Raw genomic sequence first — 88,038 nt, 5'->3', positions numbered from 1 at the left:
AAAATGGGATGATAAATTCCCAACTATTAGTCAAATGTGGCGCAGACATTGGGAAAACCTAATCACTTTATTTGATTACCCTGATGATATTAGGAAGGCTATTTACACGACCAACGCCATTGAATCACTCAATAGCGTGGTACGCAAAGCAATCAAAAATCGTAAGGTGTTCCCAACTGATAATTCAGCCATGAAGGTCGTGTATCTAGCCATTGAATCAGCATCCAAAAAATGGACTATGCCAATTCATCACTGGAAAGCTGCGCTTAATAGGTTCATGATTGAGTTTCCAGATAGGATGCCTGAGAAGTTTTAGGTAATGAATTTACACAGAAGGATTTACAGGGTCGAGGATATCCCTATCACCAAACCCTTTTAATTGCATAAGCATCCATCGCCGCATCACAGCCTAAAATAGTTAGGTTTTCCAATTGGCTTTGAGCCATGATTAAACGGTCAAATGGGTCTCGGTGATGCCAAGGTAATGTGCTTACGGCTAAAGCATGTGCAGCTTCGATATTGATAAGCTGTACGCCATTGGTTTGCACTTGTTCATTAATAATCTGCACAATAGGCTGTTGTAAAATAAGTTTGCCAAGGCTTGCTTTGATAGACATTTCCCAAATGCTGGCAACGCTTAGAAATAATTCATTATCCGTATCTAAAATGAGTGACTTGGCTTTTTCGCTAAGTTTATCATCAATCGATGCCATCCAAATCAGTGCATGTGTATCCAATAATAAACGCATGATTACATATATGCCGAGAAATCATCCAAAGGCGCATCAAAATCATCGGTCATGGTTATTTTTCCTTTTGCCAAACCAAGCTGACGCGTCACTTTTTGTTGCTGTAACGGTACAAGTTTGACCACAGGCTTATTGCCTTTGGCGATAATCACTTCTTCACCATTTAAGGCTTCTTGAATCAGCTTGGATAAATTGGTTTTCGCTTCATGGATATTGATTTGATGCATAAGAAACTCCTACGGTAAAGGAAATTTAGTCCACTTAGTTAGCTAAGTCAATATATGTGTATAATGATAAGATTCTATTTTTGTAAGTTGTCTTCGTATAAGATTGCTCAAAATATGAAATTTTCCAACACCCTATTTCCTCCGCAATGGTCACAAAACACATGAATAATAACGATAACAATATGAGCAGAAAGATTGAATTATTAGCCCCTGGTGGTGGTGTTGAAGCCATTAAAGCTGCTGTGATTGCGGGCGCAAATGCGGTTTACTGCGGCTTGGATAATTTCAACGCTCGCAACCGCGCTGCCAACCTTTCCTATGATGACTTAACGGGCGTGATTCGCTTAGCGCATAAATACGATTGCGATGTGTTTTTAACCGTAAATGTGGTGATTCTGGAACAAGAGCTGCCTAGTCTTATCAAACTATTGAATAAATTGATGAACTCAGGCGTGGACGGCATCATTGTGCAGGATGTTGGTATTTTTAATCTGGTGAAGAAATACTTCCCTACTTTGGATATTCACGCATCCACCCAGCTCACCACGCATAATGAAGGGCAAATCAAATTCTTGGGCAAGCTTGGTGCATCACGCCTGAATTTGTCGCGTGAATTGAATATCCATGAAATTAAAACATTAACTGCCGTTGCACATGACTATGATGTGCTTACCGAAGTGTTTGTGCATGGTGCATTGTGCATCGCGTTCTCGGGGCAATGTTATTCAAGCTCGGTTAGCGTGGGCAACTCGGGCAATAGGGGCAGTTGCAGCCAAGCGTGCCGTGATGAATATGAAATCACCGATGCAGGCAACCGCTTCCCACTAAATTTAAAAGATAACTCCGCATATTTTGACCTACCCCAATTGGTAGATGCACAAGTGGATTCATTAAAAATTGAAGGCCGAATCAAAAATGCTCATTATGTGTATACCGTGACCGACACTTGGCGCAAATCCATTGATAGCTTTGTGGCATCAGGTCAGCTAGCGCCTGATGACTCCAACTTACACCGCGTGTTTAACCGTGATTTCACCAACTCCTTCCTGAAAGGCAACCTCGCCAAAGATATGTTTATCGACAATCCTCGCGACCACAGCATTGAACATGCAGTGAAAAAAAGCAGCGCTAAAACTGTGATACAAATTCAAGAAGTGAAAGATGGCTTGTTTGCCAAAAAGAATGAACTGGGCGAAGAATTGAATGAAAAAATTCAATACCTCAGCATTGCCAAACAACCCTTACAGCTCACTTTCTCTGGGCAATTAGGCCAACCCTTGCGCCTAACCTTAACCATTGGTGATACTGTGGATGGGATTGATACACATAAAACCCACACCTTGCAGACCGAATCAACACTGCGCACGACTAAGGAACTACCCATCACCCAAGCTGTGATTGAAAAGCGATTTAAAAAATTTGCCAGCCAAGATTATAATATCACAGGTTTTAACTGCACAGACCTTAGCGAGGGTTTAAGTATTCCCTTTAAAGAACTCACCCAGCTTAAAAACCAAGCTGCATATATATTAAATCATGAGATTGAACTTGTGCCATTTGTAGATATTCCGCCTCTGCAAAATCATACTAAACAAGATGCAAAACACAGTATGTCTATTCTTATCGCTGATGAAAAAGATGTGAGTTTATGTGATATCACGGATGCAGATGTGTATTTCAAACTGCCTGAAAGCTGGAAAAAAGGCTGCGATAAATACATTGATATTTTTAAGCGCCACCCTCAGCTTATTCCGTGGTTTCCTGCGGTATTGATTGGTAAAGATTATGATGAATCGGTGCGTTTATTAGAAGAAATTCAACCTGCCCGCATTGTCAGCAATAACACAGGCGTGGCATATAAAGCCTATGAAATGGGTATTGAATGGATTGCAGGGCCTTTCTTAAATACCACCAATTCTTATGCGTTACTCACGCTGCAAGAAGAATTAAACTGCGCGGGCGCATTTATTTCAAACGAAATCAATCGCATGCAAATCAGAAAGATTTCACGTCCAGAGAATTTCAAATTGGTGTACAGTATTTACCATCCCATCTTATTGATGACCAGCCGCCAGTGTTTCTTCCAGCAAACTGTAGGCTGTAATAAACCTACAATTGAAGATGGGTGTATGCTCAAATGTGAAAAGGCGACCACGATTACCAATGTGAAAGGTGTATCATTTGCCGTGGATAAACAACGCGGCGGTTATCCAAGCATTTATAATCATGAGCAATTTTTAAACACAGATATTGTCACTGATTTGGGCGAATTGTTTGATGAATTCTTTATCGATCTCACCAATATCGGTTCAGGCTCTAAACAAGAACATAATAAAGCCGAGCTTCTCAAACACTTTGAAAACCTTATCCATCAAGCCAGTGAAGATGGTAAACAACAAGCCGCCAAACATCTAAGCCAAATGGTTACCCTCTCGACAAGTGCGCAATATATTCAGGGCTTATAAACTCGCCCATGTCATCGACACCTATGCTTGAATTACCCGTGTTGTATTCTTTACAAAACTGCCCCTATGCCATGCGCGCAAGGCTGGCGCTATTGCTTGCGCAACAAAAGGTACAGCTACGCGCGATTACATTAAAAGATAAACCTGTAGAGATGTTGATTGCATCACCCAAAGGTACTGTGCCTGTTTTGGTCATCAACAATGATGAAGTGATTGAGGAAAGTTTAGGTATCATGCTTTGGGCGCTTAAACGCACTGACCCAGAAAACCTGCTTTATGCTCACGATGAAAGTAAACTGAGCGAGATGTTGGAAGTTATTAAAGAAAGCGACGCTGAATTTAAACCTACTCTAGAAAAGTATAAACGTGCCAAACGCTACCACGGCAATGATTTAGAAGCTTGCCGCCTTGACTGCGAGCCTTTTATTCAAGCCCTAGAAAAGAGGCTTACACAGCATGAATTTTTAATGGGTGCTACGCCCAGCTTGCTTGATATTGCATTGCTTCCTTTTATTCGACAATTCTCAAAGGTGAACAAAGCTGAGTTTTCACATGATAGATACACCAACTTACGGCGCTGGTTGCGCCACTATTTGCAAAGCAGATTGTTTGCGAAGGCGATGTTCAAATATCCATTGTGGTTAGAACATCATGAGCAGTGTATCTTGGGTGAGTGAGTAACATGTATATCAAAGGCACTTGTATCGCATCAACCGCAGATGAACACGGCCCCATTTATGTTTATGAAACAAGAACCAGTAGGATTCTCAGCTTTGATCAACAAATCTATCAAAGCAGCATGAAACTTAATGACATTCACGGATTAGACCTTGCCTATACCCAAGCCATGATGGTGGGTTTATTTTTTATCCCCAGTGTCAAGCTAGCCACTATTATGGGGCTGGGCGCGGGCTCTATGACCAAGAGCCTGCTGCATCATTTTCCCGAGTTAAGTGTAGATACGGTTGAATACCGCGAAGAAGTGGCGAACATAACCAAAAAGTATTTTTATTTACCTGATACCAACCGCCTGTCTATTCATATTGATGATGCGGTGAATTACATCAAAAATACAGACATGAAAAGTGATATTATCTTTTCAGATTTATACACCTCAGAAGGCATGGAACCACAACAACTACAATTTTCCTATTTGCGTGATTGTAAAGATGCACTTAGCCAACATGGTGTGCTCGTACTTAATATCTGGAATACCGCACTTGAATCACGAAAAGAACTGGATGATTTACTGGCACTAGCATTTGAAAACCAACTGTTAAGCTTTGAAGCAGAAAGTGGAAACACCATCGTACTCGCTTTCAAAAATGATATTCCTATCATCAAAAGAAAAGCGCTGCTTGCCAAAGCTAAACAGCTACAAGGAAAAATGAATATTCCCATGGAACGTTATGCCAAACTACTTTGGAGAACACAGGGGAATAAGTTTGGGGTTGGTTAGTTCACTCGCCATATCCACACATTATTAAAATATGCTACTTTTTTAGCAGCCTTAATATAAAGTTCTCAAAAATATAAAAGAGTACCCTCCCTTTTTCACAGGTCATAAAAACACATGAATAATAAAACAATAGCAACACACAATGGCAACTTTCACGCAGATGATGTATTTAGTATCGCTGTATTTAAACATATATTGCCTTCTTTTGAGCTGATTCGTACGCGTAATTTAGAGCTTATCGCCAAGGCAGATATTGTTGTGGATGTGGGCGGTGAATACGACCCTGAAACAGACCGCTTTGACCATCATCAACGCGGTGGTGCTGGTGAGCGTGAGAACGGTATCCCCTACTCTTCCTTTGGTATTATTTGGCAGAAATACGGCTTAGAAATGTGTGACGGCAATCCAGACTTGGCTAATGCTTTGGACGCAGGTTTGGTATCCACCATTGATGCCATTGATTGTGGTTATGTTCAAGGTGTTCAAGAAGGTATTAGCCTTAGCCAAACCATTGGCATGTTTAACCCAACTTGGCAGGAAGATAAACATGTAGATGAATGTTTTGATGAAGCCGTTGAATTTGCATCACGTATTTTAACGCGTTTTATTGCAGCTGCTAAAGGTGGTTTAGATGCCAAAGCCATTGTGGCCAAAGCGATTGAAAATGCAGCTGATCCAAGAGTGATTGTATTGGAACAATATACACCATGGAAAAAAACAGTGGTGAACTTATCCGATGAGGCATTATTTGTGGTATATCCATCGCAAACAGGTGAATGGCGCATTCAAACTGTGCCTGCGGAGTTGGGTACATTTGAAAATAGGAAAGAGCTACCACAAGCATGGGCAGGTTTATCCGATAAAGAACTTCAAGATGTGACAGGCATTGATGATGCTATGTTCTGTCATAATGGTTTATTTATTGCGGGTGCAAAATCATTTGAAAGCACCATGAAAATGGCAGAAATGGCCGTTGACGCATAATTAAAGCATAAGATTAGGACAAAGGATTCCCGAGCATGAGCCAAGACTTTGAAATTCAAGTATTTAACCGCTACGAAAACAAAATGGACATTGAAAAAGTCTATGGTGGTGACATGGTTAAATTTGCCTATGGCAACCCCATAGGACGGCTTCTAGCACCTTTTATTGCCAGCAAAATGCTCAGCCGGCTCTACGGAAAAGCACAAGATAGTGTGAAATCTGCACAAAAAGTGCCACCTTTTATTAAAAACTTTGCTATTCAAATTGAGCAATATCAAAAAGGGTCTTTGAAAGGCAACCCTATTGAAACATCCTACCAATCCTTTAATGAGTTCTTTATTCGCAAGTTTAAAGACGGACAAAGAACTTTTACCCCAAAAGATGAAGAAATGGGCGCGTTTGCCGAAGCGCGATACTTTGGGCATGAAAGCATGACCGATGATCTCAATATCCCCGTTAAAGGATCCATGTTGCGCGCTATTGATCTGATTGGTGATGATGAATTAGCCAAAGACTTTATTGATGGCCCACTGATAATTGCGAGATTATGCCCTGTGGATTATCACCGCTACCACTATCCCGATGATGGCAGAACGCTTCAATCTTTTACAGTTGCTGGCGACCTACATTCAGTCAATCCATTGGCGTTAAAATATAGGCACGATATTTTTATCAAAAATGAAAGGCGTGTCTCCATCTTGGAAACGGAACACTTTGGCAAGCTCGCCTATATTGAAGTGGGCGCAACCATGGTGGGTAAAATCGTACAAACCTATGATGAATCTAAACCTTTTAAAAAAGGCGATGAAAAAGGCTATTTTCTTTTTGGTGGAAGCACAGTTGTGTTATGTGGTGAAAAAGGAAAGTGGGTACCTTCCACTGATATGTTAGAAAACACCAAGGCAGGCATAGAAACCTATATCCAACTTGGTGATGTAGTGGCGCGAAAGCCTGCATCTAAAAACCGCAGTACTCAGAAAGGTATGGAGGCTTGAATATCATACTCTGCAATGTCAGGCAGTGAGAATTTGATGGATTCCGCGTGAAGCATTAAACGCTTGTACGCCTCGCTTTGATTAAAGGCTTTATCACCATATTGATTGTCACCCGCAATAGGAAAACCAATGGATGATGCGTGTACTCTGATTTGATGGGTGCGTCCTGTGATGATTTTGATGCGCAGCAGTGATGTATCTTCATGAGATTCAACGGGTGCAAAATAAGATACTGCACGCTTACCTTTCGCTTTATCTACATGCACCGACCAACTGCCATCTTGATGTTTCACCTTAAGCAATGGTGTATCCACTTTTTTATGCCCGCCCTGCCACACACCTTTGACGAGAGCCACATAATGTTTATCCACGCCTCTGTTTTCCTGCTGCTTCTGAAATGCACGTAATGCACTTTTTCGCTTGGCAACCACCAGTACACCCGATGTAGGTCTATCCAAGCGGTGCGCCAATTCCAAATACGGCACATCAGGTCGCGATAAACGCAACAATTCAATCACACCAAGGCTATCAGGCGCACATTCTTGTTGAATCACACCATGCACAGCCAAACCTGTAGGTTTATTGATAAAAATAAACCGCGAATCTTCAAATATAATCGCTGCTTCCAAATCTTGGGCTGAATAGGTGAACATTTGGCAAAACTAACTGACTTTAGACAAAGCTGAAACCATACATGCAGCACAAAATTCCACTGCCCTTGCCAAAAAGCAACTTCTAGCCACACTTGCAGCATGTTTATCCATCACAAACTGGGCTGCAAATGTTAGATTTCCTTACCTTTCAAAGCTTTATCAGCCTGCCTGCACTTTTTATCTTCTATTATCTTGGTGCTTTGATACTGCCCATTATCACGTGGTATTTATGCCTTCAACTCAGTCAAAAGCTGAATATTATTCACCTTAGCCTCAAAAAAGGTCAGCAATGGATGTGGCAATTATTAAATACGAAGCAGAAAAGCATGCTCACCTTATTTTTTATCTTGATGCTAGGATTCATCGAGTTATTTTGGCGCATGATATTTGAATTTCTTATCGCTTATATGCAAATGCACAATGCATTGGAGAAACCCTAACTAACGTTATGCTTATTCCATTTACCTTAAACTGTATGATTGTTGGCATTGCCGTGATGATTCACTATGAAGTGTTATTCCAAATGACATCTGTGATGCCTAAACTCAAAATAAAACATCGCCTACGCATTGTATTTGGCGTGTTTGGTGCTTTGATTGCCCATGTCATTGAAATTTGGGTATTTGCCATCGCATATTACCTGATGCATAGCAGCCCAAGCTGGGGTTACCTCGAAGGCAACTACAAAGGCAGCCTATTGGATGCCGCTTATTTTTCATTCACCACCTTCACCACCCTTGGTTTTGGCGATATTGCCCCACACGGCATACTTCGCTTTTTGGTGGGTATTGAAGCAGTGACAGGGCTTGTCTTGATTACATGGACAGCATCCTTCTTATACTTTGAAATGCAACGCTATTGGCACGACCGCTAAACCAATCAATATGGTCTGTTTATGCCGTCCGAATTACAATAAGCTCAACAATATCATCACGACGCGTTTCCCATGTTTTTTCTAACACTGTAGAACCAATTGGGTTTATAACCAAGTGCATTTGGCGTAAACATCTGAAATTATTTTCTCTAGGGAATGCTTTGAAAATGGCTTCATAAACACTATCCGTACGTTCAAAAGAACTTTTGAGCCTATAGCCAATCAACAAACACTTTTCTGCTAACAAACTACTAAACAATACCGATAAATCAGCAGGTAAAGCTTGTGTAACCGTTAGTGCATCGAGATCAAAAATGTCCATTTTATCATTATCTGCGAGCAGATCATTAATCACATAGCGTAATGCACGTTGGCTATTATATACTGGCTCACTTTTGGCCATGAACATACCAAAGCTTGTATGCGCGACATATGTACCATAAAACTCATTGGGCACAACCACATGCACTTCATGCTCCACATCAAATTTATTTAATTCTTTTTGCAAAACCTCAGCTTGATCACGCGAGTCAACCACTGGGAAGATATATGGCTTCTCACCAAGCTCATCAAGGATAGTAAACAAGTGTGATAACACACTAGAAACGATTGCATGCGGGCGTTTTTTAATATGCGCAGGACGTGACAAAATAATACGATCTGCACCTTTAACAACATCTCGTAAATAATCCATATCAGCAAAAGACCAACGCAATATTTTTGTGTCAATACATTCACTCGCACCTTGCATTTCACTAATGCGCCGACGCAAATAAACAAGCGTATCCAAGTGTTCCTCTCGATTAAGGTCATCCACAATGGTCACTTCTAGTTTATCATATGATGCCAGTAAACGTTTGAGAATTAATGGCAATGCTTTGAGATGACCAATGATAACAACTTTAAGAGTTGTAACATTTGCCAACGGCTTTAACCCTGTTGTTGGATAGGTTTTCGGTGTCGGTTTAACAATCTCATCAATATGACGTAAAGCATATTCCACTTCACCTTGTAAAGTATTTGCATCTAAAGCAATACCTATCAAATAGGCAATTTCAAACGATGCACTAGGCTGAATCGTTGTATAAATATTCAAATCTTTATCTGAAAAGGAAACAAGAATAACTCCCCTTAAAAACAATGCACAAATAAACCTATGCAGCTCAGACTTGTGCTTCCCACATGATGATTCAATATAATAAACATCATTCTTTTCATACACTTTACCAGACCAATCAACCACTTGAAGTGATGATTCATCATGACGCACAGGAATCATCAGACGACTAATTACTTGGTCAAAATCAGGGTAATGCATAAGTTGCCTAAATAAGTTCGCTTTAATATCTACCTGCGATAAAATAACCGTTGGTTTATTGTAAAAACCTTTTTTATCCCAACCAACTTGTAACTGATGATGATATGAACTCAAATGTGGGGTCGCTAATCCAGGGGTTGCATAGTTAATAAATATATTGGGGTTTTCTGCTCGAATAGATAAAAGAGAAAAGAAGCTATGCGCTAAGTTTTCCGACATGCTTTCATGATCAGGAACATTGACAATCGCCTGTTTGGCTGCAGATAAGTTCACCCGCTTTAAATCAGAGCTTTCTTCCATGTCTCCCCACCGATAACTCACCCAAGGTTCATTTTTAAATGTCTTAGGTTGCTGCTCCTTATCATTAAGTAAAACAAGCTTAAGTTGTGAGAATGTTCGATTTGATAACACTCTTAATTGCTGAATAACAAAAGGCGATGAAGCATTCCAACCTAACATCACCATATGATTGGCAATATTTAGGTTATCATTGCGCAGTTTTGCCATCAAACCCGATACAATACTCGCCCCAATACCAATGAAAAAAGCAAAAATGAAAACACCTGCAATAACAGCAAACACGGAGAAAAAAGCAACTGCATCAGAAGCTGGAAAATGTACAGCATTGCCGGGATCGGTAAAAGCGCGGAATGAAAACCATATATGGGCGAGCATTGTACGATCTTTATCATTAATGATACCATCATTGGTATAATCATACTCCCCAATCACAAGGCTTGCGGCAAAGCCTCCACCAATAGACAACACCGACAACACCAGTAATATCAAATTGATTTCCTGCATAAACTGACCTTCACGAATAACTGATACAAGGTTCTTAAAGATTACCATCCAAGGTCTTAAAAGCCTGGTTAAACGAAGAATTCGTAATGCCGCCCCTGCCCCTAGAGATGAAAACATTGGCAACATGGCAAGCGTTGCAATCAAATCAATCCACCAAAAGAACCATTCCGTCATACGCTCTTTCTTTGATGCAAAATACATGTTTTTCATCACAATATAACGCACTGAAATCTCAACAGAGAAAAACACCAAAATTGCTGTTAACGCAATACCTTCAGCAAAAAATGAAACAATAACAATAAGCGAAACAAGCATGCCATATGTCGGTGAATATAAAGCGCTTTGTAAGTCAATATAACGAAATAACCTGACCGCACGAAGCAAGTACACCAAACGAAAAACCCGTGCTAACACCGCATCTTCAAGCGGAATTGAGGATTGAAATACTGTTATCAAAAGAGAAACAACCGCCAAAATATCCAAAACCAAGAAAAAGATTTCCGTTTTACGACGAACATCCAATTTATAAGGGTTAATTTGAGAACGATAATAAATAAGTGCTATTCTATGTCCAATTTCAATGCTAAATAACACAAATAACACTGATGCCACCCAAGGGTCATTTAATAATGACAAACCAATAAGTATTGCCATAAAAATAGCAAACCGTGGATGATTAATCACCCACTCCGTATAATGAAAATACATCGATTTATTTTGTTTCATAAACTATCCTAAATATATGATTAAAAATGCTTTTTACTGATAAAGGTCATCAACAGGTAAAGGCGCTAAGCAATGAGGTTTAATCGTGGGTAAATAATCAAGCAATAACTGGCGATCATTCTCCCTATTATTCTGTGTTGGTGTAATTAACACTGCTAACATGGCTGTTTCAGGCACAATCATCATGAAATGATGTGTTCCTTTCGTATGAAAATAATATTCATCAATATGATATTGGAATGGCTGGTTACGCTGGGCTGCAAGTAGCTCTTCAATCTTAATAGTACGTGGACCACGGAATAATTCTGCTGCAGATAAAGCAACCATATTGATATATGCATCGCTAAACCCACCAACACTGTGCCATATGCCCATGACCTCAAATCTATCTAAATCTATCATTGCTGTTGCAATGGTTTGCTTTGCTCTTAAAGCAAGCTCTTCAGCCAATTTATTCACAGAACACATCCCTAACCTGCACTTTTATTTATTGCTCAAAAAAGCAAAACCAATGCCACATTTAGCAATTATTTACATCAAATGCTGAAACCAGCAGTTACTTGACCGATGCAATGCGCTCTGTAAGTGCTTGGCTGATGACTACGGCTTGTTTGGGGTTTAAGAATGAAAGGATTTTACCCACTTGTTTTTCACTCATACGCGAGAAGATTTTAACCACAATACTTAAATCCATTTGCGCGATAACAGGTGCCGCACGATCGGCTTTCATACCTTCATACACTGCGGTTAAACGTTTTATTTTTTTATCTTTAATGCTTTGTTCTTCTGCCAACATCGTTTGAATCCGTGCTTCAAGCTGCAATAATTCTGTAATTTTATCTTGTGCCCGTTGCTCGGCTTCTTGAACTACTGCTTCTCGCTCTTCTAGCGCTTTTTCACGTTCACTTAAGGCTTTTTTCTGCTCACGCAAAGCCAAAAGGTTACTGGTATCTTGCTGTGGGGTATTGCGCTCTTCTTTAAGTGTCATTTGCTCGGCTGCTTCTACCGAAGGAATCATATCTTGGTTGATAAATTGAGTTGCCCAGCTTTCTACATCTGTTTTCTTGGCTGAAGTAACTACTTCTTTTATTACTTCACTAGTCTTCTCATTTTCTATCGGTGTAGAAACCGCTGTAAGCACTTGTTGTGATTGTAAAAATGGTAAACTTATTTTGCCTAGACCCAATACCGTAATCATCACCATCAGGCTCATCATCACAATTTTATTCATATTTAACCCACCCATCATACCACCTCTGTACGGTTGCCAAACATTTTGGCTGAATACTGGTCATCCAAAACATTCTGTTGTGTTTGTTCTTGTTTGCGCTGGGCAGTATGTGCATGTTTTTGTGCCATGGTTTCATGTGCTTTGCATTTTTTGTGCTGCTCAGCCCATTTTTTGCGCTGCTCTTCAATGGCTTTATCCAAGGCTGCAATTTCACAGCTCACTTCATAAATACGTAAGCGCTGCTCTTGGGTTGCCTGCTCCAGCATCAACAATTCTGTTGCTTGCGTGCCATGTTCCATATTGGTTACACGTTGGGCTTCCAATGTTGCCCGCATTTGAATGGCATCATTCATTTTTGCTTCAAGCTCAACATGATAATCTGTGAGTTGCTTAAGAATATCACTTTCTTTATCTCGTTTATGTTCTGAGACTTGTGATAAGAGCTGATGTGGGGAACGTGTCATGATTAAAAGCCTTGGGGTTCAACTTGACCCTGCATCTGCTGCTGCCCTTGAGCCTGCCCTTGAATGTGACCTTGCATCTGCGGTTGTTGAACTTGTTGCGCAATGATATTCGGTTTATTTTGAATCAATTGCATAATCATTTGCTCTGCACTTTCTCTAGTGCATGTCTCATGCATACCTTGCTGTAAAAACTTCTCAATCGCAGGCATATGTTGAATAATACTATCAAGCTCTGGATTACTTCCCTGTTCATATGCACCCATTTTAATCATATCCTCCATATGCTCATACGCTGATACTTCTTTACGCAAGGCACGTGCCGCTTTTAACACTTCGGGAGGACTGAGCTGATTTTCTAAACGGCTAATACTTCGCAGTAGGTTAATCGCAGGATAATGACCACGCTCGGCATACTTTCTATCCAACACAATATGCCCATCCAATACAGACATCGCTGAATCTGCCACAGGGTCTGCATTCAAATCTTCGCCTTCAACCAATACCGTATAAAAAGCACTGATACTACCTTCATTTTCACCCGGTCCTGCACGCTCTAACAAATCTGCCATGGCAGTAAAACATGAAGGTGTAAAACCTTTACTTGCTGGCGGCTCACCCAACATCAACCCAATTTCACGTTGGGCTTGGGCAAAGCGGGTTAAACTATCCATCATCAATAAAACTTGTTTGCCTTGGGCACGAAATACCTCGGCAATGGTAGTTGCCATCAAGGCAGAGCGCACCCTAAGCACGGGTGGCATATCTGATGTAGCCACCACCACAATAGTACGTTTTAAAGCTTCTTCACCCAATGAATAATCAATAAATTCACGGACTTCTCGATTACGTTCACCCACCAAGGCAATCACATTGATTTCTGCATCGGAATTACGCGCCAACATGCCCATCAGCATGCTTTTCCCCACACCAGGCCCTGCAAACAAACCCAAACGTTGCCCAAAACCCATAGGTAAACAGGCATCCATCATACGTACGCCTAACTCCATGGGTTTTTGAATCAGTTGTCGTTTCATGGGGTTAAGTTTTTCACCATACAAGGAATACGATGCACCAGAGCTGTTTAAAGGTTCACCATCCAATGGTTCACCCAATGCGTTAAGTACCTTGCCCAAGAGTTGTTCATCCACCTGCACAGATGGATAAGCATTGCGCGGTGCAACAGCATCACCAGGCGCTATACCTCGCGTGGAGCCCACTGGCATCATCAGGGTTTTATCATCACGAAAACCCACAATCTCAGCTTCCACGGCATGTCCTGATGCTGTTAAAATATCACAGGCTTCACCAATGCTGCGTTTCATACCCGTGGCTTCAATCATAGGGCCTAACACTTTAAATACGCGCCCACGAATCGATGTGGACGACTGATATTTCAAACCATCCAATACCTGTTGCCTATGTTGTTTATCCCACAAAACAGAATCAACCATGGGGCATCAATTGCTCACGCACATGTTTTAATGCTTCATCTAAACTTTGTTTGGGGTCAATCAGAGCATCTTGTTCTGCTGTCATCAATCGACATGTGCCTGCTGGTATATCTTGTCCTGTTTGAAAGTGAACTTTATCACTAAGTGATGTTATTTTTTTAAACATGGTCAAATCTTGTGGATGAACAAGCAATACCACGCGACTTTCTGCGCTGGGTAAAAGCTGCGTCATCGCTTGGTTGATTGAAGTTTCTAAAGCTTGCCCCAAATCAATATTCTCAACACCCATCACATATTCAATCAGCGTAGAGGTGATATCCATTACCGTGTTTACCGATTGCTGTTGTAAGTTAAGCAACTCTTGCTCTGCGTGTTGCAAAACTAACTGCATGCTTTCAATAATTTGTTCAGCACGTTTTTCACCCAATGCCAAGCCAGACTTCTCACCTGCGGCATAAGCTTTATCATAAGCTTCCTGCTCAATCACAGCAGCCCGACTTTGCGCCTCGTTAAGCATTTTTTCTAGCTCATCCATACGTTGCTTTTCTTCCGGTAAAGCCGTTGTTGATTGCTGTATCAAAGGTTGCATAGTTTGTGTGTTTTGTTGCCCTCCAGCTGCTACCCCCATTTTCGGCTCAAATTTCGGCTCAAACTGTGCTGTAGCTGACATATCATTTGCAGGCATCGAGGCATTAAAGTCAGCATAAGGGAAAAGCGTTTTTTCTTGTTGTTTTTGTTCAGCCATTGTGGCTGTAGGTAAAGGTTCTAAAGCCATGGTTACACCATATCATCACTGCTTAATGATATAGCACCTTCATCATCAAGCTTGCGCACCACCTGTAAAATGGTTTGTTGCGCTTCTTCTACATCTGAAAGTTTTAATGGACCCATCACTTGCATATCTTCACGCATAATCTCTGCTGCACGCTGTGACATATTGCTAAAGAAACTTTCTGCCAATTCATCGGGTGCACCTTTGAGCGCTTTAACCAAATCATCAGATGAAATATGTTTGAGTAATGTTTGAATATCTTTGGCAGACAAAGTTAATAAGTCTTCAAAAATAAGTAACAATTTGTCCACTTGTGAAAATAAATCTTCATCTTTGCTTTCTAGTCGTTCGAGTAAAGGTCTAGAAACATCTTTGTCCAACGTTTTAAGAATCTCAACCAGACTCACCATGCCATCAAAACTAATGCCTGCACTACCTGTAGATTCTGCCATTTCTCGCTCAAGTGTTTCTTCAATATCACGCACCAACTCCGATGGTACCGATTCGATTTTTGACATGCGTAATACCACAGATATTTGCATATCTTCAGGAAGCTCAGCAATCACTTGGCTGGCAACATCGGCTGGTATTTTACTCAAAATTAAAGCGATTGTTTGTGGATGTTCGGCTTCAATATAGGATACAATCATCGCTGGATTAATACGCGACAATTTTTCCCAAATAGTGAACTGCCTTGGTTTCTCTAAGTACTCAATAATTTCTTTGGCTTTTTCTTGGTCTACGGCGTGTTCTAACAGCTGCATAACATCTTTTTGAGAGCTATATAAAAGCGGATCACTGGACTCATGTACTTCTAAATATTCATCCAACACCGCTTGCAAAACATCTGTATCGATACGCCCAAGTTCAGACATTTTACGACTCACCCTAGCCAATGTTTTGTCATCCATATCTTGAATAATCGGTGTCGCAGCTTCAGGGCCTATGGCATACAATAAAATTGCAGCTTTATCCTCACCTTTGAGTTCTTTGAGTTTATCGGTCATACAGAGCTCACCCATTCATTGACGACCCGGCTGGCTCTATCAGGGTTGCTCAACACCGCACGTCGCGCCTTATTCATTTGCTCCACATGCTCAGACTCCACACCTGCAATCGATACCCCATTGGCATCCAAACCCAAAGCATTCAACTCTTCTTTTTTACTCTCAGATATACGCTTAGCAAGTGGTTTCATGATAAAAAAAGCAACCAAAAGTAAAGCAAGCATAGCCAACCCATAACGCATCAGCTCCAAATAAAATGTTTTATCCACCACACCTTCCATATCCACCGCTGCAGCACTGGATAAGTCCATCAAAGGCATACTTTGCACTTCTACCGAATCGCCTCTGTCTTCATTAAAACCAACAGCATTTTGCACCAATGTTTTAATCGTTCTCAACTCTTCGTCACTGCGTGGCACAAAAGTTTTCTCGCCATTTTCACCTTCTTTGTAGCTGCCACCCACAATCACAGCAATGGATACTTTTTCAATCGTGCCAAAAGGTACAATCCTATGTTCCGTGCGGCTGCTGATTTCATAGTTTGCTGTGTTTTCATTTCGGGTAGCTTCTTCAGATGGTGGGCTTTGCGTTGCTACTGAGCCATCTTGGTTCACAGAATCAGGGTTGTTCGATGTCATACCTGGCACACCCATAGCAACACCATCCACAGCTTTACGACTCTCTTTAACTGTTTTTGAGCTGCGTAAGACTTGTTCATCAGGATTATAAATTTGTGCATTGCTTTCCACATGTTCACGATTGATAGCTGTAGTTACACGAACAACAGCTTGCCCAGAACCAACAATTTGCTCCAGCATGCTCGTTAAACGCACTTCATAACCCTGCTCAAGCTTGGCTTGATAATCCAACATGCCCTGCCCTTTGCCTGCAGGTTGTTGTTTATCCATCGCTGATAACATATTACCTGATGCATCCACAATCGTAACACTGTTCTTATCCAATTCTGCCACAGCTGATGCAACCAAATTTTGAATTGCACCTACAGATTGTGGGCTAAGTTTTTTATTGCCTGTGAGTTTTAACATCACCGCCGCAGAGGCTTTTCTATCGCGTTCAGCAAATGCCGACTCTTTGGGTAATACTAAATGCACTCGCGCAGCCGAAACAATGGGTAATACTTCAATCGTACGCGCCAATTCAACTTGCATGGCACGTTGCAAATTTACTTTTTGTGTAAAATCACTAACACCAAATTCATTGGCGCGGTCAAAAATCTCAAAACCTTCACCATTACCTGGCATCATATCTTCACTGGCTAGCTTCAAACGCACCGCATACACTTGATTTTCAGGCACCAACACCGTACCTGAACCTTGTAATTTATAGGGTATTTTTTCCTTTTGTAACAATTCAACAATCGCTGCGGCATCTTTTTCATCCATGCCTGAATACACCGTGCGATACGGGCTTTCAGAAGACCAAAGCATCAAACCCACAAAACCAGCAAACATCAATGCAGCTGCTATAAATAGAATAACACGACGGTTCTTTATCAATATATTTTGAACCTGAGAAATAGGTGCTTCACCAGCGACTTGACCTGTGAGAACCTCTTGCTGCCCTGTCATTACTGCATTCGGATTATTGCTTGGAGTGAGTCCTTCAGCCATTTCTTTTCCCCTTAACTATTCTTTTCTTTCAAAACTTTGATGTTGTTTAGAAGCTATTCGTCCAAGGCATGCGTGCCGCTTATAGCAAAACGAATAACGCAGGAATAAAAGCTTTTAAGCGGCATCAACTACACTTGCATGCGGATGACTTCGCGATATGCATCCATCATTTTATTTCGTGCCGACAACATCAACTGAAAAGATAAACTGGCTTGTTTCATAGCAATCAAAGTCTCAGACATATTACCTTCGCCTGTAACCGCTAAATGTTCGGCTTGTTTTGATGCTGACTTCACATCCGTATTCATATCACTGGCATACTGCTTAAGCACTTCTGCAAATTGCCCTTTACCACTGGCACCGGTCTTAGTTGCTTCATTGCCTAAACTTGGTTTAGCATTATATGGACCATAACTTTGAATATTCATAACTAAACTCCTTACCTTAACGCAACAGCTCTAAAGCTTTAAGAAACATCCGCTTGGATGCATCCATGGTAGTAATATTGGCTTCAAAACTTCGTGCTGCTGAATTCATATCCACCATCTCTTTGATGGTATTCACATTAGGCATTTTGACCATACCGTTGGCATCTGCATCAGGATGGGTAGGATCATAAACCTCATTAAATGGGCTCATATCTTTGGATACCTCAGTCACCCGAACACTTTGGGGTGTATTATCACCACCCGATAAATGCCCACGAAACACACTATTAAAATTGGATTTTACGCCTACCGTTTCAAACACCACTTGATTTCTACGATAAGGACCACCCTCTTCTGTGCGTGTTGACTCTGAGTTTGCAATATTTTCAGAGACCACATCCATACGTGCCCGTTGCGCAGCCATACCAGCCGAGCTGATATGCATAGAAGTAAATAAATCATTTGCCATTAGCGACCTCCTTCTTTAATTGCATTGCTAATACCACTCAATCTACCTTGTATAATTTTCATATTGAGCTCATACATCAATTGGTTTTCAGCCAACATCGCCATTTCGTGTTCAACATCTACCGTATTTCCATCCATACGTTGCTCATCTTCAGAGCGATTAAACACACTCAAAGACAAACCCGAGCTAGCTGTATCTTGAATATGATTACGTTGGGTTACAGCTAAAGATCCTGACTGTGATGCCGATAGTTTACTTTTAAAGAAGTCTGAGAAATTTCGTTTATCCGCCTTAAAATGCGGGGTATCAGCATTGGCAATATTACTAGATATTACTGTTTGATACGTTTCTCGCGAAGCTGCTGCTGCGCCAAGGCGTTGAAAGCTATTAGAAAACAAACCTGACATACGCACTCCTTTTCATCTTAAAGTTTCAAAGGAGCACAAGCAAATAGAGTGCCATAAATGAATATAACACTTATCATCAAGGATAATGGATATGTATTGACGGTGAAAAGACCTAAGAAAAACAGAGCTTCAACATAAGCAGTATTCATGGTTTATCACGATGTAAGACTAAGTATCGCCAACCAAGCTATAAACTTTAGAAAAAAATATTAAACAAATATGGCTTGTTTATTGCTATGTACTTTTGTACTTAAACTGGCATAAAATGAGGCTTTATCATCATGAAACAAGGGAAAAAACATAATAAACCGCTACAGTTTGAAAAAAACCATGCGATTTTAAGAAAAACATTAGGTGATTCCCAAGCAACTTATGACTTAACCGCACATATTTGCCATGAACAAGTGAGTAGCCCTCTTGAACAGGTACTCAGTAAATTGCTGCAAGGTGGCATACATATTCATCATCTTTTATCAAGCATTTCTGCCTGCGAACAACAACGCTTACAATATGCCTTTGATAGCGCCAAAACATTACCCATGGAAATACAGTTTTCTTCTGCCAAACGTATTATCGATGACTTTAACCATATCCAAGACACCTTACTGCTGGTTGCTGATCAATTTTTCGAGCATATTTCCGTACAAAAAACCCATGATATTTCGCAAATACAAGCTGACACGGGTAATCGCAGCATACTTCACAACAAGCTGGAGCAAAAAAGTTATCAGGATACTATACAAAGCAGTATTGCAGCATGGGAAAAAAGTAAAAGCATTGCCATACGCAATTATCACCTCGGGCTGACTGTACGCACCATTGCCACCTTTCTTGGCAAAGAAGGTGATTGTATTAAAATAAAAATGAATGAAGACATCGCCCGAATATTTGCCATTCACCCCAGTGAACATGCAACTTTTGCCGTGTGTGAAGGTGAAAAGATTCAGGTTCGCTTAAGCATTAAAAAAATTGAAGATGGTTATATTTTGCTTAGCATTGGTAAAACATTTCCCATTTATGCTGAAAGCCGAAAACACCTCAATATTCAAGTTGAAGAACATATTCCTGTCACCCTTCGCATGGGAAAAAAACGCCAACTACATGCCAGACTGCACGATTTATCTATTGGTGGCATTGGCATCAATGTCCATGGCATCAATCAAGCTCCATATAATATTGGTGACCACATTGAATGCCAACTCACTTTGGGAACTCACCCTGTGACTTTGCAAGGCATTGTCCGTTGGACAGGCAGCAGCGGTGATGAAGCGCGCATAGGTATTGAATTGCAACACAACAAAAACAACCAGCAGTTGATTCAAAAAGAAGTATTACGTATGCAACGCAATATCATCAATACTATCAATCAGCTAGAGCTACCCGACAAGCTACAAAAGGCATTGGCATAAGTTTAATGCCTTGCTATCTTTAAGCCGCAAACGACTCTTTACGCAAAATAAGCACTTCATCTTCAACAGCAGCCAGTGCAGTAATCCGACTCATGGCTGCTTGAAGGTTTCCTTCGGTGGTTTCATGCGTCAATATCATGACAGGCACCACTTCACCCGTATCATGCTCTTTCTGTTGCATGGCTTCCAAACTAATTTGATGGTCAGCTAGAATAGAAGTCACCGATGCAATCACACCTGGTTTATCCTTAACCATAATACGTAAATAATACTCACTTTGTACATCTGCCATAGGCAATGTTTCAAGCGCTTGACGCTCGGATGCAACATAACCCATAGGTGGTGCCAAAAATTCAACACCATTGGGCAATACGCGTGTAATGTCCATGATATCAGCAACCACAGCTGATGCTGTTGGTCGCTCACCAGCACCACGTCCGATATAAACCGTATGTTCTACAAAGTCGCCAGACAACATCACGGCATTGTAGGAATCAGATACCTGAGCAATTTGTGTGGTTAAAGGCACCAATGTTGGGTGAACACGCATTTCAACTTGCGTAACCTCGCCATTTTCACCGTGTGGTTTGGCAATACCCAAAAGTTTGATGCGATAACCCAACTCATGCACTGCTTCAATATCTGCCGCACCAATTTTACTGATACCTTCCGTAAATACTTCATCAAACTTAATATGTGAACCAAATGCCATCGCAGCAAGAATGGAAAGTTTGTGCGCTGTATCAATGCCTTCCACATCAAAAGTCGGGTCAGCTTCGGCATATCCCAGCTCTTGGGCTTCTTTAAGCACATCGGCGTAATCTGCACCTTCATTTTCCATTTTGGTCAAGATGAAATTGCACGTACCATTCAAAATACCATACACAGATTGAATATTATTGGCTGCAACACCTTCTCTTAAAGCTTTAAGACAAGGAATACCACCACCAACAGCCGCTTCAAAGCCAATACTTACACCTTTGTCCGCAGCTTGTTTAAACAATTCTTCGCCATGTTTGGCAATCAAAGCTTTATTGGCTGTCACCACATGTTTACCATGTTCAAGTGCTGAAGCTACAAAAGTACGCGCTGGCTCATAACCACCAATCAATTCCACCACCAAATCCACATCGTCTGCAACAACCAAAGCCGCGGCATCGTCATACAATGTCACACCTGACAAATCCAAACCAAAATCACGATTCAAATCTCTATCTGCTGCGGCAACCAATTTGAGCGTCTTGCCCAAACGCTTCGCCATCAAAGCTTGCTGCTCAATCAAAATTCGAGCAACACCAAGACCAACCGTACCTAAACCTAAAATACCTACACGAACTTCTTTCATCTTACACTCCACTTCCAGCGTTTAAGAAACTTTTAATACCACGCAATGCTTGGCGTGTTCTGTGTTCATTTTCAATCAAAGCAATACGAACATGGCTATCGCCATACTCACCAAAACCAATGCCTGGGCTTACTGCAACACCTGCTTCAACCAACATCTTTTTCGAGAACTCAATCGAACCCATGGCTTTAAACTCATCGGGTATTTCAGCCCACACAAACATGGTTGCTTTCGGGCTTTCCGCCATCCAGCCCATATTATGTAAACCTTTAATCAACACATCTCTGCGGGATTGATACATACTTCGAATATCTTCTACACAATCTTGTGGACCATTAAGTGCTGCACATGCAGCGATTTGTAAAGGTTGAAACATCCCGTAATCCAAATACGATTTAATTTTACCCAATGCGCCAACAATCTCACTGTTACCCACCATAAACCCAATACGCCAGCCCGGCATATTGTAAGTTTTAGACAATGAATAAAATTCGACGGCTACTTCTTTTGCGCCCGGTACCTGCATAATCGATGGACACTCATAATCATCAAAGGTGATTTCTGCATAAGCAATATCAGAAATAATAATCAGATCATTTTCTTTGGCAAAATCCACCAGTTTTACATAAAAGTCCAAGTCTACCACCTGTGCGGTAGGGTTGGATGGAAAGTTTACAATAATAATTTTAGGGCGTGGCCATGAATCTTTCACTGCTTTTTCAATATCAGCAAAATAATCTCTATCCGCACCCATAGGTACATGACGGATATCTGCACCTGCAATAATAAAACCATAGGGGTGAATCGGATAAGCTGGGTTGGGTGATAAAATCAAATCACCAGGAGATGTGATTGCTACGGCTAGATGGGCTAAACCTTCTTTGGAACCAATGGTAACAATAGCTTCAGTTTCAGGGTCTAAGTCCACATCAAACTTACGTTTGTACCAGCCGCATACAGCTTTGCGCAAACCATCAATGCCTCGAGATACTGAATATCTATGGTTACGTCCATCTTGAGCAGCTTCACAAAGTTTATCAATAATATGTTGCGGCGTTGCTTGGTCTGGATTGCCCATGCCAAAGTCGATGATATCTTTATCTGCGCGACGCAGCTCCATTTTTAATTGGTTTACCTGTGCAAACACATAAGGTGGAAGACGTTTAATTTTCTCAAATTCGCGCATACGTTGATAGAACTCCCAAAAAAATTAACCACGACTTTATAAGCCGCTTTTTAAACGTCAAACAATTAACTTCAAAGTCTCAAATTTTCATACAAAAAACATGTGTTTTGTCATCCTTTCAAACACTTTTGCCACACTTTCACTATTCAAGCTCCGATAAGTAGATGACTGTCATCACACCCAACATCATGAATAAAATCTATCATAGGCAATCTTTGTGCCATTTCACACTTGGCATCATTGCCCTGACTTTGTAGCATTGCGACATGCCTACGATTCAAACACCTGATCAAGAACAAACAATTGAAGCTTTAGAAAATCATACCGACATCAAACCGCCTTCTATGTATGAGGTTGTGCTGTTAAATGACGACTTCACCCCCATGGATTTTGTTGAAGATGTGCTGATGCGCTTTTTTGGTAAAGATGATGAACAAGCCCAACGCATCACCATGCAAGTGCATGTTCAGGGGCGAGGTGTGTGTGGTGTATACCCCAAAGACCTAGCCGAGAGCAAAGCTTTGCAAGTCGAAAGTTATAGCCGCAAACACAATCACCCTCTGCAATGTATTGCAGAAAAAACAAGTTCTAAATAAGATAGCCTGCCTTATCATTAACGGAGTTTTCCTTGCAACCATCTCTAAAAGAGCAAATTTGCCAAGCCTTGCAACAAGCTGTTGACAGCTTAATGGCTGGTATCGATACCAACAAAGCCCCAACTGTTGTCTTAACCCGCCCCAAACAAAAAGAGCATGGGGATTATGCTGTAAATATTGCCATGCCTTTGGCTGGTTTGCTCAAACAAAACCCACGCCAAGTTGCAGAAACAATTCTAGCCAAGGTTCAATTCCCTGATGCTGTAGAAGGCGCAGACATTGCAGGACCAGGATTTATTAACATCAAACTCAAGGCAGGCGGCGAAACCGATATTCTTAAAGATATTCTTAGCCAAGGTTTAACATACGGTTGCATCGACAATCAAAATGGTGAAGCGGTTAACCTTGAATTTGTTTCAGCCAATCCAACTGGCCCTATGCATGTGGGTCATGGTCGTGGCGCGGTGGTTGGTGATTCGCTTGCCAACTTGCTCAATGCCCGTGGTTACAAGGTGCATAAAGAATATTACATCAATGATGCAGGTAATCAAATTGGTGTATTGGCAAACTCAGTTTGGCTACGCATGCAAGAGCTTCAAGGTTTAAACATTACATTCCCAGATTCCGCTTATCCTGGTGATTATATTATTGATATCGCCAAAGAAATCTTGGGCAAACAAGATTACACCCATTTTGAAAACATGGATGAAGATACACGCCTAAAAAATATTGGTGCATTATCCGTGGATGCCAATATGGCTATGATTCGCCAAGACCTTAAAGAAATTGGTATTGAATTTGACCAGTATTTTTCAGAGAAAACATTGCATGAATCAGGCAAGGTCAATCAGCTGATTGAAAAACTTGAAGCCGATGATTTGATTTATACAGGCACACTTCCGCCACCCAAAGGGAAAGAAGTTGAAAACTATAACCCAGTAGAGCAACGCTTGTTCCGCACCACTGATTTTGGTGATGATGTGGATAGACCTTTACAAAAACAAGATGGTACTGCCACCTACTTCGCTGCAGACATTGCTTACCACACCGACAAGTTTGAGCGCGGCTTCAAACATATGATTGATATTTGGGGCGCAGACCACGGTGGTTATATCACCCGCGTTCAAGCAGCCATGAAAGCTTTAACGGGCTTAGAAAAACAACCTGAAGTATTGCTGGTGCAAATGGTTAACCTTACCCGCGATGGTGTACCCTTTAAAATGAGCAAACGCGCAGGCACGTTTGTCACCTTAAGTGAAGTGGTGGAAGAAGTGGGCAAAGATGCCGTGCGCTTTAACTTCATGACCCGCCGCATTGAAAGCCAATTTGATTTTGATTTGGAAGCTGCCAAAGCCAAAGATGCCGAAAATCCCGTGTATTATGTGCAATATGCCCATGCCCGTATTCATGCTGTGCTGCGCAAAGCCAAAGAAGAAGGCGTAAACATTGCAGACGCCAAAGACGTGGACAGTTCTTTATTGGTGAGCGATGAAGCCAAAAAACTGATTCAAATGCTTTTATCCTACCCTGAAATGTTAGACACCGCAGCCAGCCGTCGTGAACCTTACCGTATTGCTACATTTATCATGCAGCTTGCAGCCGCTTTTCACAGCTTCTATCACCACAATCGTGTACTCGGCGTGGAAGAAGAATTGATGCAAGCGCGTTTATTACTGCTACAAGCCACTGCACAAGTGATTAAAAATGCACTTGGGCTGTTGGGTGTTGATGCACCGGAGTCGATGTAGTGAGTGATAAAGACTTTGCTTATAGCGAACCTCAAAACAATAATTCTGAGCGTTCATCTGCCCCTTCTCAATCCAAAACCAGTTTGATTGTGATGTTAGCCGTCATGTTTGCCATTGCATGTTTTGCTGTTGGTTTTTTCATGGGAGAGAAACATGGTTTAGAAAGCAATAAGGGCAAACAATACGAAGCATTGATGAAAAAGCTGGAAAAACAGCAACAAAAAATTGAAGCCTTCAAAAAAGAGGCTGCCAAAGTTAAAAAACCTGAAGCAGCAACATCACAGCTGGGTGAACTCACCTTTTACACTGAGCTTCCCAACCAATCCATCACACCAGAACCTTTAAACGCTAGCCCCAAAGATACCCCAAACCATGCGCAACCCGGAACGCAACGCAAAGCACACTCCATCATCAACGAACAGCAAACCGACCTAGCGCTAACCGAAAAACGTTTAAATGCAATTATTGAACAAGAAATGCGCACGCCAACCCAACACTATCGCATTCAAATTGCATCCTTTAAACATGAAAAAGATGCTGGAAACTTGGTGCAGCTTTTACGCCAAGATGACATCCCTGCCGAAATTCAACAAGTGAGTCTAGCCAATATTGGTATACGTTACCGTGTTCTAACCCTTCCTTTTGAACAGCGCGAACATGCTTTACGTGCCAAAGAAGCAATTAAAAGTAAACTCCAAATTACGGGCATACTTATCACAGAATGAGTGATTTGCGTTTGGAGCAAGCAAAACAATGGTTAGGCAAACATTTTTCTCACTTTGAGATACATAACCTTGCTGGTGATGCATCTTTTCGCCGTTACTTTCGTATTTCAACAGCCGAAGAGAACTATGTACTCATGGATGCCCCACCTGAAAAAGAAGATGTCACCCCTTTTGTTCAAATTGGTGATTGGTTAGCCCAACATCAACTTCGCGTTCCCAAAATCATCATTCGCGACCAACATCAAGGCTTTTTATTGCTTGAAGACTTTGGTGATGTCACTTGGTCTGTTTATCACGAAAAAAACCATGTCATTGACCCCTTATTTACAGATGCCTTGGAACAACTCCACCGCTTACAAGCAGCGCCAAACACACTCAAACTTCCTTGTTTTGGTACCACACGCATGCAACGTGAGTGCGACTTATATTTGGACTGGTACCTGCCCCACATCCACGGTTTAACACCCAACCCAGCACAGCGCCAAGCTTTTCACCAAGTATTGCAACCCCTTCTCAAAAAAATTCATGGTTTACCCCAGGCTGCCGTACACTTGGATTACCATAGTCGTAATCTCATGGTTCCCAAAAATGGGCTACCCTTGGGTATTATTGATTTCCAAGATGCCGTGGTTGGCCCTGTTACCTATGATTTGGCATCTTTATTATACGATTGTTACCAAGATTACCCTGAAACAGAACGCCGCCATTGGAGCAAACACTTTTTTACGAACTTAAACACCAAATATAAAGAAAAATTTCAAGACTTTGAGGTCTGGCATCGCGCTGTTCGCCTGACTTCCTTGCAACGCCACATTAAAGTTTTGGGTATTTTTGCCAGATTGGCACATCGTGATGGCAAAACACAGTTTCTAGACGAAATCCCTTTAACACATCAACACTGCATGCAAGAATTGCAGGCATTATCACTACAAATACCGCTGCTAAACGCTTAAAAAGCATCATTTAACAATTGCCCAGAGGGCAAGTTTTCTCTAGCATGCCTCGCTTGAATGAAAAGGAGTAAGCCAGTTGTTTAAACGCATCCTAATTGCTAACCGTGGCGAATGTGCCATCCGTATTATTCGTGCCTGCAATGAGCTAGGCATTGAGTCTGTTGCTGTGTTTTCCGAACCAGACAGCCATGCCCTACACGTAAAAAAAGCCGACAAAGCCATTTTAATTGGTCCAGACCCCGTCAAAAGTTACTTAAATATTCACCGTATCGTGGACATTGCCATCAAAGCCAAAGTGGATGCTATTCACCCCGGTTATGGTTTCCTTTCTGAAAATCCTGATTTTGCCCAAGCTGTGATTGATGCTGGCATTACCTATATTGGCCCCTCTCCCGAAGCCATTGAAAATATGGGCAGCAAGACCAATGCGCGTACTGCTATGCTGGCTGCTGGTGTGCCTTGTATTCCAGGTACGGAAGCCTCATTGGTTAGTGTAGAAGAAGCTGTAGAAACTGCACAAGCCATGGGTTACCCCGTTATGCTTAAAGCTGCTGCAGGCGGTGGTGGGCGCGGTATTCGCCGTTGTGACAGTGATGCAGAAGTTGTTGAAAACTATGAACTCACCACCAATGAAGCCATGACTGCTTTTGGTAATGGCGAGTTATTCATGGAAAAATGTATTGTAGAGCCACGCCATATTGAGTTTCAAATATTGGCAGACTCGCACGGTAACTGTGTACATTTGTTTGAGCGCGACTGCTCTATTCAACGCCGCAATCAAAAACTCATTGAAATTGCTCCTTCCAATTATATTACAGATGAACTTCGTACAAAAATGGGTGAAGTCGCCGTGCAGGCAGCACTGGCTGTGGGTTATGTGAATGCAGGCACTGTAGAGTTTTTGGTTGATAAAAATCATGACTTTTTCTTCATGGAAATGAATACCCGTTTGCAAGTTGAGCATACCATCACCGAAGCCATTACAGGCGTAGATATTGTAGCACAACAAATTGCCATTGCTGCAGGAGAGCCACTTCCCTTCAAACAAGAAGATTTAAGTTTTAAAGGCAGTGCGATTGAATTTCGTGTGAATGCAGAAGATCCGCAAAATGGATTCTTCCCTAACCCTGGGCGCATTACACGTTACCATTCACCAGGAGGCCCTGGTATTCGCGTCGATGGCTGCGTCTACCCTGGATACACCATTCCTCCACATTACGATTCCATGTGTGCCAAACTCACCATTTGGGCACCGGATTGGCAACATGCCGTTAAACGTTCACAACGTGCACTTAAAGAATATGATATTCGCGGCGTTAAAACGACTTTGGCATTTTATCGTAATATTGCACTTTCTGATGTATTCCTCAAAGGTCAGTTTGATACTGGTTTTATGGAGCAACATGCAGACTTACTTGATTATAAACCATTTGAATCGCGTGAAGATATTGCCGCAGCTGTGGCAGTTGCCATTGCCGCACACGCAGGATTGTAGGAAAAGGATTGAATAGATGACACAAGCAAAGAAAAAACTAGCGATTACTGAACTTGCCCTGCGCGATGGTCACCAATCATTATTGGCAACCCGCATGCGTTTGGATGATATGTTACCCATCTGCGAAAAAATTGACCAAATTGGTTATTGGTCTGTTGAAGCTTGGGGTGGTGCTACCTTTGATACTTGCCTTCGTTATTTAAAAGAAGGTCCATGGATGCGTTTGCGCGAGCTCAACAAAGCCATGCCTAACACCAAAATCCAAATGTTACTTCGCGGACAAAACTTGCTCGGTTACCGCCATTATGCTGATGATGTGGTGCGTAAATTTGTAGACATGGCAGCAGCCAATGGCGTGGATGTATTCCGCACCTTTGATGCGATGAATGATTTACGCAATGTACGCACTGCCATTGCCCAAGTGAAAGAAAACGGTAAACATGCCGAAGGTACGATTTGTTACACCACCAGCCCTGTGCATACCTTGGACTACTTTGTAGACCTAGCCAAAGGTTTTGAAGATATGGGTTGTGATACGCTTGCCATTAAAGACATGGCAGGTTTATTAACTCCCGTAGCCACCAAAGAGCTTATTTTGGCGTTAAAAGATGCGATTAACATCCCCCTTCATTTACACTCACACTCCACTTCAGGTGTAGCTGAAATGGTGCAATGGGAAGCTGTACATGCCGGTTGTGATATCATCGACACCGCTATTTCACCATTATCGGGTGGTACATCGCACCCCGCAACCGAATCTATGGTTGCAGCCTTTGCAGAAACCGAATACGACACAGGTTTAAACTTGGAAGCATTGCAAGATGTCGCTGCTTATTTCCGCGATGTACGCAAAAAATATGCGCGTTTTGAATCCGATGTGACTCGCGTGGATACCCGTGTTTTTGTCAACCAAATCCCAGGCGGCATGATTTCAAACCTTGCCAACCAGCTGAAGGAACAAGGTGCATTGGACAAAATGGATGAAGTTTTGGACGAAATCACCAATGTTCGCAAAGACTTTGGTTATCCATCTTTGGTCACACCAACCAGTCAAATTGTAGGCACACAAGCCGTGCTTAATGTGGTTTCAGGCAAGAAATACAGCGTGATTACCGAAGAAACCAAAAACTACCTCAAAGGTATGTACGGAAAAGCACTGGGTGAAATCAATGCAAAAGTACAAAAGAAAGCTTTGGGTGATGAAGAAACCATCAGCGTACGTCCAGCTGATTTGATTCCTGATGAACTAGATGCTTTAACCCGTGAAGTGGGTGATCGTGCAAAATCTGTGGAAGATGTATTATCTTATGCCATGTTCCCAAGCATTGCTTTGGAATTCTTTGCTGAGCGTGAATCTGGCAACTTTAAACCTGAACCATTGGAGTTAGATGCCGTTGAGTCTACAACAACGGCAATACCACCTGCCCTTGCGCCTACTGAGTTTAACATCACCATTCATGGTGAAGAATACCACATTAAAATCGAAGGTACGGGTCATGTTGAAGATGATTTGAAACCTTATTACGTGAAAGTGGATAATGTATTAGAAGAAGTTTATTTAGAAACTTTAACAGAAATGGTGCCTACACTTGATGGACGCAGCATTGATGCGGGCAAAGTCTCTAAAGGTTCTAAACGCCCTAAAGCACGCAATGACAGCGATGTCACCACGCCTATGCCGGGTCGTATTGTTGCTGTAAACGTGAAAGAAGGTGATGCGGTTGAAGCAGGTGATACAGTGGTCACTGTTGAAGCCATGAAAATGGAAAATCCTGTACACGCCCCTGTAGCTGGTACAGTCAAAGCCATTTATGTTGCCGAGGGTGATACAGTTAACCCTGATGAATGTTTGATTGAGATTGGTTAAACCATACGCTTAATACGACAACCAAAGCCTTGTTTGATGCATTTCATACAAGGCTTTTTTTGTTACATATCAACAAAGGATAACTATATGTTTGGATTTAATAAAAAAAGAAAAACAGCCACAGCCCGTCATATCTTGGTTGCCGATGAAGCAGAATGCCAAAAGCTAAAAGAAGAAATTGAAGCAGGTGCCGACTTTGCAGAAGTTGCCGCCAAACATTCGACTTGCCCATCATCTGCCAAAGGTGGTGACTTGGGTACATTTCGCGAACGCGCTATGGTCAAAGAATTTAATGATGTGGTATTTACCGCAGAACTCAACCAAGTGCATGGTCCAGTGCAAACCAAATTTGGTTATCATTTGATAGAAATCACTAAACGCAGCAACTAATCGTTATAATTTATATCCACGCAATGATGTGATGCATCCAAAGTGAGCAGCACATCGGCAGTGTCAGGCATGGTTGTTAAACCATGTCGTGTTAAACGCTCGTAGTGTGCCATAAAACGCCTTAAAGCCTTATCATCCATACCAGAAGAGTTCGTCTGCTGCGCAAAAGTTTCTTGCTCTTGCTGCTTTCGCCATGCAAAAATCGATTCAAAACTTGGCGCTTGAAGATACATCATGACATCTATGTGTTGAAACAGTCTTTGATACTCAGCCCCAAGTGTTTTGTTCACCTGATTGCGCCACACACCACCCTTATCTTCCGTGGCTTCCAAACTATTGATAGGTGTTAAAAGTTCTGCTTCCGTTTGCGGCTCAAGCCCCAAACACCAACCTTCAAACAACACAATATCCACAGGTATTTCACAACTTTCCCATAATGCTTGCGGCTTGGGATTATCGGTTTGTTTATCAAAGCGTGGCAGCAACACTTTCCCCTGCCCGCTTTTAAGTTGTTTCAAAACCTGAATACCCAATTGCACATCATGGGTGCTTGGCACGCCACGGGTGGCAAACAATGGGTGTATAGATGCCGCAAGTTTTTGCCGTTGATTCTGCGATAAATACAAATCATCCAATGATAAAGTAACAACGCTAAATCTATCCGCCAATACATCCTGCAAAGCTTTGGCTAGCGTGGATTTCCCCGCGCCTTGCCCACCACTAATACCCACCACAAGCGTATAATTCACCTGCTTGTGTTCAGCTATCCAAGCTGCAAGTTCTTTATTCATAACAAACCACTCGTCATGCCCAGCTTGACTGGGTGTCCATGGTTCAAGTGTGGATTCCCTACTTCTAGGGAATGACGATTATAAAGTAACAATTTAGACTGCATCAACACGCTTAAAGCAGTGTACCCAAACAAGGGCATCATCTTGCCAGTCCATACCTTTATGCATGTTTAAAATCAGGTTCTTATACATATCAATCGATGGATAACCTTCAGCTTGTGCGCTTTCATCATCCATATCACCCAAGGTTTCACGTTTTAAGTCAGTCACGATAAAGCTCACGCCATCAAGCTCAAACGTTTCACCAGGGTATGCATACACCCCATCACGCCGTTGTTCTGTCTTTTTACCAGCAAGTGCTGCTTCAACCAACTTGGGGTGACGCACTAATCTTTCGATTGAACATGTTTTTTCTGGATAATTACTCATTTTTTACTCCACTTCTAAGCCTTTGTTATACATGATAAAAATAAAATAATGATTGCAAATTATTTCTATTTATGTTATAAACTAAATCGCTCGTGGAGCATACTTTAAAACAAGGAGAACATTCATGCTAGGAAGACATCAACGTACAACAGCAAAAGAAAGAACCTTGGTTACACCCGAATTCAAACAAACACACAGTTTCCACACCCACGAGAAAAGAAGGCTCAAAAGAGCAATGAACAAACGCATGAGACAAGCACTTAAACAAGAACTCGCCTCTTAGCGTTTCATAAACATACATAGCTCAATTTTTTAATAACCTAAGCCCTCCACCCGAGGGCTATTTTTTTGCTCGATAATACAGTTCTTCAAATTTCAACATCTTACATACCCCTCATATACCACGGTCGTAAAACTTGTTCGCCATCAAGCGCACTTTGTAGCTGCACCAATAACTTCGCTTGATCCCTAGGTAAGTTCCCAGCCAAAGCAAGTGCATTCGAAGCATGATTGGAACGGAAAATCACAGGTTTTGGCGGATTTAAACCGCGAATCAAACGCAGCTGTTCTTCAAGAATAGCCCTGTCATTAGGAATTTCAAAAGGCTCGCCATATTTACTTTGAAACTCTTCAATCATATCAGGTTCTAAGTGTAGCTGTAGCGTAGATAAATATGTAATGGGTGCACGATTCAATAGCTCTATTGTGCCATCAATGTGTTCCTGCCCATGATGTTTGCCACCCAAACCCAAAATCACCGTGCCAGACACCTTTAAACTCGCTTCATCTGCCTTAAGCATCGCCTTGGCAATGCTTTGCTGACTCGCACCTTTGGTAATTTTCTTCAAAATCAAGTTGGAGCCCGATTCAATACCAAGATAGAGAAGATTTAGCCCTTTTTCTTTTAACAATCGCAATTCATCGACACTTTTGTTCAAAATATTGCTCGGCGTGGCATAACAGGACACCCGAGATAACTTTGGCAATGCAGCTTTAAGGGCATCAAGTATGGCAATCAAATCATGGGTAGGCAGACAAAAAGCATCGCCATCTGCTAAAAACACCCTCCTTGCATCAGGCAAGCTCTTGGCAGCCTGTTGGATGTCGTGAACCACATCCACAAATGGGCGCTGGCTATACACCTTACTTCGATACATAGCACAAAAGCTGCACTGGTTAAAACTACAGCCTAACGTCACCTGAATAATCAGGTTATTCCCCTCACTGGGCGGTCGGTATAAAGGCATGTGATAATTTAGTAGCATATCAATCTCAGTATCGTTTAAAAGCTATGACCTCAATGGTTTTAAAGGGAAATAAATATCAGTCATCAATTCAGCCTCTGACACTTCGGGCATGACATTGATATATTCAAAAAAGAGTGCTGAATCACGTTTCATTTCATTGCTATTGGGCAACCAAGTCCGATAAAGCGCATTGACCTTCTGCCTCAACTTATCGTGTGAACCCTTGTGACGCAGCTTTGCATAACGACCACCAGGAATAGCTTTATTAACCACGCCATAAGTATTCTCAGCAATAGCTATATCCACTTCACCACAAACATCAAAGCGAAACTTTTGCACAGGTCTAGCCTCTGGATTACTGTAGACAATGCCAAAAGTTCGTTTCTTGGCGACAGGTGAGCAGCCACTTTCTTTACGCCAAGCTCTAAAAGTCTCAACCGATTCTGCTAATGTCTCAGGATGATCCAAATGTTCTAATGCCGCTACTTTGATCGCGTTGATATTTACAATATTAATCTTCATATGCAGTAATACTATTGTATTTTCAAAGCAATGAACACATGAAGTCCATTGTATTTAATTTTACAATAACCTTCGCATGGCTAAAGTGTCGTATGATTCATTTGTGATTGATAATGATAAAGGCGGTTGATCAACCCTATGCTCAAAACATTCCGAATTTTAAGTATGATTGAAGGTTTATCGCTGATTGCTTTGTTATTTATCGCTATGCCTGCCAAGTATCAGTATGGCATCGACCTCGTCAAATTTGTTGGTCCGATTCATGGCATGTTATGGCTCGCCTACTTACCTATGCTGGATGCCACCAATCGCCAACAAAAATGGCCGTCATCCATGTTAAGCATCGCATTTATCACATCCGTGATTCCATTCGGCTGCTTTTACCTTGAAAAGAAAATCAGAGCGCAGGGTTTGGTTCCTAATAAATCAGCCTAAGTCACTTCAACAAACAGCAAAACAAACTGAGGATACAGCCATGAGAGAAGTAACCATTACAAAAGAACCCACCGAACTTTATAAAATCTTAAAGTTTGAAGGGTTAGCATCCAGTGGCGGTGTTGCAAAACATGTGATTGCTGAAGGTGAGGTTTTGCTCAACGGTGTAGTTGAAACCCAGAAAAGAAAAAAGATTATATCTGGTGATATTATAGAGTTTGCAGGTGAAAAACTTCATATTCAGCTTGCGTCTGATTAATCAGTCACTACCCTCAATTTCCTAACCCACACACTTAAAATAATACACATGTGCAGAAACTTGCACATATCATGCAACAAGGTTAAACTTGCCTTATAAGCTGTACATGTATGAGGTGATAATATGCAAGTTGTAAATTTCACAGAAGCCAGAAACAATCTAAAACGCATCCTTGATAAAGTCACCGACGATGCCGACTACACCGTGATTAACCGCCGTGATAGCTCGGATGCTGTGGTCATGGGCTTGGATTACTTCAACAGTATGATGGAAACCCTCCACCTCTTGGACACCCCCGCCAATGCCAAACATCTCATGGAAAGCATCGCCCAATATCGCGCAGGGCAAGCCAAAGTTAAAAATCTGCTAGATGAGTAAACAAATCGCTTGGACTGATGCCGCATGGGAAGATTATGTGTGGTGGCAAAGCCAAAACCGCAAAACCTTAAAACGTATCAACAAGCTCATCCAAGCCGTCCAAAGAGATAATTTTTCAGGCATTGGAAAACCCGAACCCCTTAAAGGCAGCTTATCAGGCTTTTGGTCACGGCGAATTGATGAAAGTAATCGCTTGGTTTATGCCGTTGATGATATTTACATCACCATCCTTTCCTGCCGTAAGCATTACTAATCCATTTGACACACACTCTTAATCGCACTATAAACAGTATGATTAGGAGTACTATTATGCATTCACTTACAGCCAATGAATTAAAAACACGCGGTATATCTTCGCTTGAAGAAGGTTTGAAAGATTCGCCCGAATTGATGATTACAGTGCGCGGCAAAGAAAAATATGTGGTGCTAGATATTGAGTATTATCATCAACTTAGAGAAGTAGAGCTTGAAGCTGCGCTGCTTGAAAGCAGGCAAGATATAACGGACAACAAGGCAACTCAAGAAAGTGCAGAAGCGCATGTACAGCACATATTTGACTAATGCCATTTCAGCTAGTTTTTACCGACAGTTATATAAAACGTGCCAAAAAGTTTGCCAAGAAGCATCCCGAACTCAAACAACAATACCTCAAAACCCTGCAACTGTTAGAACTTAACCCTTATCATCCAGCCCTACGCTTGCATAAACTCACGGGCAGGCTTAAAGATTTACATTCAGTATCCATCAATGTGAGCTACCGCCTTACTATTGAACTCATCATTGAAGATGAAACCATTATCCCGATTAATGTTGGCACACACCAAGAGGTTTATCGTTAATTAAAGGACTCTGACCAGTTATCTCAAGATAATAGTAAATGTTAGACCTTACCCCGAAGTTCCGATTGTTAGGCCTGATTACCATTCTTCCAAGCCCCTTGGGACATAATAATAAAAGAACAAAATAGCCAACGCCGATATTATTGCGATAATGGAGACGATATATAAGAACTCTCCGCTCGAAACAGCATCTTTACGATCCGAGCTATTTACATACTTACTATGACCACTTGAATAGATTGCATATGCACCAGCTCCAATTAGCGCAACCGCAATATAATGAATGAACCACGTACCGAGGAAATACCAAATAGAGCTAAACGCAAACTCTCCATATTGGATCAAGTTGCGCACGTTTGCAACAACCAGACCTGACAATGCCAGCAGGACGTTACGGCGAGTTTCTGGTTCAATTATCATATTTATTCACAGAACTAACATTGTTGATACGTGGAAAAACATCCATGTATTTTTTCGTTATATATGGACATAGTTCCTCCGTATCCCGTATTATACTGGAAACACGAAGGTGTAGCATGTCCCGATTTCAAACGCGCGTCAATGAAAAGACCAAATATTGCCCAACCTCTGAAAGGTTGATGGATCAAGTACATGAAGTCCTTCGTTATCACCATTACGGAAAGCGGACAGAGAGAAAAAGGGGGCAGAGTGAACTTCCCCCAATAAACTTCTCACAAAAAAAAGCCCACTTAAATTTCTCTAAATGGGCTTTTTTATCACGCTAGTTTTTTGTATTTCATCCGGTGCGGTTGCGTTGCATCTTTGCCCAACCTACGTTCTTTATCTTTCTCGTATTCAGCGAAGTTACCTTCAAACCACTCCACATGCCCATCACCTTCAAAAGCAAGTATATGCGTAGCCACACGGTCTAAGAACCACCTATCATGCGAAATCACTACGGCACAGCCTGCAAAATCAAGCAAGGCATCTTCTAAGGCACGCAATGTTTCCACGTCCAAATCATTGGTTGGCTCATCGAGAAGCAATACATTGCCGCCCTCTTTCAGCATTTTTGCCATGTGCAAGCGGTTGCGCTCACCACCTGAAAGCATAGACACTTTCTTCTGTTGGTCGCCGCCTTTAAAGTTAAAACGACCGCAATATGCACGAGAAGACACTTCAGCTTTACCCAAAGTGATAAAATCAGAACCACCTGAAATTTCTTCAAATACAGTTTTGTTGTCATCCAATGCATCACGGGATTGGTCAACGTATGCCAGTTGCACAGTATCACCCACGGTTAATGTGCCTGATGTCGGCTCTTCTTGCCCTGTAATCATGCGGAATAATGTGGTTTTACCCGCACCATTTGTCCCAATCACGCCCACAATGCCACCACGCGGCAAATTAAAGTTTAAATCGTCATACAATACTCGGTCACCGTAAGCTTTGCTCACCATGTCCGCTTTAATCACCACATCACCCAATCGCTCACCTGCTGGGATAAATATTTGTTTGGTCGCATTACGCTGCTGCACTTCTTTGCTTGCCAATTCATCAAACGCTTTCAGGCGCGCTTTGGATTTGGCATGTCTGCCCTTAGTACCTTGACGCACCCATTCAAGCTCTTGTTTAATTGCTTTTTGACGCGAAGACTCTTCTTTGCTTTCTTGGCTTAATCGCGCATCTTTTTGCTCAAGCCATGATGAATAATTGCCTTCAAATGGAATGCCTTTGCCACGATCCAACTCTAAAATCCAGCCCGCCACATTATCCAAGAAATACCTATCATGGGTCACAGCAACTACTGTGCCTGTGTAATCATGCAAAAAGCGCTCTAACCAAGCCACAGACTCTGCATCCAAATGGTTGGTAGGCTCATCAAGCAGAATCATGTCTGGGTTGGACAATAAAAGCCTGCACAAAGCCACACGACGGCGCTCACCACCCGAAAGCTTAGACACATCCGCATCCCAATCTGGTAAACGCAGTGCATCGGCTGCAATATCCAGTTTTCGGTTTAAATCATGACCATCGGCTGCATTGATGATGTCTTCAAGCTTGGCTTGTTTCTTCGCCAGTGCATCAAAATCCGCATCAGGCTCGGCATATTGGGCATACACCGCATCAAGCTCTGCCAAAGCATCAATTACATCAGCAACCGCTTCTTCCACGTTGCCACGCACATCTTTGCTTTCATCCAATTCTGGCTCTTGCGCCAAATAACCTATCTTGATGCCATCAGCTGGACGTGCTTCACCCAAGATTTCTGTATCAATGCCAGCCATGATTTTTAATAAGGTGGATTTACCCGAACCATTCAGACCCAATACACCAATTTTTGCACCGGGATAAAAGGATAACCAGATGTCATCCAGAATTTTCTTTTTGCCGCCGACAACTTTGCCAACGCCTTGCATGGTATAAATATATTGTTCTGCCATTTCACAACCCTTGCACTTATTTTTGTGCAGAGTTTAACCAAACAGCTACTTTTTGGTACCGTTTTTATCCAAGTTGATATAACGATTGGCAGCCCAAAGATTTTCTTTTTCTGGGTGCAAGATTTGACGCTCGGCTTCTTCTCGGCTGTGTGCCAAAATATCTTTGATTAACCATGGATGTTTTTTCATCATGGGTTCAAATAACTCTGCTTTTAAGCGCAACAAACGGCATGGTGTACCCGTCACCACCCGGTACGGCGCACGGAAACCAACCAACAAACCACCCAAATGGAAAATATCACCCGGATGCATGCTACTGATAAGTTCAAAATTGCCACCTTCACCTTTTTTTAGCATAAGCAGCGTACCTGATTGCACCATAAAGGCATTATCCCTTGGTAAACCCTGCTCCACTAATATTTTACTGGGTAAATAGCTGGTGTGCCGCATGGATAATGCGACTTCTTTGCGTTCTTCATCATCCAATTTTCTGAAAATATCGTGTTGGCTTAACAAGTGATAACCCAACCGGCTACGAAATAAGTGATCCAATAAAGGTTGAACATTGTGATCTTTCGACTCTAGCTCAACAATATCATTGAACGAAAGTTCTAAAAGTTTCACATCCGTTGTACATTTCAAAGTTGCAGCACGACGCATACCTGTAAAATAAGCAACTTCGCCCATCAAACATGGGTGTGTTCTACTGCCTGTCAATGTTGTGGTCGTAATATTGGATATCAATACATCCACTTGCCCATCAATCAATAACCACATGTGATTGGCAATATCTTCAGCTTCACAAATAGTTGCCCCAGCAGGCAAACTTAGCTCTGTAGCATATTTAAAAAGCTGATCCACTAGCCTTGCTTCTTCATCATCATATGCCACATCAAGATTATGACCTTCAATCTCCGTTTCCACCGAGCCATCATGCACCAACTCATTCAAGCGTGACATACTGGCTTGTATCAATGTGCCTGTTGTATCCGATGGGTTTAAGGTCATGCTTTCCATCAATTTAGTATAAATATTTAAAGCACGTGTATGATCGCCCACATGTTCACTGGCATTGGCATAATGCAACAATACATCCCTATCTTCACTCCAAAACTCTGATTCCCATAATTCACCAAATAAGCGGTATGCTTTTTCGTATTCCCCCGCTTCTTCTGCTGCCATGGCGGCTCGAAAGGTGTTTGATGAATCATCAATGATATAATCACTACCTGACATAACCTATCCTCCATTCCAAAACAAAAACTTAACCAAACACACACATTACTTTTTCCCCATAGGATGCGCTTTATTCAGCTCATCATACAGTTGCGACCTTGAAACATGGGTATATATTTCAGTGGTCGTAATGTTCTCATGCCCCAGTAATGTCTGCACAGCACGCAGGTCTGCACCATGGTTTAACAAGTGTGTTGCAAACGCATGACGCAGCACATGTGGTGAAGGCACAGGGCTTAGTCCAACCAATATAGCACAATTATGCACACAACGCCACAATGTTTGTCGTGATAAATGCCCTTTTTTGCTTGGGAATAAAAAAACACTTGTGGCTTTTCGTATTTTCAACCACTTTTTTAACCAGAAATCAGCTTGTTCACCATAAGGAATTTCTCGTTCTTTATTGCCTTTACCAATCACACGCAATGTTTTTTGTTTTTGGTTAATATCAGCCACTTTCAGGCTTGCCAATTCACTCACTCGCAAACCTGTGGCATACATCATTTCCAATAAGAACCGGTCTCGTATGCCTTTATTTGTCGTTGTATCGGGGGCTTGAATCAGTGCTTCCACATCTTGTTCACTGATATATTTGGGTAACCGAAACGAGGACATCACACCCACTACATCCTGCATAGGAAAATCAGTACGCATTTTTTCATTTTGTAAATAGTGAAACCACGTAGCCATCGCACTGCGTTGGCGCTGAATCGAACTGGTTGCCAAACCCTTGTGTTGCAAATAAGCAAGATAATCCGTCACATGTTGTGCTGTCGCCAATAGCGCCGTGCTAGAGGGCTTAGCATCCAGCACAAAACGATGAAATGCCAATAAGTCCCTAAGGTATGCCTCAACAGTCAGTTTTGACCAACTGTATAACATAGCCATACGCTGCAATATGCCTTCAATTTTTGTCTCAGTATCTGTTTGGTTATGTGTATCTTCCACCTTCATAACCTCAACGGTGTAGCAGTTTAATGCGCCTCTTCTTCTTTTTCCTGACGGAAAATTTCAGCATTCTTGCCAATCAAAGCAATCAATATACCCGAATAAATAAACGTAGAAAGCATGATGACACCCACCACCACGGCAGTAAACATTTCAATATGTTCAAAACCTGCAGGAATCATCATCAACATCACAATGGATAAACCACCTTTAATGCCTGCAAAGGTAAGCACACCCCACCAACGGAAGTTCACATTGGTCATCTTGGTTGTTTTATTAGTAATGATTGCAAATTTTGCCATCATCAAAGCACGAATAACCGTGGTTGCTAAAAACATCACAATAATTTCAGTGCTATACTTCATCAGTAAATCAAGATTGATAATTTCTGCCATCGCAATAAATAAAATCGTATTGGCAACAATCGCCAAAAGCTGAATATCTTCTTTGGTACGCAAATGACGATTACGCTCTTCAACTGTAGCGCGAATTTTATTGAACATAAAACCAATCACATTGGATGATGAATCACCTTTACTCGATTCAAACTGTAATTCAGCTTCTTCTTTTTTTAATTTTTCATCATCCGTCGCCACAGCCTTGCTCATCACATGGTGCAAAGTAATGGTTGCAAAAATACATGAAAGTATGCCCGATAAGTGTAAATGCGAATGCCCACCAAACATATTTAAGAATATATAAAAAAACTCAGCCGCTTCAAACGCGCCATAACCCACCATAATCACAATCAATAACTCAGCAATTCTGTTCTCCGTCGTTTTCATAAATAACAACCCCAGATAACCCAAAATCACACCCAGCACAGTTGAACCAAAAATAACAATCAAGCTAATTTCAGTCACATAACCCAAGGTAAGTTCACCACCATCAAGGGCATAAAGACCAACAAATACAAACACAATCAAAGCTGTAGCATCATTAAAAAGGCTTTCACCTTCTGCAAGAATTTTTAAACGATGGGGTAGTTCAAAATTAGAGAAAATACTCACCACAGATACAGGGTCGGTCGCTAAAACCATAGCAAACAATACAATCACGGCAGCAAAAGACAGGTGATATTCTCCAAACAATGTGTCTGCAGTCAGCAAGGCTAAACCCACCGACAACGATACCGCAACCACTGCCAAGTACACCAAACTTAAACCATGTTCTTTTAAATCTTCAACTGTCAGTTCAAATGAATCGGTAATAAGCAATACGGGTAATAAGAGTAAAACTAAGGCTGCAAAATGTTCGGTATCCCCTGTAATCATAGGAATACCAGCAAACAAATAGTGAGCAAGGAAAGAAAGACCAATTAACCCTAAAGGGGATGGCACCTTAAATTTTTCTTCCAGCTGTAAGGCTATGAATAATATCACGCAGACAACAAGTAATGTTACAACCATTTTAAAGCTCCTCTTTAAAACCTACCCACATTAAAAACTAAGCATAACTTACTACGACATTTCTGCACAGTTTTTCTAACGACAGGCTAATTTATCATAAACAATCCACTTCCATAAGCAAAAAATACGCCAACTTATGAATATTCCAACAAAAAGGGCGAAGCCAATGCTCCGCCCTCTTCTATCCGTTATAACGTTCTAAACAGTTATACTTAGTCTTCCAACAATGCTTTCATCGACAAACGAATCTTACCACTGCGATCAACTTCTAACACTTTCACTTTAACAATATCGCCTTCGCTCAGTTTATCTGAAACTTTCTCAACACGATCATTTGAGATTTGCGAAATATGCACCAAACCATCAGTTTGACCCAAAATGCGAACAAATGCGCCGAAATCCATGATTTTCACCACTTTTCCTTCGTAAGTTGCCCCCACTTCAACCTCTGCTACGATGTCTTCAATCATTTTCTTCGCAGCTTCACCAGCTTCGCCAGTTACTGCAAAGATTGTAATCGTTCCATCATCAGCAATATCAACTTTAGCACCTGTTTCTTCAACAATACCGCGAATCACTTTACCGCCAGCACCAATCACTTCACGAATTTTGTCCGCTTTGATTTTCATGGTGAACATACGTGGCGCATGAGAAGCAACGTCTGCATTGGGTTTATCCATGCATTTCGCCATTTCAGACAAAATGTGCATACGACCACCATTGGCTTGCGCCAAAGCTTCACGCATGATTTCACGCGTTAAACCACCAATTTTAATATCTAACTGCAATGTGGTTACACCTTGGGTTGTACCCGCAACTTTAAAGTCCATATCACCAAGATGATCTTCATCACCCAAGATATCAGACAATACAGCATAGCCGTCTTTCTCAAGGATAAGCCCCATGGCAATACCAGCCACAGCACCTTTAATCGGCACACCAGCATCCATCATCGCAAGCGAAGTACCACAAACAGAAGCCATAGATGAAGAACCATTGGATTCAGTAATTTCACAAACTGAACGAATCGCATAACCAAACTCTTCCATGGTTGGCAACACAGCTTCAACACCACGACGTGCCAAACGACCATGACCAATTTCGCGACGACCTGGAGGGCCCATACGACGCGCTTCACCAACTGAGTAAGGTGGGAAGTTGTAATGCAGCATGAAACGTTGCTTAGCAACACCTTCAAGGCTTTCAGTGGTTTGCATATCAGACTCAGTACCCAATGTGATAGTTACCAAAGCTTGGGTTTCACCACGGGTGAACAATGCTGAACCATGCGGACCAGGTAAAACGCCAACTTGGCAATCGATTGCACGAACATCATCTGTTTTACGACCATCAATACGTGGGTTGCCATCAATGATTGAGCGTCGAACAACACTTTTCTCCAAGCTTTTTACAGCTGAAGTCACATCATTGTTTGAAAATTCACCAGGGTTCTCTTCACTACCTGCGAATTTTTCTTGTGCTGCCAAACGAATCGCATCCAATTTCGCAGAACGCTCTGATTTATCAACAATACCGTAAGCTGCACGAACATCCGCTTCAAATGCAGCATTCACAGCCGCTTGAACTTCATCATTACCAGCCAATTCAATCACTAATTTTTCTTTACCCGCTTCTTTAACCAAAGCATCGATTGCATCAATCACTGGTGCATAACCTTCTTGACCGAAGATGATTGCATCAATCATCTGCTCTTCAGATAATTCTTTGGCTTCAGATTCAATCATTAATACCGCATCGCGAGTACCAGCTACAATCAAATCCAGTTCGGAATTTTCCATTTCTGCATATGTTGGGTTCAATACAAACTCACCATCAATCAAACCCACGCGAGATGCCGCAATGGGCTCTGCAAATGGCACATCAGAAATAGATAATGCAGCAGACACGCCGTTAATGGCGATAATATCAGGGTTGGTTGCATCATCAGCAGACATCACAGTGGCAATCACTTGTGTCTCATGGAAATAACCTTTAGGGAATAAAGGACGAATTGGACGATCAATTAAACGTGAAGTTAAAGTTTCCTTTTCAGAAGGACGACCTTCACGTTTTACAAACCCACCTAAGAAACGACCTGCTGCATAAGTCTTTTCTTGGTAATGAACGGTTAAAGGCATGAAATCTACGCCTTGCATTGGTGTTTTTGCTGCTGTTGCAGCCACGTGAACCACCACGTCGCCCACTTGGGCTAAAATTGAACCACCAGCTTGACGCGCTACGCGACCTGTTTCAAAGCTGATTTCTTTGCCACCAACGGTAGCCTTACTTGTTTTTACATTAAACATTTATACTTCCTTTCACGAGCCCCATGCTCGCTTACTTTTTTTCTACTCTCTTTTCCTACTGTTTTCGTCATTCCCGCCTATGCGTGAATCCATATACACCCAAAGCTGTTATGAATGCCCAGTTAAACTAAGCATGACAACCTTCTAATACAGAAAAAGCGGCCCGAAGACCGCTTTCCCAATAAACTTTTAAAATTAACGACGCAAACCTAAACGTTCGATAAGATTACGATAACGACCAAAATCTTCACCTTTAAGATACTTCAAAAGGTTACGACGTTGACCAACCATTTTCAAAAGGCCACGACGTGAGTGATGATCTTTATGATTGTCTTTAAAGTGGCCTGAAAGACCGTTGATACGCGCTGTGATAAGTGCTACTTGCACCTCTGGTGAACCAGTATCACCCTCTTTAATCGCATATTCAGCGATTACTTTGTTTTTTTCTTCTGTGGATAAAGCCATTGTATTTCCTTGTCTTACTTAAACTCACTACAACCCGAGAGGACATGCGGAACACATAGAACCCCAGCATTGAGCGGAAGCGCAATATAACTTTATCTACACATAAGTCAAAAAATCTAAAAGTTCAAACTGGCATGCATATTTTCTACCGAATGTATTTTGATTAACGTAAGGCTTCGTCCACTAGAACCGTGAATAAATATGGCAAGCATAGCTATAGTTTACCATATTATAAACTTTTTCCCCGTACATTGACTAATACGCCAAATCTCCCCATTGGGTAAACAAAACATGAGCAGAATTAAACAACCGATTTTTTTATTTTTAGAAAAAATAAATTATAATTAGCGTAGCAAGGTATTCAATTAAAATAGGGGCTGCCCCAGATAACTAGATATTATACTTTCTAACCCACTGTTTTAGCAACGTTAATTGCTCTTTTGGACTTGGGTTGTTGAAACGCCACTCACATTCCTTCAAAAAGTAGTAAAAATGCTCTTTGGGAACACCATTAAATTTGCGCATATGCCGCTTGGCTTGGTTCCAAAAGTTTTCAATACCATTGATGTAATTATGCTTATGTGCAAACAGCTTTGAATGGTTAATTCGATAGTGCTTAAACTCTGAAACATCTAACACATTATAGCCTCGCCAACAGTCTGTATAAACGATACTATCAGGCTTCACTTTATTTTGAATAATTGGCATCAAAGTTGACGATTTTGCATCGGGTATAATCTTGGTGTAAACCTTGCCACCCCTTTTAAGTAAACCAAAAACGGGCACTTTACCTGCTGCACCTCTACCACGTTTTCCTTTCCTATGACCGCCAAAGTAACTCTCATCAACTTCAATCTCACCACTTAGAAATTCAGCAGCTTCCCGTTCAAGTTCGATGCTAATAATAACCCGCAAACGGTGATAGTAATATACACCTGTTTTACGATTTAGCCCACCAATTCAGAAGCACATCTAGCTGTACTTCCAGTTACAAAATGCTCCATTAGCCGTAGCTGTTTTGAATAACTTAATCGACTCTTCCTCATGCTGCCCCTCACCATAACTATTTCTAGTTATCTGGGACAGCCCCTTAAAATAATATTATAGATCTTGTAGTATATATACTTTGATAAGCATCAACATCCAAGTAAAAATTAGGCAAAAATAAACCCCAGTTATGTCTCCATAACTGGGGTTTATTTATTTGGCATCCCCAAGGGGATGTGTTCTTAACCCCAGTGATGATAATGATTTCAAGGAAAAATAAGAATGTCTAGTCAAAAGTCATATAAAATATGAACATTACGTGCTAGACAAATGTCCAGAAAATATCATGGATAATGGATATTTGTCATGACTTTTGTCCTATGCTTAGCAATATCCTAAGATGATCTTTACCACTAAACCAACTTTACTCTTGCAAAGTATCCGACTGGATACCATAGTTGGACACATGAAAAAACGAGATGATGAATACTTAGCCAAACTTCAAGACTATTATCATGCCCACCACATTATTCCTTCACATGCAAAGATTGCTGAGCTGATTGGTATGTCCAAACGCAGCGCATCCAAATTTATAGAGCGCATGGTGTTTGCAGGTTATTTGGGCAAGGCTCCTGATGGTAGAGCGGTGCCAGAGAATAACTTTTTTGCTCGCTCTATCGTGGGTGTGGTGCCTGCTGGTTTTGCCAGCCCTGCTGAAGAATTATTAGGTGACTCCATTTCCATTGATGAATATTTGGTGGATAATCCTTCTTCAACGGTATTGGTGAAAGTTGATGGTGAGTCCATGATTGGTGCCGGTATCAATAGCGGTGATTTATTGGTGGTGAAACGCAATGCCAACCCTCCTGTTAATAGTATTGTTGTTGCCATGATTGATGGTGAGTTTACTGTGAAATATTTGCGTAAAGGTGAGCAAGGTATGTACCTAGAGCCTGCCAATGATGCATTCCCAAATATTTATCCTGAAACAGACTTAGAAATCTACGGCGAGATGACTGGGCTTATTCGTAAAGTACATTGAACCATACGCGCAATTGGTACAATGCGATTGCCCATATTGATGCAGACTGTTTCTATGCATCATGTGAATTAACCCGACGACCAGACCTAAAAGGTCAGCCTGTATGCATATTGTCTAGCCAAGATGCATGTGTGGTTGCCAAAACCTATGATGCCAAAGCAATCGGTATAAAAACAGGTATGCCTGTGTGGGATGCGAAAAAGCTAATGCCTCACGCCCACTTCTTATCTGCTGATTTCAGGTACTACGGACTAATTTCTAAAAAGATGTTCTCTATCCTGCGTAGGTACAGCCCTAACATTGAAGAGTATTCGATTGATGAAGGCTTTGTAGATATGAATGGTATTCGTTCGATGTGGGATAAGTCTTACCGAGGGATTGCTGATGATATTCGGCGCACTGTTTACGATGAAGTGGGAATTACAGTTTCAGTGGGTATTTCTACTACACGTATTCTTTCTAAAATTGCATCAGAGATGAATAAACCCAATGGTTCAACGATTATACCAGGTAGGCGAATCGCCAATTTCCTGCGTGAAGTACCTGTGGGTGATATTCCAGGTATTGGTGGCAGTCGAAAACAGCTTATGAAAAAGCTCCGCATTCAAACGGCTTTTGATTTTACCAACACACCATTAGAACGCATTGATATGATGTTGGGGAAAGTTGGTGTGGATTTGTGGAATGAACTCAATGGAAACCCTGTGTTTGAGCTGGAGCTGGAGCCACCTATGCCCAAGAGCATTGCGAGAACTGCAAGCTTAGGGTCTGTAACACATAATAAGCAGCTTATTAGCACGCATATCACCTATCACACCACTCGCGTGGTCACTGAGCTTGTACGCAAGGGTTTAACTGCCTCTGTGATTAGTGTATTTCTACGCCTCAAATCGTTTGAATCAATTGGTCAAAATGTGCGAATCACAGCCACCAATGATTACAGCCGAATCAATCATATTGTGAAAGGCATCTTCAACCATATTTTTAGAGATGGTGTTAAATACCGAGCATGTGGTGTGGTTGCCACATCGCTTCAACCCGACGTGCAGCAAGGCGACTTATTCGCCGCCCCACTACAAACCAGCAAACAACTCGCGCTCACTAAAGTGATGAATGACATCAATACAAGATTTGGCAATCAAGTATTACGACCAGCTAACTCACTTAAAAAAGAAACACCTAAAGTGAAGTTCCAATATCCGCTTTTGATTGCTAAATAGTCTCTATTTATGATGCAGACTAAGATAAAAGCTATAATATTATGGAGGCTGTCCCATAAGACCTTAGTGTTTACATTTCACTTACCCATCACGCCAAAATGACAATAGAACATCACTTCGTCTAAGCTTGCGCAATGCTTTAGCCTCAACTTGACGAACCCGTTCGCGCGTCACACCACAAGCTGCTGCCCGACTTCTTCCAAAGTATGCTGCACATTTCCCTCCAACCCAAAACGCATGGCAATCACCTTGGCTTCACGCTTATTGAGAGCAAACGGCTTCCTTACTGATTGATTCATATCATTCTCCTTACCGAACATCATCTTGAAAAATAAATCACCATGCGTCATATGGCATCGTATAAAAAAGGCTGCAACTCTCAAAATAAAATGATGAATTTATAGGCAGCCAAACTGACTCTTAGTTGGAGACCACGCCTTATTCACATAGCCTGTGGATAAGGCGTGTATATCCACCGTTGCTACATAAAACCGATAGGTTTCTGAGCATGTGGCTCTTTGGTAGTTACCTCTTCTTTCAGCTCTGCCACCCAGTTTTTAGCAGATGCATCTAAATCCAAGATATTGAGGCGTTTCTTCACTGCTGAGAAATCTCCTGGTGCCAAGTTGTTCATAGCTAAAATCTTACGCTTTGAATCGCTATCCACAGCTTCTAAAGATTCTTGCTCTAGCATTCGCAATGCCTGTTCAGGACTTAAGTATTTAAACTCAATTTTAAGTGCAAAACGGCGAAGACTCGCCTGATCAAGATTATCCATTAAATTTGTTGAGCAAATAAAAATGCCTTCAAAGTTTTCCATCTGTACAAGAAGTTCGTTCACCTGGGTGACTTCCCATGACTGGTTGGCACTTCTCCTATCTCGCAACAATGAATCGGCTTCATCCAGAACTAACACCGCTTTTTCTCGCGTGGCTTCGCGAAACATGGCTGCAATATTTTGTTCTGATTGCCCAACATACATACCCAGAATATCCGATGCTTTTTTACTTACCAAAGGCATCTCTAATGTTTCAGCGATATACCCTGCTAAAGCAGTTTTACCCGTTCCTGGCGCACCATAAAAGCATAAATTACCCTTCTTACTGCGACCAAGCCCCTTAATCATGCTTTGAATATCGGCATGGGTATTGATGAAAGATAAATCATATTTCGTTTCATGCTTGGATTTCTTAGGCAAAGGTTTTAACGACATCGCTTTCAAGCTATTTTCAAGTACTTTTTCTAACACTTCATCAATCGACTCTGAGCTTTGACCCAGTCGGGATGCTACCTTACTCAGTTTCGCCACTTGCGCTGGTGAAAGCTGACTATGGTCTGCCAAACGGTTTTTAAACGCTTCGCTGACGCGCTCATCACTTAAATAAGATTTGATGATATTTAGGCGAACAGACTTCGGTGGCGTGTTTAGCTCCATCACATAATCAAACCGTCGCAAGAATGCCGCATCAATTTGTCTCACTTGATTACACACCCAAATCGCAGGTGTTGTGTTTTCCTCTAGGGTTTTGTTCATCCATCCTTTATTTTCGCCCGACTTCATCTCCATCCCAAAAAATGAAAAAGCTCTGGCTGGAAACACATCTTCAACCTCATCAAATAACAACAGACTGTTTTTATCTTCAGCAAGAAGCTGCTGGCTTAAGCGATAGCTTCCAAGTCGTCGCGAAGCATTAATCGCACCACCATCATCGTCTTCCGTTTTCACCTCATACAAAGACAACTTCAATGTTTCAGCCAATAAGCGTACCAGCTCCGTTTTACCCGTACCTGGTATTCCATAGAGCAATATATTCACACCCATATCTTTACGATTGATTGCTTTGCTCAACACTTCAGAAACAACTTGGATATCATCCATAGCATGTGGGTAATCTTTCATTGTGAGGTTACTTTTTTTAGTAGGCATAAGAAAATGAGCCAATAACTCTTCTTGATTCGTATTGTCGGCAAGCAACGCTTCTTCTAGGCTGCTCATGATATCAAACTTTGCTTCAGTATAATAATCTTTATTGAGAGAAATTAAACCCGACTGTCTAAGAAAAGATTTTTTAGATACTTCTTTTTTTATCTCACGCAAGCCAACATCAAGCGCGCAAGACAAAACATTTAAAAACTCTTGCTCATTTTCAATTTTCACAAATCTAAACATATCAGACCAAGCACTACTATTATCTGTAAGCACAGCAAAAGTTAATAGTGACTTTTGAACTTCTGTAAGCTCAATGCGCTCCGCTAAAAGATTGATATTAAAATCAATAGCCTTATCCGATATTTTCTTGGATTCTAGCCTCTCAAGCTTATCCACCATGAAATTTCGCACTTTTTTATAAGTTATCTTCTTATCAGAATCATATTCGGGAAGACCCAAGAACTCTTGAACATCATCATCCGCATACCCTTTCTCTGGATGGAAGATTGCCTTAAACATCCAATTATTTTGCGTTAAAAGCCTAAGCATCCAAATTGAAACTGTTCTTTCATCTTTTTGCCGACCATTTCCTGAAAATCTTCTGTGTCTGTGTCGAATACCCATATCCAATCTCCTATGCTTTAATGATAGGAAGATGATACTGCACAGAGCGTCAAATAATGTCGCACAAGAAAACTTAATCTATTGCATTAGGCTTCGAAATATGTTTCAAAATAATGATGGCTGACTGATAATCCCCCGAAAAGTAATGACAGTCTAAAGTAGAATATTATAAAGAGCTTAACTTTCAAAACGACAGAAAAGTATCATCGCCATGCTTTCAAGCTTTGTTCAACCAAATCTTTCGGAAACATTTTTAATGCCTTTGCATCAAATGGAAACTGTGGCAACCGCTCCATCACCAGTTTGGCTACGGTGAATGCCTGTTCTTGATCTCGCTTGGCTTTATCAGCTCTTCGGTTTGGCTGCTTGCTTACCCACAGCTTGTGAACTGCAAATGAGCGCGGGTCTGGCACAACAATACGGAAAGGGTAACCTCTACTATCCATCACAACAGCCTCCACCTTGGGCGAATTGATGAGCCAACGTAGGCTACCAATCCCTGATGCTTTCAAATCATAAGCATCGCCCATTTGTTCATGGGGTTGCTCACGCAAGTCTTTAGGCTCCGCAACAATCAAATCCACCATAAAACCATCTTTATTGGCAGCACGATAAAGTTGCGAGCTGCGCTCAAAGCTACGGTCTGCCTTTTTGAGTATAGGTAAGAACCCATCCACATTGGCAGCCGAATAAAACTTCACCTCTTTACGATTATCCCACAAGAAGTCCACGTCAGCAGTTGCCAACAACTCACGATAGACCATCACACCCGCCAAGGCTTCATAAGCATAAATCGCATGTGTACCAACCGTACAAATGCGCTCACCCATCAAACCTTGTTTATCTAGCTCTCTGACAATACGAGCAACGATGAGTGGCACACGGTTCAAACCAACCGCACGATTCAACGCTGCTTTTTCATCCAAAGCTTTCTGTAGAGATTTGATGCGCTCGGTTGTTTCTTTTTTACCTTGTTGAAAAGCATCATACATCGCTTGGGTTTTATCATTTTCCGCCCCCAAGCTCTTGCCTTTACCATAACCATCCAGCATGTGATAAAGGTATTTTTTACCCTTGATGCTTTTCCAATGCATAGAGCCTGAATAATGATTCGCACGCATTTTTGCATCCTGCCAAGCCTCAAAAAGCTGCAAACTATCCGTAAACTCCAAACTTTGCCGATGCGTTAATTCCAAAGTATCCATACATCAATTATCTATACTAACCGAACAATGTCAAAATTTATAGATAACAAACCGTGGTACAATACACTGTTCTTTGTTAACTTTCACTTTCCATAGTAAGTATTTTTTATGCTTTTGTTTCAACGCAGTCCAACTAATAAATCAAAACAACTATCTAGCGTCATATTCAAAGCCAAGCCACTTTCAGGTACTCGCCCATGTTGATAATGCATATTATTGCGAATCAAGCGTGTAAATTCAGGTTCGCTAAGTTTATTGGAAAACGACTGAACTTTTGCATCATTACAACCCACCTCAATCACCACCAAGCGTTTTTGCCTTGCTTCCAAATCATCAATCCACGCATTCAACCGTGCTGATTGCTCATCAAATCGCGAACTATCAAAATGCTTTTGATTTAATTTTGAAACATTGGGCATCATATCCGACCCGCATTTGGGACACGTGGGTATATCAGTACGCAACTCATTCATATAAATATCAAAGGCAATGTCATTACGCACAACACCTAAATCACAATCAGAAACACACTGCATATGATGAAGGGAGCCATGCGCCTCAACCAAACATTGCTCATCCCAGCCCGCTGTTTGCAATCGACCATCAAGGTTTGATGTATAAGCAAAATAGCCTTCAGGTTTGGTTTTGGCTAAAGCAAGCCACGCTTGCAATGTTTCATCTGCTTCTGCCTCGCGAGCTTTCACAATAAAATCCGCATAAAAAGACCATGCAGTGTTGGGGTATTCAAAAAACATCTTCTCATCTTGAATATGTATGGCCTTTTTCGGGTCTTGCTTCCCATACTCAGGACAAGCATCTCGAAACTGCTTGGTTAGCGGCAAATCATTATGTCCGTGCTTACTATCAAATGTACCACCTGTCACAAATAGGAATGCTTCGGCTTGTTGCACATAAGATTGCGCTCGTTTCTTGCGCTCAGGCAGGTTCCATATTGTTTGCCCACCGCTTTCTTTATGGATACGCTGCATCATCGCTTGGTGAGCACTAATATCATCTTGACGAAGCTTTGCAGGTGGTCTTCGAGTGAGGTTAGAAGTTTCCTTGCGTTCTTTTAACATAGCAGAGCTTTTAAATGGCAGTGCATAATTTGAGACAGGCTCCTCGAACGAGTTCAAACCCAAAGAAAATTGGGTTCCACCTGTCATTAAAAGATAAACTTCTGCCAACAGCTCCGCATCTAATAACGCACCATGTAAGGTTCGATGTTGTCTATCCACGTCGAATTTATCACACAATGCATCCAAACTATTTTTGCTCGTAAATAAGCTTTTCGCAAGTTTAAATGAATCAATCACCATAAAAGACTCAAGCTCTTTTTTGCCTGCATCTGACAACTCATTCATTAGAAATCCAAGGTCAAATACGGCATTGTGAATAACCAACACCCCGCCTCTGATAAAACTTAGAAACGCTTCTTCAATTTCGGCAAACAATGGTTCATCTTGCAGACGCTCTTCTGTCAAACCATGTACCCGAAAGGCACCTGATGAACTAGGGCGCTGTGGATTAATATATTGCTGATATGTCCTTTTCTGCGACAAGTCACGGTTCACAATCTCAACCGCACCAATCTCGACAATTTTATCACCTTGCTCAGGGCTTAAACCTGTAGTTTCAGTATCTAACATAATCAACCGCATCATTCACCTCTCTATAAAGAAGCAAATCTAGACCATTGTGCGTCAACTATTGTCGCTACAAAAAAACGGTGGCTTATTAAAATACCAAGCAACTACAAACGTCACCCGTTGTCGCAACCTGCTCTAAGTTATGTCCTATAAAACACAAGAGGTTAAAATCATGATTTGGTCAGTTCTTATGATATGTTTAGGTGGTTGGGCAATGCTTCAAAGCATCAAACGCCATACCGAGAGGATGAAGCAGCCGTACCCCGCAAACCATAACAGCAAGCTAAAAAGTATGATGCCTGCTCTATTTATTGAGCACTTGCTCTGGTGGGTTGGCTACCTATTATTATTTCTTGGTCTCGGTTTAATGGTATTATACCTCATTGTACTTGGAACTTTTTCCTTCGCTATTTTTCCTGCCGTTACTTTACTAGCCCTGTTCTACACAGCCAAAAAACGACTCAAATAGGCACCCTATTCTTTAGGGTGCTTAAACCTTGAAGCCAATGCCCTACCAACTAAGGTTACTTTACCCGTAATATTCAACTTGTTCGTTTCAAGAAACACAGCTTGTATCCTATCTATAGCCATTTCTTCCCGCTCATCAAGTCGTCCGTCAGCTTCGGTAACACCAACTAAAAAGTTTAAAATCTCGCGTGTCATCACCTCATAATTACAGTCTTTGTTTTCTTTCTGTAAGGTTGCCAGTGCTTGGGATATATCTTTGATTGATATTTCAGAAAGACTTGCCTCAGTGATAGCTGTAGCACTTTGAATAAACTCTGGGTTATAACCCCATTCCTTAACAAAGTATGACTCAATATGCTTTCTTTCAGCCTCAACCACTTCACCATCAATGACAGCTACTTTTAAAGCAAGTGGACCCATTAAGTCAAAAAGACCCAAGGCTAAAATATCCATAGGCGTATTAATAAACTTCGGAATCACAGTCACCCTATCATGAGTAGCACTCCGTATAGCCCTACGAATTCCATACCATGCTCCACCACCAGCCACACCAGCAGCAATCACCCAGCCAACTGGGGTAACAGCGGCTCCTAATCCAAACAGTGATAACACCCCACTTGTTGAGAAAAATGTTGATGCTACTGCAGGTGAACTTGCCATCGATGCTGTAGTTGCTGCAGTTCCTGCGACATCCCAAAAGTCTGAAATTTTATTTTTTATGCTCAGGCTAGTATAAGCATCTTCACCAATACCAAGTTTAGCTTTAAACCTTAATGGGTCACTAATAATTTCATCAAGCTCGCCAAGCCTTTGTTCTAATCTTTTGTGATCATTCATGTTTTTAAAGGTATAAAGCTTGCAACAATATCTTGAACACGCGTTTTAAGTTTTTTATTCTCTAAATCCACATTTGCACCAACCAAAATTCCATAGGCTATTAATATCGGGCCAACAATTGGGGCAAGCAACGCACCTAAAACTGGAATAGAAGCAATAAGAAGCGTTACAATTGCTCCAAAAAGCATTCCAAATCCAGTATTCGGATATTCACGAAAGGCAGAGCAAATATAATCAATAATTTTGCGCCCAACCTTGAGTACATATGACCCAACCTTGAGTGTTGCCTTTGAAAACTTAAACAGTAATGCCTTTATATCTGCAGAAATATTCAATCGATCAATCATTCTTTTAATATCATCATCCGACATCTCAAAAATAGAGAACTCTTGAAAATAGTCATTTGAAATTTCTGCCACATCTTCTTGGAATGTTTCACCTGTATCTGGCTTTACTCCAATTATTTTCATATCTCTCTCCTTTCTTATAGCTCAAAACACCCAATCAAAATCACTTACACCTATATATAACAACAGCCATCTATTAATAGATGACCTTCTCAACCTTGGCTAGCTTCATACTTCTTAATTTGCGCTTGAGCGCTTCGATATAAATCATCTCGTAGCTCCTTAGGCTCAAGCACTTCAATCTGCTCATCATAGCCACGCAACCAAAACCGAAGCTCCGAAGTATCATTCACTGTGGCTTGCAATAGAAATGTGTCATCCTCTTGTTCTTCCAGTGTTTGGTCTGGGCTAAGCTTGCGCTCACCCAAATGGAATGCCACATCCTTATCAATGATGGCTGTAAGCTTTATCATATCACCTACTTGAAAACTTAACTCACCCGACTGGATATACGCATCCAAGTCAAAATTTTCAGGCGAATCAATCATCGCATCCGTTAATGTTGCTTGTTTAATCCTGTGCAATGTCATCAAGCGAATATCGTCATAATTAAACACGGTACACGGAATATAAAAAATACCATTTTTAAGCACCAACGCCAGCGGGCTAATCGTATAATCCTTCGCTTTTGTCGCGCCGCGCTTCTTATATTGTACTTCCAAGCGTTTATTCAACAGCAATGCTGTGTAAACCTTCTCTTGCACACCTGCATCAATCTCTGGCGTAGATAAATCAGGGCCTTGGCGCAGTACACGCACTTTATTCACCCAAGATGTAGTTCCCGAATCACCTGAAAGTTCATTAAGTATCTTTTTTGCCGATAAAAAGTGTGGATTTAATTTCACTACCGTTTCTCGTGGCAGAATCGGCTCAAGATGTTGCTCTGCCAAATAGAATGCCAATGCAGTGTGTGAATCCATGCCTGGAATATCGATCGTAGGAGCATCTTTGCGCCACGACCAACCAAAAGGTTTACTTCTATCATCACATTCAAGCGGAAAAATGGATGAAAACTTATCCAAATCGCGTTGAATAGAGCGTTGCGAAATTATGAAGCTTTCCGCTGCTAAGTTATTCATAATTTCTATGGTGCTGATTTTACTCGGCGATCTTGGCACCATCCGCAACATCATCCATTGCCGCATTACTGTATCACTCATTTCTCAACTCCTCGTAGGGATACTTTTACTTTTTGCCCTGAAATATGTGTAAACATTGCTGTATTATTTTCAGAAGCTTGCAAAGTCCAACCATCATGGGTTGTTTCCCCTACACGTAACATTTTATAATCATTGCCAATCGCTAGCATTACCTTTCCTTTCGCAAAGCCTTTCACCACGGGCGCAACCAACGGAACACTTTTCTGCTCAACCTGCTGAACGCGTTTTTGCACTTGCTTTGGAACAACAGCCAGAGGCTGCGCTTGGATGCGCTCTGGAGCATAAGCCTGTTTCACCTCATGGCTGGATTTTGAACCATTTATATTTGAAGCAATGATAAACATAACAATGGATGCCAATATAAAGGTTTTGGCAACAGGTGTACGCCACCGACCCCCATGTTTCTTCTGCAACCGCAACACATGCGCCTTATGATCTGCCTTATCCGTGATCATCACTTTTTGTAATGCTTGAAGTGCAGGTTTATTGTTAAAAGACTTATCTACATCTTGTTCAAGAATATATTGTTTTAATTCTTTGGCATATAAAACACCATCAATTCTAGGGCTCTTAAGTTTACCATGAGTGAAAACCACCACTCCTTTAACCTTCAAATCTTTGAGGCACGATTTAATCGCAAGGATATGTTTATGATTTTGTCTGATTGGGTTTTGAAATGGGAACTTAGCACGCTTGTTAAATGTTTGCAGCCAAGTCTTATCATGCGCTTTGCCGTATATCCATCCTGCATAGGCTTTGGTTTCAATCACAAAGCATGTGTCTCCCACGATTAAAACATGGTCAATTTGCGTCGTTTCGCCATCAATAGGCAAAAGCACATCATGAAACTGGATATACTGATTTTCATCTAAGCCTGATAGTTCACCTTTGATAACCAACTCACCTAACCAACCCACTAAAATAGGCTGATAAAGCTTAAACCCAGAGACCAGTAAGAAAACTGCTAGCCCAAAAAGTGCCATGGGTAACACTGCATCAAAAATGGACGGTAGGAAATTCATTCAGTTGTCGCTCGAAGCACCATCCGCAACATCGCCCATTGCCGCAATACTGTATCACTCATGTATTGTTCACTGTAAAGGCACGAACAAAATCAACCAACTTTTTATTATCTTTCACCTCATCATGCGGAATCAATAAGTATTTCCACTCCTTGCCACCATGTTGTTTGAGATAGTGGCTGGCATTTAATGCTTGCCCCATCTTGTTTTTTGGTCTGTGAGCATTTCTAAGTTTATGTGCTTCATCAATAACCACCAAGTCCCAAGGTACCGCAATAAGCTCTTCTTCCAACCTTGCCGCATAATGATATGACATGATAATCACTTTCTTCATTGATAGCGGTGAGAATATACCATTCTTTCTGAACTTTCGCACGGTTGGCGCATCAAGTATTTGACTAGGCAGGTTAAATTTTTCTTGCAACTCTGAAGCCCACTGCCTACGCAATGATGCAGGGCATATAATCAGCAAGTGCCTCTTTCGCTCTGCCCAGCATTGACTTAGAACCAAGGCAGCTTCGATGGTTTTACCCAAACCCACTTCATCTGCAAGAATAACGCCTTTATTCAAAGGGTTCCGCAAAGCAAACAAGGCCGCTTCAATTTGATGGGGATTCAGATCAACCGAGGCATCAAACAAAGACTGCGAAAGGCGATCAACACCATTACTGGCGTGCTGAAGCGTTAGCTCATGGGCATAATATTTTGCGTGATATTCTGTTATCATCTAATTAAACGAACAAACTCTCATTGGCTCCCACACCTCTATATTGTTTCAGTCCAAAGCGTATAGAAAATCATAAAGAAAATCATTGTTTACTTTTATTTACCTATTATTCCCTGCAAGGCTATTTTCACTTCACTATCCGCAATGTTTCCAAACCTATATTCACCACTGTCAAAGTTTGCAACCTCAAGTTTATTCATCATCCATAAATGCATCACCTAGATGATTTAACACAGCAAAGCACTTTCAGGATATAGGTTCGGAAACCATGCCCCCAGCACATGGCTTGGGATGTTTAAGCGCACTTTGCCTCGTGGCGAATCAGAAATTAACAACTTTCTATCCAACAAACCTTTGAGCACACGCCGACCCGTGACCTCAGATTTTCCTGCAATCATGTGTTTCACTTCGCCTCTATCAAACTCACCACGATACAACGCCTCACGCAACAATAAGAACGAATCAGGCGATAGTTTTGAGCGTTGATGTTCATCCACACAATAGCGCTCGATACGCCGGCTAAGGTTTTTCATATCAAACAACTGACTCATAAAATCCACCTGATCAATGCAAGTCGTCAAGTAATAATCGCAAAAGTTCAACAACCCTTTTTCAGACAATGTGCCGCGACCATCTGTGGATGAGCCTTGCCTGATTTGGTCAGCTTGCGCCAAATGCTGTTTATATTGCTGTACCGAACGCGCCAAACCACGCGATGGCGACCACAAACCAACATTTAAACCCAAGCTTTGCAAAGCAGCATGTGCCATGAGCCGAATCGTGCGCCCATTACCATCCATAAACGGATGAATCCATGCTACCCGATGATTGGCTGCAGCAATGGCAATCAACATATCACCACCGTGATACTTATGGTATGTGTCAAACAGGCTTTGCAACATAGGGCGGACTTGTTCGGCATCGGGCGCAATATGCTTGCCAACCTGCACCCCACGCATACGAATTTCACCCGCTTTCATCAATACCTCTTCATCTGTTTGAGGATGTTTTATCATCAACATGGATTCGGGTAGCCGCTGATAAAATTCAGAGTGACACCATGTTAAAAATTCAATCGACATTGCGGGTTGCGGATATTTACCCTCATCAATCAAGGATTGCACATGGATATGCGCCAGGGCTTCTTGTTGCAAATCTCTGGTTGCAGAATCAGCAGATAAATTGTTGTTCAGCGCACTTTCAACTTCATAAGGCAGCGTGTTATGCCCTTCAATCAAATTGCTGTAATAACAGTTCATGACACGCGCAAGCTGACTAAGCGGCTGCAATAGCGGCGCATGTGGCGTAAGCGCGCTCGCCTTCTTCGTCAATTCAAAAGACTTCTCTTTGAGCTTGCCTGATACGGCATCCGACGGCACTACGGGTGTGAATGAACTTATTGGCATGACCACTCCATTGAACACTAACTAAATACGGTAACATGATATAATAAAAGTGAAATATCAAGACTTAAGGGTTAAAGTGAACACTATGATGATCACTGTTTTGATCACTAACTTGGCTTAATAGCCTGTAAAAAACTTGTCACTTCCTTATCCCCAAGATTCTCAAACCTATGCCCGCCTTTCGTAAACGAAGTCATGTTTAACACATCACCAAACAAATCCATCGTGCGCTGACTATCAATTAAATCATCATCCATATTGAGCATCACCTGACGGTTTAAGGTTATGCTTTCATCAATAAAAGTCGTTTCCGCATAAGATTGCAAGGTAGCGCTTGAGAACCCAAAAGATTTGCCTGTGGCAAAGTTTTCATGCTCACCTACTGCATGTTTTAAAATTTCAGAAGGTGTATGACATGGATTTAACATCAATAACAGCTTCACTTGCTCGGCATATTGTTCTGCAAGCTTTGATGCATAAAATGCGCCTAAAGATGTGCCAATGATAATAGCTGGGTTATCCTCTATTTGCTTTTGCAGCGCCTCCATATTCTCAGCAAATGTTGCAGCTGAATCGTATGCAATTTGCTGCACTGGCAATTTAAATATTGCTTCAAATATATCCGCTTTGGCATTGGGATACTTTGGCCCCGATGCAAAGCCATGAATCATATATATTTTAGAATCGTTTAAATCATGACTCACGGCAACTGCACTTCCACCATTTGTGCTGTCATGGGCAAATGAATCAAGGTTTGCAGCACAGGTTTACCCGTCGCTTGCACCACGGCATCACGATAGACCGCAAGCTGCGGTGCATATTGCTTCACATACGTTTCTACATTGCCACCTGAATAACTTTTATGGTCTATCACCACAAACCCATCATCAAGCTCAATCAACATATCAATCCAACCTGTGAGCTGCTGATGATTATCCAACACCATATTGATTGGCCATTCAGGAAGCACTTTACATTGAGGATAAGTATCCTGCGCAAATTGTTTCAGTCTATCACTGGCTTTGAGCATATCTTCTGGTGCAATGGAGCCTTCAACACCCCATGCATCAAGCAAAGCTTTGGCTTGCGATTTTCTTGCTTCGTCACTCGCATGAATATCTGCGCCCAAGAAACCATGCATGGCATTACCAAAGTCTGCTGCTTCAGGGTTGCCATGCTTATCTATGGCTTCGCCAAGCGTGGCAATCACAGATGTAGGCACGGCTTGCTTAGCATCATCATCCCAATCCATGCTGCTAGGTGCAATGGTCGCCGCAGGAAATGTTTGGGCAGGCTCGGCTTTGGGTAGGAATGAGGGTTTATCTTGAATATCTAAAACCTGAACATCCTCTTCGCCAATAAGATGACGCGTCTTTATCGTAAAGCTTTGGGCTTGCCCTTGCCTATCCATGATGGAACAAGAATTATCTTCCAGTGTTAGCACAGATTCTTGATTCGCATCTTTAAGCTCATCCAACCATTTACTTTCTACAGATTTCTTGGCTTTTTGTTGAGTAAGCACCAAACCATCTCTCGCGCGGGTCAGCCCCACATAAAGCAAACGATTGGATTCTGCCAAAGTTTGGCTCATGGCTTTATCCGCAATAGCTGAGCCTAAAATAAGCGCATCAAGTTGTTCTGCTTTTTTCTTCGTGCCATAACACCATGGCCAAAAGCGAAGCGAACGCCCTTTGAGTGGTTGGTCAGCCGTGAACACATCCGCTTCTTCAACTGATACCCCAAATACACCACTTCTCGATTCTTTATTGAGGCTACTCATAATCACCACAGGCCACTCCAAGCCTTTGGACTTGTGATACGTTAATACATTCACTGTATCCTCACCTGCGCTTTTAGCTTGTTTCAGCTCTGCTTCGCTAAACAACCAAGTAAGTAAGCCAGACACCGTGGCAGAATCACGGCGAGAACGACATCTATCTTGATATTCAACACATGCTGCACGCAATTGATCTAAGTTGCTCAATCGCTGCTCCACATTACCCCATGCATAAAGCGTGCGCTCCAAGGCAATGGCAGCCATGGCTTGCTCTAGTGATTCCAATGGCGTGAGATATACACCTTTTTTGCTTAGTGCATCCAAGGCTTGGATAAGTGAATCTTGTTTCCATGATTCAAGGGTTGTTTCACTATCTTGAAGCAAATGGGTTAACCAGTCATCGTGAGCTTGATGCTTATGCGAGTAACAGACTATTTCGGATAAGGCGATACTATCTTGATGATCCGCCATATATCGCAATGCAGCCAATGCCAACGTACATTCTTGGGTTGCCAAGAGTTCGCCTTGGGCAATAGATGCACGAATTCCCGCATTTTTTAATGCAGAAGACAAATCTTCACATTCAGAATTTGAGCGGCAAAGAATAGCAATATCCCCAGCCTTAACTTGCTTCTCATCCAATAATTTTTGAACGCCCTGCACCATCGCATTGGCGCGCTTTGGAGCGTTACTGCCTTCAAGCACCCAGTTTTCTAACCAGCCACCTTCCGCAGAAGCCTTACGCGCAGCAGGAATATCCAAACATACCTTATCTTCATCCATTTGATGAAACACTGGCGAGAAAATCGCATTACAGAATTCAACTAATTCACGTTTGGAGCGCCAAGATTCTTTGAGCACACTTCCTTTTGAGGCTTGCGCGGAACTGTTATCAATTTCAGTCGCTACCGCATCCATCAATACAGGGTCAGCACCACGGAAACCATAAATGGATTGCTTTTGATCACCCACCCAAATCACTTCTTGGGCAAGTTCTGATAATTTTAAAAATAATGCCAACTGGATAGGACTGGTATCTTGAAACTCATCCACCATCAATAGCTTCACACGCTCAGTCATGGATGCGCGAAACGATGCATTGTTTGTTGCCATATCCAGCACCAAAGCTTCTTGGTCCACAAAGTCCATCAGCCCTTGTTCGCGCTTATAATCTGCATATTGCTGCAATGCTTTGCCTGCACAATCAAACACACCTTTAATCATGGTTTCCATATCTTGCCTAAACCTTGGGTGTTTGGTGTGGTCACTGGCAACCTTTTGCACATCCTCCACTAAAGCTCTACTTTTTGCCCCAGTTTTAACTGTAGATATAATCAACCAGTCTTGCCACGAAAGATTATGTGCACCAAAGCTATTGATAATGCGTTGCGCCTTTTGAAGTGCCGTAAGCGCTTTTTTTGTGTCGACTGTTTTATCTTCAATATTATTTTCAATCGCCGACACCGCATCATTGACTGCCACAGCAAGTCGCTTATCCATTCCAGCGCCCATATTTTGAGTATGCCCTTGCCCGAGTAGCTTCTCTAGTGATGCCCAAGATTCATCACCTGCAGCTTGAAGCGTGGCAATATCCATGGCATTGGAACGCGCTAAATCCACTATCCTTTGTACATGATCACGCCAATCATCTTGCCTAGCGTAGCCTTTTTTAATTCCCATAAGCCCCAAACGCCTTGCAATGGGTTCTAATGTTTTGCCCGATGTCGCAATCGCCGATGCCGTCGCCATATTGAAGATACGCTTGGCATCATCTTCCAACAACACATCAACCGCAGGCGATAAGCCCGCTTCAAACGCATATTCTTTTAATAATTTGGAACAAATAGCGTTTACCGTGCCAATCAAACCATCATAAATACGCTGCGCTTCTGCAGTTTTTCCTTCTTCAAGCAAACGCATACGAATCCGCTCTCTTAATTCTGCGGCAGCTTTGTTGGTAAATGTCGTTGCCATGATTTGCTCTGGCTCAACATGTGGCACACCAGCTTTTCCTGCCACTCGCGTACCGATTTCATTCATTAAGCGAAATGTTTTTCCTGAACCTGCACTTGCACTAATCAATTGAATATTCTTCATGCTTCTGCCCTCGTTTGCCCACAAAGTTTGCCAAAGTCACAGAAGTGGCATGGTGGTTTCACATGCATAATACCTGCATCATTTCGTGCTTCTTTAAGTTCGCCTTCATCCATTAAACCTGAGACTTCAATCTCACCATTTTGCATTTCTTGGAACATACTGCGCCAAGTTTTTGAGCCGAGTTGCCAAACTTCTTTGGCAGACAAAGGACTCTCAATAATCCTATCGGTGTTAAACCTATAATCATCGGTAAGCAGTTCACCTTGGGCTAACATAAAATATGCGCCTGGTGCCCACACATCATCAGCACTTTTTAGCATCCAAGCATACGATGCGAGCTGCAAGGCATTACCCTCTTTGATTTCTTCAGTTTTGTATTTTGTGGAACCTGTCCATTTCAAATCAATCACAAACGTTTGCCCATCATCATCTTCAAGCAATAAATCAATATAACCTTTGAACGGGATACCATCCAAATCTTTACCGCTCACCATACCCTCGGTTTGCGTTACTTTTAAGCCTGCTTTATCTATCGTTTGTAAGAGTGCTTCCACTGCATCACACACACTGATTCGATAACGCTCCAATTCTAATTCGCGCCCAGGCTCTAAAAGTTCTGCCGCCATTTGTGGCACTCGCAGATCAAACAACTTGGATACATAGTTTCGCACACTTCCCACATCCCACTTGCTTGTGTCGGTATAAATATCCTCCACAATTTTATGGCATAACGAACCAATCATGGTGTTACCCGTTGGCAGGCTCAATGAATCCATTGATCTTAGCCCTGCATGGTATTGAAATGCCCATTTGGTCGGACAGCCCAGCAACGTGCTCATTTGAGAAAACGATAAACCTTTGGGTTTAGAAATGATGCCTTTGCCCACTTGAATCACTTCTTCAGGGGCTTGAAGCGCTGCTTTATTCTCAGCTTGTAGAACAATAGAACGACCAGCCAAGGATAGGGTCGGCTCAGCATTTAAACTTTTCCCCTGCCATAATAAACGCTGATATTTGTCTTCCTTTTCAGCCTCTGAATCGGTTGGTGAAACGGCACAATGTCGAATCTCATCCCACAACGGATGAAGCTGCGTGGCTTCACCATTCATTTTTAAAGGTGAAATAAGCAATAATCGCTCACCTGCATACTGCAAAGCTCTGCGCCATTGGTTGGCTTCTCTTGCTCTAATGGTTGCTGGCGTTTCTAAATGCACCCCTGTTTTTTGTAGGGACTCCCGCTCTTCTTCACTCCAAAATGCTAATGAAGACTGCCCAGAATCAGTAAAATTCCACCACACGACAGTGCCAACCTTGCCTGCAATACTTCCCGTATCTGACACACTGTGCCACGGCGTGGCTTGCGCTTGGCTATCAGGGTTTTGACCACCTTCAGCAATCACTGAATCCAACATTCTCTCAATTTGGGCCCGTGGGATAGGTTGATTATAGCAAGAAGCGAGCTCTATCATTCTATCCACTTGTGCCAAAGCTTGCGCCATGCTTTGTTTGAGTTCAGGCGTTTTTAAGCCCTGCTTAATCCAATCACACATCTCAACCACAGCTTTCGCAGGAATACCTGATTGCGGGTCAAAACGAAAACCTGTTAAATAATGATTCAGCTCATCCATAAATGTTTGGGCTTGAATCACTGCATCAGCTTCTTCAATACCATCGGCAAGCAGCCTATCTTTTTTGATTTCGATAATTTTGTTCTCTGCTTTTTGCCACCGCTCACCACCAACACCAGGTTCATTTTGAATCGCGCCAAGCAAGCGCTTAGCTGCAAAACTCGGTACGGGAGATACTTTGAGTGATAAAAATGAAAGCAGAGCTTGGATATTTAGAGGGCTCCACGCATTGGATAAAGCCAACGGCATGATTTGCAAAGCTGCCCTAAATGCCGAACGGGTACTGTTGCCCAACATCGGCAAAGCCACTTCATTCAAAGCATGGTCTAACACATCACTACCACCGTTTTGCACAAGCAATACATCTGTGTTCTTGGCTTCATCAGCTTTAAGCCATGATGCCAAAGTATTTGCAGCCGTCCATTCATCTTCTGGGCATAACAAAACGATTGAATCATCGCCCTGCTTGGCAGGTGCTGTTTCGTGGTCAGCATCAAACATGACATTTTGAATCATACCTAGATTACCATTGGCTAGGTTCACCTTCTCATTTTTAACATCAATACAAACACCCAACGCTTGGAGCTTGCGAAGAACTTGCCCAATCAAAAAAGGTAGTGCATCCAGTGGTTCAGTTAATTCAATGGTTTGAATGTGTAAGGATGGGTTATGGTCTAATGCCATCAAAACTGACTGTAGTTTATCACCCAATCCTTTTTTAAGGGTTTCAGGAAAAACACTTTCAACCAAGGCTAAGGCATGCAGTTTTGCTGATTGCGTTGCAAGGTCACAACCATCCCAACCTGCCAAAACCAATTCATCCCTATAATCAATAAACTGTTTCGCCGAAGACCAAGCATCAGCTTCTAAAGACCGCTTAAAAAAAGATGCTTCAGGTTTATCCACCACCGCCTGCATACTCTCCATATAGCCTTGGATGCGCATAGCATGGTGGGTTTCCCTAGAAGTTAACCCCAAGTGCGTCTCTAGTACGCCTAGCAGCCCTTGGGAACCAACCATAAGCTTGCCTAATGATGATTGCCCAGCTTGAACACCATTTGGTGCTGTGGCTTGATCGTAAGCCATATCAAAAACTATTTGCATATTCCCTTCCTCAAAAACTATTCCCTTCATTCAGATTCAATAAACCCTAACGATTTAAATAAATGGTATTCTACAGCACACTCTCTCGATACTGGTTAGCTTTTTTGTTTAGTATCAATTACTTCAACATTTATTCCAGCCATATTTTTCTTTAATTCTTCAATAACTAAATCAACACGCTTTTCTATAAACTGGTCTAGTGCATCAGCAGGCATACTTTCCAACCTTGACCATTGTAACAACTCCATTGGCAGAAGGTGATTGTTCATGACTGATTCAAATTCTGGATTAGAATCATAATCTTGAATGTAATTCAGTGGATTCTTATCACTGATTTCAAGGTTGGTTATCTGCGTAAGATAGGCAATATTCATTAGACTATTGTTATTTAGTTCGTTTTCTCCTGGATTTTGAGATATATAGTTTGTTGGAAAAATATGGTGCAGGTTTGGTTTGTCGGTTGAAAAGAAAAAATTATCCACAATGACGTTTCTGTCTATGTACTTCCAATCTTTCGGTTGCTTGCTTGCGTAAAGAGATAGTATTGCTCTTGATAATCGACCTTTAGAGCTATACGAAGAATTCCTTAAAGTTTCTTTATCAATTAAGAATCTGGGGAATGCATATTCCCCTGTGTTTTTTTGACTATCAAGAAATTCTATGTGTGAATTAACATCTCCAGTATTACTGAGCAAATCATCATGATGAAAGCTATAAAACCAAAAGTATTTTTTTAGATAACTGTAATCTGGGTTATCATTTTTGAAAAAATACGCTGCGATGGTTAGGTAGAAATACCTGTAAGGAATAAGTTGAGGACCTTTTATATTTAATGTATTTTCAAAAAAATCAAAGGTCTTGTTGATGGCTTTTTTTGTGGGCTCCCATATTTCTTCAATCTGCTCTGTCTTTATATCATTTAGATAGCGTGGAGTAATATTCCATATTCCCGACTTTTCGATATTCTCTCGAATTAATATAGCAATGATTTGAAGGTAATCAAAATCACTAATTTGCAAAAAATTGCTGTTATTCAACTTTCTGAAATTATCAATATATTCTCTCAGGTAAAACCCTTGTTCTTCACTAGATTCAGGCCTGAATGTTTTTGCAACAACAATATCAAATATATCTAGAGGTTTTCCAGCTTGGTTTATTCGTTCAAATATCTGACAAACCTCTGAAACCTGAATGCCTTTCAATTCAATAAATGACAAACGATAATTATCAAGAACTTGCTTGAGTCTTCTTAATTGTTCTCTGATTGGATGGTCATAATCTTTGTAATCATCGTATTTACTTTCAACCAAAGAGCGTTCTACAGAACCAAAATCATTTTTTATATCCAACAATTTAACGATAAGACCCGCATTGAATTTATTCTGCCGCCCTGTATTTCTTTTAAAGTTTCCAGCCTTATCATTGATTTCATCCCAATATAGAAAGCGTTTTTTGTAGCTATCATCATCGGTATCAGTTTCATTTTCGATTGTTAAATCAATATATAACGATGGATCAAAACCATCCTGACCTTCTATACTACCACCGTACAGTGATGTTAGTAATGATGTTGTTCTTTGTTGACCATCAAGAATATATTGATATTCGCTACGGTTAAATGTGCCTTCTGATATTTTATGACCACCAATTTTTCTATGATTTTGTAATTTTATATCAGTTTTCCAAACCAAAATACTGCCAAGAGGGTAAAATTTGTAAATGCTATCCCATAATTTCTTTACATTTTCTTTTTCCCATACAACATCCCTCTGAAATGTTGGAATCTGATAATCAAGGTTTTCCAGTTCATCTAAATATGTTGTAATACCTTTGTCTGTTGGACGTATCCTATCTGTAAAATTCATTCGTACCCCCGTATGTGTATGCTTTGTTTTTCATGGTCAACCACCATATTCCCAAACCAGTTATCACTATAGCGCTCACCTTAGTCATATTTCTCTTCCATAGGGAACCCAATGATAGTTCTCCAGCTTGAGCACCATTTGGTGCAGTGGCTTGATTGTAAGCCATATCAAAAATTATGCACATCATTTTGCCCCTCGTACTTATAACTTCTTTCTTTGTATCAAAACCAACATATCAGGTCTAGCGACATATGAAGTCGCTATCAATATAACTATATACTAATCATTGCATCATGAACCGATACAAAGCATAGCAAGCCGATTGCCAAAGCTTGCTTATAAGTTTGTCCACACTGCTTACACCATTGCATTTGATTTAACATAGATTCTGAAATGGATAATGGCGCTATATCATACATTTCTTGCTCACCAGCCTTCGCATTCAAAGTCTTTGCAAGTGCAGGCGCCGCTTCCTCATAAGAAAGTTCAGGTTCAAAATATAAAGAAATAGCCAACATACTATCCCAAATGGCAGACCTAAAACCTAGTGATACACCGCACTGCCCAATATAAGCTGCGCTAAGCGTTTCGATTAAAGCATCTGCTTTTGATGGCAAATCAGAAACCCAATGATAAAATTGATTGCGCTCCTCTGAAGTCAGTGCGAACTTCAGCATTAATCTGAAGAACTTCGGCAAATTTTCTTGAGATATTTCACCCCAATGCCCGTCAATGTGTTCAGCAAATAACTCCAATGGATCCTTTGTCACCCGCATGGATGGATATGATACACTAGACTGTAACTTGGCTTTACTACCGTAAACTTCCTTCAACACCCCTTGCAGATAATCAAATCGATTCCTGAATACCTCCCCATCACTGTCTTGTGCTTCATCTTCAACATACAATGAAAGAAATAGCGGCTCTTCATAAACCTTACTGCCCATGTATGAGATAACCAAGGTGTTTTCTGTTAAGTCAGCCGTAAACGCCATGCGATTAAAAAAATCTTTGGCTATAAGTTTCGAATCAAGCGGTAAGAAGGCAGTAACATCAGCGGCATGGGGTAAACTGCAGTTTTTCAGTGCGAAGGCTTCTTTCGTGACAACTAGATACTCACTTGCTTTCAAGTCATGCAAGGCATCCAAGGTTTCAAGCTTAGAAAATTCACTTCTATCAATATCAAAGGTATATATGTTCGTCTGAGAAAAAATTGAAACCAAATCACTTTCGTCTTGAAGTTTGTTTACAATGTCGTGAATACTTTTCATTCTTTTCCCCTTGGTCGAAGCTTACAACTATGAACGACGCATAGTGACGCACCCTTTGCTATAATCCCCCCCAAAGGAGAATATTATGAAGCTTGCCGTAATTGGATCACGACAATATACAAACATGGTGGAAATGAGCGCCAAAATAGACGGACTAACCCCCTCAACCATAATCAGTGGCGGTGCAAAAGGCGCAGACACACTGGCTAAAACTTATGCCACAAAGCACAACATCAACATGGTCGAACACAAGGCAGACTGGAAACAATTTGGACGCGGCGCAGGAATCATCCGAAACAGAACTATTGTGGAAAGTGCTGACCACATCTTAGCATTTTGGGATGGCTCAAGCCTTGGCACAAAAAGCAGCATTGACTACGCCCGCAAGCTGAACAAACCAGTCACCATCATCTACTTTGATTCAAAAGCTTAAATATAATCGCAGCCCTCAAGGTATGACTTGATACTTACAGGGTCAGACTTCAGTTTGGCTTCGCAATCAAAAGGCAAGCATTCTAACCACAGTGCACCATCAAACTTAAATCTTATTGACTCTACAAAAGACTTATTTTTTGGGTAAAGAAGGAACAAGCCCTTGCAGTTGTCACCATACTTTTTACCATAAGTATAAAGCTGGTACATATCACTTTGCGAAACGCCATGTTTTGCTTCATTCTCATCAATCATCTTCCACTTCGTATCCGCAACCCAACATTCATCACCTTTTCGAATCACAATATCAGGTTTCAATTGAAACTTTTTAGGGTCAATGCATAAATACTTTCGCTGCTCTTGCGTAGACACGCTGTACTCTTGCCCCAAACGTTTCCTTAACATCGCAGCCACATAATCCTCAAAGATTTTTTCCATAGGGAATAAAATTGAAATGGTTTGGGTGCGACCTGCCGATGGAACAGTACTTTCCTCATTCAGAATCAAGCGACACCATTCAAGTGGATGTTGATAATGTGTCATGGCTCGATTTGATTTACATTTAGAGAAGTCTTGCCGAATGTTTTTAGACACTGGCACATCGGCAAACACAAACATCAATTCTCGGCATAGCCTTTGATTGTTTGCATTCTGACTAAGCTTTGACACTTTCAATAATGCAGTGTGAATCAAACGGTTTTCAGGGCGATTCGGCTCATATTCATCATACGCACAAAAAAAGCGTTGCTGTTGTACGGCATTTACGCGTATTTGCTGATTGATTAACAACTTTCCCTTGAGAAAAGCTTGGTTTTCCTCTTTTGCCACATAATCCGAGCGAACACCACGCTTCACAAGCGTATTCACCTCTTGCAAGAAGTAAGTCATAAACAACTCAAGCAAGTGCATGGGTGCTTTATGCAAATGAGCATCACTACCCTGTTTGAAGTTCGCATCTTTGAGATAACGCAACATACGCAGTAATATTTTGCGCGACTGTATATTGCCTTCCTTAGTAGCGTCCGATATTTTAGGAAGTATTTCAATTTGCGTTCCACATGGGGTTTGCAATACCCCCACATAACTTTGTACCTGAAATAACCGTTTTCCTCTCCGCTTCAAAAATAAAGTATGATCATCCGAATACTGTTTGCTTTCTTCTTGCTCCAACAGGCCTTCAAGGTAATCAAAAGCAGATTGAGGGATAGCGACAGCCAGCCGACTACCCCTCACTTCTTTTTCGCCAAGCTGACCAACCCTTAAATAATCATACTCACGAAGCGTTACCTGCTTCATTTAAGAGACTTCACTATATATACCAAAGTAACTTTCTGCATGCTTCAAAGCTTCTGGATTGCGCTCATAAACCTTGCGCTCATCATCAGAACCAAGATCTACTTTAGGGCCAAAAAGGTCATTATATTTCACACTTTCTTTTTCAATCACAAATTGACGCTTGGAATTTTCCTTTTGATTGTCCCCAAGAACCATGCGTATCTTCTCCCAATCTTCAAAGAAGTACTCTGCCAGCAATGGGATAACTTTATTTTTGAAAATCGAGCTTAACTTATCTATCGTAGCGCTTTCTTTCAAAGACATGAAATAGGCATGCCCAATGGTATGCTCTCTATCATAAAGCACTTCAATGCGTTGATTTATTTTATTTAACATGTCCTTTAGGTTTAAATCAAATGAAGCACCGTCTTTCAATTGAACATTAATAATACCGTTATTACCAAAGTCATCAAACACCTCTGCATCAGGCATCATCTCTACAAACTCAAACCTACGCCTTAACGCAGTATCCATCATAGCAATAGAACGGTCAGCCGTATTCATTGTTCCAATAATGTGTAAATTGGATGGTACACCAAACTCGTCGCCAGAAACAGGCAACCGAACCGTCATTTCATTTGGTTTTCCAAGTCGCTTATCGTCTTCAATCAAAGTAATCAACTCACCAAAGATTTTAGACATATTCCCACGGTTAATTTCATCAATAATTATTACGTACGGGGCATTATCAAGCTTTTCAGGCTCTTCCGGAACCCCATAATTAGACTTTAGAAACTCCAAAATACCTTTTACATAACTGTAGTTATAGATTTCATTATCACCATTATACAGTTTGATTATGTTTTCAATACTTGCAGGATAATCTGCTATCTCTTTTTTTGTATCTAATGGGTGAATTCGGAATGTTCTTCCACCTCTATAAGTAAGATAAAACTTGTTGCCTCGAGAGGTTGCAAGCTCAATATCTTCTTCGCAATCAACCTTTAACTTTTGTATTGCTTGCTCTAATTGACTAGTTTTCGTTTGTGCTTTTGATTTATCACATAATCGTTTAAAAATACCATCTACAACAGAGTAACTGATACTACCTGAATTTGGATCTGTCTCAGCTCGGATACCCTCGATAAACTCTTCATAACCATAGGATTGATGGAAAGTTACAAATTCAATACGCCCATCTTCTTTTAGCTCTTTATAGCGGTCTTTCACAGCATCATAATCACCTTTAAAATCAGGATCACATATTTCGACAGCTTTTATCACTGTATTATATGTTTTTCCTGTCCCTGGAGGGCCATATAAAATTTGATTAATCCCTTTTTGCAAAGCTTTTTCAGTACCTTCAGTGCCCTTAGCTAAAGCTTGCTCATTTTTTAATTGATTACTCCAACAATCTTCTAACTTTTTCATGTCCCTAGTTAAATCTTCCTCTGTAACAAGAAGGGAACTCCCCAATGCATGCTTTTCAATAAGTTCCTTAATGTCAGGTATTATGGAGTCCAGTGATATTTTTAACGCTTCATCAAAATTCACTTCAAAAATGAAATAAACTGTTTTTTCATCATTCTGTTTCTTAACTTCTTTTATTTTAAAGCGTTTAACATTTTTTTCTAAATGAGAAACCACCTCACTATAAAATTTTTCTAGAATCTCAGTTTTTTCACGATAGCTAACCTGAAAGAAAGTAGCATCACTCTTATAATTATAACTCAAGTTGATGGTGGGAACCCTACTTTTAGTATCCAGCTCATTAAAGAAACCAAGTGCTAAATATTCCTCACTTCCATGAAAACAATAACCTGCTTTCACCCTTGCTGTTGCATTCTTTCGCAAAAGAAAAGTAAAATCTTGATTCTGTTCCTTATAATCCAGTAATTTATTCAATAGTTCTTTTTGGAAACCAACAATTTCCTGTACATTCATTTTACATCCCATCTTTCGTAATTCTTTGACCTTAGGCTAGCAGACCTATTTATTTTTCAGCATATTCGACAACTCTTTGGCAAGCATATCGAATGCCACCTCTTACATTGCTCACAAATTTAATACAGAATCCCTTTGGGATCTTTATCATGAGTCGATTTTATTTGACCTGATCACTTAGGGCACTTTTTCATTCCACAAGTACCACATATTGTCCCACGCCAACCACACTTTCCACAACTGTAATCATCATATGGATACGACTTTCCTGTTGCCTGCAACACGGGTAATTCGTGCTTTAGACCAAATCATTGGGTAATCCACCCATAAGTGCCTGCATTTATAAGTAGAAAACTGTTAAGCAGCTAACGCCAGCTTTTGCTTAGGCGTTATACCACCAAGTGCCATATTAGGTCGTTCGTTGTTGTACGTCCATAACCAGCGGGTTGCATGACGCTGAACTTCTTCCATCTCACTAAAGATATACTGGCTAAGCCAGTCATATCTCACTGTTCGATTATACCGTTCAATGTAGGCGTTTTGCTGAGGGTTTCCTGGCTGAATAAACTCCAATATAATATTGTGTTTCTTAGCCCAGTTTGCCAGCAAATGACTGATGTATTCTGGTCCATTGTCGCAACGAATGCTTTTAGGTTTTCCACGCCACTCAATGATTTGGTCTAAAGCACGAATCACGCGAGTCGCAGGCAATGAAAAGTCAGCTTCAATGGTTAAACCTTCACGATTAAAATCATCAATCACATTAAACAGCCTGTAACTTCGACCATCACTAAGTTGGTCATGCATAAAATCCATCGACCAAGATTCGTTGATGGCTTCAGGTACGGCTAAAGCCTCAGGCTTCTCTCTTTTTAGCCGTTTCTTTGGCTTGATACGCAGGTTCAATTCCAACTCCCGATATATGCGATATACACGCTTATGGTTCCAGCCAAACCCTTTGACATTACGAAGGAAAAAGTAACATAAACCAAAACCCCAGTTGCGTTGGTTATGCGTGAGGCGAATAAGCCAGTCAGCAATCACTTGATTCTCGGTGCTAAGCTTAGGCTGATACCTATAACACCGTTCACTAACAACAAAGGTTAAACATGCCATGCGAATACTGACACTACGGTTGCAAACAGCCTCCTTTGCCATGTATCGACGCTCAGAAGGCTTTACCACTTTTTTGCCATCGCTTCCTGAATAATCTCATACTTCAATCGTTCTTCAGCATACATTTTTTTTAAACGACGGTTTTCTTCTTCAAGCTCTTTGAGTCTAGACATCATTGACGCATCCATGCCGCCATATTTGCTACGCCATTTATAAAATGAGGCACTGCTCATACCATGAGTTCTACACAACTCTGGAACTGGAACACCTGCCTCGGCTTCCTTTAAAATATTGATTATTTGGCTATCACTATACCTTGATTTCTTCATCGTAAAATCTCCTGTTTTGATTACTAGAAAATTCTACTTATAAACTCAAACATTTTTCGGGGGGATTACCTCAAGCTTGCTATATGCCAACAATGCTTTTCCATACACCTTTCATATTTTCACTCGCAAATTGATTCCTTATCGCTTAATCATTATTCCGCAATACTTGAGAAGCCATCGCCTTTCTTAAGCGCGCTTCCATCGTTAGTTGGAAATACTCCTCATCTGATAAAGTTGTTTTTCCCTGCGTGTGTAACCCAACCACTTGAGCAAATAGCTTTACTTCATCTGCAGCAGAATAGCTGGGATGAGACTCCTTAAAACACTGATTAAGAACACTTTCTAAGCATGTAACACCTAATGCATGAACTATCTCAATTCGCTTTTTATGGGTCAGCTCCGACCTCTCAAACTCAGTTGAAGTAACATCTAAAATTTCTCGAATATACCATTTCTTAGAAGTTTCACAGTCCAACACATCAAACCCATCAATTTGATAAGCACCATCCATTGACTTATCTTTCATTTCTTCATTCATAACAACCTCTCCTCATACACTTTCATGTTTAGGCAACATATTACAAGCCCATGCGCCATATAGTGTCGCACATAATAAAGATAAACATCCTATCAACACCATTTTCAGACGATGACATTCCGTTTCCCTTGAGCAATTCCCGCCACATCACACCAATCATCCCACCTGTTTAGTGCCACAGATACATCATCAATCATGGCTTCCATTGCACTCGGCTTTAACCCAACAGTTTCACCAACTTTTAGCATATGTACTGTCTTTGGGTCTCTACCTTCACCTGCAATAGATGTTGTATGCTCACCATTGATGCCTTGAGAGTAGGTCAAATCATAGGCTGGGGCTAACCGCCATTCACCATGTTCATCCATCAAAAAAGAGAAGTTTTTGGAATGATCATCTCTGTTTTTAGCCAGCACATTAAACACCATCACCCGAAACGCCTGCTCCACATCTTTGGCGTGTCGCGTCAATGCCTGCGTCACCTTCAATACTTCCGTATAATCCAGCGATGGCATTCTAAAATCAGCATCAACCAAACCACCCAATGTATGCATATGGATACACTGACCATTCACACGGTCAAAGCGCTGAATACCAAACCATGCCTTGCCATGTTTATCTTCAAACAACCGTGTTTCTGGCATGACAATACCCGCAGCTTTTGCCATCAATGAATAGGCATACTCAATACGCCCTGTTTCAGGTGCGTCCTGAGCAGAGAAAAATTTGACCACCCAAGGCGTGTAACCTTCTGGCACTTGCCCATCACCTGAAATCAGGTATTCACCCTTGGTATGCACCAACACTTTGGGTCTTGCACCACCTGGCGACCCACCCGCCTGCGCCATCTCTGCCAAGCATTCACTTGTTTGACCTTCATAAATCGCAATAGCAGCTGTAGCCAGCTCACTTAAATCAATATCAAAGCCTGCCGTATGCATACGCTTTGCAGGTTTATAGCTCAATGCCCCCATCCCACGACTACCAATATACGCCAATCTATCCAAGGGCGATAAATACTGCACATCCACACCCAATGACTTTAAGTGTCTATCCATCAGCAACAATCCCCAACCATCAGGTAAAGAATCATTAAACACGCCAAACAATCCTTGCCAAGGGTTACTGGCTTGTGGTGTTTGTGCACCTGATTTCATGGGCAATAAAAAGGGTGATAGATTTAACCCAGCTTCTAAAAAAGCGGCATCATATTCAAAATATATTTTCTTCTTAAACGTTGCCAACTGACCAACCAATAAAGAGTGATGTTTGTGACCATTGTAATACACATGAAGTTCGCTCATCGCTTACCTCGCTTTGGTAGAGGGTTACTGCGCTTTTCTATATCTTGCAATGAGGCTATTTCGGGTAGCTCAAACAGGTCGTTCAGCTTATGCTCTTCATGCAAGGCAAAGGCAATGCGGAGAAAGTTTTCTAAGGTTATTTTTCCAGTTTGCTCAAAATTGCGAATCGTTTCTGGCGACACACCACTTTTTTCACTCAATGTCACCCGCTTCAAACCTTGAAAAAGGCGTAAATCTTTAGCTTTTTCACCCAATCGCTTCTGAGTTTCAGCAGGTCCACTCAATAGTTGCTGCATATCTATTGGTAAATTCATACCTACAACTTTCCCATAATAAAGACTATTGGTCAATAACTACTATTAATATAGATTGTAGAAAATTCATCTATCACCCCCAATAGCTATTGCTGAATGCATTAACGCCTCTATGCATGCTTTTGATTAAAATAACACTTCAGACCTTCGGTATTTCAAAACCATCAATACAATCAATAAGCAAACGACAGCACCAAAAATGGATACCGAAACCATCATCCACTGCTCTAAATGCACATAATATGCAGCGAACATACTTGATGCCATGGTGAACACCAACCATTGCAAAAGGGATAACCCTTCCACATTTCGCGTTTGATATGTGGTTCGCAACTGACCAACAAAACCCACTGTAAACGCAACACTTGCGACCGTGCCACACAATTGCCAATAATCCATTATTACACACGCTCCAAATTATTCATTCCAATCATTCTTCCTTAACCTTTTTAATTGTGAACGCTGGTTTTTATTTGCCAGTCGCTTTTGTATTGAAGCTTTAGACCGCTTTACAACTTTCCTTTTCTTCGGGGCGACCGTGCCCACACTTATCAACGCCTTTAAACGGTTTAACGCAGCTTCCTTATTCTTCGCTTGGCTACGAAACTGCTGCGCTTTAATCACAATCACACCATCCCGACTGATTCGATGATCATGATATTGCAACAACCTTTCTTTATCTTCTTCAGCCAATGATGATGCTCGAATATCAAAGCGTAAATGAATAGCCGTTGAAACTTTATTCACATGTTGACCACCCGATCCTTGCGCTCGGATCGCTATCATTTGCACTTCATCCTCTGCAATAATCACCTTTTCCATATCACGTCCTATATACCTCAGATAACAATATCCATGCGACATTCAATATCTTCTCATTTGAGCCCACTTATCAAATAGATATTTATCATCTGAAGCTAACCGTTTACCAAAGCTCACTTCAACAAGCATTTCTGAATAGTTTAAATTTTCCGAGGCAATATTACTCGGAGAACAAACCACTGAGGATACCCTCTCCTCCATTAAGTTACTTGTTACAAAAACAAAACTTTTTCGAAAGAAGTTATCATTCTGATTCTGAATTGAACATTCATTTGCACACGACTCCTTCTCGCAATGTAATCCCACCAGCCCTTGATCTTCCATGCCCCTCAAATAAGTTAAAGGCTCTTCACCTGCAAGTTTTTTTGTGGATTTCACCGCTCCAACAATCACACCAAAATCACACCCGTATTGCCCTTTGAAAAAGGTGGCTGTATTTTCCAATAAATGCTTCATTATTCTCAGATAAACCTGACAAGGAACAGCCAATTAAATGAAAGTTCTCAAACCGAGCGCCTAGCAAACTTTTCACCCCTTCTGGCTCAACAAAATCTTCAAACATATACGGCGTAAAACGAATCTTTGATGCAATCAGCACAGTATTAATACTTGAATCGTTTGAACCTGCTGCAAGGTATAAAAAACCACTTTTTGTAAGATATTCCCTGAGCAGACCTGAATTATGATTTTCACGATATTCAGTTAATACCAACACATCAGGAGAATGTATCTCTATGCGGTTAATTATAGCTTCTAGCCGATGAACACCGCCACCATTCCCGATGTTCAATGTCATTATTTTCTCTTTTTTATAAATCATTCTACCGTCTGCTTCAATTCACTTCATTTTAAAAGCTGAGCTATACCCTCTAAACCGCCCAACTTGATGCAGTTAGCACCAACAGGCACTTCGATATCTCTAGGGTTAATACGGATAAACTTAGAATAATGAAATTCCTTGTCATAAAGCTGTTCAGAAATCCTGCGAATTGAGGCAACAGTTGTACCTGCACCAACCTCTATAATTAAAACCTTCTTTTTCCTATCCCATACCTTCCGTTTCCATGATTCAAAACGCTTCCTTTGCCTTCGTTCCCGATCACATAGCCAGCCATAATCATCAAACATCATGACATTCGGTCTCGCAATCCTTCCACAATGTGGACAGCTAGGCATCAAAGTTGCCTCAAATCGTTCCTCATCAACTTGTATGGATGCTGGGTCGGCATCCCAAATATTTCGCTTACATCCATATATACATTGAAAATGCATCAAAGAGCCATGTATCTCATATATCTTGGATAAGTCAAAGGCTGCTTTTTGAAATTGATTATCCACATTGCTTGTAATCACAAAGTAGTCTTCTTTTTTCTCACACAGCTCAAGTAGCATACCAAAGCCAGCATGGGGTTGAATTGATATGTACTTATGAAAACGATGCCCATAAAATGCCCAAGCCAATTTCGGATCATTTCTAAACCACTTTGGATTAGCCATATCCTCAAACTCTAAATCTCTTCGCCCAAGCTCTGGGTATTCCTTCCATAAACCATGGGTTCCACGAAAGTCTGGTAACCCAGAGTCAACACCCATACCAGCACCAGCTGTAATAATGACAACCTCAGCATCATCTACAATATCTTGAATGGCTTTCATTACATATTATCCCAATAACCAGGCTCATCATGCTTAGCATTTTTCATAGCTAGCTCTAATTTGTAATACCAAAACAGAACATTGTGTATGCGTGGTTTTCCACATTCATCTTCTAAATAATTATTCAGAAGCTTGTATGTTTCATTAGCATCATCAAATTCAACATCCACATAAATTTCACCTTTATAACGACCAGAAATGACCACCATTCCATTAGTTGGCTGTGGAGGGAAACACATGCGATAAGAAATACCATGACTTTCCAAAAAGCTTATCACCCGTTTACGACGTTCATCCTGTTCCCAGTCAAACACATCTTCCCAATCTGCTTCTGCATCGTGAAAAGTAATATACAAAACATCGCGTTGTTTATCGCGTGAAATTTTATCAATCGTATCTAATATCATCGGCATAAGCTTTCTCCTTTTAAGGAAGGATAACATCCTATGCGCCAATTTATGTCGCTATGATATATTCAAATTTTTCGATTAAAATATTACCTTAGTAGTTCAAAATTTGAGTCTATACCACTTTCAAAAGGCTCAACCCAAATTGTACTGTAATGGTTCGGGTGTCATATGACCTTAACTTGGAAAAGCATGTTCCCCGCATTTACCCCTTTTCTGATCCTATACAATCGCTAGACCACTACAAGCTCTATTAGTCAGTAATTACCATTTATAGGAACTATACTTATGAGATGGGGGCATCCTTGTTCAGAGGCACGTTAACTAAATTCTGCCACTTTTCTGTCAACATTTATATTGCTATGCTGCTTTATACATTGTTGGATTGCATTTCGAACTTCATCTCTCTTCTGCCTTTTCAAAAAATTCAAACTAGCTGAGCCAAATGTTCCTGCTAAATTAATGTTATACCTGACATGCTTTGTTGTTTTCGATCGTGTTTTAGGCTTCCCACTAGCTGTATTTCCATTACTCACTTGAGATGTTTTACTCCATCTTTTTGTGTCCAAATATAGATTCTCAATTTCAGAAGCATGAATAGTAATGGTTCTCATGAGATTCCAGTAGGGAGCCATTAAAATTATTGCTAATATACTATTCTCAATATCAGATTTTGGAAAGGTAATCATTCCAGTTTCCAAATCAATTACATACCGCCTATTTGCAAAATAAATAAATATACTTTGAATAAGGATGACTGGCACCACAGCAATTGAAAAATAAACAAAATATTCGGCTACTCTTCGTCCTGCATCCTCAGGCAACAACATCAAAAAAAGAAATAACAAAACTGGTATCAGAATTATCAAACCAAAAAAATTGCGACTTGATAGCTTTAGTGCCATCCAAATATCATTAATAACATATTTATGCATTACAACTAAACTCCTGCTTTATAAATCAAATTACTTCTTTCGTTCCCACTAGGCTCAATAGCAATGATTATTGGCGTAACCCTGTAAACCTTTTCTATCTTTGTTATTAATTACCGAAATTGTTTCAGTTCATAATTTACAGTGCCGCTTGACGTTTATTTAGGCAGTATTTTCACTAACATCAATTTACTGCGTTTAACGACATCTAGTGTCTTTATCAGTTACCTTTTCAATATTGGTTCACTTGCATAAAGCATACACAAAGGCCTCATGGGAACTCAGCCCCTAAAAAGAAATCTTAATAGCTTCTATACTAAAAAATACTACATTACCCAAACTTTTATCAACAAGTCACTTAATGTTCCAACATATCTCAGTAAATCAAATCCCGAGACACCTATTCCGTTATGTTTAAAGATTCTCTTCTCCAAATCAGCTTCACAACTTTTACAACACCATACAAAAATAACAGGGGAAAGACGATTGTTTTTAACAACATCAGAGCCAATAAGGTGATAACACTCTCAAACCATTTTCCACTAGATTCCTTTAACTCTGCAATCTTTTCTTTCAAGGAATCAACAGGGTTCCAAGTAAAGCTATTTTCTGCTTCAGGTAGTATACATTCCTCACCTTTCAAGTTCTTTTGAACACATTCCAGCTTTCTAGTAATGTTTTCACGACTCTCTGTTACTGACTCTAAACTGGCTTCCAACGAGGTTAGCCTTTCCCTCTCTGCTAAAATCTCTGGTGTATCATCACTAGCAAACACATTTTTGACTACATCCACCAAACCTTCATCTGAGTTTAAAAGTGACAATTGATCTTCAAGTACTTGAACCTTATTTCTTTGTGACTCAAGAGCTGCTTTCTCTGTCGCAATTTGTTGATCCAGATTATCACCCTGAGCTTGTAATTCTAAAGCCATAGACTCCTCGTTCATCTCATCTGCTGTTGATAATGAACCTTTTGTAAACGTATTAATACTGTTTAACTTTCCCTCCATCGTACTTAGTTCCATCTTCTCTTTATGAATTTGAGTGTCGATAAAATAAGTATCCACAAGCCCATTCACCAATAAAACTAGAACCAAAAAGAATCTTAGAAAAACAAGAGTTATAAATGTTTGGAACGCATAGCTAAGAAACTTATGATGAACCCATTTAAAATAGAGATAAGCTGTACCTGCTATCGTGATAAAAATACTGAATATATTTTGCTGGGCAAGAACAATTAATATTTTTTGCATAGCTAGAGACGCTAGAGCATAAGTCATAACTTCTGAGAATCTCTCTATCATATCGTTAATTGGGTCTAACAATTCACCTGGAGAAAAAGATGCAACCACAATAGAAATATCTACACTCTGAAGCAATGATAAGACAGCATTGATTCCACGTGAAATTGCATAAATTGCTGCTGCGTTAACAATTGAATCATTGATGTGTGCTTCTACAGGCACATCAATAGTTCCTAACCATGCAATAGCTATAATTATGATAACCGAACAAGTTACTAAGATATTTTCTCGCCCGTTTAGTAACGAGACTTTAAATTGATTATTCACATGGTACCCTTTTATTTAACTAACCTGCTTTCTTATTATCCATGGCTCGACAAGCTGTTTATCCAAGCTTACATTAAACAAAGCTTCCGCCCTCCTAGTTTGTTTAATGGAGAGTCCGATTTGTATGGTACTTTGCCAGCGGGCACGGTATGCGAAACGGTTTCCAAATGCAAATCTTGGTCATCGAAAAAAATATGTGAATTAAAAGCTTTCAAAACTTTGCTTTTTTCCAAGCCCCCAAGAAAAAACATTTCATCCACATATACACCCCAGTGCCTTAGTGTGTTGATAACACGCATCTCAGATGGTGAGCTGCGAGCAGTTACAATAGAAATGCGTACTGGTGAAAATTCCACGCTAAATGGCAAGCGTTCTTGCAGGCGGGAAAGTTTACGCAGTAAGATGGCGTAGGGTCCATCTATCATAGGCTCATCCTTTTTGCTATCTTCGTGCTTCTCAAATGCTTGCAGACCCGCAGTTTTATAAACAAATTCACTACCCTCATCGAATAAAACCGCATCACCATCAAAAGCAATACGTACTTGTCCTTCAGGAACCTTCACATGGATTTCTGGTGGTTCTTTGAGAGTGGCCGCCGCACAACTACCAGCATCAATCACTTTTTGCGCATCTTTGGATCGTGTGGTTAAAAATAAATCCACATCAAATGTATCAAGATAATCCACCACAGATTCACCACCTGTGAAAGCATGCCGTGAAATAGGCAAACCTTTGCGGCGAATATTATGTAATACCTGCAACCCTGTTTCAGGACTATTGCGAGACATCACCACAACGTGTACCAATGGCGCTTCACCCTCTGGCTGGTATTGGTTCAGCCCAAGCAATGCTTCTACCAACGGCATGCCCGTGCCATCAGCCAAATTATCATGTTCGCGCTCAAGCATATAAGCTCGATAATCTCGAACAGCTGTTTCCTTGTCTTTTTCAAATGCGGCACGAAAAACTCTATCCGCTTCACTCAAATCAAATAAGGCAGTAGCTGTAATGCCAATAACCAAAGTATCCGATAAATCTACTGCTGCCATAATCTCTCCTAAGTCATAATAAGGTCTCTAATAAACCAGTTTAACTATTACAAAACTTCAATTTCAGGGTATGTGAAATAATTATATTTAACATCAAGGTAAAACTTATCCTCATCGCCTTTTTTCTGATTAAGTCCTTGACGTTGTTTTTTAAAAATTGGCAAGCTGTTTTCTTGGCTAGATTGCAGGTAAACCATTCCAGATGAATCAAAAATATTTTTATCTTCCTTATAAATCTTACGAACTGAATCAGTTCTGTTAGCGCCACCAACACCATCAATAATTTGATTAGTCAGCTTGCCGATTCCAGTTATAATTTTCTTTGTTCTTATATTCTCAACCGCTCGAATTAATATACCACCATAAACTTCATTCTCGTCACCTAGGGTAATATCAATCCCTTTACGTCTAAGAGCATCATATTTTCCAGATTCATTGAAACGATGGAAGTACAATCTTTGACTTTTTCTTTGCCTTGGGTTTTTGTGACAATAAACGTCAATATGATTAGCAGCATGATAATAGAACTCTATTTCTATGATACGATAAGCAGTTTTATTTACTTTCAATTCGGCACGATTTAACAATACTTTTGCAATCTTATCGAAGTCGGTCTGATAACCCTCTTTATTGTCGTGCTTGTTTATAAATAAAGCTTCTTTCATTTTATGTTTTCCTATAAAGGGAAGTGCCCCTAATTTTTCTCACCTGACTGTTAGTCAACAAATCAACTTGACCGTTATAAAATCAATCCCACCTTAATATCTTATCGAATGTTTCTTCTGATTGTTCTTTCATTTTCATAAAATAAACATATTTGGAGAAATAATCAGGGTCAGTTGGAGTTAGCATAGGAATGTCATAACGCAAACCATTTTGTGGGTTTACCATATTATAATAATATTTATTTTCTTCGTGTTTCGAGTAAAAAATTGGTTTTGGCGTATTTTCTGAATCACCTTTATCAATTGGTCTAAAAACTGCCATGCTTGCCTCCCCGTTTATTCTATTTCATTTGTGTGCTGACTATGTTTATAGAGAAACATATCACCCCTTGCGTCATCTAGTGTCTTACTAAAGCACCATTAAAGCAATCAGCCGAAAAATTTATTGATGCGCAATCAGATAAAAACTACTCATCGTTAATTCCTGCTTTACTAAACCAAAAAATCATCACCACCACAGCAAAACAACAGGCAAACCCAAACACAGACACGCTCAGCATAAGCCATTGCTCAAGATGTCCATAGTATGCAACAAACAATAATGATGCAGTGGCAAACACCACCCATTGAACTAACGACAAACCTAGCACACACTTCGTTTTATAAGTCACGCGAACTTGGTCAACAAAACCAAACGTGAACGACATCGCTGCAATGGAGCCAACCCATTGCCAACCATCAATCTCCATACTTAAAACACCCTTTCTAACATTGGTTTTTTCTTTCCTTTATATGTTGGGCTAGAGGTAACAATCGATACCTGCAAGTCTTTTGCCAAAGCAGACAAATATTGGCGTACTTCACCACCATCATCCAAGTCGGTTGCTTCCTGTAATGTTAGCCCATCGATAACAACCACATCAAAACAATTCCCTGCTTTATATTGGGCTCTACAATAGCTCACACAATCATTTAATTCATCTACACTTTCATAAAGATGCACACCAACCTCAGCCAAATCTCCCGTTGCTGCCGCAAAACTTCGCCAATCATCAGTCTCAAAATCACCCTTCCTAATTTTCTTCATCGGTACATCCGAGGCATAACTAAGTAATTGCATCCCCCATTCTTGAAGGTCAGTCTTACGTAGGAACACCAACACTTTTCGCGTGGATTTAAAGTCTGCTATATTGGCAATAGCCATTGACATCAAACATTCTCTATTATCTCGAGGCACTGCTCCTGAAAGCATATAAAGTCCTCCTTTCTTAAAGAAATCAAAAGCTGAGTTAAGCTTAATTTCAATAGTCTCAAATCCAATTGGCTCCGACCCTTTATCATTATCGTCATATCGCTTTTGCAGCTCCTCATATGAATCCATAAGTAAATCTTTTAAAGCATATCCTTCATAACTCATTTAACGGCCTCAACCTCCATAATAAAAATACCAACACGAACTTGTCTCTCAGGGTTTTCATCTGGGCAAACCTGCTGCACCACAGCTTCAAACACATTATACCCAGCAAGTAATAGCTTTGAGATTGAATAATTTTGAGCCCTTGGAATAAATCCAATCTTTTTGCCTTTAAAGTGAACTTCAACCGCACTGTCATCATGTTGGTTCTTTGGGTCTGCAATCAAATCTAGCTTTGTTCCTACTTTTAATTTTTTGAAAACAAAGGCACCTTCGTAGAACTTGAATCCAGTTATAAACATTGATTTATAGTGGAGATGCGCAGGCTTTTCAAACGTTTCTCGTGATAATTCTTTCGTCATAATACGCTCCTAAAATTTATTTTAAAAAGAGTATAAACTATCATGCGTCAACTTCTGTCGCACCGAAGCAATCCGTTACTTGTGATGGACTGACACTTTTATAGGCACGCTAACGCAGCTAATAATCAGAGAATTATTTTATCCACATTGCCTGTGAATAACTGGTAAATAGGATTTACCCTTTCAATGCATCGAATATTTGTTGGTTCATGTTATCAAATGATTCTTTCATACTTAAGTTGCTACTACTGGTTAAGTTATCATTGTGAAATATATACTGCCTTATCTTGTCAGAGAATAAAGGTAACACATACTCTACAAGTTCTGTTCTCTCTTTCTCAAAAGCAAAAGGTTTTACCAAAACTAAATCTACCAACTTGCCTTCTTCAATAAATTGGTTGCATAAAAGCAGTGTTGCCCATGAGCCAACAACTCCACCAATGCCCGCCATCACTACTACTCGACCTGTTTGCTTCAATGATAGGTCTAAACGTAGTCTTTGCATGTCTATGCTTTCTTGTATTTGCTCTTTTGCTTGTTCAGAATATTCAAGGTGAGAACCCGTTATTCTTAGTTTAAGCAAAGGCAACTTATGTTTAATATGTTTGACTTGATTAAGTGTTTTACCATCTCGATCAATGGCAATACATGTCGTTCCTTTGGGCAGTAATCCTATGCCGCATTCCAATATCGAAACACCACAACCTCCAATACCAATATATACCACTTCATTCTTCCTCTTTCTATTCATCATTAGACCTCAAAGAGGTAAAGGAAACACACCTTGCGCCATTCAGTGTCGCAAAGAAGACATCTTCATTAAAATATTGCTAGGTGCTCGATTGGATACTATGCTTCGGGCATGAATAATAAAGACCATGAGTATCTCGGCAAATTACAAGACTACTATGCGCTTCACCGCACCATTCCTTCACATAATGGTATTGCTCAATTGATTGGCATGTCCAAACGTGGTGCTGCTAAGTTTGTCGAGCGTATGATTTTTGCAGGTTACTTGGGCAAAGCACCAGATGGTCGTGCTGTGCCTGAAAATCATTTCTTTGCTCGCTCTTTTGTTGGCGCTGTGCCTGCTGGTTTTGCAAGCCCTGCGGCAGAATTGATGGGTGATTCGATTACCATTGATGAGTATTTGGTGGAGCACCCTGCGTCCACTGTGTTGGTGAAAGTGAGTGGTGAATCCATGATTAACGCAGGTATCAATGATGGGGATATGCTTGTGGTTGAGCGTAAAGCCACACCTGCCGTAGGTAGCATTGTGGTGGCGATGATTGATGGTGAGTTTACCGTTAAATATTTGCGCAAAGATAAACAAGGTATGTATTTAGAACCTGCCAATGATGCTTTCCCGATTATCCGCCCTGAATCAACATTAGAAATCTATGGTGAGATGGTTGGTTTATTCCGTAAAATCCATTGAGTCAATCCAGCAATTGGTACAATGCCATTGCCCATGTGGATGCAGATTGTTTCTTCGCATCATGTGAGCTAACCCGCCGCCCAGACCTTAAAGGGCAGCCTGTATGCGTATTATCCAGTCAAGATGCCTGTGTGGTTGCCAAGACCTATGATGCCAAAGCTATAGGCATCAAGACGGGTATGCCTGTTTGGGATGCCAAAAAGCTTATGCCTGAAGCGCATTTCTTATCGGCTGATTTTTATTATTACGGGCTAATTTCTGAAAAAATGTTTTCAATTTTTCGCAGGTATAGCTCAGATATTGAAGCTTACTCCATAGACGAAGGTTTTATTGATATGAATGGCATTCGCTCAATGTGGCGAAAGTCTTACCGTGAAATCGCAGACCATATTCGGGCAACGGTTTACAATGAAGTGGGAATCACGGTGTCTGTGGGTATATCCACCACCCGTATTCTTGCCAAGATTGCATCAGAAATGAATAAACCCAATGGCACAACAATCATTGCAGGAAGACGCATCAGCAACTTTCTCAAAGATGTGCCTGTGGGTAATATTCCTGGCATTGGTCGAAATCGAAAACAACTGATGTTGAAGTTTAATATCCATACTGCTTATGATTTTATCAATACACCTGTTGAACGCATTGATTATATGTTGGGTAAGACGGGCGTAGATTTATGGCATGAGCTGAATGGCACACCTGTGTTTCCTCTTGAGCTTCATCCTCCCATGCCCAAGACCATTGCACGAACCGCAAGTTTGGGTGCTGTAACCACCAACAAGGCACTGATTGAAAGACATCTAACTTATCACACTACAAGAGTGGTCACCGAGCTGGTGCGGCAACAATTAACCACATCATTGGTTAGCGTTTTTATCCGCCTCAAATCATTTGAGGCCGTTGGGCATAAAGTGCGTATCACACCAACCAATGATTACAGCAATATCATCCGCATTATACTCAGTATGTTTAAACATCTATTCAAACATGGTGAGCAATATCGGGCATGTGGTGTGGTTGCATCTGCCATTGCACCTGACACACAACAAGGCAATCTATTCACTACCTCGCTTCAAATGAACAAACAGCTTACCATTACCAAAGTAATGGATGATATTAATACACGATTTGGCAGCCAAGTCTTAGCGCCTGCTACGATTTGCAAAGCGGCTGTGCCAAGAGTGAAGTTTAAGTACCCCCTTATCATAGCGACTTAAAACAGTTACCTTAATCATACTCCCTATATCGTTAACCTACTAATATACTTAGTAAATTAATAATTGACGTAACATCGGGTGCAGATATAATCGGCTACGTTAGATGGATGTAGAATGATAAATAACCAGTTCATTGGTTGAAACTTAACCATTGAGATAAACTAAATTTCAGTAGCAGCTTGAAAGCTACTTGCTAATAAACCCTGTGATCGCTCGTGGTCATTGAGGCAAACGAAATTCCAGTAGTAGCTTAACGCTACGGACTGAACAAACCCAACGATTGTTCGTCAGTCATTTGGGTAACCAGAACTCTAAATAGCAGTTTGAA

The 88,038-nt window shown here is 41.0% G+C and carries 89 protein-coding genes and 3 pseudogenes; 28 read left to right on the top strand and 64 right to left on the bottom strand.

Features of this window, described 5'->3' with window-relative positions; all coding sequences use genetic code 11:
- A partial coding sequence (locus DM09_RS10915; protein ID WP_198401672.1) for a transposase occupies window positions 1-316 on the top strand: 316 nt, incomplete at its 5' end.
- 46 nt (window positions 317-362) lie between these two features.
- On the opposite strand, the gene DM09_RS10910 is transcribed toward DM09_RS10915, so the two are convergent.
- Window positions 363-749, bottom strand: a complete 387-nt coding sequence (locus DM09_RS10910) for a type II toxin-antitoxin system VapC family toxin (protein ID WP_038251015.1) — start codon at window positions 747-749, stop codon at window positions 363-365.
- A 2-nt stretch (window positions 750-751) separates the two neighbouring features.
- Window positions 752-976, bottom strand: a complete 225-nt coding sequence (locus DM09_RS10905; protein ID WP_038251014.1) for a type II toxin-antitoxin system Phd/YefM family antitoxin — start codon at window positions 974-976, stop codon at window positions 752-754.
- A gap of 182 nt (window positions 977-1,158) precedes the next feature.
- Here DM09_RS10905 and DM09_RS10900 point away from each other — a divergent pair, with 182 nt between their 5' ends.
- The 5 genes from DM09_RS10900 to DM09_RS10880 all read left to right on the top strand — a co-directional run bounded on the left by DM09_RS10900 (window position 1,159) and on the right by DM09_RS10880 (window position 6,879).
- A complete protein-coding gene (locus DM09_RS10900) occupies window positions 1,159-3,441 on the top strand; it encodes a peptidase U32 family protein (protein WP_038251039.1) in 2,283 nt (760 codons plus the stop codon).
- Between the two features lie 8 nt (window positions 3,442-3,449).
- Window positions 3,450-4,118: a glutathione S-transferase gene (locus DM09_RS10895; RefSeq protein WP_232507822.1), complete on the top strand. Its 669-nt coding sequence runs from the start codon at window positions 3,450-3,452 to the stop codon at window positions 4,116-4,118.
- Between the two features lie 5 nt (window positions 4,119-4,123).
- Window positions 4,124-4,900: a spermine/spermidine synthase domain-containing protein gene (locus DM09_RS10890; RefSeq protein ID WP_038251013.1), complete on the top strand. Its 777-nt coding sequence runs from the start codon at window positions 4,124-4,126 to the stop codon at window positions 4,898-4,900.
- 114 nt (window positions 4,901-5,014) lie between these two features.
- Window positions 5,015-5,884: an MYG1 family protein gene (locus DM09_RS10885; RefSeq protein WP_038251011.1), complete on the top strand. Its 870-nt coding sequence runs from the start codon at window positions 5,015-5,017 to the stop codon at window positions 5,882-5,884.
- A gap of 35 nt (window positions 5,885-5,919) precedes the next feature.
- Window positions 5,920-6,879, top strand: a complete 960-nt coding sequence (locus tag DM09_RS10880; protein ID WP_051938413.1) for a phosphatidylserine decarboxylase — start codon at window positions 5,920-5,922, stop codon at window positions 6,877-6,879.
- Here the strand turns inward: DM09_RS10880 and DM09_RS10875 are convergent.
- On the bottom strand, window positions 6,858-7,532 hold the full coding sequence (locus DM09_RS10875) for an RluA family pseudouridine synthase (RefSeq protein ID WP_051938412.1): 675 nt from the start codon (window positions 7,530-7,532) through the stop codon (window positions 6,858-6,860). The genes DM09_RS10880 and DM09_RS10875 overlap by 22 nt on opposite strands.
- A gap of 128 nt (window positions 7,533-7,660) precedes the next feature.
- On the opposite strand from DM09_RS10875, the gene DM09_RS10870 reads away from it, so the two are divergent.
- Window positions 7,661-7,972: a DUF4282 domain-containing protein gene (locus DM09_RS10870; RefSeq protein ID WP_038251010.1), complete on the top strand. Its 312-nt coding sequence runs from the start codon at window positions 7,661-7,663 to the stop codon at window positions 7,970-7,972.
- 8 nt (window positions 7,973-7,980) lie between these two features.
- Window positions 7,981-8,406 carry a potassium channel family protein gene (locus DM09_RS10865; RefSeq protein WP_038251008.1) on the top strand — a complete coding sequence of 142 codons (426 nt, stop codon included), beginning with the start codon at window positions 7,981-7,983 and terminating at the stop codon, window positions 8,404-8,406.
- A gap of 19 nt (window positions 8,407-8,425) precedes the next feature.
- Here the strand turns inward: DM09_RS10865 and DM09_RS10860 are convergent, their stop codons facing one another.
- The 11 genes from DM09_RS10860 to flgB form a co-directional block, all read right to left on the bottom strand.
- Entirely contained in the window at window positions 8,426-11,254 is a 2,829-nt protein-coding gene (locus DM09_RS10860; RefSeq protein WP_038251006.1) for a hypothetical protein, read from the bottom strand.
- Window positions 11,255-11,287: 33 nt separating this feature from the next.
- Window positions 11,288-11,713, bottom strand: a complete 426-nt coding sequence (locus DM09_RS10855; RefSeq protein WP_157753700.1) for a hypothetical protein — start codon at window positions 11,711-11,713, stop codon at window positions 11,288-11,290.
- Window positions 11,714-11,810: 97 nt separating this feature from the next.
- Window positions 11,811-12,485: a MotE family protein gene (locus DM09_RS11250; RefSeq protein ID WP_157753699.1), complete on the bottom strand. Its 675-nt coding sequence runs from the start codon at window positions 12,483-12,485 to the stop codon at window positions 11,811-11,813.
- A gap of 14 nt (window positions 12,486-12,499) precedes the next feature.
- A complete protein-coding gene (locus tag DM09_RS10845) occupies window positions 12,500-12,949 on the bottom strand; it encodes a flagellar export protein FliJ (protein WP_038251004.1) in 450 nt (149 codons plus the stop codon).
- A gap of 2 nt (window positions 12,950-12,951) precedes the next feature.
- A complete protein-coding gene (locus tag DM09_RS10840; RefSeq protein ID WP_051938410.1) occupies window positions 12,952-14,400 on the bottom strand; it encodes a FliI/YscN family ATPase in 1,449 nt (482 codons plus the stop codon).
- Window positions 14,393-15,175, bottom strand: a complete 783-nt coding sequence (locus DM09_RS10835; protein ID WP_051938409.1) for a FliH/SctL family protein — start codon at window positions 15,173-15,175, stop codon at window positions 14,393-14,395. Before DM09_RS10835 ends, DM09_RS10840 begins: the two co-directional genes overlap by 8 nt.
- A 2-nt stretch (window positions 15,176-15,177) precedes the next feature.
- Window positions 15,178-16,179: a flagellar motor switch protein FliG gene (gene fliG / locus DM09_RS10830; protein WP_038251003.1), complete on the bottom strand. Its 1,002-nt coding sequence runs from the start codon at window positions 16,177-16,179 to the stop codon at window positions 15,178-15,180.
- Window positions 16,176-17,810 (bottom strand): flagellar basal-body MS-ring/collar protein FliF, encoded by a 1,635-nt coding sequence (gene fliF / locus DM09_RS10825; RefSeq protein WP_038251002.1) that lies wholly within the window; start codon window positions 17,808-17,810, stop codon window positions 16,176-16,178. The genes fliG and fliF overlap by 4 nt, the downstream gene beginning before the upstream one ends.
- A 128-nt stretch (window positions 17,811-17,938) precedes the next feature.
- Window positions 17,939-18,238, bottom strand: coding sequence for a flagellar hook-basal body complex protein FliE (gene fliE / locus DM09_RS10820; protein ID WP_038251001.1), 300 nt, complete (start codon window positions 18,236-18,238; stop codon window positions 17,939-17,941).
- A 16-nt stretch (window positions 18,239-18,254) separates the two neighbouring features.
- Complete coding sequence (flgC, locus tag DM09_RS10815; RefSeq protein WP_038251000.1) at window positions 18,255-18,707, bottom strand: flagellar basal body rod protein FlgC; 453 nt, start codon at window positions 18,705-18,707, stop codon at window positions 18,255-18,257.
- Window positions 18,707-19,114: a flagellar basal body rod protein FlgB gene (gene flgB / locus DM09_RS10810; RefSeq protein WP_038250999.1), complete on the bottom strand. Its 408-nt coding sequence runs from the start codon at window positions 19,112-19,114 to the stop codon at window positions 18,707-18,709. Before flgB ends, flgC begins: the two co-directional genes overlap by 1 nt.
- Before the next feature lie 281 nt (window positions 19,115-19,395).
- Here flgB and DM09_RS10805 point away from each other — a divergent pair, with 281 nt between their 5' ends.
- Window positions 19,396-20,523: a PilZ domain-containing protein gene (locus DM09_RS10805; RefSeq protein WP_038250998.1), complete on the top strand. Its 1,128-nt coding sequence runs from the start codon at window positions 19,396-19,398 to the stop codon at window positions 20,521-20,523.
- A gap of 19 nt (window positions 20,524-20,542) precedes the next feature.
- Here the strand turns inward: DM09_RS10805 and DM09_RS10800 are convergent, their stop codons facing one another.
- Both DM09_RS10800 and alaC read right to left on the bottom strand, forming a co-directional pair.
- A complete protein-coding gene (locus tag DM09_RS10800) occupies window positions 20,543-21,868 on the bottom strand; it encodes a homoserine dehydrogenase (RefSeq protein WP_038250996.1) in 1,326 nt (441 codons plus the stop codon).
- 1 nt (window position 21,869) lies between these two features.
- The gene (alaC, locus tag DM09_RS10795) at window positions 21,870-23,054 is read right to left on the bottom strand and encodes an alanine transaminase (protein ID WP_038250995.1); all 1,185 of its coding nucleotides are present in this window, start codon (window positions 23,052-23,054) and stop codon (window positions 21,870-21,872) included.
- A gap of 266 nt (window positions 23,055-23,320) precedes the next feature.
- On the opposite strand from alaC, the gene clpS reads away from it, so the two are divergent.
- From clpS to DM09_RS10760, 7 genes are all read left to right on the top strand, one after another.
- Window positions 23,321-23,650, top strand: a complete 330-nt coding sequence (gene clpS, locus DM09_RS10790; RefSeq protein WP_038250994.1) for an ATP-dependent Clp protease adapter ClpS — start codon at window positions 23,321-23,323, stop codon at window positions 23,648-23,650.
- Window positions 23,651-23,682: 32 nt separating this feature from the next.
- Complete coding sequence (argS, locus tag DM09_RS10785; RefSeq protein ID WP_038250993.1) at window positions 23,683-25,398, top strand: arginine--tRNA ligase; 1,716 nt, start codon at window positions 23,683-23,685, stop codon at window positions 25,396-25,398.
- Window positions 25,398-26,123 carry an SPOR domain-containing protein gene (locus DM09_RS10780; protein ID WP_038250992.1) on the top strand — a complete coding sequence of 242 codons (726 nt, stop codon included), beginning with the start codon at window positions 25,398-25,400 and terminating at the stop codon, window positions 26,121-26,123. The genes argS and DM09_RS10780 overlap by 1 nt, the downstream gene beginning before the upstream one ends.
- Window positions 26,120-27,076, top strand: a complete 957-nt coding sequence (locus tag DM09_RS10775) for an aminoglycoside phosphotransferase family protein (RefSeq protein ID WP_038250991.1) — start codon at window positions 26,120-26,122, stop codon at window positions 27,074-27,076. The genes DM09_RS10780 and DM09_RS10775 overlap by 4 nt, the downstream gene beginning before the upstream one ends.
- A 76-nt stretch (window positions 27,077-27,152) precedes the next feature.
- Window positions 27,153-28,571 (top strand): acetyl-CoA carboxylase biotin carboxylase subunit, encoded by a 1,419-nt coding sequence (locus DM09_RS10770; RefSeq protein WP_038250990.1) that lies wholly within the window; start codon window positions 27,153-27,155, stop codon window positions 28,569-28,571.
- Window positions 28,572-28,587: 16 nt separating this feature from the next.
- A complete protein-coding gene (gene oadA / locus DM09_RS10765) occupies window positions 28,588-30,438 on the top strand; it encodes a sodium-extruding oxaloacetate decarboxylase subunit alpha (RefSeq protein WP_081881199.1) in 1,851 nt (616 codons plus the stop codon).
- An 87-nt stretch (window positions 30,439-30,525) separates the two neighbouring features.
- Window positions 30,526-30,828, top strand: a complete 303-nt coding sequence (locus tag DM09_RS10760) for a peptidylprolyl isomerase (RefSeq protein WP_038250987.1) — start codon at window positions 30,526-30,528, stop codon at window positions 30,826-30,828.
- On the opposite strand, the gene DM09_RS10755 is transcribed toward DM09_RS10760, so the two are convergent.
- The 4 genes from DM09_RS10755 to DM09_RS10740 form a co-directional block, all read right to left on the bottom strand.
- Window positions 30,825-31,619 (bottom strand): zeta toxin family protein, encoded by a 795-nt coding sequence (locus DM09_RS10755; protein WP_051938408.1) that lies wholly within the window; start codon window positions 31,617-31,619, stop codon window positions 30,825-30,827. The two genes, DM09_RS10760 and DM09_RS10755, sit on opposite strands and share 4 nt — an antisense overlap.
- A 93-nt stretch (window positions 31,620-31,712) precedes the next feature.
- Window positions 31,713-32,048: an ASCH domain-containing protein gene (locus DM09_RS10750; RefSeq protein WP_038250986.1), complete on the bottom strand. Its 336-nt coding sequence runs from the start codon at window positions 32,046-32,048 to the stop codon at window positions 31,713-31,715.
- 383 nt (window positions 32,049-32,431) lie between these two features.
- Window positions 32,432-33,313, bottom strand: coding sequence for a radical SAM protein (locus DM09_RS10745; RefSeq protein ID WP_051938407.1), 882 nt, complete (start codon window positions 33,311-33,313; stop codon window positions 32,432-32,434).
- A 24-nt stretch (window positions 33,314-33,337) separates the two neighbouring features.
- Entirely contained in the window at window positions 33,338-33,817 is a 480-nt protein-coding gene (locus DM09_RS10740; RefSeq protein WP_038250985.1) for an AraC family transcriptional regulator, read from the bottom strand.
- 138 nt (window positions 33,818-33,955) lie between these two features.
- On the opposite strand from DM09_RS10740, the gene DM09_RS10735 reads away from it, so the two are divergent.
- The 6 genes from DM09_RS10735 to DM09_RS10710 all read left to right on the top strand — a co-directional run bounded on the left by DM09_RS10735 (window position 33,956) and on the right by DM09_RS10710 (window position 35,728).
- Window positions 33,956-34,252 (top strand): DUF3817 domain-containing protein, encoded by a 297-nt coding sequence (locus tag DM09_RS10735; RefSeq protein ID WP_038250984.1) that lies wholly within the window; start codon window positions 33,956-33,958, stop codon window positions 34,250-34,252.
- A 40-nt stretch (window positions 34,253-34,292) separates the two neighbouring features.
- Window positions 34,293-34,511 (top strand): RNA-binding S4 domain-containing protein, encoded by a 219-nt coding sequence (locus DM09_RS10730; protein WP_038250983.1) that lies wholly within the window; start codon window positions 34,293-34,295, stop codon window positions 34,509-34,511.
- A 123-nt stretch (window positions 34,512-34,634) separates the two neighbouring features.
- Complete coding sequence (locus tag DM09_RS10725; protein ID WP_038250982.1) at window positions 34,635-34,889, top strand: type II toxin-antitoxin system Phd/YefM family antitoxin; 255 nt, start codon at window positions 34,635-34,637, stop codon at window positions 34,887-34,889.
- Window positions 34,882-35,142 carry a Txe/YoeB family addiction module toxin gene (locus DM09_RS10720; RefSeq protein WP_038250981.1) on the top strand — a complete coding sequence of 87 codons (261 nt, stop codon included), beginning with the start codon at window positions 34,882-34,884 and terminating at the stop codon, window positions 35,140-35,142. The genes DM09_RS10725 and DM09_RS10720 overlap by 8 nt, the downstream gene beginning before the upstream one ends.
- A gap of 56 nt (window positions 35,143-35,198) precedes the next feature.
- Window positions 35,199-35,450 (top strand): type II toxin-antitoxin system Phd/YefM family antitoxin, encoded by a 252-nt coding sequence (locus DM09_RS10715; protein ID WP_038250980.1) that lies wholly within the window; start codon window positions 35,199-35,201, stop codon window positions 35,448-35,450.
- Window positions 35,450-35,728, top strand: coding sequence for a type II toxin-antitoxin system RelE/ParE family toxin (locus DM09_RS10710; RefSeq protein ID WP_038250978.1), 279 nt, complete (start codon window positions 35,450-35,452; stop codon window positions 35,726-35,728). The genes DM09_RS10715 and DM09_RS10710 overlap by 1 nt, the downstream gene beginning before the upstream one ends.
- Before the next feature lie 78 nt (window positions 35,729-35,806).
- Here the strand turns inward: DM09_RS10710 and DM09_RS10705 are convergent, their stop codons facing one another.
- From DM09_RS10705 to DM09_RS10670, 8 genes and pseudogenes are all read right to left on the bottom strand, one after another.
- A complete protein-coding gene (locus DM09_RS10705; RefSeq protein ID WP_038250975.1) occupies window positions 35,807-36,148 on the bottom strand; it encodes a hypothetical protein in 342 nt (113 codons plus the stop codon).
- 317 nt (window positions 36,149-36,465) lie between these two features.
- Window positions 36,466-38,133, bottom strand: a complete 1,668-nt coding sequence (gene ettA, locus DM09_RS10700) for an energy-dependent translational throttle protein EttA (protein ID WP_038250973.1) — start codon at window positions 38,131-38,133, stop codon at window positions 36,466-36,468.
- Window positions 38,134-38,178: 45 nt separating this feature from the next.
- Entirely contained in the window at window positions 38,179-39,369 is a 1,191-nt protein-coding gene (locus DM09_RS10695; RefSeq protein WP_038250972.1) for a cyclic nucleotide-binding domain-containing protein, read from the bottom strand.
- Window positions 39,370-39,414: 45 nt separating this feature from the next.
- Window positions 39,415-40,317: a tyrosine recombinase gene (locus DM09_RS10690; RefSeq protein WP_269764236.1), complete on the bottom strand. Its 903-nt coding sequence runs from the start codon at window positions 40,315-40,317 to the stop codon at window positions 39,415-39,417.
- 26 nt (window positions 40,318-40,343) lie between these two features.
- Window positions 40,344-41,726, bottom strand: coding sequence for a cation:proton antiporter (locus DM09_RS10685; protein WP_038250970.1), 1,383 nt, complete (start codon window positions 41,724-41,726; stop codon window positions 40,344-40,346).
- Between the two features lie 212 nt (window positions 41,727-41,938).
- Window positions 41,939-44,032: a polyribonucleotide nucleotidyltransferase gene (gene pnp, locus DM09_RS10680; protein ID WP_038250968.1), complete on the bottom strand. Its 2,094-nt coding sequence runs from the start codon at window positions 44,030-44,032 to the stop codon at window positions 41,939-41,941.
- A 195-nt stretch (window positions 44,033-44,227) separates the two neighbouring features.
- Window positions 44,228-44,497: a 30S ribosomal protein S15 gene (rpsO, locus tag DM09_RS10675; protein WP_038250966.1), complete on the bottom strand. Its 270-nt coding sequence runs from the start codon at window positions 44,495-44,497 to the stop codon at window positions 44,228-44,230.
- A 390-nt stretch (window positions 44,498-44,887) separates the two neighbouring features.
- Window positions 44,888-45,543: pseudogene (locus DM09_RS10670) on the bottom strand (IS1595 family transposase).
- Between the two features lie 407 nt (window positions 45,544-45,950).
- On the opposite strand from DM09_RS10670, the gene DM09_RS10665 reads away from it, so the two are divergent.
- Both DM09_RS10665 and DM09_RS10660 read left to right on the top strand, forming a co-directional pair.
- Complete coding sequence (locus tag DM09_RS10665) at window positions 45,951-46,526, top strand: LexA family protein (RefSeq protein ID WP_038250964.1); 576 nt, start codon at window positions 45,951-45,953, stop codon at window positions 46,524-46,526.
- On the top strand, window positions 46,523-47,746 hold the full coding sequence (locus tag DM09_RS10660; protein WP_038250962.1) for a DNA polymerase Y family protein: 1,224 nt from the start codon (window positions 46,523-46,525) through the stop codon (window positions 47,744-47,746). Before DM09_RS10665 ends, DM09_RS10660 begins: the two co-directional genes overlap by 4 nt.
- A gap of 81 nt (window positions 47,747-47,827) precedes the next feature.
- Here the strand turns inward: DM09_RS10660 and DM09_RS11480 are convergent.
- The 4 genes and pseudogenes from DM09_RS11480 to dnaQ all read right to left on the bottom strand — a co-directional run.
- Window positions 47,828-48,015 (bottom strand): annotated as a pseudogene (locus DM09_RS11480) (sigma factor-like helix-turn-helix DNA-binding protein); the annotation flags it as partial.
- A 212-nt stretch (window positions 48,016-48,227) separates the two neighbouring features.
- The gene (locus tag DM09_RS10655; RefSeq protein ID WP_038250960.1) at window positions 48,228-50,300 is read right to left on the bottom strand and encodes an ATP-binding protein; all 2,073 of its coding nucleotides are present in this window, start codon (window positions 50,298-50,300) and stop codon (window positions 48,228-48,230) included.
- Between the two features lie 203 nt (window positions 50,301-50,503).
- Entirely contained in the window at window positions 50,504-51,505 is a 1,002-nt protein-coding gene (locus DM09_RS10650; protein WP_038250959.1) for a GSU2403 family nucleotidyltransferase fold protein, read from the bottom strand.
- Between the two features lie 119 nt (window positions 51,506-51,624).
- Window positions 51,625-53,169: a DNA polymerase III subunit epsilon gene (gene dnaQ / locus DM09_RS11630; protein WP_157753698.1), complete on the bottom strand. Its 1,545-nt coding sequence runs from the start codon at window positions 53,167-53,169 to the stop codon at window positions 51,625-51,627.
- Window positions 53,170-53,326: 157 nt separating this feature from the next.
- Here dnaQ and DM09_RS10640 point away from each other — a divergent pair, with 157 nt between their 5' ends.
- On the top strand, window positions 53,327-53,623 hold the full coding sequence (locus DM09_RS10640) for a hypothetical protein (RefSeq protein ID WP_038250958.1): 297 nt from the start codon (window positions 53,327-53,329) through the stop codon (window positions 53,621-53,623).
- A gap of 5 nt (window positions 53,624-53,628) precedes the next feature.
- Here the strand turns inward: DM09_RS10640 and DM09_RS10635 are convergent, their stop codons facing one another.
- The 11 genes and pseudogenes from DM09_RS10635 to DM09_RS10580 all read right to left on the bottom strand — a co-directional run bounded on the left by DM09_RS10635 (window position 53,629) and on the right by DM09_RS10580 (window position 68,923).
- Window positions 53,629-54,459 carry a TerB family tellurite resistance protein gene (locus DM09_RS10635; protein ID WP_051938406.1) on the bottom strand — a complete coding sequence of 277 codons (831 nt, stop codon included), beginning with the start codon at window positions 54,457-54,459 and terminating at the stop codon, window positions 53,629-53,631.
- On the bottom strand, window positions 54,456-54,929 hold the full coding sequence (locus DM09_RS10630) for a hypothetical protein (protein WP_038250956.1): 474 nt from the start codon (window positions 54,927-54,929) through the stop codon (window positions 54,456-54,458). The genes DM09_RS10635 and DM09_RS10630 overlap by 4 nt, the downstream gene beginning before the upstream one ends.
- An 89-nt stretch (window positions 54,930-55,018) precedes the next feature.
- Window positions 55,019-56,026 (bottom strand): helix-turn-helix transcriptional regulator, encoded by a 1,008-nt coding sequence (locus tag DM09_RS10625; protein ID WP_232507821.1) that lies wholly within the window; start codon window positions 56,024-56,026, stop codon window positions 55,019-55,021.
- Window positions 56,023-57,048, bottom strand: a complete 1,026-nt coding sequence (locus tag DM09_RS11245; protein ID WP_051938405.1) for a nuclease-related domain-containing protein — start codon at window positions 57,046-57,048, stop codon at window positions 56,023-56,025. The genes DM09_RS10625 and DM09_RS11245 overlap by 4 nt, the downstream gene beginning before the upstream one ends.
- 187 nt (window positions 57,049-57,235) lie before the next feature.
- Window positions 57,236-57,775: pseudogene (locus DM09_RS10615) on the bottom strand (SNF2-related protein); the annotation flags it as partial.
- A gap of 227 nt (window positions 57,776-58,002) precedes the next feature.
- The gene (locus DM09_RS10610; protein WP_038250954.1) at window positions 58,003-59,181 is read right to left on the bottom strand and encodes a Fic family protein; all 1,179 of its coding nucleotides are present in this window, start codon (window positions 59,179-59,181) and stop codon (window positions 58,003-58,005) included.
- Window positions 59,182-59,288: 107 nt separating this feature from the next.
- Window positions 59,289-59,885: a YqiA/YcfP family alpha/beta fold hydrolase gene (locus tag DM09_RS11240; protein WP_051938404.1), complete on the bottom strand. Its 597-nt coding sequence runs from the start codon at window positions 59,883-59,885 to the stop codon at window positions 59,289-59,291.
- Window positions 59,882-63,055: a UvrD-helicase domain-containing protein gene (locus DM09_RS10600; protein ID WP_038250953.1), complete on the bottom strand. Its 3,174-nt coding sequence runs from the start codon at window positions 63,053-63,055 to the stop codon at window positions 59,882-59,884. The genes DM09_RS11240 and DM09_RS10600 overlap by 4 nt, the downstream gene beginning before the upstream one ends.
- Window positions 63,052-65,787, bottom strand: a complete 2,736-nt coding sequence (locus DM09_RS10595; RefSeq protein ID WP_038250950.1) for a PD-(D/E)XK nuclease family protein — start codon at window positions 65,785-65,787, stop codon at window positions 63,052-63,054. Before DM09_RS10595 ends, DM09_RS10600 begins: the two co-directional genes overlap by 4 nt.
- Window positions 65,788-65,882: 95 nt before the next feature.
- Window positions 65,883-67,652 carry a GmrSD restriction endonuclease domain-containing protein gene (locus DM09_RS10590; protein WP_038250948.1) on the bottom strand — a complete coding sequence of 590 codons (1,770 nt, stop codon included), beginning with the start codon at window positions 67,650-67,652 and terminating at the stop codon, window positions 65,883-65,885.
- A gap of 272 nt (window positions 67,653-67,924) precedes the next feature.
- Window positions 67,925-68,923 carry a hypothetical protein gene (locus DM09_RS10580; RefSeq protein WP_038250944.1) on the bottom strand — a complete coding sequence of 333 codons (999 nt, stop codon included), beginning with the start codon at window positions 68,921-68,923 and terminating at the stop codon, window positions 67,925-67,927.
- Between the two features lie 85 nt (window positions 68,924-69,008).
- Here DM09_RS10580 and DM09_RS10575 point away from each other — a divergent pair, with 85 nt between their 5' ends.
- Complete coding sequence (locus DM09_RS10575) at window positions 69,009-69,356, top strand: SLOG family protein (RefSeq protein WP_038250942.1); 348 nt, start codon at window positions 69,009-69,011, stop codon at window positions 69,354-69,356.
- Here the strand turns inward: DM09_RS10575 and DM09_RS10570 are convergent.
- From DM09_RS10570 to DM09_RS10465, 21 genes are all read right to left on the bottom strand, one after another.
- Complete coding sequence (locus DM09_RS10570; RefSeq protein WP_051938403.1) at window positions 69,353-70,651, bottom strand: McrC family protein; 1,299 nt, start codon at window positions 70,649-70,651, stop codon at window positions 69,353-69,355. The two genes, DM09_RS10575 and DM09_RS10570, sit on opposite strands and share 4 nt — an antisense overlap.
- Window positions 70,652-72,574, bottom strand: coding sequence for an McrB family protein (locus DM09_RS10565; protein WP_051938402.1), 1,923 nt, complete (start codon window positions 72,572-72,574; stop codon window positions 70,652-70,654).
- Window positions 72,575-72,931: 357 nt separating this feature from the next.
- Window positions 72,932-74,019, bottom strand: a protein-coding gene (locus DM09_RS10560; RefSeq protein WP_099098516.1) for an IS3 family transposase whose coding sequence is annotated in 2 segments (ribosomal slippage) — window positions 72,932-73,767 and window positions 73,767-74,019 — 1,089 coding nt in all. Because the reading frame shifts where the segments join, the coding sequence is not laid out codon by codon here.
- Window positions 74,020-74,164: 145 nt separating this feature from the next.
- Complete coding sequence (locus tag DM09_RS10550) at window positions 74,165-74,557, bottom strand: hypothetical protein (RefSeq protein ID WP_038250937.1); 393 nt, start codon at window positions 74,555-74,557, stop codon at window positions 74,165-74,167.
- 104 nt (window positions 74,558-74,661) lie between these two features.
- Entirely contained in the window at window positions 74,662-75,861 is a 1,200-nt protein-coding gene (locus tag DM09_RS10545; protein WP_038250935.1) for a type II toxin-antitoxin system HipA family toxin, read from the bottom strand.
- Entirely contained in the window at window positions 75,858-76,175 is a 318-nt protein-coding gene (locus DM09_RS10540; protein ID WP_157753697.1) for a helix-turn-helix domain-containing protein, read from the bottom strand. The genes DM09_RS10545 and DM09_RS10540 overlap by 4 nt, the downstream gene beginning before the upstream one ends.
- 126 nt (window positions 76,176-76,301) lie before the next feature.
- Window positions 76,302-76,574, bottom strand: a complete 273-nt coding sequence (locus tag DM09_RS10535) for a SemiSWEET family sugar transporter (RefSeq protein ID WP_038250931.1) — start codon at window positions 76,572-76,574, stop codon at window positions 76,302-76,304.
- Between the two features lie 18 nt (window positions 76,575-76,592).
- Window positions 76,593-76,997, bottom strand: coding sequence for an alternative ribosome rescue aminoacyl-tRNA hydrolase ArfB (gene arfB / locus DM09_RS10530; protein WP_038250930.1), 405 nt, complete (start codon window positions 76,995-76,997; stop codon window positions 76,593-76,595).
- A 42-nt stretch (window positions 76,998-77,039) separates the two neighbouring features.
- On the bottom strand, window positions 77,040-77,453 hold the full coding sequence (locus DM09_RS10525; RefSeq protein WP_157753696.1) for a hypothetical protein: 414 nt from the start codon (window positions 77,451-77,453) through the stop codon (window positions 77,040-77,042).
- Complete coding sequence (locus DM09_RS10520) at window positions 77,398-77,817, bottom strand: endonuclease/exonuclease/phosphatase family protein (protein ID WP_038250927.1); 420 nt, start codon at window positions 77,815-77,817, stop codon at window positions 77,398-77,400. The genes DM09_RS10525 and DM09_RS10520 overlap by 56 nt, the downstream gene beginning before the upstream one ends.
- A 23-nt stretch (window positions 77,818-77,840) precedes the next feature.
- Window positions 77,841-78,653 (bottom strand): SIR2 family NAD-dependent protein deacylase, encoded by an 813-nt coding sequence (locus DM09_RS10515; RefSeq protein WP_038250925.1) that lies wholly within the window; start codon window positions 78,651-78,653, stop codon window positions 77,841-77,843.
- Window positions 78,653-79,066 carry a hypothetical protein gene (locus DM09_RS10510; RefSeq protein WP_038250923.1) on the bottom strand — a complete coding sequence of 138 codons (414 nt, stop codon included), beginning with the start codon at window positions 79,064-79,066 and terminating at the stop codon, window positions 78,653-78,655. Before DM09_RS10510 ends, DM09_RS10515 begins: the two co-directional genes overlap by 1 nt.
- A gap of 314 nt (window positions 79,067-79,380) precedes the next feature.
- Window positions 79,381-79,995: a hypothetical protein gene (locus DM09_RS10505; RefSeq protein WP_038250921.1), complete on the bottom strand. Its 615-nt coding sequence runs from the start codon at window positions 79,993-79,995 to the stop codon at window positions 79,381-79,383.
- A gap of 397 nt (window positions 79,996-80,392) precedes the next feature.
- Window positions 80,393-81,562, bottom strand: a complete 1,170-nt coding sequence (locus DM09_RS10500) for a hypothetical protein (protein ID WP_038250919.1) — start codon at window positions 81,560-81,562, stop codon at window positions 80,393-80,395.
- Between the two features lie 68 nt (window positions 81,563-81,630).
- Window positions 81,631-82,611 (bottom strand): 5'-nucleotidase, encoded by a 981-nt coding sequence (locus DM09_RS10495; protein WP_038250917.1) that lies wholly within the window; start codon window positions 82,609-82,611, stop codon window positions 81,631-81,633.
- A gap of 47 nt (window positions 82,612-82,658) precedes the next feature.
- Window positions 82,659-83,276 carry a hypothetical protein gene (locus DM09_RS10490; protein WP_038250916.1) on the bottom strand — a complete coding sequence of 206 codons (618 nt, stop codon included), beginning with the start codon at window positions 83,274-83,276 and terminating at the stop codon, window positions 82,659-82,661.
- 82 nt (window positions 83,277-83,358) lie between these two features.
- Window positions 83,359-83,598: a hypothetical protein gene (locus DM09_RS10485; RefSeq protein ID WP_038250915.1), complete on the bottom strand. Its 240-nt coding sequence runs from the start codon at window positions 83,596-83,598 to the stop codon at window positions 83,359-83,361.
- A 145-nt stretch (window positions 83,599-83,743) separates the two neighbouring features.
- Window positions 83,744-84,025: a hypothetical protein gene (locus DM09_RS10480; RefSeq protein ID WP_038250913.1), complete on the bottom strand. Its 282-nt coding sequence runs from the start codon at window positions 84,023-84,025 to the stop codon at window positions 83,744-83,746.
- A 2-nt stretch (window positions 84,026-84,027) separates the two neighbouring features.
- Complete coding sequence (locus DM09_RS10475; protein WP_038250912.1) at window positions 84,028-84,693, bottom strand: DnaB-like helicase C-terminal domain-containing protein; 666 nt, start codon at window positions 84,691-84,693, stop codon at window positions 84,028-84,030.
- Window positions 84,690-85,052, bottom strand: coding sequence for an HIRAN domain-containing protein (locus DM09_RS10470; protein ID WP_038250911.1), 363 nt, complete (start codon window positions 85,050-85,052; stop codon window positions 84,690-84,692). The genes DM09_RS10475 and DM09_RS10470 overlap by 4 nt, the downstream gene beginning before the upstream one ends.
- 175 nt (window positions 85,053-85,227) lie before the next feature.
- Window positions 85,228-85,806: an FtsZ/tubulin family protein gene (locus DM09_RS10465; protein ID WP_157753695.1), complete on the bottom strand. Its 579-nt coding sequence runs from the start codon at window positions 85,804-85,806 to the stop codon at window positions 85,228-85,230.
- Window positions 85,807-85,914: 108 nt separating this feature from the next.
- Here DM09_RS10465 and DM09_RS10460 point away from each other — a divergent pair, with 108 nt between their 5' ends.
- Both DM09_RS10460 and DM09_RS10455 read left to right on the top strand, forming a co-directional pair.
- Entirely contained in the window at window positions 85,915-86,490 is a 576-nt protein-coding gene (locus DM09_RS10460; protein WP_038250909.1) for a LexA family protein, read from the top strand.
- Complete coding sequence (locus DM09_RS10455; RefSeq protein WP_038250908.1) at window positions 86,487-87,710, top strand: DNA polymerase Y family protein; 1,224 nt, start codon at window positions 86,487-86,489, stop codon at window positions 87,708-87,710. The genes DM09_RS10460 and DM09_RS10455 overlap by 4 nt, the downstream gene beginning before the upstream one ends.
- The last annotated feature ends 328 nt before the right edge of the window (window positions 87,711-88,038 follow it).

Source organism: Ghiorsea bivora, from assembly GCF_000744415.1.
Lineage (GTDB): Bacteria > Pseudomonadota > Zetaproteobacteria > Mariprofundales > Mariprofundaceae > Ghiorsea > Ghiorsea bivora.
Note: the sequence above shows the minus strand (reverse complement) of the source record. Positions and strands in the feature narration are given on the sequence as shown.

Bases quoted from the DNA above. Each gene is read 5' to 3' on its own strand.
- DM09_RS10910 (WP_038251015.1), bottom strand. From the start codon at position 749: ATGCGTTTATTATTGGATACACATGCACTGATTTGGATGGCATCGATT.
- DM09_RS10905 (WP_038251014.1), bottom strand. From the start codon at position 976: ATGCATCAAATCAATATCCATGAAGCGAAAACCAATTTATCCAAGCTG.
- DM09_RS10900 (WP_038251039.1), top strand. From the start codon at position 1,159: ATGAGCAGAAAGATTGAATTATTAGCCCCTGGTGGTGGTGTTGAAGCC.
- DM09_RS10895 (WP_232507822.1), top strand. From the start codon at position 3,450: ATGTCATCGACACCTATGCTTGAATTACCCGTGTTGTATTCTTTACAA.
- DM09_RS10890 (WP_038251013.1), top strand. From the start codon at position 4,124: ATGTATATCAAAGGCACTTGTATCGCATCAACCGCAGATGAACACGGC.
- DM09_RS10885 (WP_038251011.1), top strand. From the start codon at position 5,015: ATGAATAATAAAACAATAGCAACACACAATGGCAACTTTCACGCAGAT.
- DM09_RS10880 (WP_051938413.1), top strand. From the start codon at position 5,920: ATGAGCCAAGACTTTGAAATTCAAGTATTTAACCGCTACGAAAACAAA.
- DM09_RS10875 (WP_051938412.1), bottom strand. From the start codon at position 7,532: ATGTTCACCTATTCAGCCCAAGATTTGGAAGCAGCGATTATATTTGAA.
- DM09_RS10870 (WP_038251010.1), top strand. From the start codon at position 7,661: ATGTTAGATTTCCTTACCTTTCAAAGCTTTATCAGCCTGCCTGCACTT.
- DM09_RS10865 (WP_038251008.1), top strand. From the start codon at position 7,981: ATGCTTATTCCATTTACCTTAAACTGTATGATTGTTGGCATTGCCGTG.
- DM09_RS10860 (WP_038251006.1), bottom strand. From the start codon at position 11,254: ATGAAACAAAATAAATCGATGTATTTTCATTATACGGAGTGGGTGATT.
- DM09_RS11250 (WP_157753699.1), bottom strand. From the start codon at position 12,485: ATGAATAAAATTGTGATGATGAGCCTGATGGTGATGATTACGGTATTG.
- DM09_RS10845 (WP_038251004.1), bottom strand. From the start codon at position 12,949: ATGACACGTTCCCCACATCAGCTCTTATCACAAGTCTCAGAACATAAA.
- DM09_RS10840 (WP_051938410.1), bottom strand. From the start codon at position 14,400: ATGGTTGATTCTGTTTTGTGGGATAAACAACATAGGCAACAGGTATTG.
- DM09_RS10835 (WP_051938409.1), bottom strand. From the start codon at position 15,175: ATGGCTTTAGAACCTTTACCTACAGCCACAATGGCTGAACAAAAACAA.
- fliG (WP_038251003.1), bottom strand. From the start codon at position 16,179: ATGACCGATAAACTCAAAGAACTCAAAGGTGAGGATAAAGCTGCAATT.
- fliF (WP_038251002.1), bottom strand. From the start codon at position 17,810: ATGGCTGAAGGACTCACTCCAAGCAATAATCCGAATGCAGTAATGACA.
- fliE (WP_038251001.1), bottom strand. From the start codon at position 18,238: ATGAATATTCAAAGTTATGGTCCATATAATGCTAAACCAAGTTTAGGC.
- flgC (WP_038251000.1), bottom strand. From the start codon at position 18,707: ATGGCAAATGATTTATTTACTTCTATGCATATCAGCTCGGCTGGTATG.
- flgB (WP_038250999.1), bottom strand. From the start codon at position 19,114: ATGTCAGGTTTGTTTTCTAATAGCTTTCAACGCCTTGGCGCAGCAGCA.
- DM09_RS10805 (WP_038250998.1), top strand. From the start codon at position 19,396: ATGAAACAAGGGAAAAAACATAATAAACCGCTACAGTTTGAAAAAAAC.
- DM09_RS10800 (WP_038250996.1), bottom strand. From the start codon at position 21,868: ATGAAAGAAGTTCGTGTAGGTATTTTAGGTTTAGGTACGGTTGGTCTT.
- alaC (WP_038250995.1), bottom strand. From the start codon at position 23,054: ATGCGCGAATTTGAGAAAATTAAACGTCTTCCACCTTATGTGTTTGCA.
- clpS (WP_038250994.1), top strand. From the start codon at position 23,321: ATGCCTACGATTCAAACACCTGATCAAGAACAAACAATTGAAGCTTTA.
- DM09_RS10775 (WP_038250991.1), top strand. From the start codon at position 26,120: ATGAGTGATTTGCGTTTGGAGCAAGCAAAACAATGGTTAGGCAAACAT.
- oadA (WP_081881199.1), top strand. From the start codon at position 28,588: ATGACACAAGCAAAGAAAAAACTAGCGATTACTGAACTTGCCCTGCGC.
- DM09_RS10760 (WP_038250987.1), top strand. From the start codon at position 30,526: ATGTTTGGATTTAATAAAAAAAGAAAAACAGCCACAGCCCGTCATATC.
- DM09_RS10755 (WP_051938408.1), bottom strand. From the start codon at position 31,619: ATGAATAAAGAACTTGCAGCTTGGATAGCTGAACACAAGCAGGTGAAT.
- DM09_RS10750 (WP_038250986.1), bottom strand. From the start codon at position 32,048: ATGAGTAATTATCCAGAAAAAACATGTTCAATCGAAAGATTAGTGCGT.
- DM09_RS10745 (WP_051938407.1), bottom strand. From the start codon at position 33,313: ATGCTACTAAATTATCACATGCCTTTATACCGACCGCCCAGTGAGGGG.
- DM09_RS10740 (WP_038250985.1), bottom strand. From the start codon at position 33,817: ATGAAGATTAATATTGTAAATATCAACGCGATCAAAGTAGCGGCATTA.
- DM09_RS10735 (WP_038250984.1), top strand. From the start codon at position 33,956: ATGCTCAAAACATTCCGAATTTTAAGTATGATTGAAGGTTTATCGCTG.
- DM09_RS10730 (WP_038250983.1), top strand. From the start codon at position 34,293: ATGAGAGAAGTAACCATTACAAAAGAACCCACCGAACTTTATAAAATC.
- DM09_RS10725 (WP_038250982.1), top strand. From the start codon at position 34,635: ATGCAAGTTGTAAATTTCACAGAAGCCAGAAACAATCTAAAACGCATC.
- DM09_RS10720 (WP_038250981.1), top strand. From the start codon at position 34,882: ATGAGTAAACAAATCGCTTGGACTGATGCCGCATGGGAAGATTATGTG.
- DM09_RS10715 (WP_038250980.1), top strand. From the start codon at position 35,199: ATGCATTCACTTACAGCCAATGAATTAAAAACACGCGGTATATCTTCG.
- DM09_RS10710 (WP_038250978.1), top strand. From the start codon at position 35,450: ATGCCATTTCAGCTAGTTTTTACCGACAGTTATATAAAACGTGCCAAA.
- DM09_RS10705 (WP_038250975.1), bottom strand. From the start codon at position 36,148: ATGATAATTGAACCAGAAACTCGCCGTAACGTCCTGCTGGCATTGTCA.
- ettA (WP_038250973.1), bottom strand. From the start codon at position 38,133: ATGGCAGAACAATATATTTATACCATGCAAGGCGTTGGCAAAGTTGTC.
- DM09_RS10695 (WP_038250972.1), bottom strand. From the start codon at position 39,369: ATGTCAGGTAGTGATTATATCATTGATGATTCATCAAACACCTTTCGA.
- DM09_RS10685 (WP_038250970.1), bottom strand. From the start codon at position 41,726: ATGGTTGTAACATTACTTGTTGTCTGCGTGATATTATTCATAGCCTTA.
- pnp (WP_038250968.1), bottom strand. From the start codon at position 44,032: ATGTTTAATGTAAAAACAAGTAAGGCTACCGTTGGTGGCAAAGAAATC.
- rpsO (WP_038250966.1), bottom strand. From the start codon at position 44,497: ATGGCTTTATCCACAGAAGAAAAAAACAAAGTAATCGCTGAATATGCG.
- DM09_RS10665 (WP_038250964.1), top strand. From the start codon at position 45,951: ATGAAAAAACGAGATGATGAATACTTAGCCAAACTTCAAGACTATTAT.
- DM09_RS10655 (WP_038250960.1), bottom strand. From the start codon at position 50,300: ATGGGTATTCGACACAGACACAGAAGATTTTCAGGAAATGGTCGGCAA.
- DM09_RS10650 (WP_038250959.1), bottom strand. From the start codon at position 51,505: ATGGATACTTTGGAATTAACGCATCGGCAAAGTTTGGAGTTTACGGAT.
- dnaQ (WP_157753698.1), bottom strand. From the start codon at position 53,169: ATGATGCGGTTGATTATGTTAGATACTGAAACTACAGGTTTAAGCCCT.
- DM09_RS10640 (WP_038250958.1), top strand. From the start codon at position 53,327: ATGATTTGGTCAGTTCTTATGATATGTTTAGGTGGTTGGGCAATGCTT.
- DM09_RS10635 (WP_051938406.1), bottom strand. From the start codon at position 54,459: ATGAATGATCACAAAAGATTAGAACAAAGGCTTGGCGAGCTTGATGAA.
- DM09_RS10630 (WP_038250956.1), bottom strand. From the start codon at position 54,929: ATGAAAATAATTGGAGTAAAGCCAGATACAGGTGAAACATTCCAAGAA.
- DM09_RS10625 (WP_232507821.1), bottom strand. From the start codon at position 56,026: ATGAGTGATACAGTAATGCGGCAATGGATGATGTTGCGGATGGTGCCA.
- DM09_RS11245 (WP_051938405.1), bottom strand. From the start codon at position 57,048: ATGAATTTCCTACCGTCCATTTTTGATGCAGTGTTACCCATGGCACTT.
- DM09_RS10610 (WP_038250954.1), bottom strand. From the start codon at position 59,181: ATGCCAATAAGTTCATTCACACCCGTAGTGCCGTCGGATGCCGTATCA.
- DM09_RS10600 (WP_038250953.1), bottom strand. From the start codon at position 63,055: ATGAAGAATATTCAATTGATTAGTGCAAGTGCAGGTTCAGGAAAAACA.
- DM09_RS10595 (WP_038250950.1), bottom strand. From the start codon at position 65,787: ATGCAAATAGTTTTTGATATGGCTTACGATCAAGCCACAGCACCAAAT.
- DM09_RS10590 (WP_038250948.1), bottom strand. From the start codon at position 67,652: ATGAATTTTACAGATAGGATACGTCCAACAGACAAAGGTATTACAACA.
- DM09_RS10580 (WP_038250944.1), bottom strand. From the start codon at position 68,923: ATGAAAAGTATTCACGACATTGTAAACAAACTTCAAGACGAAAGTGAT.
- DM09_RS10575 (WP_038250942.1), top strand. From the start codon at position 69,009: ATGAAGCTTGCCGTAATTGGATCACGACAATATACAAACATGGTGGAA.
- DM09_RS10570 (WP_051938403.1), bottom strand. From the start codon at position 70,651: ATGAAGCAGGTAACGCTTCGTGAGTATGATTATTTAAGGGTTGGTCAG.
- DM09_RS10565 (WP_051938402.1), bottom strand. From the start codon at position 72,574: ATGAATGTACAGGAAATTGTTGGTTTCCAAAAAGAACTATTGAATAAA.
- DM09_RS10550 (WP_038250937.1), bottom strand. From the start codon at position 74,557: ATGAATGAAGAAATGAAAGATAAGTCAATGGATGGTGCTTATCAAATT.
- DM09_RS10545 (WP_038250935.1), bottom strand. From the start codon at position 75,861: ATGAGCGAACTTCATGTGTATTACAATGGTCACAAACATCACTCTTTA.
- DM09_RS10540 (WP_157753697.1), bottom strand. From the start codon at position 76,175: ATGAATTTACCAATAGATATGCAGCAACTATTGAGTGGACCTGCTGAA.
- DM09_RS10535 (WP_038250931.1), bottom strand. From the start codon at position 76,574: ATGGATTATTGGCAATTGTGTGGCACGGTCGCAAGTGTTGCGTTTACA.
- arfB (WP_038250930.1), bottom strand. From the start codon at position 76,997: ATGGAAAAGGTGATTATTGCAGAGGATGAAGTGCAAATGATAGCGATC.
- DM09_RS10525 (WP_157753696.1), bottom strand. From the start codon at position 77,453: ATGAAGCATTTATTGGAAAATACAGCCACCTTTTTCAAAGGGCAATAC.
- DM09_RS10520 (WP_038250927.1), bottom strand. From the start codon at position 77,817: ATGATTTATAAAAAAGAGAAAATAATGACATTGAACATCGGGAATGGT.
- DM09_RS10515 (WP_038250925.1), bottom strand. From the start codon at position 78,653: ATGAAAGCCATTCAAGATATTGTAGATGATGCTGAGGTTGTCATTATT.
- DM09_RS10510 (WP_038250923.1), bottom strand. From the start codon at position 79,066: ATGCCGATGATATTAGATACGATTGATAAAATTTCACGCGATAAACAA.
- DM09_RS10505 (WP_038250921.1), bottom strand. From the start codon at position 79,995: ATGCATAAATATGTTATTAATGATATTTGGATGGCACTAAAGCTATCA.
- DM09_RS10495 (WP_038250917.1), bottom strand. From the start codon at position 82,611: ATGGCAGCAGTAGATTTATCGGATACTTTGGTTATTGGCATTACAGCT.
- DM09_RS10490 (WP_038250916.1), bottom strand. From the start codon at position 83,276: ATGAAAGAAGCTTTATTTATAAACAAGCACGACAATAAAGAGGGTTAT.
- DM09_RS10485 (WP_038250915.1), bottom strand. From the start codon at position 83,598: ATGGCAGTTTTTAGACCAATTGATAAAGGTGATTCAGAAAATACGCCA.
- DM09_RS10480 (WP_038250913.1), bottom strand. From the start codon at position 84,025: ATGGAGATTGATGGTTGGCAATGGGTTGGCTCCATTGCAGCGATGTCG.
- DM09_RS10475 (WP_038250912.1), bottom strand. From the start codon at position 84,693: ATGAGTTATGAAGGATATGCTTTAAAAGATTTACTTATGGATTCATAT.
- DM09_RS10470 (WP_038250911.1), bottom strand. From the start codon at position 85,052: ATGACGAAAGAATTATCACGAGAAACGTTTGAAAAGCCTGCGCATCTC.
- DM09_RS10465 (WP_157753695.1), bottom strand. From the start codon at position 85,806: ATGATGAATAGAAAGAGGAAGAATGAAGTGGTATATATTGGTATTGGA.
- DM09_RS10460 (WP_038250909.1), top strand. From the start codon at position 85,915: ATGAATAATAAAGACCATGAGTATCTCGGCAAATTACAAGACTACTAT.